Genomic DNA, 115,343 nt, shown 5'->3' on the forward strand with positions numbered 1-115,343 from the left:
GAAGCACGTGAGATAGCTAACAAACGCCTTCAATTACAACGTGAACAAGGCCTGCGTACGCAGAAACATATCACGCTGGATGAGATCGGTCGTCGTTTGGCTGTGGGTAACTTTAAAGAACTTAACGTTATTGTTAAGGGTGACGTGGATGGTTCAATCGAAGCGTTATCAGATTCATTGCTGAAACTATCTACAGAACAGATACAGGTTAATATCATCTCCAAAGCAGTTGGCCAGATCTCCGAGTCGGACGTGTTGCTGGCATCAGCATCAGATGCGATCATCATCGGTTTCCAGGTTCGCCCATCACAAAATGCGCGTAAACTGGCCGAGCAGGAACAGATCGACATCAGGTTGTACTCTATCATCTACGACGCGATCAACGAGATCAAAGCGGCGATGGAAGGTATGCTTGCACCAACGTTTGAAGAGAAGATCGTTGCTAACGTTGAGATCCGTGAGACATTCAAGATCAGCAAGGTAGGTACCATTGCAGGTTGTATGGTGTTAGATGGACAGATCAACCGTAATAGCAAGATCCGTATTATCCGCGATGGTGTGGTAGTACATACCGGTGAGCTGGCTTCATTGAAACGTTTCAAAGACGATGTTAAAGAAGTTAAGCAAGGTTACGAGTGTGGTTTGAACATTGCCAACTACAACAACATTGAAGTAGGTGACATAGTTGAGGCGTACGAAAACGTAGAAGTAAAACGTAAACTGGCATAAGCTGGGTTAACAGATAAATGGAAAGGACGGCTAAACAGCCGTCCTTTTTTGTTTAAATTTTTTTTGCCTTTCAAATTCCCTCGCTACATCCGCCAATTGGCGGATGATAATCGCGCAGGCTCGTGTCAACAAACTATGTCATTGCGAGCGATAGCGTGGCAACCTCCTCGCAATGACATTTTGATACATCTAAAGCGTAAACACTACCTTAAAACTCACATTCCTTCCCATATTGTAGATTCCCGACCGGCCATTGGGTGAAGCAGTGTAATATTCAAAATATTTTAAACGGTTAAGGTTAGATTGATAAGCCACATCAAACAGATTATCTGCCTGGATAAATAACTCGAATATCGGTTTACCTGATTTTCGTTTGATAGTTGAACCCACACCTGCATGTGCTAAGGTATATCCAGGGGTGGGCGTTTCGGTATCGTTTAAGGCGTAGAAACGGTTTTGCGCCGCGAAAAAATCTAATCCTGTTCTTAACCAGAATTTGGAGAACCATCCCAAACTGGCATTCCATTTAAATTTAAGATCAGACTGCCAGTGGAACGGAGGAATGAAGGGGACATACTTAGCTGCGCCGTTACTTTGTTCAATAAGCTTTTGGTTTTTATTCAACCCAATTACATAAGCCAGGCTATTGTCAAACTCAACCCATTTTGTAGATTGCGGATGCAGATTAAATGTAAATTCTGCACCATATAAACGCGCTTTTGATTGCTGGTACTGGTAAGTGGTATTGCCGGGGACGATGATTACCGGGTTTCCGTTCTCATCATTCAAGCGCGATTGGTAAATGTAATTCTCTATGTTGTTGTTAAACACTTCCAGCGCAAGGTCTGCGTCTTTTAAGTAGGCAATAAAGCCAAGGTCCTTCTGCAGGCTAAACTCCGGCTTAAAGTTTCGGTTACCCAGATAAACAATATGTGCACCGGGGTCGAGGCCATTACTGCCTATCTCGGTAATATTTGGTGCACGGTAGCCCCGTGCAATATTTGCCTTCAACAGCACGCGTTCACTAATGTTATAGGTACACCCTAAACTGCCGGAGATGCCGTAATAATTATGGCTAAATGCAGGAAACTGCAATTTCCCAGCCCGGTCACTGGCCGATACCTTTTGCTCAAAACCGTTAGTGGGGTTTAATCCCACATAAAAATCATCCCAGTTAATGTGGCGGGTATCGTAACGGATCCCCCCGGAGATATCTACTCTGCCAAATGTTTTCTTTGCGAAGGCGAAGGCTCCGATATCAAATAACCCATAATCGGGGATGGGAAAATCTGTTGCATCCTTGCTGGCATTGTTTTGATAGATGCCGTTAACGCCGAAAGATGTTTCCCAACCATGCCAGACCTGCGGACTGTAGCGAAAATCGTAATTAATGGTATTTAGCGTTACATATAATCCTGGCTGCTCTGGCTGCGTTGGATGGTTATATTCGCGACGAACGCTTTGCTGCCAGCCCAACGAAGTTGAAAAGATGCCGCTGCCGGCTTTTATCTCTGTTTTATTATATATACGATAATGTTGTATATGCTGGTGCAAAGGCGTAATACCGTATGAGGTAAGCCATTTAACAGGCGCAAAAGGGCGGTTCTTAATATCGTCATTTGCCCCCTCTGCTACCTGTACCGTAAACCTGCGGGTAAGCGAGTCGCGGCTACCATCAGGTATTTCCTGCTTGTTATTATAAGCTGCAGCACTGAACTGCGAATACCCCCAGGGTTTATCAATCCTTGCCATGCCCGAAAAGATATTTTCCTGGTAAGCGGTATTGTAAACGTAGCCGTCTACCTTATTATAATAGTTATGAGCTGTTTTGCCGGTTGCCCTAAATGCGTACTTCCAGTCATTTTTTTTGTAGGCTAAGCCAAGCGAGGATGCTATAAGGCCGTTGTTGGTATGGTATTCCGTCGTCCAGTCGCCGCTAAGTTTGCCGTTCTCTCCGGCAGGCACATATGGAATCAAGTTGATCACACCCGCCAGTGCATCCGACCCATAAGTTAAACTTGCAGGCCCTTTAATCACTTCGGCGCGGGCCATGGCATATTGGTCAACCTCAATACCGTGTTCATCGCCCCATTGCTGGCCTTCCTGGCGTATACCATCGTATAAGGTAAGCACCCTGTTGTATCCCAATCCCCTGATAAATGGCTTAGATATGTTGGGCCCGGTAGTTACGGCCGTTACGCCGGGCACGCCTTTGGTAATCGCATCTATGATGTTGGTGTTTATGATTTGCTGTATTTCTTTTCTGGTGATAACCGCAATGGGAACGGGATTGCTGCGGAGCTCGGTAGCGCGCGATACACCGGTAACAATCACCTCGCTGAGCTTTGAGCTTCCCTCTTGCAATTCGGCGTTTTGGATAACGGTATCGCCTGATATTTTTACCCGGATGTGCTTTGCAAAATAACCAATGCTTGAGCATACCATTACGTATTCGCCGGGCTTTATGCCAGCCAGCTTAAATATGCCATACTGATCTGTAGTGCAGCCATAGGACGTTCCTCGCAGGCTGACTGAAGCATAAGCAAGCGGATTGCCGGAAGCAGAAATTGTTCCCGTTAACACGCCGTTTTGTGCGTAAGTAGTGGCAGACATTAAGAATGAAGACAAAATTATTAAATAATGCATCGAATTATATTTTGAACAAACATATATATTAAATTTAATATGTTAAATAAATAAAATTAGGTAAGGCTAATTTTATTTATAACTGTAACTAATTGTTTATGTTTGTATAAGCAGATAAAAAAATGAACACCCTTTCAGAAGAGAACTATTTAAAATGCATTTATCGCCTTTGGCAGGACAAGGGACAGAAGATATCACCTACGGCAATTGCAGATGCACTGGGCAATAACCCGGCATCGGTTGTAGACATGATAAGAAAGCTTACCGATAAACAACTGATCAGCTACGACAAAAAGAAAGGCGTTGAATTAACCGCTCAGGGCCAGAAAGATGCAACCATGATCGTTCGCCGACACCGGTTATGGGAGGTGTTCCTGCTGGAGAAGCTGGGATATCATTGGGACGAGATACATGATATAGCCGAAGATCTTGAACATATAAAAGATGCAACACTTGCCGATAGACTGGATAAATTTTTGGGCTTCCCGGAATATGACCCTCATGGGGACCCTATTCCAAAGGCAAACGGAAAAATGGCCAAACGCTACTCTACCACCCTGGCTGATGTAAAAGTTGGCGGCAGTTGCCGTGTTGTAGCCGTTAGGGATACTACAAGTCAATTCTTACAATACCTACAGAAGCTTAGCATCAATATAGGCACCAAAATACAACTGCTGGAAAAAATCACCTTTGATAATTCGCTGGTGATCAGTATTAATGGAGAAGAGCCTAAGACAGTTTCCCAAAAATTTGGAGAGAGCCTGTTGATAGATATGTAAACGGAAAAAGCCATGGCGACTGACCATGGCTTTTTTGTATAGGAAACCTGTATACTTAATCTAAACTTATCTGGCGCTTAATGCTTTCTTCCAAAGAGATGAAAGTTTCGGTACGTTGTATACCGGATACGCTTTGGATCTGCTCATTCAACACCTCGCGCAGGTGGTTGGTATCATGACAAACAATTTTCGCAAATATGCTCCAGCTGCCGGTGGTGTAATGCAATTCAACAATTTCCGGTATCTTCTTCAGTTGTGCCACTGCATCGTTGTATTGAGAACCTTTTTCAAGAAATATGCCCAGGAAAGCGGTAACATCGTAACCAAGTTTTTGCGGATTAACCTCAAGACTTGCTCCCTTTATCACTCCCATCTCCTCTAATTTCTTCATGCGAACATGGATGGTACCACCAGAAACGATCAGTTCTTTAGCAATTTCTGTATAAGGAGTGGTAGCATTCTTCATTAAGATGGATAAAATCTGTATATCCAGATTATCAATTTCTAAATTTTGAGGTTTCCTGTGAGGCATAATTTTAAATATCTTTATTTATAGACAAGTTTAATTAAAATAAAACTAAAAATAAAAATATTTTGTTGAAATATTTGCAAGGAAAAGACATGTCCGTTACTTTTGTATTAAGCAATTGACAGTTGCCGACCGTACTTTAAAATAAAAAACATTGTTGGGTGGTGAAATTTTTGGCAGACACACCTCCTTGTCCCGGTGGCGGAGAGCATAGGAAACCCGAAGCGGGCTAACTACTCCTTGAAGGTTCGAACCCTTCCCCAACAGCTATTAATAAGAAAGTACAAAGTTTTGAATTTTGACTTTAAACTTTTGAATTAATATTATCCTGTAGGATGGTGAAATTTTTGGCAGACACACCTCCTTGTCCCGGTGGCGGAGAATAATGGGAAACTCTTAGCAATAAGAATAACCACTCCTTGAAGGTTCGACCCCTTCTCCTACAGCTCTTCTCATAATTTAGGTTTATAATTGGTTAGTAAAAGCTCCTGCCCATCAGGAGCTTTACTTTTATAAGAAGATTTCTAAAAGCATTCAATTAAGTTATTAATGACATAATTGAAGTAACAAAACAATAAAGCCGCGACAGATTATGCCGCGGCTTTGCTCAATATACAATAGGACACAGATCATTTAAAAAAACTTAAAGCCTACACTCAAAGCCCACAGGTTTTGGCGCTGGCCAAAGTTTTGGTTTATCTTGGTAAGGCCACCTTCATATCTAAAATCAGCTGTGATATGCCCAATATCGATACCCGCACCAGCCTGGAAACCCAATGTGCTTTTCTTATAATCACCAAAATCGTTATACGCACCACTCACGTTATCGCTAAAACTCTGGTTTTTATCAAGCAGGTAGCTGTAAACGGGGCCTGCCATCACCCTAAAATTAAGGTTGTCACCGCCCCAGCCTTTACCTACCAATAGCGGTAAGTTAAGGGATGTGAAGGTTACTTTACCGTTTGCGGTAGTTGTGCCGTTGTTATTGTTAAAATCAAATTTACCACCGCTGCTGCCCAGGTAAAGCTCGGGCTGTAAATACAACTTGCTGCCAAAACGCGCAAAGGCCCCTACCTGGTAGCCCGTTACTGATGATTCACTTACATTATCGGCGTTGATCTTTGAAAAATTGATGCCTGCTTTTGCGCCCAGCGAGAATTGGGCTTTGGCGCTAAACGCCGCTGCTAAAATAATAGCAAAACTTAAAAGGTACTTTTTCATAGTTGTTAGTTTTAATTACCGCTTATGCCATTGCTTAGGTAATCTAACCTGTACGTAGAGCATAATTGGTTATTGGTAAAACGTTTTGATATGCATTTATGTTAAAAGTTTAACGCGATGCAACATCTTAAACGTTAAGCGGTGCGTTTTTTATATTTTTGCTTCAACAAATTCTTTTTATGGCAGAGATCACTATAAGCGATAAGGACTGGAAGCGCGTTAAAATAAAGCTTCAGCGAAAATACAATCACCTTACCGACGAAGAACTACAATATACCGCAGGTCAGGAAGACAGCCTGATAAACCGCATAGCAGAACTGGTGAACCGCGACAGGGAGTACGTGGTCTTCACTTTGAAAAAAGCGCTTGTAAATATTGATACTAACAGGCTGTAAAAACAGTTTATAGTAAAAATTCGGGCGGCTTTTTATATATTAGGGTTCAAGCGCTTACCTATGAAGGAAGAACGTACATTAAATCGATTAAAAAAACCTGCGCTTTGTGTGGGTGCCTTAGGCTTAGCTATAGGGCTATGGAGCTTTCAGGACGATCTCTTTCAGATATCAAAGAACCTTGATGTATTTGCATCGGTATATAAAGAGGTAAACCTTAATTACGTAGATGACATCAACTCGGCCAAGCTGGTAAAAACAGGTGTTGACGCCATGCTTGATGGCCTTGACCCATACACCGAGTTTGTACCCGAATCTGAAGTAGAGGATTACAAATTACACTACGTTAGCACGCAGTACGGCGGCATAGGTGCAGGGATTTTTCTGAGGGATAACAAAGTATTTATCTCAGATATTTTTGAGGGATTTGCTGCGCAGAAAGCAGATATACGCCAGGGTGATCAGTTGCTTAAGATCAATGACATTGACCTTGCCGGCAAAACCAACGATCAGATAAGCACCTTGCTAAAAGGCTCAAAAGGAGCTGCTGTAAAGCTTTTACTAAAACGCGGTGAAGAAGCGCCCGTTGTTAAAAACATTGTAAGAGATGAGATAAAACAGCCAAACGTAGTTTATTACGGCATGGTTTACGGCAATATGGGCTACATTAAACTGAATAAGTTTTTAGAGAACTCTGCCGATGAAGTAACCACAGCATTAGTAGCGCTTAAAAAGAACAATCCCAACGGCATTATTCTCGATCTTCGTTCAAACGGTGGCGGTATCTTACAGGAAGCTGTAAAAATTGTCAATCTTTTCGTAGCAAAAGATGTACTGGTAGTGTCGCAAAAAGGAAAGATCAGAGAGAAAAATTTCAGCTACAATACCGTGGCTACGCCAATGGAACCTAATTTACCTCTCGTGGTATTGGTCAACGGTCGCTCGGCTTCAGCATCAGAGATCACGGCAGGAGCATTACAAGACCTGGATAGGGCTATTGTGATCGGTCAGCGCAGTTATGGCAAAGGCCTGGTGCAGCAAACGTTTAACCTTCCTTACAATAGCTTGGTTAAGATCACAGTTGCAAAGTACTACATTCCATCCGGCAGATGTGTGCAGGAACTTGATTATGCCCACCGTAAAGACGATGGTAGTGTGATCAAGGTAGCAGACTCATCCATCCACGAGTTTAAGACCCGTAATGGCCGTTCTGTTTATGATGGAAGCGGTATCTATCCGGATATCCCGGTAAAGCAGGAGCGCTTTGCTAACATCACCTCAACACTGATAAGCAAGTTATATATTTTTGATTATGCAACCTTATATCGCACCGCTCACCCGCAGCCAATTGATCCAAAAACTTTCAGGCTGACGGATGCTGATTATGCAGATTTCACCAAATACCTGCAAGGCAAAAATTACACTTACACCCCGGTATCTGAAAAGATATTAAACAATCTTAAAACTGAAGCTACAAAAGAAAAACAGTTTACCCAGATACAGGCAGAGTATGATGCTTTGAAAGCCAAGATGGCAAGCAACAAACAAAGCGACCTGCAGATGCATAAGGATGAGATAAAGCAGGTGCTGGAAAACGAGATATCATCCCGCTATGCTTATGAAAAAGGCCGTTACGAAGCCAACTTTAAATACGATAAAGAGTTGTCAGAAGCTGTAAAAACCATGCAAAGCAAAACCCAATTGGCATCTATCCTAAAAGGTGAAGGGAGCTTTAAAGTGATAGGTAAACCAGTGTTGGCAATGACCGGTAAAAAGGAGAAGGAAGACAACGACTAAAAGAATAAAGTGCTTTATAAAGGGGTGGCGTATAACACGTTACCCCTTTTTGTTGTTAAATGGTGTTGTAACATCGATGCTACAAACTAAACCGTTTATTTAGCGTTAAGTCATATCTACAAAACCTTTACAGATATGAAAAAGATGATTTTAGCAGCAGCGATATTTTTGAGCTGCGCAGCATACAAACAAGACGCAAAAGCACAGATAAGTTTAAACATTAACATAGGCAGCCAGCCCGATTGGGGCCCTGTTGGATACGACCATGTAGATTACTACTACCTGCCTGACGTTGGTGCTTATTATGATGTTCCCGCCCACCAGTACGTTTATTATGAAAACAACTCGTGGGTTCGAAGGACCTCTTTACCGGTAAGATATAGAAACTATAATCTGTACAATGGCTATAAGGTGGTAATAAACGAACGCCAGCCCTGGTTACGCGACAATGTGTACCGTACCAAGTATGCGGGTTACCGTGGCCGTGGCGGACAGTCGATCATTCGTGATAGCAGGGATGTAAAATATCGCGATCATTGGATGGCCAATAAAGAAAAGCAGGCCTATCACAAAGAGATACAACGCGATAGAAAAGACGCCCGTAAGGATTACAAAGAATATCGTAAAGATGTAAAACGATATGAAAAAGACCGCAAGCACGGACATTAATTTATTGAAAGTTATATAAAAGAATTAAGGGTTGCCTGTTATGGCAACCCTTAACTTTTACACTGCAGGTACTAACTTTTGTTTAAAAAGGTTTGTCAAATTATACAACCTTTGGCACGGATTTTCGTTGAAAGACAAAAACATTTAACCTATGGATAATTTGAAAGGAACGCTGCATGCACGTGTGCATAAGTGGATGGATGCTATCGGCTTCAGGCTCAATGCATCACAAACGAGCGGAAAGAGTAAAGTGACAACCAATCATTATTTCTTTGAAACCTTTAATTTTTTTGAAAGGGAAAAAGATAACGACCATTCAAAGGCCAGGTTTCTGTGCTTTGATATGTATGGAGAGAAAATGAATGTTAAAACCCTGCTCGATCTTCAGACTGCTTTTTTCGACAATATAAGTCAGTTAAAATAGATGTGTAAAAAGAAAGCCGCCAGTATAAACATGGCGGCTTTCTTTAATTTAAGCATCTGCATTTACCACGTTTGTGGCCAGCAGTTGTTATCCTGCTTAGGTGCGGCATCGTCTGTTAAACGGCCCGGCATACTGGCAGACATATTTACCACGGGGCGCGTTGGGTTAAGTGCCTCTTTAATACGCAAACGCAGATCTGCATAATGTGCTGCAGTAAGCGCATCTCCACCAGCAGGCAGGCTCTTGCTTATCTTTGCCAACTCTACACGAACCATAGGCCTGATATCTGATAAGGCAATATTTATAGGCGTCATCCCCATATTAGCAAGTTGTGCCGGCGTTACACCCGGGAAGCTACGACTTGCATCATCATTAAGCAGATTTTTAAGGTTATCTACATAGCTGCGTTGCAGGTTACGTTTAAACTCATCCGGTTTTACTTTACCGAATATACCTGTACGCAGGTCATCAAACAGGTTATTTACGGTGTAAGCATTTAAGCCATTCTTTGATTGGTTATCATACATACGCGCCAAACGTGAAGGGTTAAGCACATTAGCAACAGCGTTTACCTGCACCGCCTTAATGCGATTTAAGGTTACACCGTTATCAAATTTACCAAGCTCCTCGCGGTTTACCAGCCAGGTTGGTGTGGTAAATACCTGCTGGTCTAAGAACATGACCGCATCGTGCTGCAGGTTTTTATTGACGAACCCATAAACCGGACCTTTCTGATCGTAGGTTTTAAAGTTTTCGTTCATGCCGCCTATGTTTGTAGTTACGTGACCAATGTAACGATTGTACTGGCCAATAACTTCGTTGTATAATGTCTCAACATCATCATACTCTTCGCCTTTTTGGTAGGTCCATTTCTCAATGTTTGGCAATATGCGTTTTAGGTTAGCAATACCGTAGTTGCTTGCTTTCATAGCGTTATCACCCAGATCCTCGTTTTGCAGGCGCGGATCGATAGATGTACCCTGGCGGCCATAGTAATAAAGTGGGTTACCTGCTTTAGCCTTAGTCCAGGTATCAAGCGTTTCCTTTTCCTGCTGTGCTGTTTTATTGCCCGGGAAGTAGCTGTAACCCCATTTGATGGACCATAAGTCGTACTCGCCAATTTGCGGGTACAGGTGTGTTACGCCATCGCCTGGTTGGGCAATGTAATTAAAGCGCGCATAGTCCATAATAGATGGCGCTGTACCGTGTTTAGCAGTAAAGGTTTTAGAGCGCAAAGAATCAACCGGGTAAGCATAGCTCGATCCAAAGTTATGTGGCAAGCCAAGCGTATGGCCTATTTCGTGTGATGACACAAAGCGGATCAGTTCGCCCATTTGTGCATCAGTAAATTTAGCCATGCGTACGTTAGGGTTAACCGCTGCGGTTTGGATGAAGAACCAGTTACGTAGCAGGCTCATTACGTTATGGTACCAGCCTACGTGGCTTTCCAGTATCTCGCCGGTGCGCGGGTCTGAAATGTGCGGCCCGTAAGCATTCTGCACATCAGATGCAAAATAGCGGACCACGCTGTAGCGCGCGTCTTCTGTGCTAAACTCGGGATCTTCTTTTGCTGTTGGAGCTTCTTTACCAACTATGGCATTTTTAAAACCTGCGGCTTCAAAAGCTTTGTTCCAATCATTTATGCCTGCAATTAGATATGGCACCCATTTCTTCGGCGTAGCCGGATCAATGTAGTAAACTATCTGTTTCTTAGGTTCAACCAATTCGCCACGGGCGTATGCGGCCTCATCTTTTGGCTCAAGTTTCCATCGGTGGATATATGCGGTAACCTCAGCTTTTTGAGCATCGGTGCCGTAGTCAACCTGCCGCTGCCCAAAGTAGCCGATGCGTGAATCATTTAACCGCGCTTTCATCGGCGTTTTAGGCAACAGCAGCATAGAAGTATTGAACTCAAAAGTTAACGCTGCATTGCTATTATCTGTCGGCGATTCGCCTGCACGGAAGGTTTTAAGTGTACGAACCTCAAGATTTATAGGGAAGCTCTTTACTGTATCGATGTAAGAACGGCTGTTATCTATACCGGCTAATTTGTACTGTTTTTTTATTGCATCCGGAGCGCTGATGGCAGCGATATCTCCGTTGTAGAAATCGGTAACGTCAATCAAAACACCAGTAGTGTCTTTGTTGTACGCTTTGATGTCAAAGGCAGCCAGAACAGCATCAAGATTTGAGTTTTTTACAGATTGGTACATGTCTGATGTGCTATCAGCCCGTACAGAGTAGCTTGGCACACGCACAAATACCTGTTTATCATGGCGCTGCCATTTCCAAACCTGATCGTTAACTTCTTCGCCACCATACTGCTGGCCAAATGATTTTAAACCAACCGGCGTTTTTACAAAGCGGGTTACCACCAGCATTTCGCGGTTTAAAAGGCTATCAGGTATCTCAAAGTAATACTTACCATCTACTTTGTAAGTGGTGAAAAGGCCTGTATCGCCTTTAGTTTTACCAACAAGATCGCTGAATTTTTTGATGCCTTCTTTTTTACCGGCACCAACGGTTGCAGTTGCTGTAGCGCTACCGCCTGGGGTTGTAGTAGTTTTTAAGGTAACAGTGCTACCGGCCTGCTTTTTTGTGGCACATGATGATGCCAATGCCGCCGCCGCGATAGCTGCTACCCGTACATACGTTTTTAAACGCAGAGAGGTGGTCATGTTTTAATTAATTAGGGTTTTAGTAAAGAGTAAAAATATCTATTTATTCAGATATTAAGCGCAACATATTTATTACTAAAGCCAAATATTAAAACTGGCGGCGAAGATTGATAACCACCCTATCACGGCGCCCGTCGTGAAAAACTTCGAGCAGCAAACTTTTACCCGGAGTTTTAAAAAAATTATCTATTTCTTCGGTCGTCATCCTGGCTACCGGTTTAAAATTTATCGAGAGGATCTCGTCACCTGCCAGCATGCCAATATCATCAGCTGCCGACTTTGGAGCTACCCGAGAAACTACTACACGTGAAAGATCTTTTCCGGCTAAGTAATATTCTATCCCGCTCATATCATGTTCAAACGGGGCGCCGAATGTTTTACTGGGTTTTATATACATGTAACCATTAGTATAGTCTAACCCGATATTGAACTTTTTTAAGATGTCCATGCCAATATTGCCATCCCGGGCCACAACAGACCTTGATTGATAATCGGCTGAGGGGAAAGCTGTGATGACATTCTTAAGTTTATATTTACCTAATTCGACGCCTTTTATGCGGCTTAAGTAGCCGGATATCGGCCCGTTTAACGCTATCCCTAAATTTGCAGGGAAGGCATTTTTGGGCAGACCATATTTTTTGATCATATTCTCTATCGAGATAGGATGCCCCGCCCCAAGGTCGATTACAAATTTGTTAAAAACCGCCGTTCCATCAGGCATGGTAACATAGGTTTGCAGGTATGGTTTATGTTCCTCTATGGTAATGGGTATCTTTTGGCTTCGCTTTAGCGGTTTCAGCTCGTTGGGCCTGTAAACGGTTAAAAGGCTGTCGTTAAAATTGATGTTAACGCCCAGTGAATTAAAAAATTCGTAACCAAGCAAGCCGTGAATTGGCATACCAATATGCCCCGATAGATCAAACAAGTCGGTCTTCAAGATCGCGGCAGCAACACCGTTACTTACCAGGCCGTCTATCCCGATATTTAAGGCTTGGGTAATTATAGCCTCAGACGCATCTGCATCCCCCAATCCATTTAAACGGATGAAACGGGATGGTATAATATTAAGCGTATCAATTAAGGTATGGTCTGTAATGATCATCAGACCCACACCTGTATCCAGTATAAAGTTAAATGGCCCTTTGTTGTTAATGCGCATCTTAACGATTATGGCATTGCGTATCATCTTAAAGGGCACGCTTACTTTTTTCCTCCCGGGTTCAAGTGTGAAGTATTGGGCACTTGCAAACGTAAAAGCACACGAGAGCAAGGCAGTAATAAAAAGGGCCTTTATGCAAACACTTATGGCTCTCCCGGCTAACACTGGTAATAATTGGTAATGCTAAATCTACATTTAAAATTTGTAAATTAAACATTGCCTCTTAGCGTTATGTCGGCTTCAACATTTAGGAGAAAAATCTATTTTTTGTCTTCCTCTTCAGTATCGCATTTAAGTTTTCCCTGTAGCTCGGGATTTTGAACAGGTATTGTATTTAATCTCCGCTCAACCTCGGTTTGTTGAATAACAACCGCATATTCTGCAGGTTCAATTCGGCTACCTTTTGCTTCGGCATACACTTGAGTAAATTCTGCACCAATGTATAAGATGGCAGCTGTATAGTATATCCAAACCAGGATAACGATAATAGAGCCTGCAGTGCCGTAAATAGAACCTTGTGCAGTAAATTGAATATAAAGGCTAATAATATATTGGCCAATGATGAATAATATGGCTGTAAAAATAGCGCCCGAACGCACATCTTTCCACTTGATCTTAACATCAGGCAAAACTTTAAATATGATGGCAAAAAGCACGGAAATAACCAGGAGAGTGATCCCGAAATTGACAGCGAAAATAAACGTTTCGCCAACAACGTTGGCAATATCTTTACCTAATAACCTGGGTAAATAGGCCACCAGTTTGTCGCTTATAGCACTGATAACAATGTTCACCAACAAAGACGCAAGCAACAAAAAGCCTAAACTCACTATTAGAGAAAATGATAAAAACCTGTTTTTAAGCAGTTTTACCCAGCCCCTTTTTGGTTTGGCTTTTACACGCCATATGGTATTCAGCGAATCTTGTATCTCTACAAAGATACTACTGGCACCCAGCAGCAACGTTGCTATACTGATCACAAGGCCAATACCGCTTTTCCCGGTAATATCCTGAGATTGAATAGTTTTTTGGATCTGCTGTATACCGTCCTTTCCTATGTATTGTTGAATTTGATCATAAAAATCCTGGCGATAGCTGGGGTCTTTTAAAAATATACCGGCTAAAGACAATATCAATAAAATAAGCGGAGCAAGCGAAAAAATCGTATAGTACGCTAAAGATGCGCTTAGTTTTAACCCATTATCATCAGAGAAACCACTAAAGGTAGCTAAGATTACTTTCCAAAGTTGTTTGAAATATTCTTTACTAAAAACTTTCATGTCAAAATTCAGATATATTTGTTATACACTGCATGTACCTATTTAACATACAAGTATGAAAAACGCGATAAGGCCTGTACACTTTTTTGGAGTGCTTTTACTTTGCCTTGTAATAAGCAATTTTAGTGCCTCGGCTCAAAAAACAACCATTTATTTGGTGCGGCATGCAGAAACCCCGGATACTTTGCCCAAAGCAGATGACCCTGCTTTAAGCCAAACCGGGCAGCAGCGGGCAGGCGAATTAGCCAAAAAACTAAAAGGGAAACACATAAAAGCTATTTACGTTACAAAGCTTAAAAGCAGCGGTTTAACCGCCCGGCCGTTAGCTGTTAAAGCACGGATATTACCAAGGGTTTATGAAGCAGACAGCGCAGGCATAAAATACCTTGCAAAGGCTTTGCTCAAAAATTTTCAGGGAAGTAATGTTTTGATAATTGCTGATGCCAACTCTTTGATGCCGTTGTTGAGCGCATTAGGTGCCGACACGCCTTTTGCTGCCGTTAGTGAACAAGATTACGATATGTTGTACACTGTGACCATTAAAGAAAACGGCGATACGGAGCTTGACCTGGATTACTATGGCCAAAAACACCATGAGAATGAGATCCCGGAAAAATACCTGCCGGAAATAAGTCACCCGGAGAATATACGCCCTTTTACAAATTATTAGGACGCATTAAATGATACAGTGAAGATTTGCTTTACATCCTCATCCTTAATGATACCGACCTGCCAAGTGCCTGCACAAATTCAGGGTCTAAAGCAGATTCGGGTTCGCGAAGTTTCCAAACATTGTTCTCTTTAATGAGGTGCAACTTTTCACCATTGAGCATCAGCTCAAGCTCTGTTGTATTCTTATTAATCAAGTTGCTGTTGATGATCTGGTAAACGTAGTCCCGATCATTAAATGTTATTCGTAGCGGTAATCCCATACACAATTCTTCTCTGTTGTAAAGTTAAATTTTATAACGAACCACGAAAATCTATTTAAAAACTAAGTCCTTGAGGCTCAATGCTGGTTCTGTAAGGCAACAAAAAAGCCCCCTAAAAGGAGGCTTTTAATATGCTTAAAGCTTGGTTAGCTTATGCTTGTTCTTCTTCTAAAGCCATTACTTCGTCTACAAGGATGCGGCCGCAATGCTCGCAAACAATGATCTTCTTGCGCTGACGGATATCAGACTGGCGCTGAGGCGGAATCTGGTTGAAACAGCCAGAACAAGAATCGCGCTGAATGGTAACTACCGCCAACCCGTTTTTGGCGTTTTTACGCAGGCGGCTGTAGGCAGTTAACAAACGCTCTTCAATGTTCTGTTGCGCTTTTTCAGCGGCAGCAGTTAATTCGCTTTCTTCTTTCTCAGTTTCGGCAGTAATAGTACCTAACTCTTCTTTCTTTGCATCAAGGTCGGCGCGGCGAGCGTCAAGATCAGCCTGTGCTTTTTCAAAAATTGTAGTTTTTGAAGCGATCTCATAACCATACTCGCGAATTTTCTTTTCGCTTACTTGTATGTCAAGACCTTGAATTTCAATTTCTTTAGAGATAGCATCGTACTCGCGGTTATTTTTAACCTCGTTAAGTTGTGCTTCGTATTTTTTAATGTTAGCCTGCGAATCTTTGATCAGGTTTTTGCGGGTAACAATTTCGTCCTCAAGATCGTCAAGTTCGTTTTTTATTTTCTGGATGCGGGTTTCCAAACCGGCAACATCATCCTCAAGATCAGCAACCTCCATAGGCAGTTCACCTCTTACCTGGCGTATCCTGTCAATTTTGGTGTGGACGGTTTGCAGTTCGTATAAAGCTTTAAGCTTTTGTTCTATAGTTTGTTCCATTAAATAAAATATTTGACGGGGTTTGTATTCACTTTTGTTAAACGGATGGCAAAGTTACTAAATTTTTTCTGAATAATTTCGCACAATAGTTGCTGCGTAAATTGCTCACTTTCAAAATGTCCGATGTCTGCGATCACAATTTTTCCCTCGGCATCAAAAAACTCGTGATATTTGTAATCCGCTGTAATAAAAACGTCGGCACCGGCAGATATTGCATTTTTAAGTAAAAACCCGCCTGAGCCTCCGCAAACAGCAACTTTTTTTACCTGCCGATTGCGTAAGGCGGTGTGTTTTATCACCTTACAATCCATTGCTGCTTTAACTTCGCCTAAAAAGTCCAGCTCATCAACGGCTATTTCTAATTCGCCTATCATGCCACTACCAATTTGCTGGTGCTGGTTAGTTAAGTTGTACAAGTCGTACGCAACCTCCTCATACGGATGTGCCAATACCAGCGCCATAATGATTTTGCTTTCCAGGTTGGCCGGGTAAATAGACTCTATTCTCACTTCTTCTTCATGGTGGCGGGCACCTATCTCTCCAACGTAAGGCACACTACCCTCCCCCGCTTTAAAAGTGCCTACACCCTCTGCATTGAAACTTACTTCGCTGTAATTACCAATGTTGCCCGCTCCTGCATGGAAAAGTGCTTTACGCACCTGCTCTGCCTGGGCAACAGGCACATAAGTAACCAGCTTTTTTAACAGATTATGTTTTGGTGCAAGTATGCGCGTATTCACCAAGCCTAAAGTTTCGCAGATCCTGGCGTTAACGCCTGTCATAACGTTATCCAGGTTGGTATGAATGGCATACAAGGCAATATCATGGCGGATGGCTTTTTCTACAACACGTTCTGCATAGGTTTTACCGTTAAATTTTTTAAGCCCTTTAAAAACTATCGGATGGTGCGATATGATGAGCTGGGAGCCCGTTGCTATTGCCTCGTCAACTACAGCCTCTGTACAATCAAGAGACACTAATGCCTGGCTGATCTCCTGATCGGGATAGCCTACAATAAGGCCGCTGTTATCATATTCTTCCTGGTAAGACAGGGGAGCAAGCGTTTCGAGGTAAGCAGTAAGCTGTGAAAGTTTCATAGTTTACTAAGGTAGCAAATTTCAGGTTTAGCCCTTCTTAATCTCCCCCTAAAGGCGAGAATTTAAAAAGTCCCTCTCCTTTGGAGAGGGGTTGGGGAGAGGCCAAAAAAAGACCAAAACAGTAGTAATATTTTCTTCGGGTGGTCCGTAGTCGACGTCAATTTACGGCGGGCTCCCAATTCTTACAGCTGTTTCGGCCTTTTAAAATTGGATAGGTTGTGGTAGATATAGGGTGGCTTATGCGTTTTGCTTTTTAACTTTCTTAAGGTCGCCAAGCAAAATGTTCATTAGCTCTTTGTCAAATTTTGTTACCAGTTTGTGTGTTTGTTTATTGTTAGTTTTCATTGTTTTAGGATTTACGTTGATTTATATTTAAACTCTATGTATTAATAACCGATGCCCATTTTAACGATCTGGTAGCTTTCATAAGCCATTTTTTGGTTGTATTCATTGGCTAATGAACGGTGGTTTATCAGGTCAACAATGGTTCCTATTAAACAAAAGCCACCGGTGAAAAAGTAAAGCAAGCCCATAACGGTTTGGCCCAGCATAAAGCGCTGTACACCGGCAATGCCTAAGAAACCTACCAGGGTGAATATTAAGACATCCTGAGGGCTTTTGCGCCTGCCTGAGTAGATCATGTAAAAACTTTCTTTTTGCTGATCGTTAAGATCTTTTGTTGCCTGGTGCAAAACTGTCATCTCTTCATTTGTGATGCCCGGTAATGACATATATGGGTTGTAAGTGTTCATGACTTTTACTTTTAGTTTGTGATTGATGATGTAAAGGTAATATCGCTACAAAAATGAGCCTATACAAAATAGGCGGCAACACTTAAACCCTCGGTAAGCGGAGCAAAATGTTCGGCGAAAAAGAGTGGATGTTTTTTACCGACCTTAATTAAACCTGTAATGGCGTGTGTTCAGTAATACAACTATCCTGTAGAACAGCGCTAAAACCACAGGGATACCCAGCCAATGGGCATGAAACGACGATCTGATATCGCCATGAAATAAATAGGATATAGCATGTCCAAGTCCACAACCCGGGCACCATGTTAAACCTATGGCTTTAAAGGGGCATAAACTAAAATGGCCCTGACTTGCCGGGTTAGTAAACGCCAGGCAAACCAAAGCCACAGTCCATATTGTTAATTCTGCGTATCTGTTAAACAGCCGTTTAATCAACCCTGTTAGATTTTGTTGTAAGTAACAAAGATACCGCAAAAGCCTCTATTACACCAACAAGCAGGGCACCAAAAATACGGCCGCTAAAGCTTTGAAAACTGGTATCGTTGCCGCTATTATTTATATTGATAAACAAAATGCCACCGAAAACGGCTATAGCTCCGCCTACCAATAATATCTTAAAGCTTTGGATAAGCGCTTCTAAAAAGCCCATGTTTCCTTTAAGCTCACCGTCCCTAAATCTCTTTACCCCAAAAAATAAGCCGATAAGCGGTATCAGCCCGGATACATATTCAATAGGTGCGGCCTTGCTTTCAGTGAGGTTATACCCTGCACTGCGCATTATAAACAGCCATGCAATGCTCAAAATCCCGATAAGTATCCCAAATATAACTGAGTTCTTCATCTCTGTAAAGGTTGTAAATGTGTGTATTGTGTATTTATCATTAAAAAGTAAACATAAGGTCAAATTGTTTGCTTTAAAATATGATAATTGGCTACAGGTGGCCAAGAAGATGTAATTACTTTATATTTGCACCGATTTGAACATCCGTGATATTTTAGAGCGATATAAGGCTGATGAACGGATAACCGGGCTGGCAAAAGCGTTAAATGCCGGCAAGAGTCCAAGGGTACAGCTGCGAGGTTTAGTCGGATCGGGAGATGCGGCCATGGCCACTGCATTGTATTTTTTGCAGCATAAGCACATGATATTTGTGCTGCCGGAGCGCGAGGAGGCTGCCTATTTCTTATCGGACCTTGAAAATTTAACCGGGAAAGATGTTCTTTTTTTCCCATCATCATACCGTAAGCCGTTTGAGTTTACTCAGCCAGACAGTTCCAATGTTTTGGCCCGCGCCGAGGTATTGAACGAACTAAACCACTCTACCGAGTATGGTCAGTTGATCGTAACCTACCCCGAGGCATTGGCTGAGAAAGTGATCGATCGTTCATCATTAGAGAAAAACACCCTTAAAATCAGTGTTAACAATAAACTCAGCATCGATTTCATTAATGAGTTTTTGGTTGAATATGATTTTGACCGCGTTGATTTTGTTTATGAGCCGGGTCAGTTTTCAATTCGCGGAGGCATTGTAGACATTTTCTCATTCTCGCATGACCTGCCTTACCGCGTAGAGTTTTTTGGCGACATGATAGAATCTATCCGCACTTTTGAGATAGAAAGCCAACTTTCTGTTGAGCAGGTAAAGCAGATCACTATTGTTCCTAACGTGCAATCAAAGTTCTTAACTGAACACAATATTTCGCTGTTGGAGTATGTTGAAGCAGGCACGCAGGTATGGATAAAAGATGTACAGTTTACGCTGGATATTATCCAAAGCGGCCATAAAAAAGCAACCGCTTTATGGAAAGCGTTGTCTGTTGAGGAAAAAAATCAAAACCCCGATTGGATAGACCCTAAGTTTGCTTTTACAGATGAGAAACTGATAGCTGACCAATTGCATGATTTTCCGTTGGTAGAGTTTGGCAAGCAGTTTTTTTATAATGATGCGCAGGTGATCAATTTTGATATGCGCCCGCAGCCATCGTTCAATAAGGACTTTAACCTGCTTATACATAACTTTAAGAACAACGAGGCAGAGAAGATAGAGAACTTTATCCTTACCGATTCTGCCAAACAAGTTGAGCGTTTATATGCCATACTGGATGACCTGGATAAGACGGTAAAGTTTACGCCGGTAAATATCTCTATCCGCGAAGGATTTATTGACAGGGAACAAAAGCTGGCTTGTTATACAGATCACCAGATATTTGACCGCTATTATAAATATAAACTTAAAAAGGGGTATCAGCGATCGCAAGCAATAACGCTGAAAGAGTTACGAGATCTTAAGCCCGGCGATTTCATTACCCATATTGACCATGGTATTGGCAAGTATGCCGGATTGGAAAAAGTGGAGGTTAATGGTAAAACGCAGGAAATGATAAGGCTTGTTTATGCCGATAACGACCTGCTGTATGTAAACATTAACTCGCTTAACCGCATCAGCAAATACAGTGGCAAGGAGGGTACCCAACCGCGCATGAATAAGCTGGGCACCGATACCTGGGAACGTCTTAAGAAAACAACAAAAAAAAAAGTTAAGGACATTGCCCGCGACCTGATAAAGCTTTACGCCGTGCGTAAAGCCCAAAGCGGTAATGCGTTTTCGCCCGATAGTTACCTGCAAACTGAGCTGGAAGCTAACTTTTTGTACGAGGACACCCCCGACCAGGAAAAAGCAACGGCTGACTTTAAAAAAGATATGGAATCGCCGCACCCAATGGATCGCCTCATTTGTGGCGACGTGGGTTTCGGAAAAACAGAAGTTGCCGTAAGAGCGGCGTTTAAGGCCGTTGCCGATAGTAAGCAGGTGGCTATATTGGTGCCAACTACCATCTTGGCGGCGCAACACTACAAGACCTTTAGCGACAGGCTTAAGGGGTTCCCGGCTAATATAGATTACATTAACCGCTTTAAAACCAGTAAGCAGATCAAAGAAACGCTTGAGAAGCTTAAGGATGGCAAAGTTGATATTATTATTGGCACACACCGTTTGGTGAGCAAGGACGTGAAGTTTAAAGACCTCGGTCTGATGATCATTGACGAGGAGCAAAAGTTTGGTGTAACTGTAAAGGAAAAGCTTAAACAGATGCGTGCTAATGTTGATACACTTACGCTGACAGCTACGCCTATCCCGCGTACGCTGCACTTTTCGCTGATGGGCGCACGCGACCTTTCTATTATATCAACGCCGCCGCCAAACCGCCAGCCGGTAGTAACAGAGCTGCATGTGTTTAACGATACATTGATAAAAGATGCCGTACAGTACGAGATAGAACGCGACGGCCAGGTGTTCTTTATTCACAACCGCGTGGCAGATCTGCCGCAATTAGGCGCCCTCATTCATAAACTGGTACCAAAGGCCCGAATAGGCATTGCCCACGGTCAGTTAGATGGCGATGCGCTGGAAGATGTGATGCTGAAATTTGTAAACCACGAGTATGATGTATTAGTGGCTACAACCATTATTGAGGCAGGTTTGGATATTCCGAACGCCAATACCATCATCATTAACCATGCCCACATGTTTGGATTAAGCGACTTGCATCAGATGCGTGGCCGCGTGGGCAGGAGCAATAAAAAGGCGTTCTGTTATTTGCTTAGTCCGCCGTTGAGTACTTTGACAAATGAGGCCCGCAAGCGTTTGAGTGCCATTGAAGAGTTCAGCGACCTTGGGAGCGGCTTTAACGTAGCCATGCGCGACCTGGATATCCGCGGCAGCGGTAACTTACTTGGCGCTGAGCAAAGTGGGTTTATTGCCGAAATAGGTTTTGAGATGTACCACAAGATCTTAGACGAAGCCATTCACGAATTAAAAGACGAAGAATTTAAAGGCGTGTTCCCCGAGGAAAAACCACGTCCTTACATCAGCTTTACCCAAATAGATACCGACCAGGAGATTCTGATCCCTGATGAATATGTAACTAACATCGGCGAACGCTATAATTTGTACACGGAGTTAAGCAAACTGGAAAACGAAACCGAACTACAAGCGTTTCAACAGCAACTGCATGACAGGTTTGGCCCGATACCTCACCAGGTTAACGAGTTATTTAATTCCATCCGCTTACAGTGGTTGGGTAAAGCGATAGGATTCGAAAAACTGTCGCTTAAAAATAATGTGTTACGCGGCTATTTTGTAAGCAACCAGCAATCGTCATATTTTGAAACAGATGAGTTCCGGGAGGTGCTCAATTTTGTGCAACGCAACCCAAGGCGCACCAATCTTAAAGAGGTTAAGAACACACTACGTTTAAGCGTTGACCGGGTTAGTACTATTGAAGAAGCGCTGGAGTTGTTAGGTGAGATGAGGGTTATTTGGGCGTAGGTCTGTCAAATTCCTCAGTACTGGTTGAAGTTTCCAACTTCAACCAACAATGCGGCAAGGATTCTCCTTGCGACACAAGTTGGAAGCTTTGATCGTTTTAGGTCTAAGTTACGCTGTGGCTAAACTTAGACCAGTAGAGGGCTATAAGATTTTGTATGCCTTTAAAAATTCGTCCCTTATTTTGATAAATTGCTTGCGCTGGGTGTATTCTGGCAGTTTCTCGGCAAACCAATCTGGTTCGTAAGCTTCTATAGCAATAAATTTATCTCCTGCAATCAATTCAAACCTATAATTGGTACCATCACTTAGACTTGATGCGACGCTGTAACCATCGGCATTGTGGTGTATCTGGTTATTTAATGAATCCGTTTTGATCTTCCAGAGGTTTGCCTCGTTAAGCTTGTCAATAATTACTTTTGCTTTTTTAGTATTGGCAGGCTTCATTTTTAGCACTGGAGCGAGCCATGATTTATCTACTTTTCGCTTGCATATCATAGTACCTTTATAATAAACACCTTGTTTCTCGGCTATCAATGCGTAATATATTACGTTAGATTGCCAGTAACCTTCTGTTGTGTAGGCAACAATGCGGTCGTACTTTTCGTGCAACTGCGCAAAAGCCATCGAATGTTGAGAACTATCAATGACGCCGTAATTACATGGCAGAGGCTGAGCCGTATCAGCAAAAGGTATCATCAATAGCAATGCAATCAGAATTCTCATCACCCCACCTTCTGATATATCCCTCTCAAATTCCTGCCCAACTCACGGTAATCTAAGCCATAGCCTACCACAAATTTATTAGGGATCTGGAAGGCCACGTAACGCAGTTCTTCAATGCTGTGCTCTATCGAGTCTGGTTTTAATAAAAGGCTGCAAACGGTGATTGACTTGGGTTCGCGTACCTGCAGTTTTTCTATCAGGAATTTGATAGTGTTACCTGTGTCGATGATATCCTCTATCAGGATGATGTCGCGGTCCTTGATGTCTATTGTTAAGTCAAAGTCGTCGCGGATCTGGCGGGTGCTTGACGTTCCGCCGAAGTATGAAGCCAGTTTTACAAATGTTACTTCGCAAGGCACAACTATCTCACGCACCAGGTCGGCAATAAACAGGAAGCTGCCGTTAAGCACGCCCACAAATACAGGCTGGCGGCCTTCAAAGTCATTATTAATATCCTGCGCAAGTTCTGCAACGCGCTGCTGTATCGCCTCGTGCGAAAACATGGGTTCAAACTCAAGGTCGGCTATTTGTAATTTCATGCTGTAAACATACTAATTGCGAAACAATTTGTGGCTTTATACGCTATCTTTGAACGTTTTATGACAGACCATCAGATACATACCTTATCAAACGGCATCCGCATCCTTTTTAAACATTCACCATCGCCAATAACGCACTGTTGTTTTGTTTTCAACGCAGGTTCGCGCGATGAATTGCCCGGCAAAGAGGGTTTGGCTCATTTTATTGAGCACATGCTGTTTAAGGAAACCAAACGGCGCAGCACTACACAGATACTTAATTACCTGGAAATGGTGGGGGCGGATCTTAATGCCTATACCACAAAAGAATACACCTGCATCCATGCTTCGTTGTTAAACCAGCACCTGCAGCGCGCAGTTGATCTGTTTGAGGATATCATTTTCCACTCAACTTTCCCTGAGGAGGAAATGGAAAAAGAGCGCGGTGTGATACTTGACGAAATAGCCTCATACCAGGACCAGCCTGAAGAAGCGATACAGGATGACTTTGAAGAATATTTGTTTAAAGATCATCCTATAGGCAACAATATTTTAGGAACTGATGAAAGTGTGGCTGCCATTTCACAGCAGGATATTCATCAATTTACGAAAGCAACCCACAACACCCATCAAATGGTTTTTGCCGTTTACGGCGATTACAAGTTTGAGAAGCTGATAAAAATGTGTGAAAAGTATTTCGGTACTATATCAGAAAACACATCGCATAAAAATCGAATTTCACCAAACCCGGTAAAAACGGGTATTTATGCAGTGCAAAAGCCTATTGCCCAAACGCATTGTATCATTGGTGGCAGGGCTTATCCCTCGGCGCATCAACATAAATACGGGTTGCTGCTGCTGAACAACATACTTGGTGGCATGGGTATGAGTAACCGACTGAATTTGGAGATCCGCGAAAAGCACGGTATTGCTTATACCATTGAATCAAACTATACCTCGCTTACTGATACCGGTATCTTTTCAATTTATCTTGGCACCGATGCTGAAAAAACAGACAAAGCCATAAAGCTCGTCCATAAGGAACTTAAAAAGTTACGTGATAATCGCTTAGGCGAAGTGCAGCTTAAACAAGCAAAAGACAAATTTATAGGCCAGATTGCCCTTGCCGAGGAAAGCCGGATGAGCCTTATTATATCCATGGCCAAAAGCTTAATGGACTTTGATCGCATTGATACGCTCGAAGATGTGTTTGGGAAAGTAAATGCTGTTACTGCCGATCAACTGCTACAAATAAGCAATGAAATATTTGATAATGACGGTTTAATAACCCTGCTATTTGAGCCTAAATAAATAAACTTTTACCTTTGCACCCATGAAATATCCTATTGTTGCCTACGGCGACCCTGTTTTACGAAGAAAAGCAACTGCCATTGAGGCCGACGAATACCCGCACATAAAAGAACTGGTTGAGAACATGTACGAAACCATGTACGGTGCGCGTGGCGTGGGTTTGGCGGCTCCGCAGGTAGGGATGTCTATGCGCCTGTTCGTAGTTGATGCCACTCCATTTGATGATGAGGAACCTGAGCTTAAAAATTTTAAGAAGGCATTCATCAACGCTATTATACTTGACGAAAGCGGCGAAGAGTGGTCTTTTAACGAAGGATGTTTGAGCATCCCGGATATCAGGGAAGATGTTGCCAGGAAATCAACCGTGCGTTTATCATACTACGATGAGGATTGGAAACACCATGAGGAAACGTTCAGCGGTATGGCCGCCCGCATCATTCAGCACGAATATGATCATATCGAAGGCAAGCTATTCACAGATAAACTTAGCCCGTTGCGCAAGCGTTTGATAGAAAAGAAATTGAATGATATTTCCAAAGGTGCCGTAGACGTTGATTACCGCATGAAATTCCCGGCTGCAAAGAAAGGACGTTAGAGGTTAGAGATTGGCTGATCAGAGACCATTTATCAGTCCGGCTATATAAACAAGAAAAGCCACTTCATTAGAGGTGGCCTTTCTTGTTTAATAATAAATTTTCTTTTCCTAATCTCTGATCAACTAATCTTTAATAATTAACCCCTACTTCCCTCCTCCATCTGTGATGGATTTGATCAGGCTGCCCCAGGCAAGTGGGTTAAGCAGTGGATTAGTGATAGAATGCGAGTTAACAATATTGGTGTGCTGCTGCTGAGAGTTAGCAGTTGATATCTCCTGGCCATCACGCGGCAGGGTGTTGGTCATCGCTACAATCGAGGCGCGGCTGATGTTTTTACGTGCGATCTCCAGGTCGTCGTCGGCAATTTTAGCGTTCACAAAGTCTTTCCTGAATTCATCGGTAGTTGCCCATGGGAACACGCGAACCATTGGCAGGTTGGTGATCTGCGGTTTTAGCATCACCTTGGCCGTGTAACTTTTGCTGCTAACATTTTGCGGCAAAACCAGCGTAACAGCAGCATAACCAATTGCTGTAAATTGGACGGAGTCCTGCTCATGTGCAACAAAAGAGAAATAACCGTTGTAGTTACTTATCACAACAGACTTTTTCTGACTCAGATTAGTTACCGTTACGTAAGGCACTATCATCTTAACACTATCGGCATTGTAAACCACACCGCTGAACTGCACCAGCGGTTTCTCCTTATCCTGCCCAAGGGCAGATAAAGAAACCAGTAAAAACAATATGCCAATTAATCTTTTCATTTTAAAAACACACACCAATTACGTGCCGCTTTTAATAATATTATGTTAGGGGCGTACAAAAATAGCTAAAGCCTGTAAGCCTCAACCGTTTTTAACAAATCTTAACACTATCTCAAATTCTCCGGAAGCACCGCATTGGGGTCATCAATGTCGGTTAGGTTTATTGCTTCAATAGCAGTTATCTCGGGTACGGCTTTTTTAATAGCCTGTTCAATACCCGCCTTAAGCGTCATGATACTCATGGGGCATGAGCCACATGATCCCAATAACTTAAGCTTTACCACATTTTCAGGGGTTATCTCTTCAATAGATACGTTGCCACCATCAGCCTCCAAATAAGGCCTAATAGTGTCTAACGCTGCTTCCACCTGATCGTTTAAACTCATCTTTTATAAATTATTAAGTAAAGATATTAATTATTTACCGCATTCAAAATATGCGCCTTTTCAGCGTTTCTGATCGAAACCTGCTGGGCAACACGCTGTGCCATTTCAATAAATGCAGCAGTCATCGGGCTGTTGTCGTCCAATACAATTGGCTTGCCTGCATCGCCAGAATCGCTAATGCCTTTTATCAACGGGATCTCGCCTAAAAATGGAACATCAAGTCGCGTAGCCAATTTCTGCCCGCCGCCCTGGCCAAATATGTAATACTTGTTATCAGGTAATTCCTCGGGTGTAAAGTAAGCCATGTTCTCCACTATACCCATAATAGGCACGTTAATAGCCTCCATCATAAACATGCCTATACCTTTCTTAGCGTCAGCAAGGGCTACGTTTTGCGGAGTGGTTACCACAACAGCACCGGTAATAGGGAAACTTTGCGTAACAGTGATGTGGATATCACCTGTTCCCGGCGGTAAATCTATAACCAGGTAATCCAATTCGCCCCAATCGGCATCGTTAAACAATTGTTTGACCGCGGTTGAAACCATTGGTCCGCGCCATGGCACAGGTTGATTAGGATCAGTAAAGAAACCTATCGATAAAAGCTTTATGCCGTATTTTTCAATCGGCTCTATCCTGGTTTTGCCATTCTCCTGCGTTGCCATAGGTCGTGCACCCTCCAGCCCAAACATGATAGGGATCGATGGGCCATAAATATCAGCATCTATCAAACCAACCTTAGCCCCTGTTTTTGCCAGCGCTAAAGCCAGGTTAACAGATACGGTTGATTTACCTACACCGCCTTTGCCGCTTGCAACAGCAATGATGTTTTTAACCCCGGGCACGCCGGTGTTGCGCTGCGTTGTTACCTGCGATGTCATGTTCACGGTAACTTCCACATCCTTACTGATGAAATGTGCAATAGCATTGCGGCAGGCATTTTCTATCAGTCCTTTTAAAGGGCATGCTGGGGTTGTAAGCACAACAGCAAAGGCAAGTTTATTGCCATCAATATGGATATCCTGTATCATGTTCAGGGTTACCAGGTCTTTCTTCAGATCGGGCTCCTCAACATTGCTAAGGGCTTGTAGTACTTGTTCTTTAGTGATATTCATATTTATTTAACCGCAAAAATACGAAAACAGGTAGCAGCATGCGTTTGTTAAGAAAACAAATTGCTGGCCGCATCCGTTTGCAGCACATTATATTTAGTTTAGTTTTGATGCAAAAATCATCTATGCGCCGTATAAAAGTTAACCCCAAATATCTTCGTATTGCACTTATAGCTCTTGCTGCCTTAGTAGTGATAGTGTTGATAGGCGGATACGTTGCCTATACAAAGCGCGAGGTTTTGCTTCAAAAAGCTATTAGCAAAGCTACGGCAAAAGCCAAGCGAGATTATAATTTAGATGTAAAAATAGGCTCCGCAAGATTTACCGGCCTTGCAACAGTTGCCTTTAGCGATATTAGTGTAGTACCTCAACAACGCGATAGCCTTTTTTCTGTAAAGCGCTTTGATGTAAGTGTAAAAGTAATGCCTTTGCTTTTCGGTAACATTAAGCTTGGCGACGTAGTGTTGCAAAATGCCCACCTTAACCTCACCAATATTAAAGGAGTTAAAAACTTCGACTTTCTTTTCAAGAAGAAAAAAGATACAACAGATACAAAGAGCAAGGTGGACCTTTCTGATGTATCAAACCGATTGATAAACGAGGTGCTTTATAAAATACCTGATAATCTATCTCTCCAAAACTTTCTGATGAGTTTTAAGGACGATAGCACAACTGTTACCTTGTTGACCAGCACAGCTTCAATCAAAGATGGTAAGCTTAAATCAACCATCAACGTAAATAACGGCGAATCTACCTGGCATATCGATGGCAAAATGGTGCCATCAGACAAGAACATCGATGTCCATCTTTACGCTGATGGTAAAAAGGTAGAATTGCCGCTCATAGAAAAAAAGTTTAAACTCAAACTAAATTTCGATACCATCAGCACAAAGCTGAGCGACGTGAGCCATAGCAGCGGCGAAACCAAGATAAACGGTTCATGGTCTATCCGTAACCTGTTACTTAATCATAAAGGGCTTTCTACGCAGGATATCGTTGTGCCTAACGGCTCTATAGACGCAAATGTGGTTGTAGGTTCTAATTTTATCTCTTTAGATAGCTCATCTGTTATCCATTTAAGGAAATTAACGGCCAACCCATACATCAAATACACGCTTAATCCGGTTAAGATCTACGAAGCTAAAATTAAAACCGGCTGGCAAAATGCACAGGATGTTTTCGATTCATTCCCTACCGGCATGTTCGAATCTTTGGATGGTATACAGGTTACAGGGAAACTCAACTATAACTTTAACCTTTATCTTGACAACTCGCACTTGGATGATATGGTATTTAACTCCAGCCTGCAAAAAAGCAACGATTTCAGGATCGTTAGGTACGGCAAGGCTGACCTGGGGAAACTGAACAATACCTTTGTTTACGTGCCCTATGAGAAAGGCAAACCAATGCCGCCACACACTATTGGGCCAAGCAACCCGGAATTTACACCCCTTAACCAGATCTCGCCTAACCTGCGTAATGCAGTGATGACCGCCGAGGATCCATCGTTTTACAGTAATCGCGGTTTTGTTGATGAGTCTATCCGTAAATCATTCATCACAAACATCAAAGAGAAGAAATTTAAACGCGGCGGCAGTACAATTTCCATGCAGCTGATCAAAAACGCGTTTTTAACACGTAACAAGACATTATCACGCAAGATCGAGGAGATATTGATCGTATGGTTGATTGAGAACAACCGCATTATGAGCAAAAACCGCATGTTAGAGGTGTACTTTAACATTATTGAGTGGGGCCGTGGCATTTATGGCATAAGCGAGGCATCCCACTATTATTTTGGTAAAGCGCCATCAGATCTTACTTTGGGCGAGAGTATCTTTTTGGCAAGCATAGTACCAAACCCTAAAGCCGGTCTTTATGCTTTTGAAGCAGATGGCACGTTGAGACAACGCCTGCATGGTTATTTTAATTTGATTGGCAGGTTAATGGCTAAACGAGGGCTTACGGAACCGGATTCAAACGCATATGGCTTTTACAGTGTGCGCTTACGCGAGGGCTTACGCAGGCAAATTGCACCGATCGATACGGCAACTGCAGATAGTCTGACCAGGCAAACAGCAAACGACGACGATGCGCCTAATGATGCTGCAGCAGCGCCGGTTTATGAGGAACCTAAAAAACCAAGCTTCTTCCAGCGCTTATTTGGTAAAAAAGATACCGCGCAGGCTAACGCAGAGAAAAAGATAGAGGAAACCAATGATGCTATCAAAGCCCGCTTAAAGGCCGAAATTGAACGTGTAAAAGCGGATTATAAAAACCGGATAGATAACATCGATACAGCAGGTAAAACCAAAAAAGAGATTAAAGCAGAAAAGAACCGGTTGAAAGACGAGAGCAAAGAAAAAGTGCGCGAACTTAAAGACCGTATGCCTTAATGAACCAGTCATTCAATATCGACCTGCCTGAAGGTTTTGTAAAGCCGGAAAGCCTGGATGACATGGGCAAGTTTATAGAAAGGCTATTTTGTGATAATAGTAAGGCCTACGCTTTTCTGCAATCGGCATTGCAATATGAGAATAAGTCAAAATTCGGCCCTTCATCTATTAGTAACACAACTTTCAGCATCGAACATTTTGATGAACACACATTAAAAGGCCGGATGCGTGTTAATTATGATATGCAACTTACGTTTGGCTGTGAGGATTTTACCAAGGATCATCGCAATCAGCACTCGTATTATGAATTCGGCATTGATCTGCAGAAAAATACCATCCATTTCGATGGAGATGTTATTGAAGAAAGGTCAACGGCTGATGAGTTTTAAACCATTAGCGTATTTAATAAAGCTTACATTGCCCTGACTGGCATGTATGTTGCAACACATATGTTTGTTTAACTAAAACTCCAAGACCATGACATTAGTAGATAAATTAAACTGGCGATATGCCACTAAAAAATTTGACACAGACAAAAAGATACCTGTTGATACACTAAATTACATCTTGGAAGCTACAAAGCTTTCTCCATCTTCGTTCGGCTTGCAACACTACCGTGTGATAGTGGTAGAGAATCCGGAAGTACGCGCTAAACTTCGCGAAGCTGCTTACGGACAGCCCCAGGTAACCGATGCATCGCACCTGGTTGTTTTTGCTGCTGAAACCGGAATTGATGAAGATTTTGTGAAAGATTACATCGACCATGTAGCCGAAGTACGCAACGTTCCTCGTGCAGACTTAAAAGGCTTTGAGGATACGATAGTGGGCACAATTAATAGCCGCACACCAGAACAGCTTACTACCTGGGCTCAAAAACAGGCTTATATTGCATTGGGTATTCTAATTGCAGCCGCATCAGAACAGGGCGTTGATAGTGGGCCGATGGAAGGCTTCGACGCTGCTAAATTTGATGAGATCCTTGGCCTTAAAGATAAAGAGCTAACGGCATCGGTTATCGTTGCCATCGGCTACCGTGCAGATGATGACCCGTACGGCAAATTGGCCAAGGTCCGTCGCCCGGAGCATGAATTGTTTATACACATTTAACGGTTAGCATTCGATTGATAAAATTGAAGGGAAGGCTAAGCCTTCCCTTTTTACTTTTTGCAAACCGGTGGTTTGAAAATTCGGCACAGGCTTTGCAATACTCGCTGTAAGAGAGGAAGATACAGCGATGGCAAAAAAAATTTTAATAGTAGATGACAACGAGCTCATTGTTGAAGTGATGAGCTATATATTGATTAATTGCGGATACGATGTTTTTTCACTGTATAATGGCGAACATGTGATAGAGGAAGTGAAACACAACCACCCGGACCTCCTGATAATGGATGCAAAAATGCCCGGTATGGATGGGCGCGATATATGTCAGATCTTGAAAATGGATAAGGCTACTAAGGGAGTGCCGGTGATTATTTGTTCATCGGAAGATAATCTGGCCGACTCTTTAAAGCAGCGCGGGGCGCCGGATGATATTCTGCAAAAGCCCTTTGATATGACAGCATTGATCAATAAAGTAAAAATGCAGCTGGCCGCTTAACCAGCTGCATTTTTTTATGGCCTTCAGTCAAAAACGCTTTGAGCTTTTTTGATCGTTTTTTCAAGATCTATTCCTTTATCAAGCACACTTTTAAACAAGTCGCCCTCACTTTTAAGGCGCGCCACAGAATTATTTATTGTGAAATCTTTCATGGTTAGCCCGGGCTTTACTTCGTCCCAATGTAATGGCATAGATACGGTAGCACCCGGCTTAGGCCGCAGCGAATAAGGACCTGCAATTGTAGCACCCGGGCGATTCTGTAAAAAATCAAGGTACATCTTACCATCTCTTTTTTTGATCATTCGCTCAAGCGAGGTGTATTCGGGTATTTGTTGATGGACTATACCTACAACCAGTCTGGCAAACATTTGTGATTGGTCATAATCATATTTAGCACCTAAGGGAATGTAAATATGCATACCTGTTGAGCCGGACGTTTTGCAGCAGCACGGTACGTCGATGACATCAAGCACTTTCTTTACTTCCTGTGCAGCATTGATCACCTGGTCGAAAGTGTTTTTATCCGGATCGAGGTCTATCACGCAATAATCCGGGTTATCCGGCGATTGGATGCGGCTGAACCAGGGGTTCATTTCAATACAGCCCAAGGATGCCATCCATAGTAAAGTGGCTTCGTCATGCCCAACCAAATACTCTTTGTGTTCGCCATCGCTGGTGGTATAAGGGAAAGTGCGCACCCAATCCGGCGATTTACCTTTAACATCCTTTTGGTAAAAACTTGGGCCATGAATACCGTTGGGGAAACGGTTAAGCGATTGCGGGCGATCTTTCAAATAAGGTAAAATATATTCTGCTACCTGGTAATAATAATTGAACATATCTCGCTTAGTAACACCGTCCTCGGGCCAGTAGACTTTACTGAGATGGGTAAATTTAAGATCGTGCCCGCATATTTTCTTTACCTGTGTTTCTTCATTGGGGTTGAGCAATGACCTTTTAACAGCACCTTTCGGCGCGGTAACCAATTTATGCCCAGTTGATCTTTCTTCTTTTAAATCCTTCTTCTCGGGCGCATCAATAACATCATCAGTTTCCACTTCCGTTTCGCGAATAACATCCTTTGCTTTTTTATCTGCCCGCATACCCTCAAAAGATGGGTGCCTGAAAACGCCATCGCTGGTTACCTCTGCAAAGCTTACCTCGCAAACAAGCTCAGGTTTTAGCCAGGTTGCTTTAGCCTTGGGAGGATTAGGCCTGAACCTTGATGGTTTATTTACATCAGGCTCAGCGTTAAACGGGGTTTTATCAACAACAAGCGGTTTAAACATCGCCATCATTTCTTTCTGCAGCTTATCAGAAAAGCCGGTGCCTACCTTGCCTACGTACTGGAATTCTCCGCCCTCGTAAACGCCTAACAGCAGCGAGCTGAATTGTTTAGCGGTACCTTCGTTTTTAGTGAAGCCGCCGATAACTACTTCCTGCCGTTTGTTTACCTTTATTTTAAGCCAATCCTTAGAGCGGTTATCTGCAATATAAGTACTGCTCATCCTTTTGGCCATAATCCCTTCGAGGCCTATCTTTTGGGCGGCCTCAAAAAACTCTATACCATTAGCCTTAAAGGTTTGGCTTACTCTTATGCGGTCGTCATCCGTAGGAATAACATCTTTTAATACAGCTTGTCTTTCACTCAGGGGCAGATCCATCAGATTTTTACCGTCGTACCAAAGCAGATCAAAAACGTAATAAACCAGTTCGCCGTCCGCTTCGCTTCGCCAGTTTTGTAAAGCACCAAAGTTTGATACGCCTTTATCATTCAATACGAGTATCTCACCGTCAACAACAGCATTTATTTTCCATTCCTGCAAAAGTTTTGTAAGTGGGTAATATTTATCATTGAAGCTTTTATTATTGCGCGACGATAGTTCCACCTCTCCTTTATTAATAAACGCCAGCGCACGGTAACCATCCCATTTTACTTCATATTCCCAATCGGGGTCATCAAAAGGTTCGCTTACAAGCGTTGCCAGCATGGGCTTTATACCAGTTGGTATTTTAGCCTTTGCCGCTTTTTTCAAAACTGCTTTTACGTCAACACTTTCTTCCGGTTGGTCTTTAGCCAATTCCTCTATGGCATCATCTGCTTTTTCAGTCGTGGCCTTTTTTTTTGAATGAGATGTTTTGCTTTCTGTTTTCAGGTCGTGCTCTCCGCCATCTGTCCAAACTTTATCTCCGGTCTTTTCCATTTGGGCAATGGTTTTATCTGATAGTACGGACTTATCTTGCTTGGTGATATCTTTCTTTGATGCGAAATCATCTTTATGTTTAATAAGCAACCAGCCATTCTCGCCCATGCCATGGGTTTTCACCAGGGCATACTCGCCCTCAAGCTTTTCGCCATGGAGCTTTATTTTTAATGAACCCTCTTTTAGTTGCTTAAGCAGATGCTTTTCTTGAGCCTTTTTGCCTTTTATCTCTTCAATAGGCTCGTAGGTGCCTTCATCCCATACGATAACGGTACCGCCACCATACTCGCCCTGCGGAATAATACCTTCAAAGTTGCGGTAATCAAAAGGATGGTCTTCAACCATCATGGCCAGGCGCTTATTCTGCGGATCTGTTGATGGGCCTTTTGGCACTGCCCAGCTTTTTAAAACCCCATCCATCTCCAGCCTGAAATCATAATGCAAACGCGAGGCATCGTGCTTTTGCACCACAAACATCAGCTTGTCCTTATCCTTGCTTCGGCCTGCTTTGGGCTCTTTGGTTTTATTGAAATCGCGCTTCTGTTTATACTTTTCCAGGCTCATGATGATGCAGTGTTTACTGTTAGATACAGCAAATAAAAACGGCTCAAATAAGGCCGTTAAATGATATTTGTTGTATATCCGTTTATAACTTACTCACTAATAACGGCTTCATAGCAACAACACTGCTACACAAGCAATGGTTTTATAAATTAACTAATAGGATAAAAGCGATTTACTGATTCTCAATAACAGAGAGAAAATTGCCGGACGGATCTTTAAACCAGGCTATTAAAGGTCCACCGCTTCTGTTAATGCTGTCGGCATCGGTTTTAAGATACTCGGTATCATAGTTCTCAAATTCAACGCCCCGTTCTTTCAGGCCCCGCACCACCGAAACGATATCCTGCACAGGGAAGTTGAGAATAGTGTAAGTTGCCGGTTCATGATTTGGCTTTGGATAGATCAATATGCCGTTATCATTCCCGTTGATATGGATGGTAAGCATGCCTCCCATGTCGTCATGCTGCTCTACATCTAAACCTAAGGTTTCTTTATAAAACTTGTGTGCGGCGTCAATGTCTTTTACAGAGAAGCCGCTAAATGCTTTTGAATCTTTTAACAGGGCAGTTTATTTAGTTAATAATTGATTTAACCCCTTAGAGTCCACAAAATTGCTGCCAGTAAAAGTGGTGTTTCAAGTACAAAAAAGGCGAATTAACATTCGCCCTGAGATTAATACTTAATGTTTTCCAGGTACTTATACCCGCTTCCGGTGTTAACCATTACAACTGTTTCGCCAGGTTTTATCCAGTGAGCCACTTTTAGTTTTTTATACGCCAGCCATAAGGCAGCACCTTCCGGCGACATCAATATACCTTGTGTTTGAGCAAGCTGTTTAACGCCGGCTTCCATTTCAGCATCGCTTATCGTAAGTGCGGTTCCGCAGCTTTCCTTCAAAGCTTTCAGTATCTCTTTATCTGCGTATGATTTAGGTACACGCAGGCCGTTGGCTATAGTAAAGCCTCCATCTACAAAAGTTGCAGAAGCACTACCTTCGTTAAAAGCATTTACAATGCCGTCGCAGCTTTCGGATTGTACGGCCACCATCCGCGGGCGCTTGTCGCCAATCCAACCTAAGGCAGCCATTTCTTTAAAGGCTTTCCAAATACCTATCAGGCCTGTACCACCACCTGTTGGATAAAATATAACGTCGGGCACTTCCCAATTCAATTGCTCGGCAATTTCGTAACCCATGGTTTTCTTGCCTTCAACACGATATGGCTCGCGCAGGGTTGATATCGGGAACCAACCCTTTTCGGCAGCCTGTTCGTGTATCAATTTTCCGCAGTCGCTAATGTTGCCATCTATTTCTGTAAGATCAGCGCCATATAAGCGGCATTCGTCTTTAAAAAGCTGCGGGGTAAGCTTGGGCATATAAACTACGGCCTTCATCCCGGCGCGTGCTGCATAAGCCGAAAGCGCTCCGCCAGCATTGCCGGCTGTTGGTATGGCAATGGTTTTTACGCCCAATTCCTTTGCTTTGGAAACTGCCATGCTAATGCCCCTGGCCTTGAAAGACCCTGTAGGATTACCCGCTTCATTTTTAAAGAAAACTTGGTTACCTGCGATGTCTTCGTCGAGGTTTATAACGGGTAACAGCGGTGTAAACCCTTCGCCCATTGAAACAATGTGGTTTGCATCCAAAACAGGGAGCATCTCCCAGTAACGCCACATATTGGCCGGGCGGCCTTTAAGCAGCCCTTTATCGAATGTTTTAGCAGTATCGTATCGGGGAAATAAAGTGCTTTGGCACTCGGCCACTTTACATACTGTATTAAGCTCCGTTGCTTCGTATGTTGCCCCGCATGCCGGGCATTCGAGGTTGATCAAAAAAGTATCGTGTTTTAAGCTTTCCATAGTATGTAAACGCGGCCGCAAGGTATTAACAATGCTTTTTAGCCACAAATAAACGTATCATACTTCTTATTAAAAGAAAAAGACCCACTCAACGGTGGGTCTCTTTGTTTTAGTTAGCTTCGTAAACACTTGATTTAAATGTATAGCTATCCGTTTTGGATGCTGATTTTAACGTGATCTCCGGAATATCAACCTTGATCCTTCCGTTACTGGTAAAACTTACTTGCACGGTAGTACCTGCTGCTCCGCTGTAAACAAAGTCGGACCCTAATTTGTCATCGGTTGCAGAAACAGCAATGTTATCGGTTCCTAAACCAACACCTAAGCCCGGCACCAGGGTGTATACGCCCGCCGTTTTAGGCATAGCTTTAAAATATACCGTCATTGTTGCACCTCTGTCTTTATTGGTATCGGTAAAAACGATTTTTGCAGCAGTGCTGCCAGAGGCCTCTGTACGGGCTGAGCTAACAGCAACATGCGATACCCCATTAAGGAACCAATTACTCTCGTTGATAATAGGCAGATCAGAATCTTTTGAACAAGCCGTAAATAATAATGCAACAGACGCAAAAATTAAGGTTAGTGTTTTTTTCATAGATGTGTGTTTAAATTGGCCGCAGCCATTGTAAACCATTTATAACGGTTTGGAATGTAAATTTGTTGTAACACGGCTTGCCGGGCTTTGTTTTAGGAAAACCTTTTTATACCAAAACGGTTAAGAGTGAGTTATTTATTATTTAACTAATTCTTATATATCATGAAATTAAGAATAATATTTCCTACACTATTGGTTGCGATAATTGCGGCCTCCGGTTGTGTTAGCACCGGAAAGTATAAAGAGCTACAGGCAAGATACGATAAGTTGGATAGCAATACCCGCGAAGTACGTGGCAGATATTTATTAACGGAGCGCAACCTGGCCGTTGCAAACGACCGGGTAAAAGGTCTTGACGACCAGTTGGCATCTGAAAGAGCGAACAACAAGCAACTGCAAAGCGCGCTTGATAAGTGTTTAACATCAAGCGGGCAAGGCAATATCAATATCTCTAAACTTGTTGACGAGATAAACCGGTCTAACCGTTACATACAGGAACTGGTGAATGCCAAAAATAAAAGCGACTCGCTTAATATGGTGCTTACCAATAACCTAACGCGGTCGCTAAGCCAACAAGAGGCGCAGGATGTGGATGTGAAGGTATTAAAAGGCGTAGTATATATTTCTTTGGCTGATAATATGCTTTATAAATCTGGCAGTTATGAAATATCTGATAAAGCCGGTGCAACTTTATCGAAGATTGCCAAGATCATTAAGGATTACAACAATTACGATGTGTTGATAGAAGGTAATACCGACAATGTGCCTATCACGCAGAAAAATATCCGCAACAATTGGGACCTGAGTGCTTTAAGGGCATCATCGGTTGTGATGGCTTTGCAGAATAACTACCAGGTTGACCCAAAACGACTGACCGCAGGTGGCCGTGGCGAATACAATCCAATTGCGGACAACAGCACGCCAAGTGGTAAAGCACAGAACAGGCGTACTCAGATCATCATCACCCCTAAACTGGATCAGTTTATGGACCTGATAGGCAAGGCGCCGGAAAACCAACCGGCTAAACAGTAAGCGATTCCTTTAAAATAAAAAGAAGCCTTGAGAAATTTCTCAAGGCTTCTTTTTATTAGTCGGGATGGCAGGATTTGAACCTACGACCTCCAGCACCCCATGCTGGCGCGATACCGGGCTACGCTACATCCCGAAAACCGGCAAGGCTACAAATATAAAAAGCTTGTATTATTAGTCAACCCCAAATATAATCAGTGAGAAACAAACTCTACCATATTTACCCCTGGCAGTTTCTGTAATTCCTGCAATACAGCCAGCGATTCCGGGCTTTTTGAGGAAGATTTGCGCACAGCTATCTTAATTTGATCAGTAAGCTCATCGGGCGACGTCAGTCTTACTTCTTTAATACCTATTAGGTGATTTTCTAACACCTGCTGAATGCTGTGAATATCTAACCGATCTTTGCCAACTTGCACACTAATGGCTGTGTATTTATTTTTATCAAAAAGCCTGCGTTCCACGGGTTTTATAGCAGCCAGAATGATCAATACTATGGCGGTTGTAGCTGCTGCCGGAATGTAAAGCCCGCCACCAACAGCCAGGCCAACAACGGCAACAGTCCACAGCCCGGCTGCAGTAGTTAGCCCTTTTACAATTTCGCTTTTCAGGAAAAATATTGTTCCGGCACCTAAAAAGCCTATCCCGCTTACTACCTGTGCAGCCACGCGTGATGGATCGAGCCCTACACCAGGTTTATTTACCACATCATTAAAGCCATCCATAGAAACGATCATGGCTAAGGCAGCACCCACACAAACCAGCATGTGAGTTCTAAGGCCCGCAACCCAATCATGCCGTTGGCGCTCTAAACCAATTAAACTGCCCAGCAACGCTGCCACAGCCAACCTTATTAAAATGTCAGTTAACGCAATCATTGCAACTAAGTTAATTAACTGTTTGTAAATGGCGCTCCTCTACGGCCATCACATTATTTTTTTGTCTCAATTTTTCCTTCCGTAAAAAGCTATAGTGTAACAAGCCAATACCTAATGCCGCAATACCTTCAAACAATATGGTATCCGGTGCACCTATCCATTTAGAAACCAACCCTACGAGCAGGCCTCCTACCGGTTGTAAACCAAAATAAGCCATGGCATAAAAGCTGATCACGCGCCCGCGCATACCGGGCTCAACACTGGTCTGAATAAGGGTATTGCTAACCGTTATTTGCGACATCATACCGAAGCCTGCTATAGTTGCAAACACTAATGCAAGCCAGTAAGTATTTTCGTGCGAGAACAATAATAGGCCAATACCGAATATTAGCGTATTAATACTCAATATCTTTTTAAGGTTGCTGCCCGGTTTCAAGGAAGCTAAAAATATTGCCCCGCTAAACGCACCCAGACCTATCACACTGTCAATTACACCGAAGGTTGTGGCATTACCCTTGAAAACCTCGCGGGCATAATAAGGGATCAGCGTACTGAATGGTAAAACTAACAAGCTTATCAACCCAAGCATCATGATCACAAATGATATCGAAGGTGTCTTCTTAAGATAAGAGAAACCTTCTTTCAGTTCACCCATTACATTCTTGCTGTGTTCCTGTTTTACATATTTGGGCAAGCGCATCAGCAGCAGCGACCCAATTACCGCTATAAAGCTCACCGCATTTAACAGGAAACATATGCCATCGCCCATCGTCTCAAGCACAAAACCGGCAATGGCGGGGCCAATTAAACGGGACAGGTTAACCATAGATGAATTTAATGCAAGCGCATTTGGCAAATCGTTCTTGTCCTCTATCATCTCAAACACTAATGACTGCCTTGCCGGTACATCAAAAGCATTTATGGCACCAAGGATAACGCTGAGGGTTAATATTTCCCATACGGCATAATGTTTTAGAAGGATAATAACCGCCAGTATGGTTGCTTGTATCATAGAAGCAACCTGCGTGGTAAGCAACACCCGGAACCGGTTATAGCGATCTGATACCACACCACCGAATAGCGACAGTAAGAACGACGGGAACTGGCTGGCAAACAACGTAAGCCCCAGCATAAATGTAGAATGTGTTAACGTGTATATCACCCAGCTTACAGCGGTTTTCTGCATCCAGGTACCAATTAGTGAAATGGACTGACCGGCAAAATATAAACGGTAATTACGGCTACGAAAGGCTTTAAAAGTACTGATGTTCATTATAATCTGAACGACAAAGCGTTGACGCCAATTGTTTTTAGTACAGTGCGTAATTATTTATTTACAATCAATCAATATTTCTTGCTTATCCGGCATCGCAATATTAATTAATACTTATTTTCGTTTCAGTAACTGTATTATTCATTAACCGGTACATGTCCCAACCTGAAAATTATGATCTGCTCCTGGAGAAGATCAACGTTTTTATACGCAAATATCATTACAACAACCTGCTGCGCGGTTTGCTGTTTCTTGCGTCGGGCTTTTTAATAGGTTATGTCGTTATTACGCTTTCAGAGTATTTTGGCAACTTTAACACCGTTCCGCGTACTATACTTTTTTACTTTTTCATCCTGTTAAACCTTTCGCTCTTTTTCTGGCTGGTTATACCGCCTTTGCTGGCCATGCTTAAATTAGGTAAAACACTTGATCATAACCAGGCCGCGGAGATAATAGGTAAGCATTTTACCAATGTGAATGATAAGTTACTTAACACACTCCAATTAAAGCGCCAGGCACTGGAAAACCCGGAACACCGCGAATTATTGGAGGCCAGTATCAATCAGCGTATTGAAACTTTGCAACCGGTAAGCTTCCCTTCAGCAGTTAACCTGCGAGAAAATAATAAGTACCTTAAGTGGGTAATACCGCCCGCTGCTATAATTTGCATATTGGCATTTGCTGCACCATCCATACTTACTGATAGCACTAATAGGCTTATCCATCACGATAAGTATTTTGCACCTAAAGCCCCGTTTCAATTCCGGGTATTGAACGAAGATCTTTCGGCTGTACAGGGCCAGGATCTTAAGCTCGACATCAAACTATCGGGCGATAAACTTCCGGCAGATGTATATATTGAGACTGGCAACACAACCTTTAAGCTCGACAAGGATAATATTAGCAGGTTTCATTACACGTTTAACAATCTGCAAAAAAGTATCACCTTTCGGCTGTCGGGCAACGGGTTTAGCTCAGCACCATATACTGTAAAGGTGGGCCTTAAACCTTTGTTGCTGCATTTTGATGCTGAGCTTACTTACCCCGCATACCTGCATAAGCAAAGGGAAACCATAACAAATGCCGGAGACTTAACTATCCCTGCCGGAACAGTAATCAGCTGGAAGTTTTTTACCCAGAACGCTTCGGAGCTGGCGTTTAATGTAAAAGGCCGAAAATTTGTATTAAACAGGCAATTTGATAACGTCTTCTCGCATGCTGAACACATTGTTTCAGCTACAAGTTATTCGCTTACGCCTCTTAATAGCGCCATAAACACATCTGATTCTGTCAGTTACAAAATAAATGTTATTGCTGATCAATTACCTTCTATACAGGTTGAAGTGAAACCCGACTCAGTGAGCATGAATGCTTTTTACTTTAACGGGCAGGTGGCCGACGATCATGGTTTTTCTTCGCTAAACTTTTGTTACCGTGTTGGTAACAATAAAAACGATTTGCGGCGTATCCCTGTTAAAGCAGCGCTGAATGGCACGGAGGCAGCTTTTTTTTATTTCTGGGATACCAGATCGCTTAAAACACCACCCGGTGAAACCGTCACTTATTTTTTTGAAGTAAGTGATAACGATGGTGTTAATGGTCCTAAAACTACGCGTAGTGTTGAGCGCACACTTAATATGCCTGATGCCGCAGTGTTAGCTCAGCAGCTAAATAATGGCACTCAGGCAGTAAAGCAAAAAATTCAGTCGGCGGTAAAGATGGCCGGGCAGATAGAGAAATCTGCGCAAAAACTTAACGAATCGCTTCTGGAAAAAAACAACTTGTCGTTTGATGAGAAGAAACAGGTTGAAGAACTACTGCAGAAAAAGAATGACCTGGATGCATTGGTAAAAGAAATACAGGCCGAAAATAAAAAGAACCTTTACAATCGTCAGCAAAATCAGCAGCAAACAGATGAACTGATGGAAATGCAAAAGCAGATAGAAAACCTGCTGAATAATGTAATGGATGATAAGACCCGAGAAATGCTGGAAAAACTGCAGCAAATGTTACAAGAGAGCCAAAAAGACGGCACCCGTGACGAGCTCTCGAAAATGCAGAATGACAATAAATCCATGAAGAAAGAGTTGGATAGGATACTTGAGCTGTATAAGAAACTTGATTTTGAGCAAAAGGTCAATCAAACCGTAAATCAACTTAATCAATTGGCCGGCGAACAGCAAAAACTTGCAGAGCAAACTAAAAAGGCGGGGAATACTTCGCAAGACTTGCAGCAGCAGCAAAAGTTAAATCAGCAATTTGATGAGATAAAAAAACAGTTGAGCGACCTGGAAAAAACGAATCAGCAGAATGGCAATAAGCAGGATTTTAAGAACCCGCAGGCCGAGCAGCAGGAAATTGCTACCAACATGCAGCAAAGTACAGATGCTTTAAAAAATAATGATCGCCAAAAGGCATCAGATGGGCAGCAACAAGCCGCTAACAAAATGCAGCAACTTGCCAAAAAAATGCAGGATGACGATGCAGAAGGCCAGGAAAGCAATAACGCTGTAAATGCCCGTCAGTTGCGAGAACTGCTCAAGTCTTTAGTGAACAGTTCCTTTACACAGGAAAAGATCATGCAATCGCTCAGGGGGATGAGTTCTCAAGATCCTAACTATACAACTTTGGCTCAAAAACAAAAAGATGTTAAGGATAACCTAAAAACTGCGGAAGATAGCCTGTACGCACTTAGCCGCAGAATACCTCAAATACAATCAGTAGTCAATAAAGAAATTTCGGCAATAAATGAGCATATTGACCAGGCTTTGGATAACATGGGCGAACGGCAAACAGCAGTAGCTAACCGTAATCAGCAATTCGCGATGACATCTATGAATAACCTTGCTTTAATGCTTACCGAAGCGCTTGACCAATTGCAAAAACAAAAGAGCAAAAGTGGCAAAGGCAAGGGAAATCAACAGTCGTTATCGCAGTTGAGCAAAATGCAGCAACAGCTTAACCAGAACATGCAGCAGGCACGCGAGCAGATGCAAAAGCAGGGTAATCAGCCGCAGGGTAAAAGCGGCCAAAATGGTATGAGTGAGCAGTTTGCAAAGATGGCTCGGCAGCAGCAGCTCATCAGGCAATCGTTACAGCAATACAACCGCGAAAACAACAAAGACGGTAGAAACGGCCTCGGCGACCTTGATAAAATTTCAAAAGAAATGGAACAAACCGAGAACGATCTCGTAAACAAGAGAATAACTGATGATGCCTTAAAACGCCAGCAGCAGATACAAACCCGTTTGCTTGAGGCAGATAAGGCTGAGCAGGAACGAGAGCAAGACCAAAAACGCGAAAGCAAGGCCGGCAAGGAATTGCCGCCGGGTTACATTAAGGCTCTACAGAATTATGAAACGCTAAAGGCGAAACAAACGGAAAGATTAAGGACCGCCCCTCCGGCTCTTAATTTATATTATAAACAGAAAATAAAACACTACTTTGATCAACTTAATGCAAAATAATATGGAACCGGCAAATGTTCATGCAGCAGGGGAACTCTATACTTTACAGCTGCCATCAAAGGTTGAAAGCATTACACAGCTTGAAGCTTTGATAGAAGAGGTTGCTGATAAATATCAGGTAAGCGAGGATACATTTGCCAATATGATGACCTGCCTTAATGAGGCCGTAATGAATGCCATTTTACATGGCAATAAGCAGGACGAAACGAAAACCGTTTTTATAAACGTAGAGGTTGATGGCCGCCGTATGGTTTGGACAATTGCCGATGAGGGCCCCGGTTTCGATTATAACAATTTGCCAGACCCTACCGCTGCAGACAGACTCGAAGAACTTACCGGCCGTGGCGTGTTTATATTGAAACACCTTGCAGATCAATGTATATTTAACGCTTCAGGTAACGAGGTTGAACTACACTTTAAGATATAATGCCGGCTATCAGTTTTTTTGAAGAAGATATTATCTATAAGCTAAAAAATAAAACTGCCGTTCGCAAATGGTTAAAAGATAATATAGAGGCCGAAGGCTTTAAATTAAAAGAACTCAATTACATTTTTTGCTCAGATGATTACCTGCTGCAGATAAACCAACAGTATCTTGATCACGATACCTACACGGATGTTGTAACCTTTGATAATTCGGAGGAAGAAGGCGTTATTGTAAGTGATATTTTTATTTCGATTGACCGTATACGAGAGAATGCCTCGAAATTTAAAGTAACAGAAGAGCATGAGCTTCACCGCGTAATTATACATGGAGCGCTGCATCTTTTAGGTTATAAAGACAAATCTGTAACCGATAAACAAAAAATGACATCCAAAGAAGATTTCTATTTGGATAAAAGAGGTTTTTAATAGCTAAATTTATCCCAACTAAATTATTAATCTTCAATTAGTCACATACTTAACATGAAAGCATTTGCATTAATACTGGCCATGATGTTTGTTACATCGGCACCAAGTTCTGTTTACACCTTTAAACTAAAAAATATTGATGGTAAGGATTTTTCCCTGGCCAAATACAAAGGCAAAAAATTACTGATCGTTAACACAGCATCGAAATGCGGCTTTACGCCACAGTATGCCGAATTGCAGAAGCTTGCAGATCAATACAAAGACAAAGTAGTTGTTATAGGCTTCCCTGCAAATAACTTTGGCAGCCAGGAACCAGGCAGCAACAGCGATGTAAAAGAGTTTTGCCAAAAAAACTTTGGCGTTACCTTCCCGCTTAGTGAAAAGGTAAGCGTTAAGGGTGACGATATCGCCCCGATCTTTAAATATTTAACATCAGAACCAAACCCTGATTTTACCGGCGAGATCAAGTGGAACTTTGAGAAGTTCCTGATAGATGAGAACGGTAAACTTATCCATCGCTACCGTTCGGCTGTGAAGCCATTGTCAGAAGAGATAACAAAGAACTTGTAATAGAAAGGGAGCCAAAAGCTCCCTTATTTATTGTAATAGATATTTATTGCTTAAGCTTTTCAAACCTCCACCACCTCAACTTCTGCTACCGGGCTAAAAAGATAAATGCGGCGTGTGCTTAGCTCAACGCATTTATAACGCTTGCGAAGCTTTTCCTCTTTTCGGAAAACGCGTCCGTCCTTTAGTCTAAAAACGGTATGCATAGGTAGCTTTTCTACTGTGTGTATAGCTTCTTTGGGGGCATCATACTGGCGAAGCGAACGGTACAGGTTCAAGTCGGAACAGCTTGATGCTGCCGGATTATTCAAATAACTGGTTATAGCGCGTTTTACATCTGCAGGGAAAACATCCTTCTCAAAAAAAGGCTGCATCATCTTTTTGAAATTGCCTTTCCATTCGGTGCCATGAGGCTTTACGCGGTGTTTATGCTCGTTCCAGGTATGCAGGTGCGCAAATTCGTGCACGGTGGTTACAAGGAAGGCGTAAGGGTTAAGATCGTAGTTTACAGAGATGCGGTGCCCTTTGCCATCGAAAGGGGCACGGTAATCACCAAATTTGCTGTTTCGGTTGCGCGAGACCTTAAACTCACATTTAAAATAATCTATCCAGCGCGCTATCAGTGGGGCGGCCTCTGCCGGGAGATACTTTTCTAATACTTTTATTTTATCCAATTCCCAAAAATAAAGGTTTATGGCGAAGGGTAAAAGGCAAAAGGTAATTAAGAATACTATTTGAGGTTGACGAGTTATATCGTTTATAAACAAATAAACAACACTTGAAATTTTTTACCTCAAACCTTTCTTCTTTTATCTTAAAAGATGGTATACCAAAAATGCCATTCCATACGCAAGTACCGTCATGTAGGCGAATTGGGCTGCCGGCCAGCGCCAGTCTTTGGTTTCGCGGTAAACAACCGCTACTGTGCTCGCGCATTGCATAGCAAAGGCGTAAAACATCATTAACGAAAATGCTACTGCGAGGGTGAACACGGGCTGGCCTGTTTCAGAATTTTTAGCTTTCCGCATTTTGTCCTGCACGGAATATATGCGGTCGGCATCGCCCTCTACGCTGTATATGGTTGCCATGGTGCCTACAAATACTTCGCGGGCAGCAAAGGATGTGATGAGCGCAATACCTATCTTCCAGTCGAAGCCTATAGGTTTAATTACCGGTTCAATCACATGCCCTAAAACACCGGCATAGGAATTTTCCAATTTGGCGGATGACACCACTCGTTCAAGGCTATCAGGAGCCATGGTCTTGGTATACTTCGGCTGGCTGTAAGTTTGTTCTATTTTTTCGAAACGATTGCCCGGCCCATAACTGGATAATACCCAGAGGATAATGGAAACAGCGATAATAACCTTCCCTGCCTGCAACACAAACGTTTTAGAACGTTCATACATGGATAGTAAAACGTTTCTCCAACGTGGCATACGGTATACGGGCAATTCCATAATGAAGTAACCCCGTTCGCGGGCCTTCAATATAAACTTCATTATAAAGGCAACTAACACAGCAGATACCAGGCTAAGTACATACATACCTGTAAGCGCAAGGCCCTGCAGGTTAAATATCCACCAAACATTTTTGTTGGGCACAACTAACGCTATCAATAAAGTATATACCGGTAATCGTGCCGAACAAGCCACCAGTGGCGTTACCATAATGGTGATCATGCGGTCTTTCCAGTTCTCAATGGTGCGGGTACTCATGATAGAGGGCACTGCGCAGGCAAAGCCGCCTATTAATGGCACTACTGATTTACCATTTAAACCAACCTTACGCATGATCTTGTCCATCATAAACGTAACGCGCGACATGTATCCTGTATCTTCCAGTATCGAGATAAATGCAAAAAGTATAGCAATCTGCGGAATAAACACCAGTACGCCACTTAAGCCGGCAACAACGCCATCTATCAGCAGATCGGCAAGCGGACCGGCGGGTAAAACATTTCGTAGTAGACCTTCGGCCCAAACAAAACTATCCTCTATTAATGACATAGGGTATGCCGACCAGGCAAAGATAGACTGGAATATAAACAGCAGCACCGCCATAAATATGATGAAGCCGAAAACCCTATGGGTTAATATATGATCTATTTTGTTACTGATGCTTTCTTCATGTGCGGTATCGGGCGTTTGCACCGTATCGTACAATACATCGTTGATATAATTATAGCGCGAAATGGTTTCGGCAGCCTGAGCCTTTTGCGAATGGAAAGCATGTTTTTCCTCTAAGGCTTCGATCTGATTACTTTGCTCGGTTGTTAAAAACTTAAGATGCTCATGCTGGTGGGCCAGTTGAAGCGCAAAGTACGGGTTATCTGTTTGGGTAGCGCTTTCAATATCGGCAATCAGAGCAGGGGCAATGCTGCGTACATCAATGGTGTCAACCTGTAAGGCAACCTTATTAGCATAAGCAATGGCTTGTTTCAAATCTTCGATACCTTTCTCCTGCCTTGCTGCAATAGGCACAACGGGCACGCCCAAGCGTTTTGAAAGCAGATCGATATCAATAGTAATATTGGCCTTCTTGGCCATATCCATCATATTGAGCGCAATAACTATGGGTATCTTAAGATCTGCAACCTGGGTGTATAAAAGCAGGTTGCGTTTAAGGTTTGTAGCATCAAGAATAACCACTATAAGATCAGGTGTGAGATTTGAACCTTTCTCTGCCAGAACAGAAAATACTATGGATTCGTCCTTACTTTTAGGATAAAGGCTATAAGTACCCGGAAGGTCTATGATCTCTGCACGGCGGCCATCGGTAAGCTGGCAAATGCCTGTTTTTTTATCTACAGTAACACCAGGGAAGTTTCCAATTTTTTGGTTGAGACCGGTAAGTGCATTAAATAGTGTTGATTTACCGGTGTTTGGATTTCCTACAAGTGCTACTCTGATATCAGCTTTCAAGAGAATGTACTATTGCAAAATAATGGTTGATGCTTCAAACCTGCGCAAACTAAGCTGGTAGCCCGATACTTGTATGGCAATAGGATCGCCAAGGGGGGCAATGCGGGCAATTTTCACAGTTTCACCAGGAAGGCAACCCATTTCCATGAGTTTTACAGACATTTCAAGATCTGTAAATTCCTTCACTACTCCTGTTTCGCCAACGGCAAGTTCCTCAAGCGTCATCTGCGTAAATTTTATTAGACCACAAATGTAAGCTTATTTAAAACAAATCCAAATAAGCAGAAGGTAATGTTAAGGTAAAATCAAGCGTGTTTAATTTGCTCCGCGGCCTTTATAGCGCCGAAATGCGGACAACCGCAATCTTTTTTAAATATTCTGCATGATGACAGGGAGATCATCATCATTAAAACACAATATATAATCAAGCACTTTTTCATCGCACACTATTTATTGCAGAACCGGTTACCTGTACTGCGAAGATGCCCATACAGGTACCTATCACATCGGCCAGCAGATCATTAAAATCGCCGCTGCGCCAGGTAAAAACCCTGGCTTGCAAAAACTCAATTAAAGCCCCATAGCTTAGCAGTACTATGGTATTTTTCATGGCTATTTCTATCCTGATGTTCCGGGTGTTCCATTTTCTGATACTGCCTGCGCAGTAAAGTACTGATAGTACAAAGAACAGCCCGCAATGCACCAATTTATCAAACCCTCTAAAAAATATGCCCTCGCCTTCCTTTACGTGGATAGGCACAGCACAAATAATTAAAACAAAGAGGGCCCACAAAATAGCGGGCCCATAATATTTTAGCGAAAGCTTCATTTAAGTTAGTGACCTATAACACCTTTGTACGCATCTGCATCCAAAAGGGTTTCTGCATCAGCAGCATTTTTAAGGCTTATCTTTACCATCCAGCCTTCGCCGTAAGGGTCAGAGTTCACCAGTTCGGGCTGGCTATCCAGCTTGCTGTTAACTTCCAATACGGTACCATCAACCGGCATAAACAGGTCAGATACGGTTTTAACAGCCTCAACAGTACCAAAAACAGATTCTTTGGTAACGTCCTGGCCAACGGTATTGATATCTATATAAACGATGTCGCCCAATTCACCTTGTGCAAATTCGGTTATACCGATGTAAGCCTCATTACCTTCAACTCTTACCCACTCGTGGTCGCTTGTGTATTTTAGTTCTGCCGGAAAATTCATATCATTTTATTTGTGTGCTCAAAAATAACAAAAGTTTAAGCTATATCACAAGCAAATAAGCATTGCCCCAATCAAACACTATGGTGCAAAGTTTGTTAAGTATCAATACAAAAACTAAAAAAACACCTATCAAAATGAAAAAGTTAAGTTTAGCTGCAATGATCGCTGTTGCGGCATTATTATTCCAGGCATGTAACAACGCCCCAAAAGACAGCAAAGAAGCCGCAGATAGCGTAAACGCTGTTAAAGACACTACTACAAATGGTTCTACCGGTATTGCTGTAGATGAAAAAGATGCAAAATTTGCTACTGATGCTGCCAACGCAGGTATGACTGAAGTTGCTGCAGGTAAAGTTGCTGCAGAAAAAGCAACTAACGCACAAGTTAAAGAGTTTGCTGCTATGATGGTTACTGACCATACTAAAGTGAACGAAGAACTGATGGAAATTGCTAAAAAGAAAAACATCACTTTACCAACTGCACCTGATGCGGATCATCAAAAAATGTTGACCGACCTTTCAGCTAAAACCGGTAAAGACTTTGATAAAGCTTACGTTGATGCAATGGTTGACGGTCACAAAAAAGTAGAATCTATGTTAGAAGATGCTTCTAAAAACTGTAAAGATGCTGACTTAATGGCTTTTGCTACAAAAACATTGCCTGCTGTTAAAATGCACCTTGCAAAAATTGAAGCTATTCAAAAAAGCATGAAATAAGGATCATTTAATTGATTCTTTAGAAAGGGAAGGGTAATGTTACTCTTCCCTTTTTTGTTTTAAAATCGATTGAAGATCTGACTCACCCCGACATCGCTTTCGCTTGTCGACCCTCTCTTCGCTGCGCGAAAAGAGGGTTTTTCTTATCTGCTTTGCTGCTTGCAGCAGAGAGGGTGGTCAAGTGTAACGAAGACTGGATGATTTAACTCCGCAGCCGGCTACCTTTTGTACATCCATTTTATTGCAGATAATTTGGCCAAATGCGGCATTAACTCATAAATTTACCACCATGGCAGCACCAATAGTAACCGGCCTGATGGCTTATGGGATGTCGGGCAGGATCTTTCACGCACCGTTCATTCATACTAATCCCCACTTTACTTTAAAAGGAATTGTAGAAAGGCACGAGAAAAAAGCATCAAAACTTTACCCCGGCATCACTGAGTATAATTCGATAGATGAGCTGCTTAACGACAGTGAAGTGGAACTGGTAATTGTTAATACCCCAAGCAACCTGCATTTTGAACATGCTATGATGGCTATGAAGGCAGGCAAGCATGTGTTGTTGGAAAAGCCTGCCGCTGCTACTTCTGAAGAAGTGAAAACACTTTTTGCCACGGCAAAAGAACTTAACCGCCACCTGATGGTTTACCAGAACCGCCGGTACGATAGCGGCTTCCTTTCTACCAAAGAGGTTATAGAAAGCGGCCGCTTAGGCCAGCTTATAGAAGTGACTTTTAGAATGGACAGGTATAAAGCCGCTGTTGGCGTAAAAGCCTTTAAGGAAACCAAAGGCGTACCCGCAGGCGGGTTGGTTTACGATCTGGGTGCGCACCTGCTCGATAATACAATTGCTTTATTCGGGAAACCTCTATCATTCCATAAAACCACAGGCATTTACCGTGAGGGGTCTGAAGTTCCTGATTATTTCCATTATCACTTGATGTACCCTAACCAGCTGAATGTTTACCTTACATCGGGCTTGCAGATAGCAGGTGATACGCCCGGTTTTTGGGTAAACGGTACGTTGGGAAGTTTCATCAAAAACCGCACCGACGTTCAGGAAGCACAGTTAGATGGCGGTATGATGCCCAATGATCCTGCTTATGGCATTGAGCCTGAAGGGAATGAGGGTAAACTTATCATTGTTGAGATAGATAATAAGAAATGTGCAGAGGACGTACCATCAGTGAAAGGTGATTATAACCAAATATTTGAGGCCGTTTATCATACTGTGCGCGAAAATGCGTTATACCCGGTAACAGAAGAACATATAGCCTGGCAGATAGAGATGCTGGAGGCTTAACTTATACCCCATGACTTTAAATAAAATGAAAAAACTTGTATTTTTAGTATTTGCGATAATTGCGGCTTTAGGATGCAGCCAAGCGCAAACCACCCCTAACACCATTGCGCCATACAAGATCACGACAACAAAGGATCAGATCATTACCGCTGCCGATCTGCCTAAGAACAAACCGGTGATACTGATCTACTTTGCACCGGATTGCCCGCATTGCCAAAAGCTTATCCGCGATATGAAGCCTGATATGGATAAGTTCAAAAAATTCGAAGTAGTAATGATAACCTTTACGGATATCCGAATGGTAAAAACCTTTGAGAACGACTATGGCCTTAACAAATACCCTAATTTTATATTGGGTACCGAGGGTTATACTTACACCGTGCAGCGCTACTACCAGTTAAAGCACACTCCTTATGTTGCTATCTATGGCAAAAATGGCAAGCTGCTTAAAGCATTTGAAAACCAGCCAGAAGTGAAAGACATTTTAGCGGTCACCAGCAAGGCTTAAAATATTGGTACAATAGAAAAGCCCGGTTGCAAATGCAACCGGGCTTTTCTATGTCTAAGCAATCGGTATTTATCCGTTGCCGCTATGATCATGCGTATGCTCTTCGCGGAACAACTTTGCGCTGAAGAAGTCGTTATTCATACGGCTGATGTTCATCAAAGTTATCTCTTTAGGGCATTCTGCTTCACATGCACCGGTGTTGGTACAGTTACCAAAACCCTCTTCATCCATCTGCCTAACCATTGCCTGTACACGGCTCCAACGCTCTGGTTGGCCTTGTGGCAATAATCCTAACTGAGTGATCTTGGCCGATGTGAACAGCATTGCTGAAGCATTTTTACATGCAGCAACGCAGGCACCACAACCAATACAGGTAGCAGAGTTAAACGCCTCATCAGCAACTACTTTTGGGATAGGTGTTGAGTTGGCATCAGGCACACCACCGGTATTTACCGAGATAAAGCCACCTGCTTGTTGTATACGGTCAAATGCCGAACGGTCTGTAGCCAAATCCTTGATAACCGGGAAGGCCGTAGAGCGCCAAGGCTCAATGGTAACGGTCTCGCCGTCGTTAAAGCTGCGCATGTGCAACTGGCAGGTAGTAATAGCTCGTTTTGGACCATGCGGCCGGCCATTGATGTATAATGAACAGCTACCGCAGATACCCTCGCGGCAATCGTGGTCAAAGTGGATTGGGTCTTCCTGTTTTTTGATCAGGCTTTCATTCACCACGTCAAGCATCTCCAGGAACGACATATCCGGCGATATCCCTTCGGCTTTATAGGTCACAAACTTACCCGAGGTTTGTGTATTTTTTTGGCGCCATACTTTAAGCGTCAGGTTCATATTTTCGTGACTCATATTATAGAGATTTGAGTATTTCGTATCAACTATCACGACCATTTTGATCTTGATACCTGATACTTGCTACTAAGTACTACTTGTAACTACGTTGTGTTAACTTAACATTTTCAAATACCAGCTCTTCCTTGTGCAGCTCTTCCTCCGCGTTTTCGCCTTTAAATTCCCAGGCTGCAACAAATGCGTAGTTATCGTCATCGCGAAGCGCTTCACCTTCTTCTGTTTGCGATTCGATCCTAAAGTGGCCACCGCATGATTCGTTTCTCATCAACGCGTCGGTCACCATTAACTCGCCCAGCTCAATAAAATCCGCAACACGGCCTGCACGCTCAAGTGAAAGGTTCAACTCCTCGTTGTCACCCACAACTATCGCGTTTTTCCAGAAGTCTGCTTTCAGTTCTTTAATCATCGCTTTAGCTTTGGTAAGGCCTTCTTTTGAACGGGCCATACCACAGTACTCCCACATAATGTGGCCAAGCTCGCGGTGGTACTCAACAACTGTTTTATTGCCTTTAAGCGATAACAGCTTATTCACGTTATCTAAAACGTCCTGTTTGGTTTGCGCAAAAGCCGGGTGATTTTTATCAACCGCTTTAGGGCCGATGGTAGCAAGGTAATCTCCTAAAGTGTAAGGGATAACAAAGTACCCATCAGATAATCCCTGCATCAGTGCAGAAGCGCCCAAACGGTTTGCACCGTGGTCACTAAAGTTACACTCGCCCAAGGCATACAAACCAGGTACGTTGGTGCTCAGGTTGTAATCAACCCAAAGGCCGCCCATAGTATAGTGTACAGCAGGGTAAATACGCATTGGCTGTTTGTACGGGTTCTCGTCAGTTATTTGATAGTACATATCAAACAGGTTACCGTATTTAGCACGCACGGTATCTTCTCCCAAACGGCTGATCGCGTCCGCAAAGTCAAGGTAAACGGCAAAACCGGATGTACCTACACCACGGCCCTCATCGGCCATTTCTTTGGCATTACGTGATGCCACGTCGCGCGGAACAAGGTTACCAAATGATGGATATTTGCGCTCTAAGAAATAATCGCGGTCTTCTTCCTTAACCTGTGATGCTGTGATCTCCTTGTTGCGCAATTTCTTAGCGATTCCTACGGTTTTAGGAGCCCATACACGACCGTCGTTACGTAACGACTCAGACATCAGCGTAAGCTTGCTCTGGTGATCACCGGTAACCGGGATACAGGTTGGGTGAATTTGTGTATAACAAGGGTTAGCAAAGTAAGCACCTCGTTTGTGTGCCCTCCATGCTGCTGTTACGTTTGAGCCGATAGCGTTAGTTGACAGATAGAATACGTTACCATAACCACCTGTACATAATAATACGGCGTGGCCTGCGTGGGTATCAATTGCTCCGGTAATTAAGTTACGGGTAACAATACCTTTTGCATGGCCGTCAATCATTACCACATCAAGCATTTCATGACGGGTATACATTTTTACCTTGCCCAGGTTTATCTGGCGGTTAAGCGCTGAGTAAGCACCTAAAAGTAATTGTTGTCCGGTTTGGCCGCGGGCGTAAAAAGTACGTGATACCTGTGCACCACCAAATGAGCGGTTATCCAATAAACCACCGTATTCGCGTGCAAAGGGTACACCTTGTGCTACACACTGGTCAATAATATTTACCGAGTTCTCTGCCAGGCGGTGAACGTTAGATTCTCGTGCGCGGTAATCGCCACCTTTAATGGTATCGTAAAATAAACGGTAAACGCTGTCACCATCGTTCTGATAGTTTTTAGCGGCGTTGATACCACCCTGTGCGGCAATTGAGTGCGCACGGCGTGGGCTATCCTGGAAACAGAAAGCGGTTACATTGTAACCCAATTCGGCCAATGAAGCAGCAGCTGATGCGCCGGCCAAACCGGTACCTACTACAATAACGTTGTATTTACGCTTGTTGGCAGGGTTAACCAGCTTTAAGTTAAACTTATGCTTGCTCCATTTTTCGGCCAATGGGCCTTGCGGAATATTAGCATTTAAACTCATTTCTTTTTATTTATTGAGTGATGAGTGGTTGATTGTGTGAGGTGGTTAAGCGTTTAACTATTCTCCAGTCACGTAATCAGCCAATCACTATTTATTTAAACTTTGGAAATAATAAATAATCGGCATCAGCGCAAACAGTAACGGAATGATCACCGCAAAAAGCCATGTGCCGATAAACGATACAATGCCATCGTATTTCTTGTGTACCCAGCCAAGCGTTTTAAACGCGCTTTGGAAACCGTGTAATAAGTGGAACGATACAGCAACCATAGCAATTACATAAAACACAACATACCAAAGATGGCTAAAGCTCCATTGGATGCGTGAGTGAAGGTCTTTTACCCTAACAATCTCAACGTTGTTCTCGGTTGAGATCGACCGCTCAAACGTTGGTACTTCCGGCTTGTATTCAGAAGCTGTTGTTTGGTTAGTTGCAAGGTTAGTGCGATACTCTTTAAACGGAAGGATATCCTTGTATTTGTAGGTAAACCAAAAATCGCCCATGTGGATAACGATGAACAGCAAAAGAATAGAACCTAAAAGGCCCATATTTTTTGATGACCAGGATGTTGGCGATTTCGTAGTTACTGCATAACCTACCGGCCTTGCCCTGCGGTTTTTGATGGTTAGCACCAAAGCATATACCGAGTGCAGGATGATAAAGAAGTAGAGAAGGTATGCAATAACCTCTATCGGCGGGAAATGCGTTAAGAAGTTAGCATAGCTGTTAAATGCAAAACCATCATCGTGTTTAAACAACAGCAGGTTACCACCCACGTGTACGATTAGGAAGGTACATAAAAACAAGCCTGTTAAAGCCATTATCAGCTTTTTTCCCAGTGAGGAGTTAAAGGTTTGTTTAAATTCGCTCATTATAGATCAGATTTATTTTTCCGCAAAAGTATCTATTAAAAGCCAAAAGATATAAATGGTTTCGGCTTAAAGCAGGGATAATAGCTATTTAGAAACAATCTAAATTTGGTCATAAAAAAGTAAGCTTTAATCGCTTATCAACAAAATGGCGCAAATTGTTAATTTCGGGCCAACCTTACACCACATCAATGAAACGTTACGCTTTTATCATCTTGATTGCCGTACTAACCGCTTGTAAAAGTACGCCGAAGCTTCAGTTAACAATTACAGACAAAAGCATCGCTAACGGCAAAATTACTTTAAGCCAATTCAACGAAACTATTCTTACTCAGAACATAAAAGACGGGGAGGATAAAGTAGCTCAGCCTCTTGCGGCGCCCGGGTACTACGATATTGCAGTTACCGACGACTCAAAGCCTTTAAGCGCCAAACGCAAGTTCACTTTATATCTTGAAAACGTTGACTACAATGTTGAGCCGCAGGCTGCAGGTTATCCTACAGTAACTACCAACTCTAAAACACAACAACAGCTTAGCGCATATTATCAATTAGAAAATGAAATGGCCGGCAAGCTTGACCATACCATCGACTCCATGGTAAAATACCTGGATACCCGCGAAGTGAAAGACATGCAGCCAAAGGAACGCGCCGCGCTATATGCCAAAACCCGTGATCTGCAGCAACAGCGCCGCGAGATGGAGCCGAAAATATTGACGGCTTATCTTAAAGCTAACCCAAACAGCCAGGCCGCAGCGCATATCCTTGCAGAGCAATATCTTGATGAATACGCGCAGCAATATGCAGATGTGTATTCCATGCTTACGGATTCTGCTAAGAACACTGACGACGGTATTAAGGTAGGTAATAAAGTAGCCGTGCTGGTTAAACTGATCCCCGGCTCGGTTGCCGCAGATATTGTTGGCCAAACACCTGATGGAAAGCCATTTGATAAAAAGGCCATAAAGGGGAAAGTGATACTGGTTGAGTTTTGGAAGAGCGGCAGCCCGGTAATAGAACAGAACCACGCAAAAATGGCTAATGGGTTGATCCTGACTGAAAGCGACCGGCAGAAATTTGCTACTATTAGCGTTTCCATCGATACCGATAAGGCAATATGGCTAAAGAACGCACCTAAAATCACCGACAAATGGATACAGGTATCTGATCTGAAAGGCAACGAATCGCCTAATGTAGCCAACTGGAAAATAAAGGCTGTGCCCACCTACTTTTTATTGGATGATAATTGGCGCTTGCTGCAGGCAAACATAGCCCTGCAGGACGTAGACCAGGCCGTGCATGATTACTTTAATAAAAAGTGAAATAAGAGAAGAAGGCGACAACTCGCATCTGCAAGCTTACAACTTTTCCCCTCTTTGGGGAGGGGTGCGGCGGGAAAAGCGTAAAGGCAGGGAGGGGTTACTTAGTTGCCAATGCACTTATGGCAAGGACAAGCGCACATGGATTGGATTTCTTATATTAGCGATACAAACCCGCCCAGGCATGAAGAAACTGCTACTTATCTCACTTGCTGCCCTGTCACTTCCCGCATTTGCGCACGTAAATCTTAAAACTGAAGCATCGAAAAAAGCAGATGCGATCACACAAAAAGTGATCAGCTGGCGGCGTGATTTTCATGAGCATCCGGAGCTGGGCAACCGGGAGGTTCGCACATCGGGCATTATTGCCGAACATTTGCAGTCTTTAGGTATTGAGGTACAAACCGGTGTAGCAACAACCGGCGTGGTAGGTTTGCTAAAAGGTGGGCATCCCGGGCCGGTGATAGCCTTACGGGCTGATATGGACGGCCTGCCGGTTACCGAGCGGGTTAACCTGCCTTTTGCCTCAAAAGTTAAAACGCAATATAACGGACAGGAAGTAGGCGCCATGCATGCCTGCGGCCATGATTCGCACATGGCGATCTTAATGGGTGTGGCGGAGGTGCTTTCCGGCATGAAGAAAGATCTGCATGGTACGGTGAAGTTTATCTTCCAACCGGCTGAAGAAGGTGTGCCTGTTGGGGAAAAAGGCGGTGCAGAGCAAATGGTTAAAGAAGGCGTTTTACAAAACCCAAAGGTTGATGCCATTTTTGGCCTGCATATATCCTCGGCAGTTGAAGTAGGAAAACTCACTTATCGCCCCGGCGGTACGATGGCCGGCGTTAATGATCTGAAGATAGTGGTTAAAGGGAAATCATCACACGGAGCATACCCATGGCAGAGCGTGGACCCTGTGTTAGTATCGGCACAGATCATCAATTCTTTGCAGAGCATTGTAAGCCGGAATGTAAACATTACCGAGAACCCTGCAGTGGTTACTATAGGCGCTATCAAGGGAGGTACCCGTTTCAATATCATCCCTGAGAATGTAGAGATGCTGGGCACGTTACGTTTCTTTACCCCGGCCGATGAAAAGCTGATAAACGAAAACGTAAAACGCATAGCTACCAAAACAGCTGAGGCTTATGGAGCAACCGCCGAAGTTTGGGCGCCATACAGTAACCATTACCCGGTTACGTTTAACAATGTCGCCCTCACACAAAAGATGCTGCCAAGCCTGCAGGAAACCGCAGGGAAAGCAAATGTGCTGCTGGTGCCACCGGTAACCGGTGCAGAAGATTTTAGCTTTTACCAGGAAAAGGTGCCTGGCCTATTCTTCTTTTTAGGAGGCATGCCTAAGGGAGGCAACAGCTTAACAGCACCATCACACCATACGCCCGATTTTTACATCGATGAAAGCGGCTTCACGCTCGGCGTTAAAACTTTGTGTAATTTAACGTTCGATTATATGGCCGGGAAGGGCAAGTAATTTGAATGGTCACATTTCGAGGGATAGCTCCTATGGAGCAAAACATTTTATTTGTTCCGGGCTACAAAGCGGTAACCTCTAACGAGGTATAAAAAGCGCCGGTATCTAAGCCTATGTTTATTTGAAGATATGCTGTCCTGTAGGGACGACCGCTTTGTAGAAAAGTAATTGATTGCTTTTTGCTCCGTAGGAGCAACCCAATTTAACAGATTTCAGATTACACAGAAACCCTCTTATAATCCGCTATACTCAACGTATTATCGCAGAAACTATACTCATGCTCCTGGTTTGAGCAGATAATCGTTAACCTCCCGGCGCTGTATTGTTCTATCAGGCTCAGGTACCAGTCAATACCTTGGTTATCGAGGTTTGATGTAGGTTCATCCAGCATCAGCATCGGCGTATCGGAGCAAAAGGCTAATGCCAGCTTCAAGCGCTGTTTCATGCCCGAGGAGAAATAGCGGATCAATTTATTGTTGCTGCCCTGCAGGTTCAGGATATCGGCAACGACTTGTTTGTCTATGCCTGGCCGGTACTTCTTAAACTTAAAATGAAAATCGATCATCTCCGTCAAAGAAAAATCCTCGATCACTTCCAGATAGGGAGCCGCAAGGCTTAAATAGTTGAATACGTTTTCCGGTTTAATATCCGCACCGGCATTACTATATTTTATTTCACCGGCTGATGGATGAAGACTGCCATTAAGCACCTGCAGCAAGGTTGATTTACCCGACCCATTTGATCCCAAAATAGCATAGCTTTTCGGCCCTTCAAAAGTATAATCAATACCTCTGAAGATCCATTCGCGGTTAAACCGCCGGCCTATATTTTGGAGGGAGATTTTCAATAATTCATGGTTAATGGTTGATGGTCCACAGTACAAAGAGCATTTACAGTTCGCTATGAACCATGAACTATCAACTCAACAATTACACCGACCCAAAACCCTTCATGATACCGCGTTGCGAGTTCTGAACAAAGTTAACGATCTCGTCACGCTCAACGGTTGGGTTAAATTCGGCTTCGATAATGTCAAGGGCCTTGGTGATGTTGTATTTTTTAAGGAAGATGATGCGATAGATTTCCTGTATCTCGCTGATGGTTTCGGCAGAGAACCCTCTACGGCGTAAACCCACCGAATTGATGCCGATGTAAGACAATGGCTCGCGGCCTGCCTTGGTAAATGGCGGTACATCCTTACGCACCAGCGATCCGCCGGATATCATACTATGTGCACCAATTTCAACAAACTGGTGAACGGCAGATGTTCCGCCGATGAAAGCATAGTCATACACGTTGATGTGTCCGGCCAGTTGTACTGCGTTAGCAATGATCACGTTATCGCCAATAACACAATCGTGTGCAACGTGAGTATAGGCCATTAACAGACAATTTTTACCTATGGTGGTAGTGTTTTTATCAAGTGCGGTACCACGGTTAAGGGTTACGCATTCGCGGATAACCGTATTATCACCAATGGTAACGGTACTTGCCTCACCCTTATATTTAAGATCCTGCGGTGGCGCAGACACAACCGCACCCGGAAAAATGCGGCAGTTTTTACCTATGCGCGCACCATCCATAATAACAGAGTTTGACCCTATCCAGCTACCTTCGCCTATCTCCACATCTTTGTGGATAGTAACAAAGGGCTCGATAACTACGTTATCGGCAATTTTGGCCTGAGGGTGTATATATGCTAACGGCTGTATCATATTTACTTGTATTTAACTATTTGCGCCATCAGCTCGGCTTCAACCACAACTTTCTCGCCCACCATGCCAATACCTTTCATTTGGGCAATGCCCCTTCTGATAGGTGCTACCAGGTCACAACGGAATATTAACGTATCACCCGGCAAAACCTTGTCTTTAAATCTTGCATTTTCAATTTTAAGGAAAAGCGTTAACCAGTTTTCCGGATCGGGAACCGTATTTAGTACCAGGATACCGCCTGTTTGCGCCATTGCTTCAATCTGCAAAACACCCGGCATTACCGGTGCACCCGGGAAGTGGCCCACAAAGAAAGGCTCATTCATGGTAACTGCCTTTAAACCTACCACGTGGGTTTTGGTCAATTCCAGGATCTTATCGATAAGCAGCAACGGCGGGCGGTGCGGTAATATCTCCATGATCTGTACCGTATCATACACCGGCTTCATGTTAGGGTCATAAACCTTTACATGCTTGCGGCTGCGTTCTTTTTTGATAAGTGCCTTTATCTTTTTAGCAAAGGCAACGTTTGCAGCGTGGCCGGGGCGGGCCGCCATAATATGGCCTTTTAGCGGAACACCAACCAGCGCAAGGTCGCCTATCATATCCAACAGCTTGTGGCGTGCCGGTTCGTTTTGGTGGCGAAGCTCGATATTGTTTAAGATGCCTTGTGGTGCAACACTGATATCTGCGCGGTTAAATAATTTTGCCAGGTGGCTTAATTCTTCTGTATCAACATCCTTATCAACCACTACAATGGCGTTGTTAAGGTCGCCTCCTTTTATCAGGTCGTGCTTAACCAGCATTTCAAGCTCATGCAGGAAACAGAAAGTTCTGCTTGATGCGATCTCGCGCTTAAATTCCTTAAGGCTGGAGATGGTTGCATGCTGGCTACCCAAAACCTGCGAGTTATAATCAACCATACAGGTAAAGCGGTAATCATCATCTAAAGGCATGGCTACCATATCAACTTTACGGTCAGGCTCAGAATAGTGGATATTATAAGGGATGTGATAATATTCGCGGTCGGCATCCTGTTCAACAGTGCCGGTTTCTTCAATAGCATTAATGAACTGAATAGAACTACCGTCCATGATAGGGGTTTCCTGTGCATCCATGTCGATCAGCACGTTGTCTATCTCCAAACCAACCAAGGCGGCAAGCACGTGCTCAACAGTACTAACACTCGCGCCGTTTTGGGTTAGCGTGGTACCACGTGAGGTATCCGTAACGTTATCGCAATCGGCGTCAATAATGGGCTGGCCGGGCAAATCAACACGACGGAATTTATACCCATGCTTTTCAGGTGCAGGGTTAAAGGTCATGGTAACGTTTTGGCCTGTGTGCAAACCAACGCCGGATATTGATACCGGTGCCTTAATAGTTCTTTGTTTTACGTTCATTTTTATATTGCTCATTCGTTCATTGGTTCAATAGTTCATTGGTTAGTATACCGATGAGCCAGAATTACTGAACATCTTTTTTTAAGTCTTTTATCATTTTCTCCAGCTCGCGCACACGCAGCTCCAGATCAGGTAAGCGCCTGATATTTACGTGGGCACGAAGATAATCTTTGTATGGCAGATGCGGAGAGCCGCCCCATTGCTTATTTTCTTCTTTTATAGTGTGATTAATACCTGTTTGTGCGCCAAACTGGCTGCCATCTGCAATGTTTAAATGGCCGGCAAAACCTACCTGGCCACCAATAACTACTCTCGACCCTATCTTAGTACTTCCTGATATGCCCGATTGAGCCGCCATTACCGTATGGCTACCAATTTCAACATTATGGGCAATCATGATCAGGTTGTCGATCTTGGCACCTCTGCGGATGATAGTCGAACCCATGGTAGCACGGTCTATTGTGGTATTCGAACCTATCTCAACATTGTCTTCAATGATAACGTTACCTATTTGTGCAATTTTGGTGTAGCTGCCATCCCCGTTTGGAGCAAAGCCAAAGCCGTCGCTACCGATAACGGCACCCGAGTGGATGATCACGTTGCTGCCAATTACACAATCAAAGTAAACCACCACACCGGGAAAAAGCGTTACATTATCACCAAGGATAACGTTGTCTGCAATGTAGCAGTTAGGATATATTTTACAGTTCTTACCGGTTTTAACACCCTGCCCAATATAAGCGAATGCTCCTATGTAAGCGTTTTCTCCAATGGTGGCGCTTTCGTGGATAAAGCTTGGCTGCTCAATACCTTCTTTATATAGTTTAAAAGTGTTGTATTTTTCCAAAAGCAGCGTAAACGCACTATACGCGTTCTCTACCCTTATGAGGGTGGCGTTTACAGGGCCGGTAAGCTGTTGAGTATTATTTACAATTACTATAGACGCGTTAGTGCTGTAAAGAAACTGCTCATACTTTGGGTTAGCCAAAAATGAAAGGGAGCCTTTCTGGGCTTCCTCGATCTTGGCGAGTTGGTCAACCGCAACAAGTTCGTCACCTTCAACGGTTCCGTTAAGCAGCGCTGCTATATCTTTGGCAGTAAATTGCATCGTACAAAGTTAAATGTTAATACTAAAGCAACAAATTATTAAGTTTTAGCATAATACGTTTCAAAGCAGGTCTTTGGTGTAACACAGTATGTGTTTTTTTACCGTTGTGGAGAGGGCCTCAAGATTTGAGTTATCGCTTGCCAGCGTAATATCTATAATACTGCCGTCCTTTTTCAGGATATGGATACTGCCATCCCCTTTATTGTAAGCGTTGTTCCTGATGCTGTCTGTAAACACAAAGTACGATGCTTCGTGCTCCGTAATGCCATATTTTTGCATTGCCTTGCCGGTAAGCTCTTTCACAAATTGCTCATCAGGATGTCCGGATGTAATGTCGGTGTGGTAAAGGCTGCGATTTATAAACCTTTTGCACAAGTTGGAAAGCACCCAATCACTTTTGTTTTCCCAAATTTTTACAGCGGTCATTACATCGGTATCATCAAGCTTGGCAAATACCTCAAGGTGTGCAGGGTTAGTCATAAACTCGGCCTTGTCAATTTCTGTATCGAGGAAATAACTTAACGCAGGTGTAAGCGGGAATCGTTCCCCGGCCAGGGCCAGCTCACGGGCCCGGCAAAATATTTTGCAAAGCAACTGCTCGGCAGCAATTACGGTTTTGTGCAGGTAAACTTGCCAGTACATCAACCGGCGGGCTATCAGAAATTTCTCTATCGAGTAGATCCCTTTCTCTTCCACAACAACCATATCATTTTTAACTGTCAGCATTTTAATGATACGGTCTGAACTGATTACGCCCTCTGATACGCCTGTGAAAAAGCTATCCCGGTTAAGGTAATCCATCCTGTCCATATCCAGTTGACTGCTTACCAATTGGTGCAGAAACTTTTTGTGATACTTGCCCCTGAAGATGCTGATGGCAAGATTGAGCTGTCCGTTAAACTCTTCGTTAAGCTTATCCATTAGCATCAGAGAAATATCCTCATGGCTTATTTCCTCAACTATGGTATGCTCCAGCGCGTGCGAAAACGGGCCATGGCCAATATCATGCAGCAGTATGGCAATTATCAAACCTTCCTTTTCTTCCGGGCTTATTTCCTGGCCTTTACTGCACAAAGTTTCTATAGCCAAACCCATCAGGTGCATTGCACCCAAAGCGTGATGGAAACGGGTATGCAAAGCGCCGGGGTAAACCAGGTGGGTCATCCCGACCTGTTTGATGTACCTGAGACGCTGAAAGTATGGGTGATCTATCAGATCGTAAACCAGTTCGGTAGGTATGCTTATAAACCCGTAAACCGGATCGTTAATGATTTTTTTCTTATTCAAATGCGTGGTATTCTGGCTGCAAAGGTGGCTAAATATGACAAAACAAGCATCTTGTATTTGTTAATAAATGTTAATCCTTTGCGTATTTTTACAACAAAACTTACAACCTTACGGTTATAGGGTTGTAAAAATAAAGATATTATGCAGGAAACCACAATCCTATGGGCCGACGACGAGATAGATCTGCTTAAACCACATATACTGTTCCTGAGCGAGAAAGGTTATAAAGTTACTACCGTAACCAATGGTAACGATGCTGTTGAAGAGTTTAAGAAAAAATATTTCGACCTGGTTTTCCTGGATGAGAATATGCCCGGCCTTACGGGGCTTGAAACTTTGCAACAGATAAAGGGCCTTAACAACGATATACCCATTGTACTCATCACCAAAAATGAGGAGGAGTACCTGATGGAAGATGCTATTGGCTCAAAGATAGACGACTACCTGATAAAGCCCGTGCACCCTAAGCAGATATTGCTTACCATAAAAAAGCTTACCGAAAATAAACGCCTGGTTACTGAAAAAACAACCATGGCCTACCAGCAGGATTTCCGCACCCTGGGTATGACGCTTAATGACAATTTGAGCTACGGTGAATGGGTTGAGGTTTACAAAAAACTGATCTACTGGGAACTTGAACTGGAAGCCTTGCAGGATAGCGGAATGCACGAGATATTGACCCTGCAAAAGGCCGAAGCAAACGTGCAGTTTTGCAAGTTTGTTGAGAAGAACTATTTGGGCTGGCTAAAAAACCCCGATACAGCTCCTGTAAATTCACCGCAGCTTTTCAAAAAGAAGGTATTCCCTAAATTGGAAAGCAAAGTGCCGGTTTTCTTTATCCTGATCGATAATTTACGTTATGATCAGTTCAGGATCATCAATCCGCTTATTTCTGAATACTTCCGCTTAGAAGAGGAAGAAACCTATTACAGTATTTTGCCAACTGCAACACAGTACGCGCGTAATGCTATCTTCTCGGGCCTGATGCCGCTGGAGATGGAAACCCGTTATCCGCAAATGTGGCAGAATGATGAGGATGAAGGTGGTAAAAACCTCTACGAAGCCGATTTCCTGGCCGATCATTTAAAACGTGTAATGCGCCGTGATGTTAAACACTCGTATCACAAAATACTGAACATTGATGAAGGCCGGGCGCTTAACGAATCGGTAAATAACCTGATGAACAACGAGCTGAACGTAGTGGTATACAACTTTGTTGACATGCTGAGCCACGCCCGTACAGACATGCAGATGATCCGCGAACTGGCCAGCGATGACCCTGCATACCGCTCGCTAACATTATCATGGTTTGAGCACTCCCCGCTTTTTGATCTGCTTAAGTATCTTTCTCAAAAACAGGTGAAGGTTATCATTACTACAGACCATGGTACCATACGCGTTAAAAACCCAAGCAAGATCATTGGCGACCGTAACACTAACACCAACCTGCGGTATAAACAAGGTAAAAATTTGAATTTTAATCCTAAGGAGGTGTTCCATATCCGTAACCCGCATGATGCCCAACTGCCCAAGCTGCATGTAAGCTCAAGCTTTGTGTTCGCTAAAAGCGATAGCTACTTTGTGTATCCTAACAATTACAATCATTTTGTAAACTTTTATAACGAGACGTTCCAGCATGGCGGTATCTCGTTAGAAGAAATGATCATCCCGATAGTAACATACGGCAATAAATAAGATATTTGGCGCTGATGGAAATACACACTAAAACCATTAATGATCTGGCAGATGCTGCTGAAAAGGTTTTAAAAGAAGCGGGACAAAACCGCATCTTTTTATTTTACGGGGAGATGGGCGCGGGTAAAACCACGCTTATCAAATCTATATGTGCTGCGCTTGGGGTAACAGATGATGTTACCAGCCCAACCTTTTCAATCGTTAATGAATACGAAGGCAAGGATGGGCCTGTTTACCATTTCGACTTCTATCGCTTAAAGCAATATAGTGAAGCTTTGGATATGGGATATGAGGAATATTTCTATTCAGGAAACTATTGTTTTATAGAGTGGCCCGAAAAAATTGCCGACCTGGTGCCAGATACGTATACCGGTGTGAGGATACATATCCAGGACCAGCACGAGCGCCTCATCACGGTTGAAAACTTTTAGCTAAAGTATAATTTTCGTATCTTCATCAGCCGGAAAAACTAACACACTATGAGTGCAGGGAAATACAGTGGGTTCACAAGCGTTGCAAGGCAGGCAATGATGCAGCCGCAGGAATCAATGCTTGAAGTGAAAAGCAACAAAAAGCAGCTATACATTGGTATACCTAAAGAAACGTCTTTTCAGGAAAACCGTATTGCATTAACGCCACTGTCTGTTGCCCTGCTTGTCAATAATGGCCATAGCGTTTACCTGGAAAGTAACGCAGGCCAGGCCGCAAATTTTACTGATAACAATTACAGCGAACAAGGCGCAGAAATTGTTTACGATACCAAAAAGGTTTACGAGGCCGATATCATCATTAAAATAGCTCCTCCCACCGCAGAGGAGATAGAAATGATGAAGCCGGGGCAATTGTTGATATCTACCCTGCAGTTGGCTACACTTAAAGCCGAAAGCCTGCATGCGCTAATCAAAAAAAAGGTTACTGCCATTTGTTTTGAACACCTTGAAGACGAGGGAGGTTCATTAACCGTGGTACGCGCCATGAGCGAGATAGTTGGCGCAACATCTGTCTTGATAGCGGCAGAATACCTGAGTAATATTTTTGAAGGGAAGGGCCTGATGCTGGGTGGCATTACCGGCGTACCGCCTACCGAAATAGTTATACTTGGCGCAGGTACCGTTGGTGAGTACGCCGCGCGCACTGCCATCTCATTAGGCGCAGAAGTAAAAGTATTTGATCCGTCTATCTATAAACTTCGCCGTTTGCAGAATAATATAGGCGCACGTGTGTTTACATCTGTTGTGCAGCCAATTGTATTGGAAAAAGCCATCACCACCTGTGATGTAGCTATAGGTGCTATGCGTGCAGATGATGGCCGCAGTCCCTGTATCGTGTCAGAGGCTACGGTAAGCCGTATGAAACCAAATTCGGTTATTATTGACGTAAGCATAGACCAGGGCGGATGCTTTGAAACATCTGAAGTCACCAATCACACACACCCCGTTTTCCGTAAGTACGATGTGATACATTATTGCGTACCTAATATTGCATCTCGTGTAGCGCGTACTGCCACTTATGCGCTAACAAATATTTTTGCCCCCATATTGCTTGATATTGGCGAGCAGGGCAGCCTTAAGAATTTGATCTGGCAAAAAACCGGTATACGTAACGCTGTGTACATATATCAGGGCCATCTAACCAACAAATACATTGGCGAGCGCTTCAACATCCCAAGCAAAGATCTGGATCTGCTGGTGGTATCAAATCATTGATATTACTTGATGTCAAAACATGCTTGTCTGTTTCCCTCCCTTTGGGGTAAATAAACTCAGATCATAAGCAGGCATCTCCCGGCCGGCTAAAAACCGAACGCAAGCCATACGGTAAAGCTGGTGAATGGAGTTTGCTATATGGCCATCACCGCTCATACGCCGGCCAAAATCAGTGTCGTTCAAATTGCCGCCATGGCAGGCTTTGATCATATTTAAGATCTTCTCTGCCCTGTCTGGAAAAGCTTTGTGTACCCAATCTGTAAATATCTCTGCAATGGCACCGTTTAGGCGCACAATGGTGAACCCCGCTGAAACAGCACCTCTATCAGCTGCGGCTTTAATAATATCCGGAATTTCATTGCTGTTTAAACCCGGTATAATTGGCGCCACCATTACTCTGCAGGGAATGCCACTTTCTGATAGTCTTTGAATAACCGCTAAACGGCCCATGCCGGTAACCGTCCTTGGTTCAAGTTTCTGGCGTAATGATTCGTTTAAGGATGTGATAGAAACGTTAACGTGAGCCAGTTTCATCCGGGCCATATCGCTTAGTATATCAATGTCGCGCAACACTACGTTGTTCTTTGTGATAATACTAACCGGGTTACGATACCTATGGAATACCTCCAGTAACGAGCGTGTGATCTTCAGTTTACGCTCAATAGGCTGGTAGCAATCCGTATTGCCGGATAATACGATGGGTACAGGGATATACCCCTTTTTATTAAAATGCTTTTCCAGGAGTTCTGCAGCATTACGTTTAACAATTATCTTTCGCTCAAAGTCGAGCCCTGCACTAAATCCATAATATTCGTGACTGTTGCGGGCGTAACAGTAGATACAGCCGTGCTCGCAGCCTTGGTATGGGTTTATAGACACAAAATGACTAAGGTCAGGACTATTTGATTCGCTTACTATTTTTTTAGGATTTTCCTCAAATAACTGGGTGTGGATGTTCTCCAGCATCTGCTCATCTAATCCCTCAATGTGCTCCTGCACATATTTACTTTTCAAAAACCGGTTATGCGTATTTACCTGAGCGCCGCGGCCCTTAAAAAATTCAGGATTTTCCTCGTGTGACATAGAAAATAAATTTGCTAATATTATTAGCAAATAGCAATTGTATCTAATTGTTTTATTGCCGAAAGTATCAACACAAAACACCGTGGTACATGTTAAAATTACATGCGCCGGTTTTTGCAACGCCTACTTTATAAGCTTGTCTCAAACCTGGCGAACTCGTTTTCATCCAGGCCCAATAAAAAACGTGTTAACAACGCCCTTACCGATCTTTGTCGTGATGTTCATGATAATCCGGGTAAAAAAGGGCCGCTTATCCCTTTTGATGCGGGCGCAGATAAATTCATCATTTTTTCAGACCAGCATAAAGGTGCACGCGATGGGGCTGATATTTTTGCAAAATGCGAGCAAAACTATCTTGCAGCACTTCATCACTATTATGAAAAAGGGTTTACCTACATAAATCTTGGTGACAGTGAGGAGTTATGGGAGAATTTGTTTGTCACCGTAAAGCGGCACAACAAAAAAACGTTTGAAGCGGAAAAGCTTTTTCTTAATGATAATCGTTTCATCAAACTCTTTGGCAACCATGATCTTTATTGGGACAACGATCCTTTAGCTGCCTTAAGCCTAACAAAGATTTATGGCAGGGCCATAAAGGTTTATGAAGAACTAATACTTAAAACAGAACTTAAGAATAAACCCTTAGAGATACTGCTGACACATGGCCATCAAGGCGATCTGCAAAGCGATGGCAACTGGTTTAGCAAATGGTTCGTATCTGATGTTTGGGGGCCACTGCAAGGCTATCTATCCATAAACCCCAACACTCCTGCTTACAATGACCAATTCAAAACAGATCATAACCGAATGATGTACGAGTGGAGCAGCAATCATAGTAACACGCTACTGATCACGGGACATACTCACCAGCCGGTATTTTGCTCCATGACCCATCTGGAAATCTTATATCATAATCTTGATGAAGCACGCAAGGAAAATAACGTTGCTAAAATGAGCGAGATTGAAAGGCAGATAGCGGGCTTGCACTTAAAAGGCGTAACGGAGCCAAACTTCAACGGCTATTTAGATTCATACTTTAACTCCGGCTGCTGCTGCTTTAATGATGGCGATATTACCGGGATAGAGATATCAGACTATTGCATCAGGCTAATTAAGTGGAACTACAAACACAAAATAAGCGAGCGCGTAGTGCTGGAAGAATGCAGATTGGATAAATTAAAGATCAAACGCTGAAGTATACTGCCGGTTATCCATCCAGCAGAAATACAAAAAGCTCTTTTGGCCCGTGGGCACCCAATACAAGCATTTTTTCAATATCCGCTGTACGGCTTGGTCCGGTAATATGCGTTATCATAGATGGTATGTGGCTGCCATATTTTTCTTTAATGAGTTTAAAGCCATCCTTAAGGTCCATTCTTATCTGCGAGGTGTAGGCAAGCACAATATGCACGGGCGGGTAAATGCTTAGCCTGCGGCCTGCGGCATTAGCATTAGAGAGCAGTATGCTGCCGCTGCGGGCAATCAACGCCTCGCATAGCGTAAAGCCAACTTCGGCCTGGTCAAAGTCTTTATCTGTTTCGTAATAGGGATATTCATATTGGGATAAAAGCTGTTGAAGCGGTTGTTCCCAGCAATAGATCTTATGCCATTTACGCTCTTCGGCCAACTCAAGCAGGTTTTCTATAAATTGCACCTCATCTTCACAAAAAATGAACTGGCCGTTGACATTGGTGAAATTTTCCGCAAAAAGCACTTCCGGCATTTCCCCGGTCTCCACATACATCGGAAGTTCCTCAAGATTAGGATAAGGATTATCACGCTTCTCTAAAAGGGCCTTCCTTACTTTTTTTAAAAGTTTTTCTTTTGATGTGGTGATATCTCGCATAGTAAGTCAAAAATCGAAATTATAAAGTCAAAAATGCAATGCCTACTTGCACTAAACTAAAAAGTCAAAAGCTCGATAAGAACTTTTGACTTTTTAGTTTCAAGCATTTGCTTGTTTTATTCTTTAGTCGTGTCTGTTTCTTCAGGGTTACGGTTAAATGTACCAGAATGATCGCTTACACCTTCATGAACCAGGCCTTGGGCAGCCGGATCCTGGTTAGAGTCTGTTGGTCCGTTCACAAATTCATCATAAGTGGTACGGTTATCAAACGGACGTTTGCCCAATATTTCTTCCAGGTCTGATTGGAACAGGATCTCTTTTTCAATCAGTTTGTTGGCCAATTTTTCTAAACCTTCACGCTTGTCTATCAGTAACTGTTTAGTGCTTTGGTAAACGTCACCAATCAGTGTACGAACCTCGTTATCTATCAGTTCTGATGTTTTATCAGAGTAAGGCTTGTTAAACTGGTATTCGCCCTGGGTGTCGTTAAATGATACGTTACCAACCTTATCATTCATACCATAGATAGTTACCATGGCATAAGCTAATTTAGTGATACGCTCAAGGTCGTTTTGTGCACCTGTTGATATTTTACCGAAAACGATATCTTCTGCAACGCGGCCACCCATGGTCATGCGCATACCATCAAGCAATTGCTCTGTAGTATACAAGAACTGCTCTTTTGGCAAGTATTGTGCATAACCCAATGCAGCTACACCGCGGGGAACAATAGATACCTTAACCAATGGGTCAGCATGCTCCAGGAACCAGCCTGCAATGGCATGGCCAGCTTCGTGGTAGGCAACAATCCGTTTTTCTTCCGGAGAGATGATCTTGTTCTTTTTCTCCAAGCCGCCGATAACACGGTCAATAGCATCCTGGAAATCCTGCATTTCAACCGCCTCTTTGTTTTTACGGGCGGCTATCAAAGCAGCTTCGTTACAAACGTTAGCAATTTCTGCACCGGCGAAACCAGGTGTTTGTGCCGATAGCTTTTTAGCATCAACACCTTCGGCAACCTTGACAGGTTTAAGGTGAACTTTAAATATCTGTTCGCGGCCTATCAGGTCCGGTTTATCAATAGATACCTGTCTGTCAAAACGTCCCGGGCGCATTAAGGCGCTATCCAGTACATCAGGGCGGTTGGTTGCAGCAAGTATGATGATACCAGAGTCGGTTCCAAAACCATCCATCTCAACCAATAACTGGTTCAACGTGTTCTCACGCTCATCATTACCACCTACGATATTGTTTTTACCTCGTGCGCGGCCAATTGCATCAATCTCATCAATAAAGATGATACATGGTGCTTTGTCTTTAGCCTGGCGGAACAGGTCACGAACACGTGATGCACCCACACCAACAAACATCTCCACAAAATCAGAACCTGACAGCGAAAAGAAAGGTACCTGTGCTTCGCCGGCAACTGCTTTTGCAAGCAGGGTTTTACCGGTACCCGGCGAACCTACCAGTAGTGCACCCTTAGGTATCTTACCACCCAGATTAGTGTATTTTTTTGGATTTCTCAGGAAATCCACAATTTCCATCACTTCTTGTTTGGCTTCTTCAAGGCCTGCAACATCGTTAAAGGTCACATTAACCTGCGATTCTTTATCAAACAGTGTAGCCTTTGATTTACCGATATTGAAGATCTGGCCACCGGGGCCGCCACCTGCACCACCACTCATGCGGCGCATGATAAATAACCACACACCAACCAGTAGCACTGCCATAATAACGCATTGTACCAGCCAGTTACTTAGCAGGTTCTCTTTGCCTTGCTCATATTTAACAGGTGTTTTCTGCGCATCGGGCAGGTCTTTTTCTGCAGCGGTTAATGATTGCTTTAAGCTTTCGTAGCTGGCATCAGTAAAATAATACTGCGGGCTTTCGCTATTGCTCATGGCAAAACCACGCTGTGGTTTATTAACGTCAGAATATTTCGGTTTACTAAGGCTGTCTTTTTTGATGTAAACTTCGGCCATTACCAGATCGCCGCTTTTGTAGGCCACAATGTGGTCAACATCATGGGCTTTAAGCATGGTATTGCTAAACGTTTGAAAGTCTATCTGTTTGCCGGTGTTGCCGCCCCAAAGCTGCGGTACTATCAGTAAGCCAATTATTAATATGGCATATAGCCACATCAAATTAAATTTAGGGGGCTTCGGTGCGATTTTTTTATTCGGAACCTTGCGTAAAGGTTTCTGGTTATCAGAATTTTTGTCTTTAATTTCCATTTTCTACAAGCTCAATTGGCTATTGGTAAAATAATAACGATGCTATAGTTGAGCTTAAGCGCTTTTATAACTTTGTATCTCAGCATCTCCCCACAGGTCCTCAACGCCATAAAACTCGCGTTTATCCGTACGGAAAACATGTATCACTACATCTACATAATCAAGTAATATCCACTCGCCATACTCAAGCCCCTCTTTTCTCCAGGGCTCTATTTGTAAAGCTTTGTATATTTCATCTTCAACACTGTTGGCTATTGCTTTTACCTGCGTGGCTGAATCGGCGTGGCAAACTACAAAATAATCTGCTACCGAACTGTTTATATTTCTAAGATCGAGCCTGACCAGTTCATTCCCTTTTTTCTCCTGCATGCCATGTATGGCCAGTTCAGAAAGGTAGGCAGACTCATTTATCACTTTACTTTTTACCATCAAAAAGATTTAGTTTTGAACGATTTTGGTTTTTAAATTATTATACGTTGCAAAATAACATATTTTCGGCATTATTTGTTGGACAAAATTTGGTGGAGCTTAAACAAGTTGACTCAACAAATACATTCCTTAAAAATCTTTTGTCAAAATCCACGCCACTACCAGAGGGTACCGTCATTATGGCAGAAGACCAATTTGCCGGCCGAGGCCAGCGTGATAACACCTGGCATGCCCAACCGGGTAAAAATTTAACTTTCAGCATACTCTTAAATCCCGGCTTTTTATCGGTACAACAGCAGTTTGACCTTACCCGCGCCGTAAGCCTGGGTGTATATGACGCTTTATACCCCCTGCTGCGTGACAGCTTAAAGATAAAATGGCCTAACGATATTTATTATCAGAACAATAAATTTGGCGGCATGCTGATCGAGAATATTTTACAAGGTAGTCGCATTAAGCATTCCATTATTGGGATAGGCCTCAATGTAAATCAGGAAGATTTTCATCCATCGGCAACAAATGCAACATCAATTAAGAAGATATTACAGAGGGATTATGATTTAAAAACTATTTTAGCTCAAATTTGCAATAAGGTTGAGGGTTATTACCTTCAATTAAGAATGGGTAAGTTTGCTCAGATACGTGAATTGTACCAGAGCCGTTTGTACAGATTAAACGAAGAGCGTTTATTTAAGTCGAACGGTGAAACATTCAAAGGCGTAATAAAAAATGTTACAGATGAAGGTTTGCTTGTTGTGCATACTGATGCAGGTGAGCGGCTTTACAATTTAAAGGAGATAGAATTTTTAAACAATTAAGATGAAGAAATTACTTTTAGCGGTTGCCGCATTATTTGTATTCTCTGTAGGTGCCAAAGCACAAATAGAAGCACCTGTTACCTGGGCATTTGCCGCAAAAAGGACCAGCCCAACCGAGGCTACCTTGCTTATAAAGGCCACTATTGATAAAGGCTGGCATGTATACTCTCAAACAGTGAAAGAGGGTGGGCCGGTTAAAACCACTTTCACTTACACGCCATCTAAAGAATATACTTTGGTTGGCAAAACCATTGAGCCAACACCTATAACACGTTACGAAAAAGTGTTTAGCATGAATGTTGGTTTCTTTGAAAATTCAGTAATATTTCAGCAAAAAATAAAACTCAAAGCTAAAGCTACTACAGTTACCGGTAAGGTTGAATTTATGACTTGTAACGATACCAAGTGCCTTCCGCCGGATGAGGTGAAGTTCAGCATCCCTGTTAAATAATTTATAAAGAACTGCTTTAGATGACATCAGCTACAGGCCGAGGCCTTTTCAGATATACCGTTTTATTTTTAGCCCTGTTTTTTGCTATTGCACTAAAGCCGGCACATGCAATGCAAAAAGCAGCAGACACCGTATCAACCGGTGATGTACAGTTTACCGAAGCGCCATCTAAAAGCCAGGAAATGGCCGAGGGTATTAAAAAGGCCGACTCCATAGCAAAACTAAAAGCAGATTCTTTAAAAAAGGCAACTAAAGATGGTGTGACCAATAATGGTACCGATTCTCCCAAAAGCCTTTGGCAATTGTTTATCATAGGCTTCCTGGGTGGTTTTGCGGCATTCCTGCTGCCATGCGTTTATCCAATGTTGCCGCTAACGGTGAGTTTCTTTACCAAAAAGGGGGGCACGCGGGCTAAGGCCATTTGGCAGTCTTGCTTATATGGGCTTTGTATCATCTTCATATACGTGGTTTTCGGTTTGCTGATCACCATTATATTTGGGCCAACGGCTTTGAATGGCTTAGCTACAAATGGCATATTTAACTTCTTTTTCTTTTTGATGCTGATCGTATTCGGTGCATCGTTCCTTGGTGCATTCGAAATTACGCTGCCAAGCTCATTAGCGAATAAGCTTGATGCCAACTCAGATAAAGGTGGTTTTGCGGGGATATTTTTCATGGCTGCTACATTGGTGGTAGTGTCCTTCTCGTGTACCGGCCCTGCCATTGGCGGTGTGCTTTCGAGCGCATTCACTAAAGGCGACAGACTTGCACCCGCAGTGGTGATGTTTGGCTTCTCGCTGGCTATTGCTTTGCCTTTTACCATATTTGCTACCTTCCCTTCGGCATTAAAAAGTTTACCAAAATCCGGAGGCTGGTTAAATAGTGTTAAGGTTATTCTTGGTTTTATAGAGATAGCGTTTGCGCTGAAGTTCTTATCGAATGTAGACCTGGCTTACCATTGGAATCTGATAGACCGAGAGGTGGTGTTATCGATATGGATAGCTATTGGCATCTTGATGAGTTTGTACTTGATAGGAAAGATCAAATTTTCGCACGATAGCGATGTGCAGCATTTAACCGTTACACGTACTTTCTTTGCGATGGCAGCTTTCGCATTTACGGTATATATGATCCCGGGCTTGTGGGGAGCTCCACTTAAATCGATCAGTGCATTGCTACCTCCATTAAGTACACAGGATTTTGACCTGACGCTTGGGGCTGGTTCCTCAACAACTGCTGCACCGGCAACCGCCACAACAACAATCAAAGAGAAAAAATACGAAGAGATTTTTAAACGGCTGCCAAAGGTTAAAGGGATTGATGACTGGTATGATTACGACCAGGCGGTTGAAGTTTCAAAACAATTAAAAAAGCCGATTCTGATAGATTTTACCGGATGGAACTGTGTTAACTGCCGGTTAATGGAGCAAAACGTTTTCCCTAATCCGGAAGTGTTTAAACGTTTGCAAAATGAGTTTGTAATGCTGCAATTGGTTATCGACGATAAAACCGAACTGCCGGCAAGTGAGCAAACCGACCTGCTTTTATCTCGCGGTAAAAAAGCTACCACAATTGGTAACAAATGGCTTGATTTTGAAGTCGCTAAATACCATTCGAATGCGCAGCCTTACTACGTGATAATCAACGAAAAAGGAGAGACCTTGGTGCCGCCTCAAGGCGCAAATCAGAACATCCCGGAGTTTATAAAATATCTTGACAGTGGCATTGCGGCTTACAAAAAAGTGAGCCTTAACTAAAAAAATAATGTAACTTCGCGCTGACTTTACAAAAAACACCTTATCACATGTGTTTAGTAGAGTATCTCTTTTTGTACAGACTTTTAAAGCGCCTTCTTACAAATGACGCAAATAAAAAATATAGGACTTTTTACATCCGGTGGTGACGCGCCTGGCATGAATGCTGCTATCCGCGCGGTTGTTCGTTCAGCATATTATTACGGTATTGATGTTACAGGTATCCGCCGTGGATACGAGGGTATGATCAATGGTGAGCTGTTCTCTATGGACCGTAAATCTGTAGCCAACATAATTCAGCGTGGTGGTACAATATTAAAAACCGCACGTAGCGAACAGTTCAGAACCCCTGCGGGACGCAAACTTGCTTACGACCAGATAAAACGCCACGGAATTGATGCTTTAGTGGCTATAGGTGGCGATGGTACTTTTACCGGCGCACGCATTTTTGGTGCAGAGTATGATATCCCGGTAATTGGTTTGCCCGGCACAATTGATAACGATTTGGCAGGTACCGATTTTACTATTGGCTACGATACTGCCATAAATACCGTTATTGATGCAGTAGATAAGATCCGTGATACCGCAGAATCGCACGACCGTGTGTTCATTATCGAAGTGATGGGACGCGATTCTGGGTTAATTGCCCTGCGTACCGGTATTGCATCAGGAGCTGAAGCCATTGTGATCCCGGAAACGGAAACTAACATCGGCGCATTATGCGAACGTTTAGAGACCGGCCGAAAAGATAAATTATCAAAAATTGTAATAGTTGCCGAAGGCGATGATGCCGGTGGTGCCTTTGAGATAGGCCGACAGGTTAAAGAGCGTTTCCCGCATTATGATACACGCGTATCCATCCTTGGGCACATCCAGCGCGGCGGTCGCCCTTCATGTATGGACAGGGTGTTGGCAAGTCGTATGGGTGTTGCCGCCGTTGAAGCACTACGCGACGGTCACCGCAACGAAATGATCGGCATTATTCATAATGAGATCAGCTACACACCTTTTGAGCATGCCTGCAAGCATGTAGAAGAGATAAACCCAAACTTGTTGAAGATAGTAGAGATACTTTCGATATAAATAAAAGGAGAAGGCCACTCGATCGAGTGGGCTTCTCCTTTTATGCATCAAAATGTGTCATCGCGAGGGGCCTCGTGCGATTCCCTCCCTTGGGAGGGTGTAGAGAGGGGTTTCTGCGTGGTGCGAATAACGCCTCCCTGCCTTTTCGCTTATCACTGCGCACCCCTCCCTTGGGAGGGAATTAAACTACTCACGATTCACGGCATCACTCTTCATTTCTCCCTCTCTTTGCAATTTCTTCAGCATTTCGTTGCCAATAAGGGCATCTATCATGCCTCCGCTGCCGCCGTCTTTACCGCTTACCAATATCTCTGGTACCAGCTTAATGCCGTTAGTAGCTAAGGCCTCGGCCACACGCACTATGGCATATTGCTCGGTACCCATGGCTTCGGTTTTCTGTTTGGTAACTTCGGCCTCGGCCAAACCTATGGCTTTAATTTTACCGGCATCGGCGTTACCGTTAACCTCTGTGGCTGCAGCGTCTGCTTTGGCGTTAATGGTTTTGGCTTCGGCATCCGCTTTGGCAGTAATGGTTTTGTTCTCTGCATCCGCTTTAGCGTTGATAATGCGCGATTCCGCATCACCTCTTGCAGCGGCAACCTTTGAAGCAGCCAATTGGGTGTTGATCTCTACCTGGCGGGTTGATTTTACAACCTCGGGTTGCATATCGGCACCGGCTTTGGCACTCTCAAACTCTTTACGCTCAATTTGTGCGCTTTTTTGTATCTCGTAGGTAACACGTTCCTGTTCGGCTATCTTACGGTCGGTAAGGGTTTTCATCAGTGCTTCCGGAGGCACAATGTCACCTATCAGCGTATCTACGCCCTCCACGTTATAGGCGGCCAGCACCTTGCTTATTTGTTGGCGCGCATCTTCCTGCCTTTGCGAACGGTTGGTCAGGAACTCGATAACGCCGCTTTTTTGTGCCGAGTTACGGAAGTAGTTGGCAATGGTGGGCTCCAACACCTGCGATACCAGGTTTTTCATGTTACCAAAACGGGCAATAACCTTTGGTGCTTCGTTACGTGGTATGTGAATGATCTGCGAAACATCGAGGTTAAAAGTAAAACCATCTGACGAACGCACACTAATAGTACACAGGTTCTTATCCAACTCGTGCGATTCGGTGCGGCTGTTTGCCCAATTTAATACGATGTTGGTTGTAGGTACAATCTCTACTGCATGGGTGTAAATATTTATCGGGTGCTTGCCCGGGTCAAGCGGTTCGTCCCAAACACCTTTTTCGTTTTTAGCTACAATGTTACCGTGGGTAAAGCCTACCCCGCTGGTATCAAGCCCTTCCGGGCCAACAAACGAGTTAACTACACCTACATAACCGATGTGGATATGTATCATATCTACCTGCTCCACAATGGCAAACCAGGGGTTAAGGTAATAGGTACCTGCCAGGATCACATCTTCCTGCAAACCCTTTTTACCACCGGCTTTAATAAAAGCCATTGGGTCCTGGTAGTTACGGTGGCCATCTACCGAACCGCCTGCTATCTCACCTTTATCCAAAGGCTCACCATCAAGTGTGGTAACGATGCCCACCTTGTTTTCCTGGATACGGGTGATTGGTACCATCACAATCTCAAACAGGAATGTGTTTATACGGTAGTTACCCGGCGTAAGGAAAGCCGCCTGCGGGCCTTTTTGCCCTTTGTTCTCTAAAAAGGCGCGGCCATCCTGGAATTTGTCGCAATCTACCGGTTTACCCAGCACGCGGCCGGTATCCATAGGTGCACCGTCTTTTGCTTTTACCAGGCCCAGCTTATCCTGCGGGATAATGGTGAATTGTTCCATGGTAATGGTATACTGCCATGGCCACATGTGCCAGTAAAGGCCTGGTGCAAGCGGCGCTGCCTGCATACCTGCTTCGCCCTTTGTGGCTATAATGCGCCCATCTGGCAGGCGCGTATCGCCATAAAGTGTAAATTTTTTAACAACTAAACCAATACGGTCATCCGGAACGATGATCATACCAAAGAAAACCCGCAGTACGAATTTGTACAGCAGAACAGCAGCCACCAGCGGAAATACCCACCAGAACTGGATCAATAAATTTTCAGACATTTTGTTTAAGTGAATTTATTTAACGGAACCCTTAAGGTGCGGGCCCTCACAACAACTTGCAGCTTTATGAGACCTTGGCTGCATAGCGTTATTAAGATGCCGGTGTATCACGGTTGTTACACAAAAGCTTAAATTTTTTTTACGTGAGATCAGTCTTTCTAAATTTGCGTTTAGCGTTCACGTTCACGCCATGAACGCTTGTGAACACCGTGAACGCTGACAGGATTTTGTCAGTATTGTTTATGCTTGTAAAACGTCGTGCGAAAGCTTGTGTGGAACTATAAGCACTAACTAAACCTTATGGAAAAATGCGGCATAGTGTAACGTGCGGATAGCACAGGCACTGCAGGAGCACTGACTTTGTAGCGCGTTACCGTAGCCGCGACTTTTCTTTGGTTCCTTTCTTTTGAGAGAAAAGAAAGGAACATCCACTGCCAATCATCAGTATCACTACCATTCCTAACGAAGAATTACCTATGAGTTCGCATCAACCCCTATATACATCGTGTCTTCGCGATGATATAATATTTTACATTCACGTAAACCCCAATCGTTTGCTATAACGCGACACTAAAACCCAACCACAAACGATTTAATTACAAGCCTTTTATATATAAATATTAATTTATACCTTTGCGTCCCCGCAGAAAGAACTCCGGGGGTAATGTTGAATACATAAAAAACAAAGAATGGCAACTAAGATCAGATTGCAAAGACACGGTAAAAAAGGAAAACCTTTTTACTACATCGTAGTAGCAGATGCCCGTGCACCAAGGGATGGTAGGTTTATTGAGCGTATTGGCTCTTACAACCCAAACACTAACCCGGCTACAATTGACATCAATTTTGATAAAACTTTTGAGTGGGTTAACAACGGCGCACAGCCAACTGATACCTGCCGTGCAATACTTTCTTACAAAGGGGTATTATACAAAAAACACTTACAAGGTGGTGTTACCAAAGGTGCTTTAACCCAAGAGCAGGCAGATGAGAAATTTACTGCATGGTTAGATCAAAAAGATGGTAAAATAACCGGTAAAAAATCAAACTTAGCATCAGCTAAAGACGAAGCACGTAAAGCTGCCTTAATTGCTGAAGCTAAAAAGAAAGAAGATAAAGCCGCAGCTATTGCTGCTAAAAACACGCCACCTGCAGAGGAAGCAGCTGAAGAAGCTCCTGCTACTGAAGAAGGTGCTGCAACTGAAGAGTCTGCAGAAAGCGCTGAATAATTTTAGTAGAGTCAAGAGTAAAGAACCACGAAACAAGATTTTCTGTCTTTATTCTTATATCTTGAATCTTGATTCTGAAATGGCGAAGGGCTAACGTTCTTCGCCATTATTATTTTAATATATTTTTGAGCATGAAAACCGAAGAACATTTCAGGATAGGAAGCGTACTAAAAACCAAGGGCCTAAAGGGAGAGATGGTGATGTATGTTGATTTTGACGATATTGAAAAGATCAAATTCAATTCGGTATTTATTGAGATAGCAGGTAAACTGGTGCCTTATTTCATAAGCTCGGTAAAGTACCTGCAGAATAACCAGGCTTATCTTAATTTAGAGGATGTGGATACGGTTGAGAAAGCTGCCCTGCTTGCCAAAAAAGATATTTACCTCCCCAACAAGCTAAAGCCTAAAAAGAAAAAGGAAGAGTTTACGCTTAAAGACCTGAAGGGCTTTTTGGTGGTAGACGAAACACATGGCGAATTGGGAGAGATAGACGACATTGTTGAATATCCGCAGCAGTTAATAGCGTCAGTATATTTCAACAATAAGGAAGTGCTTTTCCCACTGAACGTTGAGATCATTAAAGGGATCGATGTTGAGGGCGAAGAAGTATATGTTGACCTGCCTGATGGTTTGCTGGATATATATTTGGAAGGATAAATAAATTTTTGCCAAGTATAATCTCCAGAATAGATTTTAACTTACCGCTTACTAATGGATTCTTTCGATATCCGATTATTCCAGGTTGTATGTAATCTGTAAGTTAAGTCGTTTTTACTAAAATAGCATTGGCTGTTATCGGTTCAAAATCAACTTTCTTAAACTCACTGCTTAAAGATCATTCATAGGTGTTATAGATAGGTTTAAGCATGGGATTAAACAGCAATAAGTTGTTATATCTTACCATATAATTTTTCCCTTGGTCCACCTTGCGCCAACCACTCGTTTAAGCTTAAGTTACAGGGCTGAAACTCTATCCCGGTAATTCCCTCCGCCTCCAAATGTTGCTTTAGCCTTTCAGATGCCAGGTACATAACCCCACCTTGAACTTTCTCTAATATCAAAAAGTCGCTGGTTGTTCCATCAAGGATATGCACATTTTCAATGTAAATGGAATAGGGGTAGCCCCTGTCATCTACTGCTTTTTTTTCCCTTTCGTAATCTTTAAAATTAACTATTGGCAACTGTTCAACTTTAGTAACGGTTCTTTCCATGACATAGACCCTGGCTTTTGAAAAATCTATGGTATCCATATCAAGCAAAAAAGGATTTAATACCCAATAGTCTTCTATTTCATTGCCTTGATAAATCACTGGAGAGCGATGGAACTGCATCCCTTCATTACCTGTGATCTCCAGAATAGATTTTAACTTACCGCTTACTAATGGCTTTAAGGAAAACCCGACCATTCGTGGATTTATATAATCCGTAAGCTTAGCTTTCTTTACTAAAATGGCCTTGGCAGTTATCGGTTCAAAGTCGACTTTTTTAAAGCTCACATTCGCGTGATCAATAAATTTTGGATCTTCCCAAATGTCACAGAAATATTCTGCAAACTCTGCTTGAATATGTTTGCCCGCCACTGTTCTGCTTAAACTTCCTCTTAAATTGAAATATATCATATTGCTAAAATATCAAGCTATTGATATGTGTTGTAGGGTTAGCTACAATAGCTGCTTTTATTTTCAAAATTAATGCCTCTATTGCATCTGCTGTTGCTTCGGGGGAAAGATTTTTATCTATTTCTACAAGCTTTTCTATGATTCTTTCATCATAAGCGGCATGACTACCATTATGCACCAAAGTATTCAAAGGTATACCATTTAGGGCGCTGTTCATATGAAATGCTTTTTTTGATTTAGCCGCTTTCTGTATCACTTGTTCGGTTTGTTTTGCCCAGGGAATAATATGATGTGCAACCCGAGGATCGCCTGCTGCCAAATTCAGTACTTTCCTCAACTGACTGCGATTGCCAAAGCTTATATAGTGGCCAACTTTAACGGCCCACTTAAGCGTGGTTTTTGACCCATTGGCAAGTACAATAGTTTTTTTAGCGAATTTTGCCCCCGCAGCAAACCAGCCCGCTACCGGTATTGCCGACGCATAACTAAGCGTGGCGTTAACGCCGTCGCCCTCAATAGTATAAAGCACTCCATTTGTAAGATCAGCTATTTCCCCTACTACAGGCACCAGGCCCACACCGTCTAACAACAGATGAACCATCTCTTTTGACGCCTCCCAATAAACCTTCCAGTTAGGATAGTCAGGATGCTCCGTTTTAATAATCGCACACTGTATAGACATGTAAGTTGCAAATACCTGGGCAGCCAGAAACTGACTGTTAGGCAATGCCGGGCTCACAACTGTGTAGGCATAATTATAATTGCTTGTAGATAGAACGCCTGCTGCTGCTGCGTTTATAGTCATTAATGCGGCTGCTTTTCCTTCGAGAGAAAATTCATCAGCTTGTAATTCTTCGTAAATGGCAATAGCGGTTTGCTGATTGCTAACTACCCAAGATAGGGCGGAGCCTTGTAAGTTGTAAAAATCAATAAGTGATTGTACCTTAAAAGGATAAGCAGGTGGTTTAGGTGTTGTTGGGTTACAATTGGAAGGTAACCCCATTACTTGTAAGCCGGAATTTGTGCCCGAGATTTGTGGGGGAGCGCCAGGGTCACAAGGGTCATAGCCCGTTGGCGGGTTAGGAGTTGTGCCACCTCCACCGCCCCCACTGCCTATTGGCCCCGGGTTGCCCGGCATAGCGCAGTTTACAACAGTTGTTCTGGATACCCGGTACCCCGGAGGGCTGTCATTCTCACCCATTAAAAAGGGCTTGGTTTCCCATTCGCAGAAGCCGGGCCAGTCTCCTGTAGAACACTGTACGGGTATCCACTCATAAACATCGTATGTTTCACATTCGCCCGGAGCCAGGCGGATTTTCACATTCCTTATAGTAATAACATTTTCTTTTTTGGCGGTTGATGTGATTGACTGGATTTTAACGTCTTCTACTTTGACAGGGTTATCACTTAATTCTATCCTGTTAACAAATACTTCGCCATCAAATGCAAGGTGTTTAACCGTTCGCCAGTCGTCTATCCATTTTTTAGTTGGCAGGTACGTGGTTAAAAACGCGGCTACTTTTCCATTAGAGGTTTGGATGGTTATATTTTCAAAATGAACAGCGCCGGGCGTTCTGGGTTTTAAGCTTAATACGTAACTAATGGTGTCGCCAATAACAAGTTTTTTTACATTGCTTACGTCGAGATCAAATGCAAAAGTTTCATTTTCTGTATTTACAGACTTTACGTTATTATTCGGTGTAATGGATAACGCTTTCCTTAATTCTCCCGTTTTGTTAATATCTACAGCTTGAAGGAAATCTTTGTAAGGAATTGTCTCTATAGGGCTTTTTATAGCCGGAGACAGGCCTTTAACGGATTTCGTAGAAGGAAACTGTTCAATTTTTTTGCAAGAACTTACTACTAATGCTAATCCAATTAACAGGAATAGAATTTTGTTAGTTGAGCGAGTGCGCTTTGCTTGTTTGGTTGAATTAAATACTGATTGTTCGTTACTGGGTAATGAACATAATCCTGGGAAGATCACTGAAAAAATTTTCATTTATGATAAGGTTTGGTTGAGCAGTTGTAAGTATACAATAAAATATCAAAAGCTGCTTAAACTTTGGAAAAACTAATCTCTATTCTCCAATCACTAATCACTAAATTTGCCCCATGCGTTTTGATATTATTTCGGTACTGCCGGGTTTGCTGGAGAGCCCTTTTGCTCATTCTATTTTACAACGGGCCCAAAAAAAGGGCATTAGTGAAATAGTGGTGCATAATCTGCGCGATTACGCTAACAACAAGCACAAAAACGTTGACGATTATCCTTATGGTGGCGGCAGCGGTATGGTGATGGCCATACAACCCTTTGCATCGTGCATTGAGAAGCTGAAAAGCGAACGCGATTATGATGAGGTAATATTCATGAGCCCCGATGGCGAAACGCTTAATCAGGGTATTGCCAACCAACTATCTATCAAAAAAAATATCATTGTGCTTTGTGGGCACTATAAAGGTATAGATCAGCGGATCCGCGACATGTATGTTACCCGCGAGATCTCTATCGGCGATTACGTCCTATCGGGCGGGGAACTACCCGCAGCCATTCTGGTAGATGCAGTGGTGCGATTGATACCGGGTGTATTGTCTGACGAGACATCGGCGCTATCAGATTCCTTCCAGGATGATATGCTTGACGCCCCCATTTATACACGACCTGCAGATTGGAACGGACATAAAGTACCCAACGTTCTGTTGAGCGGAAATGCTGCTGAGATTGAAAAATGGCGTTTTGAACAAGCTTTGGAGCGCACCAAACAACGTCGACCAGACCTGTTGGAGTAAACTCCTCAACCACCTGAAGGGGGTGTAGAAGGCATTCATAAGAGCGCTTTACTCATATGGGTAGCTGTCAAATTGTTAACAACAAATATTTTGTGGAAATTTTTTAAGAAGTGTTTTCTAATTGAAATAAATTCCGTATTATTGCACTCCGATTTTTACGGGCTAAAAGTCGGTTTTAAGAGCTAAAAATCATGGATTTAGTAAAATTTGTAGAAGAGCAATCAGTAGTTAAAAATACCTTCCCCGCTTTTAAAGCCGGTGACACTGTTAGCGTACATTATAAAATTAGAGAAGGTAACAAAGAGCGTATCCAGGTTTACCAAGGTGTTGTTTTACAACGTAACAGCGTTGGTAACAGCGAAACCTTTACCGTGCGCAAAGTATCAAATGGTATTGGTGTTGAGCGTATCTTCCCTTACAACTCACCAAACATTGATAAAATTGAAGTGAACAGTGTTGGTAAAGTACGTCGTGCTAAATTGTACTACTTACGTGCCCTTACCGGTAAAGCTGCTCGTATCAAGTCAAAAAGAGTGTAATTGCCGTCGCTTTTACAGCGACTGTACCAAAGCATATTTAAAACCTGCGTTTTTAACGCGGGTTTTTTTTATTGTGTGGTCGGCAATAGACCCCGCCGCGTCCCCTCGACACCCACCATTGTTCCTGCTTTCGTCCGAAGCTTTTTGCTGACAGGAGAGGAAGAAGAAATGAAATTTGTCATTCTGAGCGTAGCGAAGAATCTAACCGCGTTCATTTATACATTTAAAACCACCCATGTCATTTCGAACGAGCGATAGCGAGGAGAAGTCTTCTACGCCAGGTACTTTACGGTGCAGAAGATTTCTCGTCGCGCCACCGTGCAAGGCCAGTTCTTCTGCTCGCTCGAAATGACATTGTTTTAGATGTCCCAGCAAACAAAAAGCCCCGATAGTTTTGCTATCGGGGCTTAAATATCTTAAAAAGAATTTTAGTTTAAGCGGTAAGGCGCTATCAGGTAAAACTCCGGGATCTGTACGTTAAATGTAGAATTATCTAACAGTCGCTCCATCAGGTATTCGCCTTTCATGCTCCCCATGTCGGTTTTAAGGTTGCAGCCGCTCACATATTCGTGGCTGTTGCCGGGCTCAATAACGGGCTGCATACCAACAACTCCTTCACCCTCAACTTCTCGTTTTGCTCCGTTAGAATCAAATATATACCAATGACGGCTCATCAGGCGTACAGCATACTGGCCCATATTCTCAATACTTACCCTGTAAGCAAACATAAAATGATCGTTTGCCGGGTTTGAATACTCGGGTTGGTAAACTGTTTCAACCGAAACCCGCACACCATCAGTAATAGTTGTAGCCATGTTAAATACCTTTAAGTCAAATATATTTGTTTGGAACAAATATTAAGCCATCTCCAAACTGTATTTTTTGTCAACCTGTTCCAAAACGTCCATTATCTCTTCAACGGATGATGCAACAACAAGTTTCATTCTATACTCTTTAAAATCAGGCAATCCTTTAAAATAGTTGCTGTAATGGCGGCGCATCTCAAAAATACCTGTTTTAGGCCCTTTCCACTCCATTGATTTTATCAGGTGTGTTTTGCACACATCGATACGCTCGGCAACCGTCGGTTTGTCCAGGTGCTCACCGGTAGCAAAAAAATGTTTCACCTCGCGGAAGATCCAGGGATAACCAATAGCTGCGCGTCCTATCATCATGCCATCAACACCGTATTCTAATCGCCAATCGGCAGCTTTCTCAGGCGAGTCGATGTCGCCATTGCCAAATATGGGAATTTTGATCCTCGGATTTTTCTTAATATCCCGGATGAGCGACCAGTCTGCAACGCCTTTGTACATCTGCGCACGCGTGCGGCCGTGTATGGTAAGGGCTTTGATACCAACATCCTGCAAGCGTTCTGCTACTTCATAAACATTTTTGGTATTATCGTCCCAGCCTAAGCGTGTTTTTACAGTAACCGGCAAGTGAGTTGCTTCAACAACCGCTTTTGTCATGGCCACCATTTTATCAATATCCTGCAAAAGGCTGGCGCCGGCACCACGGCAGGCAACCTGTTTAACCGGGCAGCCGTAGTTGATGTCCATCAGATCGGGCCCGGCTTGTGAGGCTATTTCGGTAGCCTCGCGCATGTGCTCGATATCACTCCCGAAGATCTGGATGCCAATAGGGCGTTCGTATTCAAAAATATCCAGCTTTTGGCGGCTTTTGGCAGCATCGCGTATCAAACCCTCTGATGATATAAACTCCGTATACATCATATCGGCCCCGTTTTGCTTACACACGTAACGGAAAGGCGGATCGCTCACATCTTCCATCGGTGCCAGCAGCAACGGAAATTCACCTAAATCTATGTTCCCTATTTGTACAGACATGATTATATTTACCATGCAAATTTACGCAATTTGGGTTACATGGTGAAAACGTCTCTAAATCAAACATCTCCGGGAAGGCAATTCCTTTACTTTGTGGCGATATTTGCCGGTGTGTTTGTGGTGTTTAATGTGTTAGGCATACTTTCAATAGGTTTGTTTTACGGTTTTGGGTTGGTTATGGACATAGCCAGGCTCAATTTTAGCGATCCAAGCAGCATACCCGCGCTTTATCTTTTACAAATTGTCACTACAACCATTCCTATCTTCGTAGCTCCGGTATTGTTTGCAGCCTGGGTAATGCGGCAGCCACGGGAATATTTAAAAACAAGCTGGCGTATCCCGCCTGTACTTTTCGTAGTTGCGTTTTTTATTATGCTGATTTCTTCGCCGCTGATAGAATTTTTGAGCAATATTAACCAGCAACTTACTTTACCTCGAAGTTTAAAAGGAGTGGAAAACTGGATGAAGCAAAGCGAAGAAAGCGCTAAGCAAGTCACCGCAGCAATCCTGAATATGCACACCGTTTGGGATTGCGTTAAAAATGTTTTTTTGGTAGGTTTTCTTACCGCAGTTGCAGAAGAGTTCTTATTTCGTGGTGGTATGCAAACCATATTGGTGAAGTGGACAAAAAACAAGCATACCGCCATTTGGGTAACTGCTGCAATTTTCAGCGCTTTCCACATGGAGTTTTATGGTTTTTTACCTCGTATGTTGCTGGGTGCCTTATTTGGGTACTTTGTTGCATACAGTGGCAGCATATGGCCTGCGATTTGGGGGCACTTTTTAAACAATAGCACAGCGGTAGTTGCCACCTATTTATATCAAAATAAGCGTATCAAACTAAACCCCGATGACCAGCATGTATTTACTTGGTGGCAGTATGTATTTAGCCTGATAATTATTATAATTTTGCTGCTTGTTTATAAAAAGGTAGCCGGCGGCAGAGAAAACGCCAAATTAAATGGAGAAGAACTGGGTTAAAGTATTTACATCTTCAAATTTTTATCAGTCTGAAATTGTGAAGCAAATGCTTACAGGAAACCATATTGACGCTGTTTTGCTGAACAGGCAGTCGTCTTCGCATCAAAATTTTGGTTATGTAGAGGTTTATGTGCACCAGGATGATTTTAGCCAGGCTATCGAGATGATGATCTTGAACCAGATAACTTTATGAAGACACGCGCCATAACAGGCTTCTTTTTTTTAATTGTGATGATTGGCTCGCTGTTACTTGGGCCGCAGGTTTTCATGGGCTTTTACCTGTTACTTACACTGCTCTGTTTACATGAGTTTTATGGCCTTATTATCAAAAGCGGGATCGCCGTTAACCGCTCCGCAGGGTTTATCAATGCCGTAGCCATATTCGGGCTGTTCGGGTTGATCAATTATCATGACGCGCCTGTTTATCATCATCTGTTATTTATGCTCACGCTTACAATGGCCGGTATTTTTGGCCAGGAGCTATACAAAATATCGGTATCGCCATTCGCCAATATCGGGTTTACCATACTTGGTTTGGTGTTTACAGTTGTGCCGTTTACATTCTTTCATGCACTTGCTTACATACAAGGAACCTATAACTTCCATTTTCCGCTTGCATTTTTGCTTATGCTTTGGAGCAATGATACCGGTGCTTATTTAACCGGCCGTGCTTTTGGCCGTACCAAATTATTTGAACGCCATTCGCCGAAGAAAACCTGGGAAGGCTTTATTGGCGGTGTGCTTATAGCTGCGGGTGCAGCGTTTGTTATCAGCCTGTACTACCCGGAATTAGATTGGAAACAGTGGGTCAGCGTTGCTATCATCATAGGCGTTATCGGCACAACCGGCGACCTGATAGAATCAATGTTTAAACGCAGCATCAATGTAAAGGATTCCGGCGGTTTGCTGCCGGGCCACGGTGGTGTTTTGGATAGGTTTGATGGCTTATTATTCGCCGCGCCAATTGTTTACACCTATGTGCACTTTATTTTAAATGCTTAGCTTTGTATTAAATACCATTTAGATCATGAGATTTCATAAAGAAGGATATACGTCACTTGCCCTTTGCATACTGTTCATTTTTGTGTTGAATGCGCTTATTCAGTTCTATTTCCCTGAGGCACATGTGGTAAAGTGGATAGTTTATATCCTGTCGTTTGCGCTGTTTGTTACTATTGTACAGTTTTTCCGCAGCCCGGTTTTTGATATAGATATTGATGAGAACCATGTGCTTTGCCCTGCCGATGGTAAAGTTGTAGTGATAGAGGAAACTGACGAACCTGAATTTTTAAAAGACAGGCGTATACAGCTGTCGGTTTTTATGTCGCCGGTAAATGTGCACGTTAACCGTAACCCCATTAGCGGCTTTGTAAAATATTTTAAATATCACCCTGGTAAATACCTGGTTGCATGGCACCCAAAATCATCTACCGAGAACGAGCGTACTACGGTTGTTACCGAAAACAGCCAGGGTGTACAAGTACTGTTTAGGCAAATTGCCGGTGCTTTGGCCCGCCGTATTGTATGGTATGTAAAAGAAGGCGATACAGTTAAACAAGGCGACCAGTTCGGTTTTATCAAATTTGGTTCTCGTGTGGATGTGTTCCTTCCGTTAGGAACTAAAATAAATGTACAGCTTGACCAGGTTGTTAAAGGTGGCCGTACCGTATTGGCCGAATTAACCAGTGTAAGCAAGCCATTGCCGGATGCTACATCAGATGTCATAACTGATACAGCTATTCCTGACCATACTGAGCCATTAACCGAGCAGCATCCCGAGGCCGCGCTTGTTATTGAACATGATAAAGAGGTTAACCCAACTGCTGGCATAGAACCCGAAGTGATTGCTCCTGCTCCGCAAAAAGCTGCTGCTAAACCGCGTGCTCCGCGCAAGCCGACAGCAAAAAAAAGTCCCGAAAAGAAATAGTTTAAAATAGAAAGGGCCGCATCGCGCGGCCCTTTTCACTAAACTAATTAAACTCCAAAAGATCATCCGCCTGCCACTTACAGAGGCAAACTTCTCACGTATGAAAGTGATCGTGCTTTCGGTGTTTGAAGAGTATGACGGCATTATTGATCAAAGCGCTACAGTGAACACAAAAAAAATCGCCGAAGATTTTTCTCCGGCGATTTAACTCATAAATAAATTTTATTAGTTCCTTCTGTTAAATAGGAAAGAAGCATAATAAACCAACGTAGCTAACGCACTTACGGCTGCAACAACGTAGGTCATGGCCGCCCACCAGAGTGCGTCTTTAGCTTGTTCATGCTCCTCTCGGGTTTGCATCACCTTGTAATTATTGTTTAACCAGGCCAATGCGCGATTGCTTGCATCAAACTCAACCGGCAGGGTGATAAAACTAAACAAGGTTACCAACGCCAGCGCGCCAACACCAACTGCCAATACAAATGGGTTATGTGTGAAGAATAGTAGCATGATACCGATCATCAATGTCCATTGGGTTAAGGTAGAAGCAACATTTACGACAGGCACCATGGATGACCGGAACGATAACCAGCTGTAATTTTTTGCATGTTGCACGGCATGCCCGCACTCGTGCGCGGCAACTGCGGCAGCAGCGATGCTGCGGCTGTAATAAACATCGAGACTGAGATTTACCGTTTTATTCTCTGGGTTGTAATGGTCGGTAAGCTGGCCCTCAACAGATATCACCTGTACATCAAAAATGCCGTTATCTTTAAGCATTCGCTCGGCAACTTCCTGGCCGGTAAGGCCCGATAAAAGGGGCATTTCTGCGTATTCTTTAAACTTACTTTTAAAACGCCACTGCACAATAAAGCTCACCAGCGTAACTACTATCATAAGCAGCCATGCCGAATTATATGGGATAAATAACAAATTCATCATATTTTCAATAGTTTTAGATGTATGATCTATTTCAAAAAGCATTCCATTTGAAAATAATGCCATAAGTGCAAATTGAAATAGCCATGATGTAAATCAGAATTTATGCAAGCCAACAACTTTTCTTACTGGGAGCGAACCGCTTTTGTTAATGATGCCGATGTGATCATTGTCGGCAGTGGCATTGTTGGGCTTAACGCTGCGCTTCATTTGAAAAGAACGGAGCCGAAGCTAAAGGTAATTGTTTTGGAGCAGGGCTTTTTGCCAAGTGGTGCCAGCACCAAAAACGCAGGTTTTGCGTGCTTTGGCACCGTATCCGAGCAATTGTATACGCTGAAAACTTGCTCGCCGGGAGAGGTTGCAGCTTTGGTTAACTACAAATGGCGGGGACTGCAACGTATGCGGCAGAACCTGGGTGATGAGGCGATAGATTGCCATCAGCATGGTGGCTATGAGCTGTTTATGAACAACGAATTTTTGCAAGCAGAAGAGGCTTTTGATAATATTTCACGGTTAAACGAATTATTGCGAGGTGAGATCGAGGGGCATGACATTTATTCAGTTGCGAATGCTAAAATAGCAGGGTTCGGCTTTGCTGGGGTAAAGCACATGATCTATAACCCTTATGAAGGACAGATACATACGGGTAAAATGATGCGTGCCTTATTATCAAAACTTTACCAACGGGATGTACTGGTGCTCAACAACTGCGGTGTTACTGCGATACAACACAATCGCGAAACTGTAACCCTTGAAACCTCAGTTGGAAATTTTAAGGCAAGCAAGGTAATTGTTGCAACAAACGCATTTGCAAGAACGCTTTACCCCCACCTTGATGTAAAGCCCGGGCGCGGACAGGTATTGGTTACCAAACCTATTGCCGGATTAAAAATCAAAGGCACTTATCACTTTAACGAGGGATATTACTATTTCAGGAATATCGATAACAGGGTACTTTTTGGCGGTGGCCGTAACCTTGATTTTAAAGCGGAAGAGACCTCCAACTTTGGGCATACAGAAATAGTGCAGGATAAGCTTGTGGAGTATTTGAAGGATGTAATATTGCCCGGCACTCCTTTTGAAATTGATTATTGGTGGAGCGGCATCATGGGCTTTGGCGAACAGCTTAAGCCGATTGTAAAGGAGCTTGAGCCCAACATCTTCTGTGCGGTACGCTGCAACGGCATGGGCGTAGCCATGGGCACGTTAGTTGGGGAAGAGGTGGCTGAGTTGGTGCTGAATACTTAACTTGAACCAATCTCCTCGACATTACATGCGTGCGATGAGATTGCCACGTCGCTGCGCTCCTCGCAATGACATAATTTAAACGGGGTATTATAACAACTCCACTAACCGCTCCAGCGCCATACCTCTCGAACCTTTTATAAGCACGGTTGCGTTCTTTATCGGGTTTTCTTTGAGCCCGGTAATGGCATCTTCGGCAGTAAGGTAAAATGTGGTGTTGACCAGCTTTGCACTCTCAACCTCCGATTGCTGGCTTGTAAAATCTTTGCCGATGAAGATGCATTGATCCAGGTTGGCAGAGAGCGCTTTTTTGATAACTGCTGTATGTTCAGCCGCTGAATCTTCACCCATTTCGAACATATCACCTAAGATCACCACCTTGCGATCGGCTTTTACTTTGTCCATGTTATCAATGGCCACAAACATGCTGCTTGGATTGGCATTGTAAAAATCACAGATAAGGGTATTTCTTGCCGTTTGCACAATTTGCGATCGGTTGTTCTTTGGCTGGTAACCCTCAACGCCTGCGTTGATCTCATCAGAATTGAGCCCGAAAAAAGTACCTATACAAACAGCTGCTAAAATATTATCCAGATTATAAGAGCCGGTTAGCTGCGATTTTACGTTGTATGATGAGCTTTTTTTGTCGTTCCACTTAAAGCTAAGCAGCGGGGCATTCTCCAATAATTTGCCGTTTACCAGGTTATCATTGTTGATGCTTTTACCGTAGTAAACTACGTTTTGCATGTTGCGTGCTTTCCGCATTTCTTGCAGCACGTTATCATCACTATTGATAAATGCAATGCGGCTGCTATCCTCATTCAAGAAATCGTACAGCTCGCCTTTGCCTTTTTTTACGCCCTCCACACCACCAAAACCTTCTAAGTGTGCTCTGCCAACATTGGTGATCATGCCGTGGCTTGGTTGGGCAATACTACATAACAGCGCTATCTCGCGTTGGTGGTTAGCGCCCATCTCAATAACCGCCATTTGGTGCGAGCTATTTATAGTAAGTATGGTAAGCGGCACACCTATGTGGTTATTTAAGTTTCCCTTAGTGGCAAGGGTGTTAAATTTTTCAGAAAGCACAGCATTGATCAGCTCTTTAGTAGTGGTTTTGCCATTAGAGCCGGTAAGTCCTATAACCGGTATCGTTAGCTGCTTACGGTGATGCCTCGCTAAATCTTGCAGTGCGGTTAGCACATCATCAACCAATAAAAATTTATCCCCTTTTGCATATTCGGGGTTATCTATCACCGCATAAGCCGCACCTGCTTCAATAGCCTTTTCGGCGAAAGTGTTGGCGTCAAATTTTTCTCCCTTTAGGGCAAAGAACAGGCTGCCCGGTGCAATATTGCGCGTATCTGTACTGATAACCGGATGCTGCAGGTAGATCTGGTAAATTTCTTCGGTAGTGATCATGGTGTACGAATATATAAAACGGCTTTGAGCTTTTAGGTGTTTGCGTTCTGCATAAAATTCATCCAGGCTATAACAGCTTTTATCTCGCCGTAGCTGTAAGCATCACCTAAAACTTCCTTAAGCGGGGCAAGGCGTTCTGCACCATAACTTTCTATAGCGTTTTGTATAACAGGCATTTTATCGGCAGATACAAATGTGCTTACATCCAACTCCCCGGTTTGCACAAATGATGACAAGTGACCTTCGATAGTTGTGGTTGATAAGCCACGTTCATGTGCGATCTCTGTTACCGATAATCCTTGCTTGAAAAGCTCAAGGCTGGCTTTGTTGGTGTCAGATACTTTTGCCTTTTTGGGTTTTCGTTCACGCTTTGCTGATTTTAGTTTGATCAGCGAATCCAATCCCTTAGCCTTGCTGTAGTTAACGATAAGTTCTAAAAACTCGCGCCCATAACGTGCCAGTTTTACATCGCCAAAGCCGGAAATAAGTCTGAGCTCATCCATTTTTTGAGGCAGATAAGTAGCCATCTCCTGCAGTGTGGCATCTGATAATATTATGTAAGCCGGAAGGTTCTCACTTACGGCAAAATCATGTCGGCGCTGGCGCAAGGCGTTCAATAATTCTGCTTCGTAGGCAGGCGTTTCGTGTTCCGCCTCTTCAGTTATATGATGCGCTATCAATTCAACCTTTTGTTCACCTTTAAGCACTGCTTCGCTTTTGGGCGTAAGTTTCAGGGTGGGATAACCGTTTTCATCAGCCTGTTGGAGAAAGCCCTGGCCGGTCAGTTCGCGAAGGTAACGCTGCCAGTCGGCTTTGCTGATATCGGCACCGGCACCATAAGTTTTAAGTGCCTTATGGTCGGTCCAGATCTTCTCACTTTTTGATCCGCGCAGAAAATCAACAATGTAATTATTACCAAAGCGCTCTTTTAATCTCGCTACCGCAGATAGCGCTTTCTGTGCTATAAGTGTTCCATCGAACTTGGTGAACTCACTTAAACAAAAATCGCATGAGCCGCAATGGTCCGGAAAATCCTCGTCAAAGTAATTCATGAGGAACTGTCGGCGGCAGGCGTGCAACTGGCAATAATTCACCATATCATCCAGCTTTTTCAGCATGATGGCGCTTTGCTCGGCATTGTTATCTACCATGGCGAAGCCGCGCAATTTAATGGCGTCGCCCGGCGAATACAGCAGCATGGCATCAGATGGTAAGCCATCGCGACCGGCGCGACCGGTTTCCTGGTAATAACCCTCTATATTCTTGGGCAGATCCATATGCACCACATAGCGCACGTTTGATTTATTGATGCCCATCCCAAAGGCGATGGTAGCCACTATTATCTTCACATCATCGCGCAAAAAAGCTTCCTGGTTTTGTGCTTTTACCTCGTTATTTAAACCGGCATGGTAAGCCTCAACGGCATAACCTTCTTCTTTAAGGTCGGCAGCTAAAGCTTCGGTTGACTTGCGGGACAGGCAGTAGATTATACCCGACTCATCCTTACGCTGCTCCAGGAAATCCATCAATTGATCTAAGCCCTTGCGCCTCGGCACTACCCGGTAGGTGATGTTGGCCCTGTTAAACGATGAAACAAAAACTGAAGGCTTGTGCAGATTAAGTTTTTCTAAAATATCTTTCTGGGTAAGTTTATCTGCCGTTGCAGTTAAAGCAATTACCGGCACTCCCGAAAATTCTTTTTTTAATCCGGCAAGCATCAGGTATTCAGGCCTGAAATCATGCCCCCATTGCGAGATACAATGTGCTTCATCAATAGCAAATTGGACTACGTTCAGGGTCTTTAAAAAAGCCATCATCCGGTTATCGGGCGCAAATAAGCGTTCGGGTGCTATGTAGAGCAGGCGCAGCTGGTTGTTTTGTAGCTGGATAGCTATATCTTTTTGCTCTTCGGTAGATTGGCTGGAGTTGAGATAAGCCGCCGGGATACCGCTCAGGTTAAGGCTATCCACCTGGTCTTTCATCAGCGCAATCAATGGTGAAATAACCACGGTTAATCCATTCAGTAAAACCGCAGGCAACTGGTAGCATAATGATTTGCCACCACCGGTTGGCATCAGCACCATTACATCCTGGTTGTTTAAAACGGTATTGATAATAGCTTCCTGCGAATGGCGGAACTCGGAATAACCAAAATACTTTTGAAGGGCTTGCAAAGGAGTCATCACTATGGCAAAGGTGCGGATTTGAAATTGCAGCCCCATGTGTATCAGCAAAAAAAATCCTTAGATTAGCTTTACTGAACTGACTTTACTAAATGATAAAAAAACTACTTACCACATTTATAGCTTCTTTTTGCGTTGCGGCAGTATTTGCGCAACAACTGCAAACCCCAGAACAATTTCTTGGCTACAAACTGGGCGAGCATTTTACGCCACACCACCGCATTGTTGAGTACTTCAAATACGTTGCTGCTACATCTAAGAATATAAAGCTGCAACAGTTTGGTATTACAAACGAAGGTCGGCCACAGATTGCAGCATTTATTGCATCGTCAGATAATATCAACCGGCTTGATGAGATAAGGCACAATAACCTGCGACTGGCCGGAATGGAGAGTGGTGCTGCATCTGCAAACGCTCCGGTGATCACTTACCTGAGCTATAATGTTCACGGCAATGAACCGGCATCAAGCGAAGCGGCAATGTGGACACTGTATGATCTGGTGGACCCAAACAATGCCAAGGTACAGGCTGAATTGAAGAACATGGTGGTGATCATTGATCCATGTTTAAACCCGGATGGGCGTGAGCGATATGTGAATTTTTATAATTCTGTCGTAGGCGCCGCACCAAACGCAAGCCCCACCGCGAGGGAACACATGGAACCATGGCCGGGCGGCAGGGTGAATCATTATTACTTTGACCTTAACCGCGATTGGGCTTGGCAGGCACAAAAAGAAACACAGGCGAGAGTAGCCTTATTTAATCAATGGCTGCCGCAGATACATGTTGATTTTCATGAGCAGGGCTATAATAACCCTTATTATTTTGCACCGGCGGCCGAGCCTTATCATAAAGACATAACCCAATGGCAGCGGGATTTCCAGGTGACGATTGGCAAGAACAATGCTAAACACTTTGATGCCAACGGCTGGATGTATTTTACAAAACAGGAATTTGACCTGCTGTACCCATCATATGGCGATACCTATCCGCTTTACAATGGCTCTATCGGCATGACCTATGAGCAGGGCGGCATAGGCGCCGGCCTTGCCGTGGTTACCGCCACCGGAGATACACTTACACTTTCCCAACGCATAGCACACCACCATGAAACAAGCATGGCTACCGTTGAAGTGGTTGCAGCTAATAGCCAGCGTGTGGTTAGCGAGTTTAAAAAGTTTTATGATAATAGCCGCCAGAACCCGCCTGGGCAGTTTAAAACCTATGTTATTAAAAATGATAACAATGAAAAGGTTGAGCAATTAGCCAAACTGCTTACCCGCAACGGTATACAATTTGGCTACGGACTGGGCAACAAAGCGGTAACCGGGTATAATTATTTTAGCGGCGCTGATGAACGCTATACCGTTGGTAATAACGACCTGGTGGTAAACGCCTATCAGCCTAAATCGGTACTGCTGCATGTATTGCTGGAGCCAAAAACCTTTATCCCCGATTCATCAACTTATGATATAACAGCGTGGTCGTTACCTTATGCTTACGGGTTAAAGGCTTACGGATTAAAAGAATCGTACAAGCCGGCCAATGCCAACTGGAGCGTTGTTAAGCCGGCAGCGCTGAGCAACACAAAAGCATATGCTTATGTATCTGCCTGGCAATCCATTGCTGATGTGAGGTTTCTTTCTGCTTTGTTAAAGCAAGGTGTTAAGGTGAGGTACTCACAGGAACCGTTTGAAGCGGGAGGTAAAAAATTCACTGCTGGTTCGCTCCTGATAACCCGCGCAGGTAATGACCGCCCCGACTTTGACCGGATGATAACGCAAATAGCAGCCAACCTGGGCCATGAGATAACATCACTTTCAACAGGCTTTGTTGATAAGGGATCGGATATTGGTTCTTTTGATATAAGATACATCAAGAAACCACGCATAGCGCTGGTATCCGGGGATGGCATCAATGCTGAAGCGATGGGCGAGGTTTGGCACTTTATGGAGCAGCAGATAGGTTACCCGGTTACGCTTATCAGGTACCAGGACCTTAACCGCTTAAAGCTTGCGGAATATGATGTAATTGTTTTGCCCGACGGAAGGTACAGTGATCTATCGACAGATAACCTGCAAAAATGGGTAAGTGACGGCGGTAAACTTATAGCCATGGAAAATGCAGTGGCATCCTTGGTTGATAAAAAAGGATTTGACATCAAAGCTAAAGAAGATAAGAAGGCAGATAAGCCTGATGCTAAAGCCAAGCCGCAGAAACGTATTTATGCGGATCGTAACCGCGATGCCTTGCGGTCAAGCATACCGGGAGCTATATTTAAAGTGAACATTGATAATACCCACCCGCTGGGCTTTGGTTTCCCTAAGTATTATTACACTTTAAAACTTAGTGAGGATATTTACGAGCCTCTTGGCGATGACGATTGGAGTGTAGGCACTATAGATAGCAAAGCTTATGTAGCCGGTTTTGCCGGTTTCCTGACCAAACAAAAACTAACCAGCGGCATGCTTATGGGCGTACAAGGCATTGGCCGCGGCTCAGTAGTTTACCTGGCGGATGATCCGCTGTTCCGCAGTTTTTGGGAAAACGGCAAGCTGTTATTCAGCAATGCGCTGTTTATGGTAGGGCAATAGAACAAGTTTGCAGTTTTAGGTTGGCTGTAAGCAGTAGCCGGTTCAATTTATAAATGAAACGAGCGATGACTTTATTCAACGCTCGTTTTGCAAACTGCAAACTAAGAACTGCTGACTAAATTATCCTCCGCTTTTCACTCTGCCTTTTTCATCGTCGGCACCGCTTTGGTGTTGGCGGATTTTAATTTTGCTGTTACCGAAGTTGTAGGTAAGTGTTAAGCGCGCCAAACGGGTTTCGTTTTTCTGGCGAACATCCAGGTTTACGTTTTGATAATGGCTGCTTACATTATTGCGGCGGGTATCGAATATATCGCTCACGCTGAATTTGATGTTCAGTTTTTTCTGGGCAAATGAGCGGCTAACACCTGCATCAACAGCGTATTGGGGTTTAATATCAAACAAACCATACCTTAATGATGACTGGTAGTTGCCGGACACTTCTGCCTTAAAGCCTGCAAACAGGAAGTTTTGAGTTAAACGTACCTGGTAAGCAAATTTGCCGGCGTTCAATTGGCCTCCTAATAATGAGTCTGATTTAAACTTTTGGTAGAACGCCGTTGCATTGATATTACCTGTCCACCATTTAGTGATGGTGAATGGGCTGTTAACGTTAGCGTTGTAAGAATCCTGAGAGTTTAAATTCAGGTTGGTTTGATAGGTAGCTTTGGTTATGGTATCAGTAAGGATAACCTGTGTGCTAACATCGGTAGTATGGCTATAGCCTAATGTTAGGTTAATGGTTTTGTTATAGGTATAGCTTAGTTCAAATGAGTTGGTATACTGCGGTCTTAAGAATGGATTACCTTGTTCGTAAGTATATTGGTCGAGGTAGAACCTGAAAGGATTTAGGTTGTCATAGTTGGGCCTGTCGATACGGCGGCTGTAGCTAAAACCAAGTTCGTGTTTATCTGAAAGGGTGTGATTAACAAATAAACTCGGGAACAGGTTAAGATAATTACGTTTAACCACCTGGTTGTAAGTAACCAGATCACCTGTTGATGATGTGTTCTCGGCCCTCAAGCCTAACTGTACAGATGTTTTAGCGAAGGTTTTACCCAGGTTAATGTAGCCGGCCGCGATCTTTTCGTCATAAACAAAACGGTTTGTGCGGGTTGGATCGTTAACAAACTGGTGACTGTTTACGGTTCCGGTACTGTCAACCTGCGCCTGCAGATCGTTGTCGGTTTTTACTGAGCTGAATTTTGCACCGGCTTCAAACTTAAGCGTTTTAGTGATAGGCAGCGTGTAATCCACCTTTTGCGTCCAGATGGTAATGGTAGACGGCGTTTGGTTTGCTATAAACAAGGGGCGCCTTTGTGTGCTGCCATCCGGGCGGAAAAAATAAGTATCATATATTGCATCAGAGTTGTTGCGGTATTTAGAGTAATCTGCATCTACGCTTATTTCCTGGCCCAGCGTATCAATCTGGTATTTGTCGTTAATGTTTGCCGAGAAGCTTCGGTAAGTTTGCTTCATATCGGCAATGGTAGTTTGGTAAGAGTCAGCCGCGGCGGGTGTTAGGCCCAGGCGGGTAATACCTGTATTATCGTTATATTCGTTTGTGTAATCGCCGTTTACAACAAATCCAAGCGTATTTTTTTTCGATGTAGCATAATCAGCCCCAAAGCGGTAGTTATTGTAATGGATCTTATTAAACATGTTGGTTTGCTGTTTAAAGTAAGTGCTTTTAGAAGCACTGTCCACCCGGCGATCTATCGCAATAACATTCTCCCTGTTAATGTCGCCACGGGTAAGAGTTGCAAACACGTTAAGATTGCCGTTTTTATGGTTAAGCGTTAAGCTGGTGTTATCCCGAAAATTTTTTCCGTAGGCACCGTTTACGGTCAAGCTACCATTGGTGCCTATCATTTTGTTTTTCTTAAGCTTAATGTTAATGATACCCGAGTTACCTGATGCATCGTATTTTGATGAAGGATTGGTGATCAACTCTATCGATTGGATATTTGAGCCATCTGTTGAGCGCAGGTAAGTGGTTAATTGCTGCGCCGACATGTAGGTAAGCTTATCGTTTATCATTACGGTAACACCCTGTTTGCCTTTAAGGCTGATGTTGTCGTCTTTATCAACCGTAACACCCGGTGCGCGTTCCAATATCTCGAGCGCGTTATTACCTGCGGCTAAAACGCTGTTTTCAACGTTCATTACGGTACGGTCCAGTTTGCGCTCTATAAGCGGCTTGCTTGCAACTACATTTACGCCTTGTAAGCTGCGGCTGGCTGTTGCCATGTTAAGTACAGGAGCTGTAACATTGGTTTGGCCGTTGGCAACATCAAATGCCGCGGTAAATGCCGGCTGGTAGCCAACGCTTGTTCCTTTAATAATGTATTTCCCTTCGGTTATCTTATCAAATACGTACCTGCCGGCATCATTGGTTAAAGTGCCTTTTACAACGGTAGAGTCTTTTGCTCTTAGCAGGGTTACTGTTGCATAATCAACCGGTTTAGATTGGTCGTTTATAAAGGCACCTGTTACGGTAGCCCGGGGCGGTGAGGTGGTTTGTGCATTTAAGCGCCCGCCTGTAAAGGCCAGCGCAACGATGATAAATATTTTGGTTAATTGTTTCATAGGTTCAAAAAGTTTAGGCAATAGAAATTCACGAAGAGAGAGTCTTCTATTTTTTTTGCCGGTAAATAGTTTGTGTGTTTGCGGTTAGCCGCGGGTGTTAATTAAGATAGTAGATGTTTCTATGTGCGATATGTGATTCCTTTAGTGTTGCTGTGATCGTTTTTATTATAAGATGACGAAACAGGGCTAAAGGTTACATCGAAATTCATTTTTTTAATGCAGGGATGGCAAATTCCCAGATTTGCTGCAAACCGAAATAGTGCATTTGGGGCGTATCACACACCATTTTTATGTTATCAGCTGTAGCATTTGCCTGAGATACAGCAACCTTAGTTTTGTTGCTGTGTATGGTTAGGCAAAAAGGTATTATAAGCCCGCTGATGATCAGCAGGCTTATATACTTTATTAAGGTTCTCATTGTTTTAAAGTGTCTGTTTTGGCACTATCTATTTTCAATGTCTTGGCTGGAGTTACCACAGTGTCTATCTTGCATTGCAGGCCATTATCTGTCATCAAAAAATTAGCAAATGATGCGTTCTCTTGCTTGTTCCAGCTTTTGCAATCGTAAACACTGATGCCGTTAAGCATACCATCCAGCTCGTTATCAATAACCAGTTTGGTATTCATTGGTAGCTTAAGGGTGAGGTGTACTTCCTGATTTCTCCAGGCAATAGTTTCTGATTTTTTAAATCTGCGGTTAAACTTTAAAACGTTGCCTGTTTGCTCGAAGTGATAGGTGATGCCACGTGCGTTACCCAAGGCATCTTCATAATCGCCGCCCCTCGCACTGAACGACTCCACTAAAACCGGTTGTGAAACATCACTGCGTTCAATGTTTATCGATACCTCAGAATTTGGCATGTTAAAGTTTTCCTCGTTATCATCTAATATCACTCCTCCCTTAAAATCTTTGATATTGTAGCGTGCGCTGTCTTCTGCGGTCAGGAACTTCATATCATTCCGTTTCAAATGGTAAGTGCTGTCTGCAGAAGGCACTATGTTGATAGTGCGGCTGTAGCTGGCACCTGCCCTAAATTGTGATGTAATCCTTACTGCATAGAAGATGACAATACTTAATGATACTATCCAGCACATCAATAGCGTAGAAGCAAGTGTACGGCCAATGCCTTTTGCGTTAAATACATAGGTAAGTACGGCAAGCATAATAGCCAGCAGAGGAATTATCACCAATAGTAAAGTAGATATCACGAAGATAACATTTGACCTTTCGGTAGTCAACGAATTGAAGGGGTACACAAAAGGAAAACCACCATGGCCGCTGGCGAAGCCCACAATAACGGCCCCTACGGTGAGCACTATACCGGCAAAGCTGGCTATGATGATACAGATAGCTATCAATTTAAATATAACCTTACCTGCGCCGCCAAGGAAGTTACCGGTGTGTTGTACTACATCGCCGGCAAAATCTCTTGTTTTATAAACAAAAGGACGTGCCTCGTCACTAAAATTTGAGAGATTGCTTTTTAAGCCGCTCATTTCTTCCTCAAAATTAGTTTTAAAACCCTGCAGGTTTAAACGCTGGCCTTTCATGGCCATACGGTCTGCACGGGTTTTGGCTTTAGGCACAACGATCCACAGTATTATATATAGTATAAGGCCGGTACCGCCAAAGGCAACCAGAACGGCAAATGCCAGACGGAGCCAAACCGAATTAAAATCAAAGTAATTGGCAATGCCTGAGCAAACGCCTGCTACCAGGTGATCATCAGGATCGCGGAAAAGGCGGCGGGGTTGTGAAGCAGGGTGTATGCCTGAGTGAATTGTACCGGTGTTGCCGTCTTCCACGCTTTCAAAGTCGGCTACAGAACCCATTTGCTCAACTACTGATTTTACGTCCTGCTCTATGATAACCTGCTTTCCTTCTTTTAATAGTATCTCGTTGAACATCTCTGCAATGCGGTTCTCAATATCAGTAGTGATCTCAAGGCTATCGGCAGATCCCATGAAATGGCGCTGTACATCCGTCATATAGCTTTTAAGTATCTCATAAGCATTTTCCTCGATGTGGAAGACGATGCCGTTTATGTTTATAATAATTGTTTTATTCATGATCTGGGTGATGTTAAAGGTTAGTGTTTGTTATTTCTGTCGCCGATGGATGTTTGTACGGCAAAGGCCAGTTCCTGCCAGGTAGTGTCCAGTTGCTCAAGCACCTTGCGCCCTTCTTCGGATATCACATAGTACTTCCTGGGCGGGCCCGATGTGCTTTCTACCCAGTTATAGGCAAGCAATCCGTTGTTTTTAAGCCGGGTTAACAAAGGATATAATGTACCCTCAACCACCAGCAGCCGGGCCTTCTTCAGTTCGGCGATGATATCAGATGCATATATTTCACCCTTTGCTATTATGGAAAGTATGCAATACTCCAGTATGCCTTTCCTCATTTGGGTTTGTGTGTTCTCAACAATCATAATACAAAGATATATGTTTAAGAATGTATTATGCAATACATAGTACTATATTTTTGAGATTTATTTTTGGCCATATTAGATTTCGATTAGAATAGGCCTTAGAGGGCCCTCCAAATTTGAACGGTGGATACTGGTATGTTACTTTTATGTTATTAATTATTAACTATCTTATTAATCACAGCATGAAAAAACTTCTACTAGTAAGTTTGTGCTTTCTGTCGTTGTTCGTAACGCAGGTCTATGCACAAAATCGTACGATTACTGGTACAGTTACTTCAAAGGACGACGGTTTACCGCTGCCCGGAGTAAGTGTAACCGTAACCGGAGCTTCAATTGGTACTCAAACCAATGCCGCAGGTAAGTTCTCCTTAAGCATACCTGCTTCGGCAAAATCTTTAACTTTTTCTTTTATTGGATTTAAAAAACAGGAAAAACAGCTTGGCAGCGGCAGCGCACTAAACGTGGTTCTTGAATCTTCCGCTAATGAATTAGGTGAGGTTGTTGTAACAGGTGCTTTGGGTATACAAAAAGCCAAAAGAGAAACCGCGTATTCTTCTACAACTGTTACCAGTAAGGATATTAACCAAACCAACGTAACCAACTTTGCCAACGGTTTGACAGCGAAAGTTGCGGGTTTGGCAATCCAAACTGTTGATAACAGTATTGACCCTAATGTTACAATCAAGCTTCGTGGTAACCGTTCAATCGCGGGTAACAACAATGCCTTGATCGTAATTGACGGTGTGCCGGCTCCTTATGGTGCAATCAACTCTATTAACCCTGATGACATTGCTGAAACCCAGATCCTTAAAGGTGCAGGCGCGGCAGCACTGTATGGTTCTGAGGCGTCAAATGGTGCGGTATTGATAACCACTAAACGCGGTGCCAGCAACGGCAAGCCGGTTATCAGCTACAATAACTCATTTCAAATTCAGCAAGTAGGCTTTTTTCCTAAATTTCAAAACACATATGGTATGTATGGTGGCGAGGGAGCCCCTTATATAGATCCTCTTACCGGAGGCGCTACGTATGTTCCTTATGAGAATCAATTGTACGGACCTGCCTATGATCCAACTGGTAATACTAAAGTTCAAGTAGGTTATCCAGCAGGTAGCGCTACGGGCCCAACTTTGGTTGTTCCTTACAAAGCGCTTCCAAAAAATCCAATCGAATCGTTCTTTAATACAGGTATCGTTGAGCAAAACGAGGTTTCAGTACAACAAGGTGATGCTGCCAACTCGTTTTATCTCTCTGCACAAAACGTGTATTCTAAAGGTGTTGTTCCTAATGATAAAAATCTACGTACCAGCGTAAGTGCACGTGGAGCAAGAACTTTAGGAATTTTCAAAGCTGATTATTCTGTAAGCTATACAAAAACGGATGTGAGCACTTACGGAACTGGTTACAACGGTTCTTTGCTGTATACCAACTTAATGCAATGGCCTGCATTTTTGGATATCAAACAATTTAGAAACGCTAACACCGGCACTTTCTCAAACCCAAGTGATTTTTATGACGCTTATGCTATCAACCCTTATTGGATAGTTGATAACTCAAGGATCAATACATCAAGAGACGTATTTTTATCAAATCTTAAGTTAAGCTTAAACCCAACTAAATGGATGGATTTAGCTTATCACGTTTCTTATAACTTTGGTGTTAACCAACAACGTTTCACTCAAAGCGAAGTAAGATTTACCCCTTATGGAGTAAGCGACCCTTACGGCGCAAGTAGTGTACAATCAACTTTTAAAAACACTTTATTAGCTCCGGGTCGGGTAGCAGACGTTTACCAGTTTGGTGACGGAACGTTAAACGGTTACCCAAGTGGTTACGCAAGGTTACAAGGAGATGCGACAGTAAATTTGCATCACACTTTCTTTAATGACTTTAAAACCAGCTTATTATTAGGAAATACTGTTTGGCAACAACGCTATAAGGCAATGGCCACTTCAAGTAACAGTTTGTTGGTACCAAATGTATACAACGTTGCCTATATAGGTGGTATACCAGCTGCGAATGAATCAGAAGCTAAGATCCGTCAGATTGCATTCTTCGCAGATTTAAACATTGGTTACAAAAACTATGCGTTTTTTGAAGGAACATTAAGAAATGACCGTGACTCAAGGCTTTCAGCTAAAAACCGATCATTCTACTACCCTTCAGCTAAATTGTCATTTGTGCCAACAGATGCTTTGTCGTTTATGAAAGATAACAGAGTATTAAATTACCTGAAGATATACGGTTCTGTAAGCCGTGTAGGTAATATATCTATTGGCCCTTATCAGATCAATAACATCTACGGCGTTACCTCAGGTTTCCCTTACGGTGCTTTGGGTGGTTTAAGTGCAGGTACAACTTACTACAGCCAAGATCTAAAGCCTGAGCAAGTAAATGAAATTGAAACAGGTTTAGAAGCAGCTTTATTCAACAATCGTTTAAGCTTATCTGCCACTTACTACAAACAAAACAGTAAAAACCAAACGCTTACTGTTCAAACATCGTCAGCAACTGGTTATAACGCTTCATTGCTTAACGTTGGTGAAGTTCAGTCATCTGGTTACGAATTTGAGGCTACTGCCGACCTGATGACAAAAAGTGCCAACATTTTTGGTTGGAGAGTAAAAGGTAACTTCTCAATCAACGATTCTAAAGTTATATCTCTTATACCAGGTGTAAACACTTTTGATATTTTGACCTTTGGTACCGCAGCGGTTTCTGCAAAAGTTGGCCAACCTTTCCCTTTATTAAGAGGTACCGATCTTAACCGCGATCCACAAGGCCGTGTTATCGTAGACGCTAACACTGGTCTGCCTTCTACAAACAGTACCCCGAAAGACTTTGGCAGAACAACCCCTAAATATATCTTAGGCTTAACTTCTTCATGGACCTATAAGATCGCAACTTTAACCGCGGTTTCTGAATACAGAAGTGGTTACGTTATTTACAACCAGGTTGGTAGCACCATGAACTTCGGTGGTTCATCATATGTATCTGCTTCAGCAGGCCGTTCACGTTTCATTTTCCCTAACTCTGTTATTAACACAGGTACTGCTGCTAACCCGGTTTACACACCAAACACATCAGTATCGATACAAGATGGTAACTATGGTTTCTGGCAAAGTTCGCCATATAACACGGCTAACTCTCCGCTTGTTTCAAGCGCTGCCTTCTGGAAATTACGTGAGGTTTCTTTAGCTTTCGATCTTACCCAATATATCAGACATACTGGTTTCATCAAAGGGCTAAACTTTGCGTTAACAGGTCGTAACCTTGCGCTATGGAAACCTAAAAACAATCCTTGGACAGATCCTGAGTTCTCAGATACTATCGGTAATGGTGCTGGAACTACCAGCGCAGCTCAAACTCCGGCTACACGTATTTACGGCGCAGACCTAAGAGTAACATTTTAATTGATACACAAATATGAAAAAGAATATAATCACTATAGCACTTTTAACACTCGGGTTAACCGCGTGTAAAAAGGACTTTTTGAGTTTGGAAACAAACCCAAATGCACCTTCGTCGACTACGCCCCAATTTACGTTGGCTGGTGCCCTAAAAGTTTCGGCTGATATCTCAAATACGAGCTCCCAATATAATGCCTATGCTACATGGGCAGGCCAGTGGGCGCCAAGCGGTAACTATGTACCAAGTGTACAACTACAGCAGTACAATTTTGATAATACTTTTTATCAGACCTGGACGCCGTTATACCAAAATGCTACCAACTTCAATAACTTGGTTAAGTTTGGTTTAGCTGATGCTTCATTCGCTAAATTTCAGGCTATCGGGATGATCATGAAAGTTTATGATTTTCAACAGTTGGTAGATAGCTATAACAACGTGCCTTACACAGATGCGTTTCAGGCCCCAAGTGTGCTTTTCCCAAAGTATGACAACGGTTCGGATATCTACAACGACCTGGCATCTAAATTAGATGATGCAATTAAACTAATAAACTCAAGTAGTTCAGCGGTTGATCCAGGTAGTTCTGATATCATGTTTAAAGGCGATATGACTAAATGGAAGAAGTTTGCTAACACTTTAAAATTACGTTTAGCTATCCGCTTAAGTAATTTGGGTGGCGGTGCTGCAAAATCAACATTGGCTACTACCGCAAGCGAGGGATATATCGACGATACCTTCCAGGCAACTTTAAACCCGGGTTATACTAACAGCGATGCTTTTGGTGGCCAGGAGAGCCCTTTCTGGAGAGTTTACGGGTTTGACCAAAACGGTAATCCGATCGGTGGATCTAACGACTATTGGAGAGCTAATGCTTTTGAAGTTAATTTATTAAAATCACTGAACGATCCTCGTTTGACAAAGGTTTATGCACCTGTAACAGCCGATGCTTCTGGTAGCACCTACACAGGCATCGTATTCGGGTCTTCAACAGCGTCTCCTAACCCTAATACTAGCGGTATAGGCACAGGTTTGTTAAAATCGCCTACGATGGATGCAGTTGTATTTTCTTCAGCACAATCATTATTTTTACAAGCCGAAGCTGTTGCAAGAGGATATATTTCGGGAAACGCTGCATCACTTTACAACAGAGCAATTACTGCATCATTTAATAACTTAAATGTTGCTAATGCATCAACAGCTGCTGCTAATTATTATGCTCAACAAAGCGTTGCTTACCCTGCTGGAGGCAGTCTTGAAACCCAGGTTAACGCAATTATAACCCAAAAATACATCGCTGTAACAGGTTATGAAAGAAGCGAGGCTTTTTTTGAATTTAAGAGGACTGGTTACCCTACAGGCGTACCGCGTTCTGTTGATTTAAAAGCTGCCGGAACCACTATTCCAAACCGTGTTTACTATCCGGCATCTGAATATTCTAATAATGCTAATAACGTAGCAACCCAAGGAACGATCAATATCTTTTCTTCAAAAATATTCTGGGCCAAGTAATTCTATTTAAAACATATTGATATGAAAAGAAATTATAAAATAACGTCATATATCATGCTGGGAGTGACGGCTATGCTTAGCCTTAGCTCATGCTTAAAAGATAGCGGCTATATAGACTTCAGTAAAAACGAACCTCTCGTTGAGTTTCCTTTAGAAGCTAATAGCGGCCAATTTCAGTCTGCTGCGTTTGATATATCAAGCACACCATCTACACTGCAGGTTGCTGTTAACGTTGCTTCTCCTGCTCCGTTAACCAGCGCATTAGATGTTACCGTTAGTGTGGATCAAGCTACATTAGATGCATATAACTCGGCAAATAGTACCAACTACTTAGTATTGCCTTCAGCCGACTATGCGCTTCCGGCCAAAGTAACTGTGCCTGCTAACCAGCGTTTGGGCATTTTGAATATTACTATTTATACCGATAAAATTGATCCTTCCGGTAGTTTCGCATTACCACTGAAGATCACAGATGCAAGCGGTAAAAAAATCAGCAATTACAATACTTTAATTTACAGTGTTGGAGTAAAAAATAAATATGATGGCGTTTATACCGTAACAGGCACAATGAACGATGTGGTTAATCCAGCCCTAACATCAAATTATCCTCGTACGGTTGATCTTGTAACAACCGGAGCTAACACGAGTGCTTACTTCGATGAAGGTTTAGGTGGTTTTGCACATGCTATTTTAAATGGCGGAACATTAAGTTCTTATGGACAATTTGCGCCAGTATTTACATTTGATTCTAACAACAAGCTTACAGCTGTGGTTAATAAGTATGGACAACCATCTGGCAATAATCGTTCTGCCAGATTAGATATTACAGGTATTAATGCTGTTTCTGGTACACCTGGTACTTCCGGTAGTGTTATAAAAGTGAAGTATGTAATGGTTCAAGGAACTGATCGGACGTTCTTTGACGAAACTTTTACCTACAAAAGCGCCAGGTAACACTCCTGCTCCTTTTAATTAAAAAAAAAGCCCTCAGACAAGAGGGCTTTTTTTTACTTCAAAAATCGCTAATGATTTTGAAGACTATATAAGATCTATTTTTTTAATCTTCACGCTCATAAAACCGATTTTCTTAATCGCATCCATCTTAACAGGTTAACTGGCTCGCCAAAACCGTTATTTCTGTTATTGTAACTCATTCTGAAAGAAGTCTCATTCCGTTTGTCTTTGTTAGCGATTCTCAAAATCTCATATAACTTATACTGATCAAAACTGGCTATTCCTTTTGAACGAGGATCCGGCTCACAATCTTTTGATATAAGTCGGCGCGTATGTCTAAAATAAAGTCTGCGTTATTGTTGCGATTTAAATCGGCGATGACTCAGCAAAAAACCTTATAATTTTAATACGCTGATCGCCTCATTTTCTTTAATAAATTAAGCTGATCTCTATATGTTTTTTCAAAGCCGTTGAACGTATTTAACAAGATAATTATCTTTTACAAAGCCCTGATTCTCATATAGGATCAGGGCTGTTTTATTTAATATGGATTAAAAAAAATCAAATCTAATTCAATTCTAATGCGATAAAATTTTCTGTCTGATTTATATTAATTATAAAAATTGCTCTTTTTTTTGTTTTGTTGTTAATAAACTACTACTTTTAGCAGTAATTAACTATTAACTGATCTTATTATTAACAACATGAAAAAACTTCTACTAGTAAGTTTGTGTTTCCTGTCGTTGTTTGTAACGCAGGTTTATGCACAAAATCGTACGATTACCGGTACAGTTATTGCCCGTGAAGACGGGTTGCCCATCCCCGGCGTTTCGGTAAAGGTTACCGGAACAACCATTGGCACTCAAACAAGTGCGCAAGGTAAATACACCTTAAACGTTCCAGCTTCCGCAAAGTCTCTTGACGTTACCTTCTTAGGTTACACAAGCACTACGGTAAACATTGGATCGGGTAATGTGGTGGACGTTACCTTATCTGCTGATACACGTCAGCTAAACGAAGTTGTGGTAACTGCAGGTGGTGTTGCAATTAAAAACCGCCAGCAAGGTAACCAATCAACCAGTATCCGTTCAGAGCAGCTAACTCAGGGTAAAGCATTTAACGTTGCAAGTGCCTTAACAGGTAAGGTTGCAGGTTTACAGGTAAACGCCGTATCAAGCGGTGTTAACCCTAACATCCGTTTGGTTTTGCGTGGTAACCGTTCGTTATTAGGTAACAACCAGGCTTTGGTTGTTGTAGATAACGTTATAGTGCCAACAAGTATCTTGGGTAACTTAAACCCTGAGGATATTGAGAACATCACCGTTCTTAACGGCGCTGGCGCTGCTGCTCTATATGGTTCTGATGCATCAAACGGTGCATTAATTATTACCACTAAAAGAGGTAAACGCGGAGCCACATCAGTAACTTTCTCAAATACCACCAGCATTGAAGAGGTAAACTTTCTTCCAAAATTGCAACACAGATTTGGTTCTGGTACAGGCAACGATGATGTGCCATCATATACCCCGTATGAAAACCAGCAATATGGCCCTGCATTCGACGGACAGCCACGTATAATTGGCAAACCTTTAGCAGACGGATCAATCCAAACTGTGCCTTACAGTTACAATTATGACAAAGGGAAAGATAACTTTTGGAACAATGGTTTAACAAATCAATCAGATTTTAGTATTCAATCTGGTGATGACAAAAGCACGTTTTATCTTTCTGGACAGTACTTCAATCAAAGAGCTACCATTCCAGGCGATAAATACAATAGAGCAACCATCAGACTTAACGGTCAAAGAAACCTGTTAAAAAACCTAACTGCTGACTACAACGTTAGCTACGTTCAGAACCGTTACAATACAAGCTCGGCTATTTCAGCTGTTTTTGATAACGTTCTTAACACACCAGGTCAAATACCTTTGACTGATTATAAAGATTGGAGAAACAACAAATTTGCCAATCCTAATGGTTACTACAACGAGTATTATCAAAACCCCTACTTTGCATTAGATAACAATCGCGCTTTAACCCGTAATGATTATTTGACAGGTAATATTCAATTGAAGTACTTCCCACTTAAAGAGTTGTCAATTTTGGCACGTGTTGGTATTTCAACAGCTAATCAATCTCAAAAATCATACACCAATAAGTTTACTTACAGCGATTACAGGTTAGGTATCACACCAAACTTCGCTAACATATTAGGCGGTGTAGGTGATCTGGCAAATTATAATACTCAGATAAATCCAGAGGTTCAAATTCAATACATCAAACAAGTTAGCACGGACTTTAACTTAAACGTGATTGTTGGTTCAAGCTTAAGAGAAAACCAGTATAAAGGTTTATCAGCAAGCATCAGCGGTTTAGTGGTTCCGGACTTGTTTAACTTAAGCAACAACCTTAACGTGCCTTCTGCAAGCGAAGCAAATTTTCATGCCCGCCAAATTGGTGTGTACGCTGATGCTCGTTTAGGATTCAGAGATTACTTGTATTTACACGTATCAGGCCGTAATGACTGGAGGTCAGTTCTTGCTCCCGGTAACCGTTCATTCTTTTATCCAGCGGCTGACTTATCGTTCATTGCGTCTGATGCCTTCTCTTGGATAAAATCATCAAATGTAATTGAAAGCTTGAAGTTGCGTTTAGGCGTGTCAAAAGTAGGCCAAGTTAACTTAGGTAACTCTACTAACTTTGGTGCGTACTCTTTACTACCAACATTCTCTCAAGGTTACGGCTACCCATACAACGGTAACCCTGCTTTAACGCAAGGAGATAGAATTGTATCACAAAGTATCAATCCGGAGATCACTAAATCTATTGAGACCGGTTTTGACTTAGATATGTTCAAATCAAGGATTTCAGTAAGCGCTACTTACTACAAATCAGCAACTACAGATCAGACTGTACCTGTTGGTGTATCAACTACAACTGGTTTCAGCAGCTTCTTAACTAACACAGGTAAGGTTACTAACGAAGGTTTGGAATCATCATTACGTTTAACCCCGGTTAGAACAAAAGATCTTGAAGTGACCGTTGGTGGTAACTACACATTTAACACCAATAAAGTTGTATCGATCAGCAACGACCTTAAGCAACTTAACATTGGTAGCTATACTTACGCAGGTGTGTACGCAGTTGAAGGTAAATCATTCCCATTGCTTCGCGGTACCGACTATATTAGAGATCCACAAGGCAGAATAATTGTAGACCCAGTTACTGGCTACCCAACTGCTGGTACCACTTTAGTTGATATTGGTAACACTGAGCCAAAACATCGTTTGGGTTTAGATGCAGCAGTAACTTTTAAGGGTATACGTTTAGCAGCATTGTTTGAATACCGAGGTGGTTTCATGATGTATAACCAAGGTGGTGGTACTTATGATTTTTCTGGTGCTGGTATAAGAACAACATATTTTAACCGTGACCGTTTTGTAGTTCCTAACTCATCTTATCTTGATCCAGCTACAGGCCAATATGTAGCTAATACAAACATTACTACAGCAAGTGGTGGTACAGCTTTCTGGACAGAAGGCCCAACCAACACCAACGTTGGTAAAAACTACGCATACTCTGCAGCGTTTTGGAAACTTAGAGAGTTATCATTGGGTTATGATCTTCCAAGGTCAATTTTAGCCGGCGCTAAGTTCATCAAAGCTGCACGTGTTAGTGTGCAAGGAAGAAACTTATTCTTATGGACTCCTAAAACAAATATTTATACAGACCCTGAATATAGTGCAGCAGGTTCAGACAGTAATGCGATTGGTTTAACGTCATTAGGCCAAACTCCACCGTCAAGACTATATGGTGCAACTATTTCAATTACCTTATAATAAAACAGACATGAAAAAGATATTCTCATATTTCATTGTAGGAGCTCTTGCTGTAGGCGTTACGTCTTGTAAGAAGGCTCTGGATATCAATGATAACCCTAACAATCCTACAAGCAGTACACCTGCTGTAACGCTACCCGCAGGTATTGTTGGTACTGCATCAGTAAATAACAATTACAGCCAATCTTTTGGTTACCCGGGAGGCTTTTTTGCTAACGTTTACGGTTTTGGCGGTTACGGTGCTACTGTAACAACAAATTATGGCACCAGTGATTTCGCAGGCCCCTTTCAGCAGTCGTATGACAATGCTCAGGATTATCAATATATTATTGATAATACGTCAGGCGCTTCAAACGTGTATTTCAATTCAATAGCACGTATCATGAAAAGCTTTGTGTTTTCTAAATTGGTAGATAATTATAATGATGTACCCTATACAGATGCACTTAAAGGCGTTGGTAATTTAACTCCAAAATATGATAAGGCAGCTGATGTTTATACCGCTCTTGTTAAGGAACTTGATGCATCTATAGCTGCAATCACTGCTGGCCAGGCACAACCGTCTTCAAGTGCTCCAACAAAAGTTCTGGCTCCTGCTGACCCTATGTTTGGTGGCAGTGACCACATGGATGATTGGAAGCGTTTCGCCAATACTTTGAAACTGCGTTTATTAGTAAAAATGGCAGCGGTACCAGAAACAGCAAGTTTTGCTACAACTGAACTTGCATCTTGGAACTCAACAATCGGTATCATCACAGATGATGCTTTGGTTAATCCAGGTTATGCCAAACAAGGCGGCAGATTAGCGCCAATCTATAACTCATTGGCTGCTGATGAAAATGGTAACCGTCGTGTAACGTCAGTTCTGCCAACCAAATACGTGTTTGCCTTTTATAATGGTGGTAAATTAACAGATGAAGGTCGTGGAGGTGTAATCTACAGGTCATACCCTAATACCCAAACCAATCAGTTAGGCCAGGAAAACCTTGCAAGTACGGTTATCCCACCAGCCGGTTCAACGGCGTTTTACACCGGAGCCGACTTTAACACACCTGGTTTAGGCGCTGTTAAAGGCCCTTCACAAGGGCAGGTTATTATGCTTTTAGCGGAAGCTCGATTCATCAAGGCTGAAGCTGAAGCAAGAGGGTTAATTGGTGGTGGTATTTCTGCTGCAAAAACAGATTTTGAAGCAGGTATAACTGCATCTTTCCGTTATTTGTATAAGAATCAAACTAATGTGGTTGATGGAAGTAAAACTACTGCCCTAACAACGGCTCTTGCAGATTATAAAACAGCTAATCCTTCGTCTTACTTAGTAAATTTTGATTTAGCAACCACTGCGGCGCAGCGTCTTGAGGCAATTATTACACAAAAATACATTGCTTTGAATGAAATTTCTCATGATGAGGCTTTTGCTGAATTTAGAAGAACAACCTACCCGGTCAGTACAACCAGTACCAGCAACCCTATCACCTCGTTCGCATCAATACAATCTCGTGCTACAAGCCCAGATAAATTAATAACGAGAGTGCCTTATCCGCAATCAGAATACAACCTTAACCCATCTAATGTTCCTCAGAACATTAATATTTACACGGCTAAGGTATTTTGGGATTTAAATTAAAATAAGCAGAAAACATGAAAAAAAATATATTTAGAGCCCTAACGCTTTTTACAGCCTTGAGCTTTTTTACATCTTGTTTGAAGGATGATAGTTTAGTTCTTGATCCAAGTAAGTCAGATAACGTAATTGAGTTTGCTAACCCTGCACAAAATGACGACCCAACTGCTGTGTATCCGAAATACACATTTGGGTTCGATATTAAATCGGCAGTAGATCAAACGATTGAGGTATCCTATTCAGGGCCTAAAGTTGGCGCCCCTCAGGATATTACTGTTAACGTTGCGCCGCTAACTGATGGTGTTGCCGTTAAAGCCTACAACGACGAGAATGGAACGAGCTATACTCAGATGCCTGCTGCAAATTACAAGGTTAACGCTACCTCTGTAGTTATCAAAAAGGGACAATCGAGAGCTTCGTTTACAATTACATATGCTACTGATAAATTTGACCTTAACAAGCAGTATGTTTTACCATTAAAAATTACTTCGGTTTCTTCAGGTACTATAAGTGGTAATTACAACACTATTCTTTTGAGTGTTGCTGCCAGGAACAAGTACGATGGCGTTTATCGCTCTACAGGCGTGTTCAATCACCCAACTTTAGGTCCGAGAAACATCGACAGAGACAAAACGCTTAGAACTGTAAACGCAAATACTGTTTCAACTGAGATCGGTGATATTGGCGGCTCTATGAACCTTGTTGTTAACGAGGCTGACAATACCGTTACTATAGTTGGCCAGGTGAGTGCTTCTCAGCCACTTA

Annotated in this window: 100 protein-coding genes, 2 tRNA genes and 1 pseudogene (2 of these 103 only partly in view); 50 read left to right on the forward strand and 53 right to left on the reverse strand. The window is 42.9% G+C overall.

Annotated elements, in window-relative coordinates; translation table 11 throughout:
* A protein-coding gene (infB, locus tag INP83_RS03525; protein WP_219126327.1) for a translation initiation factor IF-2 crosses the window boundary here: on the forward strand, positions 1 to 729 show its 3' end. It extends 2,193 nt beyond the left edge of the window; 729 of the gene's 2,922 nt are visible here — the last part of the coding sequence; its start codon lies off the left edge, out of view; the stop codon is at positions 727 to 729.
* A gap of 189 nt (positions 730 to 918) precedes the next feature.
* Here the strand turns inward: infB and INP83_RS03530 are convergent, their stop codons facing one another.
* Positions 919 to 3,342, reverse strand: a complete 2,424-nt coding sequence (locus INP83_RS03530; protein WP_255563246.1) for a TonB-dependent receptor — start codon at positions 3,340 to 3,342, stop codon at positions 919 to 921.
* A 155-nt stretch (positions 3,343 to 3,497) separates the two neighbouring features.
* On the opposite strand from INP83_RS03530, the gene INP83_RS03535 reads away from it, so the two are divergent.
* Positions 3,498 to 4,154: a metal-dependent transcriptional regulator gene (locus INP83_RS03535; RefSeq protein ID WP_146269503.1), complete on the forward strand. Its 657-nt coding sequence runs from the start codon at positions 3,498 to 3,500 to the stop codon at positions 4,152 to 4,154.
* Positions 4,155 to 4,209: 55 nt separating this feature from the next.
* On the opposite strand, the gene INP83_RS03540 is transcribed toward INP83_RS03535, so the two are convergent.
* Positions 4,210 to 4,686 (reverse strand): Lrp/AsnC ligand binding domain-containing protein, encoded by a 477-nt coding sequence (locus tag INP83_RS03540; protein ID WP_146269502.1) that lies wholly within the window; start codon positions 4,684 to 4,686, stop codon positions 4,210 to 4,212.
* A 152-nt stretch (positions 4,687 to 4,838) separates the two neighbouring features.
* On the opposite strand from INP83_RS03540, the gene INP83_RS03545 reads away from it, so the two are divergent.
* Positions 4,839 to 4,950, forward strand: a tRNA-Asp gene (locus INP83_RS03545).
* 366 nt (positions 4,951 to 5,316) lie between these two features.
* Here the strand turns inward: INP83_RS03545 and INP83_RS03550 are convergent.
* Complete coding sequence (locus tag INP83_RS03550; protein WP_146269501.1) at positions 5,317 to 5,904, reverse strand: porin family protein; 588 nt, start codon at positions 5,902 to 5,904, stop codon at positions 5,317 to 5,319.
* Between the two features lie 179 nt (positions 5,905 to 6,083).
* Here INP83_RS03550 and INP83_RS03555 point away from each other — a divergent pair, with 179 nt between their 5' ends.
* The 4 genes from INP83_RS03555 (at position 6,084) to INP83_RS03570 (ending at position 9,186) form a co-directional block, all read left to right on the forward strand.
* Positions 6,084 to 6,299, forward strand: coding sequence for a hypothetical protein (locus tag INP83_RS03555; RefSeq protein WP_146269500.1), 216 nt, complete (start codon positions 6,084 to 6,086; stop codon positions 6,297 to 6,299).
* A 60-nt stretch (positions 6,300 to 6,359) separates the two neighbouring features.
* Positions 6,360 to 8,093, forward strand: a complete 1,734-nt coding sequence (locus INP83_RS03560) for a S41 family peptidase (protein ID WP_219126329.1) — start codon at positions 6,360 to 6,362, stop codon at positions 8,091 to 8,093.
* Positions 8,094 to 8,228: 135 nt separating this feature from the next.
* Entirely contained in the window at positions 8,229 to 8,762 is a 534-nt protein-coding gene (locus INP83_RS03565) for a hypothetical protein (protein WP_219126330.1), read from the forward strand.
* A gap of 151 nt (positions 8,763 to 8,913) precedes the next feature.
* The gene (locus INP83_RS03570; RefSeq protein ID WP_146269497.1) at positions 8,914 to 9,186 is read left to right on the forward strand and encodes a hypothetical protein; all 273 of its coding nucleotides are present in this window, start codon (positions 8,914 to 8,916) and stop codon (positions 9,184 to 9,186) included.
* A gap of 62 nt (positions 9,187 to 9,248) precedes the next feature.
* On the opposite strand, the gene INP83_RS03575 is transcribed toward INP83_RS03570, so the two are convergent.
* Both INP83_RS03575 and INP83_RS03580 read right to left on the reverse strand, forming a co-directional pair.
* Positions 9,249 to 11,864, reverse strand: coding sequence for a zinc-dependent metalloprotease (locus INP83_RS03575; RefSeq protein WP_219126331.1), 2,616 nt, complete (start codon positions 11,862 to 11,864; stop codon positions 9,249 to 9,251).
* 88 nt (positions 11,865 to 11,952) lie between these two features.
* Complete coding sequence (locus tag INP83_RS03580; RefSeq protein ID WP_219126332.1) at positions 11,953 to 13,023, reverse strand: aspartyl protease family protein; 1,071 nt, start codon at positions 13,021 to 13,023, stop codon at positions 11,953 to 11,955.
* 10 nt (positions 13,024 to 13,033) lie between these two features.
* Between INP83_RS03580 and INP83_RS03585 the strand changes: the two genes are divergently transcribed.
* Positions 13,034 to 13,204, forward strand: coding sequence for a hypothetical protein (locus tag INP83_RS03585; RefSeq protein ID WP_219126333.1), 171 nt, complete (start codon positions 13,034 to 13,036; stop codon positions 13,202 to 13,204).
* A 79-nt stretch (positions 13,205 to 13,283) separates the two neighbouring features.
* Here the strand turns inward: INP83_RS03585 and INP83_RS03590 are convergent, their stop codons facing one another.
* On the reverse strand, positions 13,284 to 14,303 hold the full coding sequence (locus INP83_RS03590; protein WP_219126334.1) for a YihY/virulence factor BrkB family protein: 1,020 nt from the start codon (positions 14,301 to 14,303) through the stop codon (positions 13,284 to 13,286).
* A 55-nt stretch (positions 14,304 to 14,358) separates the two neighbouring features.
* Here INP83_RS03590 and INP83_RS03595 point away from each other — a divergent pair, with 55 nt between their 5' ends.
* A complete protein-coding gene (locus tag INP83_RS03595; RefSeq protein WP_219126335.1) occupies positions 14,359 to 14,973 on the forward strand; it encodes a phosphoglycerate mutase family protein in 615 nt (204 codons plus the stop codon).
* A gap of 31 nt (positions 14,974 to 15,004) precedes the next feature.
* Here INP83_RS03595 and INP83_RS03600 read toward each other — a convergent pair whose 3' ends face one another.
* The 6 genes from INP83_RS03600 to INP83_RS03625 form a co-directional block, all read right to left on the reverse strand.
* Entirely contained in the window at positions 15,005 to 15,235 is a 231-nt protein-coding gene (locus INP83_RS03600) for a hypothetical protein (RefSeq protein ID WP_219126336.1), read from the reverse strand.
* Positions 15,236 to 15,386: 151 nt separating this feature from the next.
* Positions 15,387 to 16,130 carry a zinc ribbon domain-containing protein gene (locus INP83_RS03605; RefSeq protein ID WP_146269491.1) on the reverse strand — a complete coding sequence of 248 codons (744 nt, stop codon included), beginning with the start codon at positions 16,128 to 16,130 and terminating at the stop codon, positions 15,387 to 15,389.
* Complete coding sequence (locus INP83_RS03610) at positions 16,130 to 17,227, reverse strand: Nif3-like dinuclear metal center hexameric protein (RefSeq protein WP_219126337.1); 1,098 nt, start codon at positions 17,225 to 17,227, stop codon at positions 16,130 to 16,132. The genes INP83_RS03605 and INP83_RS03610 overlap by 1 nt, the downstream gene beginning before the upstream one ends.
* 386 nt (positions 17,228 to 17,613) lie before the next feature.
* Positions 17,614 to 17,979 carry a TM2 domain-containing protein gene (locus INP83_RS03615; protein ID WP_146269489.1) on the reverse strand — a complete coding sequence of 122 codons (366 nt, stop codon included), beginning with the start codon at positions 17,977 to 17,979 and terminating at the stop codon, positions 17,614 to 17,616.
* 144 nt (positions 17,980 to 18,123) lie between these two features.
* Positions 18,124 to 18,366 carry a DUF2752 domain-containing protein gene (locus INP83_RS03620; protein ID WP_255563247.1) on the reverse strand — a complete coding sequence of 81 codons (243 nt, stop codon included), beginning with the start codon at positions 18,364 to 18,366 and terminating at the stop codon, positions 18,124 to 18,126.
* Positions 18,367 to 18,406: 40 nt separating this feature from the next.
* Positions 18,407 to 18,820 (reverse strand): DUF4199 domain-containing protein, encoded by a 414-nt coding sequence (locus INP83_RS03625; RefSeq protein WP_146269488.1) that lies wholly within the window; start codon positions 18,818 to 18,820, stop codon positions 18,407 to 18,409.
* Positions 18,821 to 18,956: 136 nt separating this feature from the next.
* Between INP83_RS03625 and mfd the strand changes: the two genes are divergently transcribed.
* Complete coding sequence (mfd, locus tag INP83_RS03630; RefSeq protein WP_219126338.1) at positions 18,957 to 22,307, forward strand: transcription-repair coupling factor; 3,351 nt, start codon at positions 18,957 to 18,959, stop codon at positions 22,305 to 22,307.
* A 141-nt stretch (positions 22,308 to 22,448) separates the two neighbouring features.
* On the opposite strand, the gene INP83_RS03635 is transcribed toward mfd, so the two are convergent.
* Together INP83_RS03635 and hpt are read right to left on the reverse strand one after the other, a co-directional pair.
* A complete protein-coding gene (locus tag INP83_RS03635) occupies positions 22,449 to 23,030 on the reverse strand; it encodes a hypothetical protein (RefSeq protein ID WP_219126339.1) in 582 nt (193 codons plus the stop codon).
* The gene (hpt, locus tag INP83_RS03640; protein WP_219126340.1) at positions 23,030 to 23,569 is read right to left on the reverse strand and encodes a hypoxanthine phosphoribosyltransferase; all 540 of its coding nucleotides are present in this window, start codon (positions 23,567 to 23,569) and stop codon (positions 23,030 to 23,032) included. Before hpt ends, INP83_RS03635 begins: the two co-directional genes overlap by 1 nt.
* Before the next feature lie 60 nt (positions 23,570 to 23,629).
* Between hpt and INP83_RS03645 the strand changes: the two genes are divergently transcribed.
* Both INP83_RS03645 and def read left to right on the forward strand, forming a co-directional pair.
* A complete protein-coding gene (locus tag INP83_RS03645; protein ID WP_219126341.1) occupies positions 23,630 to 24,859 on the forward strand; it encodes a pitrilysin family protein in 1,230 nt (409 codons plus the stop codon).
* Positions 24,860 to 24,881: 22 nt separating this feature from the next.
* A complete protein-coding gene (gene def, locus INP83_RS03650) occupies positions 24,882 to 25,454 on the forward strand; it encodes a peptide deformylase (protein ID WP_219126342.1) in 573 nt (190 codons plus the stop codon).
* Between the two features lie 144 nt (positions 25,455 to 25,598).
* Here def and INP83_RS03655 read toward each other — a convergent pair whose 3' ends face one another.
* From INP83_RS03655 to INP83_RS03665, 3 genes are all read right to left on the reverse strand, one after another.
* Complete coding sequence (locus tag INP83_RS03655; RefSeq protein WP_219126343.1) at positions 25,599 to 26,219, reverse strand: hypothetical protein; 621 nt, start codon at positions 26,217 to 26,219, stop codon at positions 25,599 to 25,601.
* A gap of 107 nt (positions 26,220 to 26,326) precedes the next feature.
* A complete protein-coding gene (locus tag INP83_RS03660; RefSeq protein ID WP_146269481.1) occupies positions 26,327 to 26,605 on the reverse strand; it encodes a NifU family protein in 279 nt (92 codons plus the stop codon).
* A gap of 26 nt (positions 26,606 to 26,631) precedes the next feature.
* A complete protein-coding gene (locus INP83_RS03665) occupies positions 26,632 to 27,720 on the reverse strand; it encodes an Mrp/NBP35 family ATP-binding protein (protein ID WP_219126344.1) in 1,089 nt (362 codons plus the stop codon).
* A gap of 38 nt (positions 27,721 to 27,758) precedes the next feature.
* On the opposite strand from INP83_RS03665, the gene INP83_RS03670 reads away from it, so the two are divergent.
* From INP83_RS03670 to INP83_RS03685, 4 genes are all read left to right on the forward strand, one after another.
* Positions 27,759 to 30,113, forward strand: coding sequence for a transglycosylase domain-containing protein (locus tag INP83_RS03670; RefSeq protein WP_255563248.1), 2,355 nt, complete (start codon positions 27,759 to 27,761; stop codon positions 30,111 to 30,113).
* Positions 30,113 to 30,502, forward strand: a complete 390-nt coding sequence (locus INP83_RS03675; RefSeq protein ID WP_219126345.1) for a hypothetical protein — start codon at positions 30,113 to 30,115, stop codon at positions 30,500 to 30,502. The genes INP83_RS03670 and INP83_RS03675 overlap by 1 nt, the downstream gene beginning before the upstream one ends.
* 88 nt (positions 30,503 to 30,590) lie before the next feature.
* On the forward strand, positions 30,591 to 31,220 hold the full coding sequence (locus INP83_RS03680; RefSeq protein WP_219126346.1) for an NAD(P)H-dependent oxidoreductase: 630 nt from the start codon (positions 30,591 to 30,593) through the stop codon (positions 31,218 to 31,220).
* A gap of 127 nt (positions 31,221 to 31,347) precedes the next feature.
* Positions 31,348 to 31,713: a PleD family two-component system response regulator gene (locus tag INP83_RS03685; protein ID WP_146269477.1), complete on the forward strand. Its 366-nt coding sequence runs from the start codon at positions 31,348 to 31,350 to the stop codon at positions 31,711 to 31,713.
* A gap of 23 nt (positions 31,714 to 31,736) precedes the next feature.
* On the opposite strand, the gene ligD is transcribed toward INP83_RS03685, so the two are convergent.
* The 4 genes from ligD to INP83_RS03705 form a co-directional block, all read right to left on the reverse strand.
* Positions 31,737 to 34,481: a DNA ligase D gene (gene ligD, locus INP83_RS03690; protein ID WP_219126347.1), complete on the reverse strand. Its 2,745-nt coding sequence runs from the start codon at positions 34,479 to 34,481 to the stop codon at positions 31,737 to 31,739.
* Positions 34,482 to 34,653: 172 nt separating this feature from the next.
* Positions 34,654 to 35,043 (reverse strand): VOC family protein, encoded by a 390-nt coding sequence (locus INP83_RS03695; RefSeq protein ID WP_219127548.1) that lies wholly within the window; start codon positions 35,041 to 35,043, stop codon positions 34,654 to 34,656.
* A gap of 110 nt (positions 35,044 to 35,153) precedes the next feature.
* A complete protein-coding gene (locus tag INP83_RS03700) occupies positions 35,154 to 36,338 on the reverse strand; it encodes a threonine synthase (RefSeq protein ID WP_219126348.1) in 1,185 nt (394 codons plus the stop codon).
* Between the two features lie 109 nt (positions 36,339 to 36,447).
* Entirely contained in the window at positions 36,448 to 36,933 is a 486-nt protein-coding gene (locus INP83_RS03705) for a hypothetical protein (protein WP_146269473.1), read from the reverse strand.
* 162 nt (positions 36,934 to 37,095) lie between these two features.
* On the opposite strand from INP83_RS03705, the gene INP83_RS03710 reads away from it, so the two are divergent.
* Positions 37,096 to 37,965, forward strand: coding sequence for a flagellar motor protein MotB (locus INP83_RS03710; protein WP_219126349.1), 870 nt, complete (start codon positions 37,096 to 37,098; stop codon positions 37,963 to 37,965).
* 59 nt (positions 37,966 to 38,024) lie between these two features.
* Here INP83_RS03710 and INP83_RS03715 read toward each other — a convergent pair.
* The 3 genes from INP83_RS03715 to INP83_RS03725 all read right to left on the reverse strand — a co-directional run bounded on the left by INP83_RS03715 (position 38,025) and on the right by INP83_RS03725 (position 40,113).
* Positions 38,025 to 38,098 (reverse strand) — tRNA-Pro (locus tag INP83_RS03715).
* Between the two features lie 58 nt (positions 38,099 to 38,156).
* On the reverse strand, positions 38,157 to 38,840 hold the full coding sequence (locus INP83_RS03720) for an MgtC/SapB family protein (protein WP_219126350.1): 684 nt from the start codon (positions 38,838 to 38,840) through the stop codon (positions 38,157 to 38,159).
* 10 nt (positions 38,841 to 38,850) lie between these two features.
* Positions 38,851 to 40,113 (reverse strand): MFS transporter, encoded by a 1,263-nt coding sequence (locus INP83_RS03725; protein ID WP_219126351.1) that lies wholly within the window; start codon positions 40,111 to 40,113, stop codon positions 38,851 to 38,853.
* Positions 40,114 to 40,268: 155 nt separating this feature from the next.
* On the opposite strand from INP83_RS03725, the gene INP83_RS03730 reads away from it, so the two are divergent.
* From INP83_RS03730 to INP83_RS03745, 4 genes are read left to right on the forward strand one after another with little or no spacing between them, the layout of a single operon-like run.
* Positions 40,269 to 43,580: a DUF4175 family protein gene (locus INP83_RS03730; RefSeq protein WP_219126352.1), complete on the forward strand. Its 3,312-nt coding sequence runs from the start codon at positions 40,269 to 40,271 to the stop codon at positions 43,578 to 43,580.
* A 1-nt stretch (position 43,581) separates the two neighbouring features.
* Positions 43,582 to 44,007 carry an ATP-binding protein gene (locus INP83_RS03735; protein WP_219126353.1) on the forward strand — a complete coding sequence of 142 codons (426 nt, stop codon included), beginning with the start codon at positions 43,582 to 43,584 and terminating at the stop codon, positions 44,005 to 44,007.
* Positions 44,007 to 44,432 carry an rRNA maturation RNase YbeY gene (gene ybeY, locus INP83_RS03740; RefSeq protein ID WP_219126354.1) on the forward strand — a complete coding sequence of 142 codons (426 nt, stop codon included), beginning with the start codon at positions 44,007 to 44,009 and terminating at the stop codon, positions 44,430 to 44,432. The genes INP83_RS03735 and ybeY overlap by 1 nt, the downstream gene beginning before the upstream one ends.
* Positions 44,433 to 44,486: 54 nt before the next feature.
* Entirely contained in the window at positions 44,487 to 45,002 is a 516-nt protein-coding gene (locus tag INP83_RS03745; protein ID WP_219126355.1) for a glutathione peroxidase, read from the forward strand.
* Between the two features lie 59 nt (positions 45,003 to 45,061).
* Here the strand turns inward: INP83_RS03745 and INP83_RS03750 are convergent, their stop codons facing one another.
* The 5 genes from INP83_RS03750 to gcvH form a co-directional block, all read right to left on the reverse strand.
* On the reverse strand, positions 45,062 to 45,673 hold the full coding sequence (locus INP83_RS03750) for a SprT-like domain-containing protein (protein ID WP_219126356.1): 612 nt from the start codon (positions 45,671 to 45,673) through the stop codon (positions 45,062 to 45,064).
* Positions 45,674 to 45,808: 135 nt separating this feature from the next.
* On the reverse strand, positions 45,809 to 47,923 hold the full coding sequence (feoB, locus tag INP83_RS03755) for a ferrous iron transport protein B (protein WP_219126357.1): 2,115 nt from the start codon (positions 47,921 to 47,923) through the stop codon (positions 45,809 to 45,811).
* Between the two features lie 9 nt (positions 47,924 to 47,932).
* Positions 47,933 to 48,148 carry a ferrous iron transport protein A gene (locus tag INP83_RS03760; protein ID WP_146269463.1) on the reverse strand — a complete coding sequence of 72 codons (216 nt, stop codon included), beginning with the start codon at positions 48,146 to 48,148 and terminating at the stop codon, positions 47,933 to 47,935.
* Positions 48,149 to 48,359: 211 nt separating this feature from the next.
* Positions 48,360 to 48,683 (reverse strand): VanZ family protein, encoded by a 324-nt coding sequence (locus INP83_RS03765; protein WP_146269462.1) that lies wholly within the window; start codon positions 48,681 to 48,683, stop codon positions 48,360 to 48,362.
* Positions 48,684 to 48,757: 74 nt separating this feature from the next.
* On the reverse strand, positions 48,758 to 49,138 hold the full coding sequence (gene gcvH, locus INP83_RS03770; RefSeq protein WP_146269461.1) for a glycine cleavage system protein GcvH: 381 nt from the start codon (positions 49,136 to 49,138) through the stop codon (positions 48,758 to 48,760).
* Between the two features lie 134 nt (positions 49,139 to 49,272).
* Here gcvH and INP83_RS03775 point away from each other — a divergent pair, with 134 nt between their 5' ends.
* The 3 genes from INP83_RS03775 to INP83_RS03785 all read left to right on the forward strand — a co-directional run bounded on the left by INP83_RS03775 (position 49,273) and on the right by INP83_RS03785 (position 51,668).
* Complete coding sequence (locus INP83_RS03775; protein ID WP_219126358.1) at positions 49,273 to 49,854, forward strand: DUF4142 domain-containing protein; 582 nt, start codon at positions 49,273 to 49,275, stop codon at positions 49,852 to 49,854.
* Between the two features lie 289 nt (positions 49,855 to 50,143).
* Positions 50,144 to 51,160 (forward strand): Gfo/Idh/MocA family oxidoreductase, encoded by a 1,017-nt coding sequence (locus INP83_RS03780; protein ID WP_219126359.1) that lies wholly within the window; start codon positions 50,144 to 50,146, stop codon positions 51,158 to 51,160.
* A 25-nt stretch (positions 51,161 to 51,185) separates the two neighbouring features.
* Complete coding sequence (locus INP83_RS03785; protein WP_219126360.1) at positions 51,186 to 51,668, forward strand: peroxiredoxin; 483 nt, start codon at positions 51,186 to 51,188, stop codon at positions 51,666 to 51,668.
* 69 nt (positions 51,669 to 51,737) lie between these two features.
* Here the strand turns inward: INP83_RS03785 and INP83_RS03790 are convergent, their stop codons facing one another.
* The 3 genes from INP83_RS03790 to INP83_RS03800 form a co-directional block, all read right to left on the reverse strand.
* Positions 51,738 to 52,529, reverse strand: coding sequence for a succinate dehydrogenase/fumarate reductase iron-sulfur subunit (locus INP83_RS03790; RefSeq protein WP_146269456.1), 792 nt, complete (start codon positions 52,527 to 52,529; stop codon positions 51,738 to 51,740).
* A 76-nt stretch (positions 52,530 to 52,605) separates the two neighbouring features.
* On the reverse strand, positions 52,606 to 54,540 hold the full coding sequence (locus INP83_RS03795) for a fumarate reductase/succinate dehydrogenase flavoprotein subunit (protein WP_219126361.1): 1,935 nt from the start codon (positions 54,538 to 54,540) through the stop codon (positions 52,606 to 52,608).
* Between the two features lie 87 nt (positions 54,541 to 54,627).
* The gene (locus INP83_RS03800) at positions 54,628 to 55,413 is read right to left on the reverse strand and encodes a succinate dehydrogenase cytochrome b subunit (RefSeq protein ID WP_146269454.1); all 786 of its coding nucleotides are present in this window, start codon (positions 55,411 to 55,413) and stop codon (positions 54,628 to 54,630) included.
* Between the two features lie 188 nt (positions 55,414 to 55,601).
* On the opposite strand from INP83_RS03800, the gene INP83_RS03805 reads away from it, so the two are divergent.
* On the forward strand, positions 55,602 to 56,732 hold the full coding sequence (locus tag INP83_RS03805) for a thioredoxin-like domain-containing protein (RefSeq protein ID WP_219126362.1): 1,131 nt from the start codon (positions 55,602 to 55,604) through the stop codon (positions 56,730 to 56,732).
* Between the two features lie 181 nt (positions 56,733 to 56,913).
* The gene (locus INP83_RS03810) at positions 56,914 to 58,218 is read left to right on the forward strand and encodes an amidohydrolase (protein ID WP_219126363.1); all 1,305 of its coding nucleotides are present in this window, start codon (positions 56,914 to 56,916) and stop codon (positions 58,216 to 58,218) included.
* 217 nt (positions 58,219 to 58,435) lie between these two features.
* On the opposite strand, the gene INP83_RS03815 is transcribed toward INP83_RS03810, so the two are convergent.
* The 5 genes from INP83_RS03815 to INP83_RS03835 all read right to left on the reverse strand — a co-directional run bounded on the left by INP83_RS03815 (position 58,436) and on the right by INP83_RS03835 (position 63,728).
* Entirely contained in the window at positions 58,436 to 59,065 is a 630-nt protein-coding gene (locus INP83_RS03815; RefSeq protein ID WP_219126364.1) for an ATP-binding cassette domain-containing protein, read from the reverse strand.
* Positions 59,066 to 59,147: 82 nt separating this feature from the next.
* Positions 59,148 to 59,933 carry an acyl-ACP--UDP-N-acetylglucosamine O-acyltransferase gene (gene lpxA / locus INP83_RS03820; protein WP_146269451.1) on the reverse strand — a complete coding sequence of 262 codons (786 nt, stop codon included), beginning with the start codon at positions 59,931 to 59,933 and terminating at the stop codon, positions 59,148 to 59,150.
* A gap of 2 nt (positions 59,934 to 59,935) precedes the next feature.
* Positions 59,936 to 61,333, reverse strand: coding sequence for a bifunctional UDP-3-O-[3-hydroxymyristoyl] N-acetylglucosamine deacetylase/3-hydroxyacyl-ACP dehydratase (locus tag INP83_RS03825; RefSeq protein WP_146269450.1), 1,398 nt, complete (start codon positions 61,331 to 61,333; stop codon positions 59,936 to 59,938).
* Between the two features lie 64 nt (positions 61,334 to 61,397).
* On the reverse strand, positions 61,398 to 62,441 hold the full coding sequence (gene lpxD, locus INP83_RS03830) for a UDP-3-O-(3-hydroxymyristoyl)glucosamine N-acyltransferase (protein ID WP_219126365.1): 1,044 nt from the start codon (positions 62,439 to 62,441) through the stop codon (positions 61,398 to 61,400).
* A gap of 60 nt (positions 62,442 to 62,501) precedes the next feature.
* The gene (locus INP83_RS03835; protein WP_219126366.1) at positions 62,502 to 63,728 is read right to left on the reverse strand and encodes an HD domain-containing protein; all 1,227 of its coding nucleotides are present in this window, start codon (positions 63,726 to 63,728) and stop codon (positions 62,502 to 62,504) included.
* 141 nt (positions 63,729 to 63,869) lie between these two features.
* On the opposite strand from INP83_RS03835, the gene INP83_RS03840 reads away from it, so the two are divergent.
* From INP83_RS03840 to INP83_RS03850, 3 genes are read left to right on the forward strand one after another with little or no spacing between them, the layout of a single operon-like run.
* Positions 63,870 to 65,423: a PglZ domain-containing protein gene (locus tag INP83_RS03840; protein ID WP_219126367.1), complete on the forward strand. Its 1,554-nt coding sequence runs from the start codon at positions 63,870 to 63,872 to the stop codon at positions 65,421 to 65,423.
* Positions 65,424 to 65,437: 14 nt separating this feature from the next.
* On the forward strand, positions 65,438 to 65,854 hold the full coding sequence (gene tsaE, locus INP83_RS03845) for a tRNA (adenosine(37)-N6)-threonylcarbamoyltransferase complex ATPase subunit type 1 TsaE (RefSeq protein ID WP_219126368.1): 417 nt from the start codon (positions 65,438 to 65,440) through the stop codon (positions 65,852 to 65,854).
* Between the two features lie 48 nt (positions 65,855 to 65,902).
* Positions 65,903 to 67,129, forward strand: a complete 1,227-nt coding sequence (locus tag INP83_RS03850; protein WP_219126369.1) for an alanine dehydrogenase — start codon at positions 65,903 to 65,905, stop codon at positions 67,127 to 67,129.
* A 12-nt stretch (positions 67,130 to 67,141) separates the two neighbouring features.
* Here the strand turns inward: INP83_RS03850 and INP83_RS03855 are convergent, their stop codons facing one another.
* A complete protein-coding gene (locus INP83_RS03855; RefSeq protein ID WP_219126370.1) occupies positions 67,142 to 68,212 on the reverse strand; it encodes a PA0069 family radical SAM protein in 1,071 nt (356 codons plus the stop codon).
* 114 nt (positions 68,213 to 68,326) lie between these two features.
* On the opposite strand from INP83_RS03855, the gene INP83_RS03860 reads away from it, so the two are divergent.
* On the forward strand, positions 68,327 to 69,406 hold the full coding sequence (locus INP83_RS03860) for a metallophosphoesterase (protein WP_255563249.1): 1,080 nt from the start codon (positions 68,327 to 68,329) through the stop codon (positions 69,404 to 69,406).
* A gap of 13 nt (positions 69,407 to 69,419) precedes the next feature.
* Here the strand turns inward: INP83_RS03860 and INP83_RS03865 are convergent, their stop codons facing one another.
* The 3 genes from INP83_RS03865 to rsfS form a co-directional block, all read right to left on the reverse strand.
* Positions 69,420 to 70,058, reverse strand: a complete 639-nt coding sequence (locus INP83_RS03865) for a lactate utilization protein (RefSeq protein WP_219126372.1) — start codon at positions 70,056 to 70,058, stop codon at positions 69,420 to 69,422.
* 116 nt (positions 70,059 to 70,174) lie between these two features.
* The gene (gene ftsH, locus INP83_RS03870) at positions 70,175 to 72,295 is read right to left on the reverse strand and encodes an ATP-dependent zinc metalloprotease FtsH (RefSeq protein ID WP_146269441.1); all 2,121 of its coding nucleotides are present in this window, start codon (positions 72,293 to 72,295) and stop codon (positions 70,175 to 70,177) included.
* 54 nt (positions 72,296 to 72,349) lie between these two features.
* Positions 72,350 to 72,724 carry a ribosome silencing factor gene (gene rsfS, locus INP83_RS03875; RefSeq protein WP_146269440.1) on the reverse strand — a complete coding sequence of 125 codons (375 nt, stop codon included), beginning with the start codon at positions 72,722 to 72,724 and terminating at the stop codon, positions 72,350 to 72,352.
* A gap of 92 nt (positions 72,725 to 72,816) precedes the next feature.
* Here rsfS and INP83_RS03880 point away from each other — a divergent pair, with 92 nt between their 5' ends.
* From INP83_RS03880 to pfkA, 4 genes are all read left to right on the forward strand, one after another.
* Complete coding sequence (locus INP83_RS03880) at positions 72,817 to 73,542, forward strand: biotin--[acetyl-CoA-carboxylase] ligase (RefSeq protein ID WP_255563303.1); 726 nt, start codon at positions 72,817 to 72,819, stop codon at positions 73,540 to 73,542.
* A 1-nt stretch (position 73,543) separates the two neighbouring features.
* Positions 73,544 to 73,993, forward strand: a complete 450-nt coding sequence (locus INP83_RS03885) for a protein-disulfide reductase DsbD domain-containing protein (RefSeq protein ID WP_186458687.1) — start codon at positions 73,544 to 73,546, stop codon at positions 73,991 to 73,993.
* A gap of 20 nt (positions 73,994 to 74,013) precedes the next feature.
* Complete coding sequence (locus INP83_RS03890; RefSeq protein WP_255563250.1) at positions 74,014 to 75,750, forward strand: protein-disulfide reductase DsbD; 1,737 nt, start codon at positions 74,014 to 74,016, stop codon at positions 75,748 to 75,750.
* A gap of 102 nt (positions 75,751 to 75,852) precedes the next feature.
* Positions 75,853 to 76,830 carry a 6-phosphofructokinase gene (pfkA, locus tag INP83_RS03895; RefSeq protein WP_146269437.1) on the forward strand — a complete coding sequence of 326 codons (978 nt, stop codon included), beginning with the start codon at positions 75,853 to 75,855 and terminating at the stop codon, positions 76,828 to 76,830.
* A 186-nt stretch (positions 76,831 to 77,016) separates the two neighbouring features.
* Here pfkA and INP83_RS03900 read toward each other — a convergent pair whose 3' ends face one another.
* Positions 77,017 to 78,906, reverse strand: a complete 1,890-nt coding sequence (locus INP83_RS03900; protein ID WP_219126373.1) for an SPFH domain-containing protein — start codon at positions 78,904 to 78,906, stop codon at positions 77,017 to 77,019.
* Positions 78,907 to 79,595: 689 nt separating this feature from the next.
* Here INP83_RS03900 and INP83_RS03905 point away from each other — a divergent pair.
* Positions 79,596 to 80,135, forward strand: a complete 540-nt coding sequence (locus INP83_RS03905) for a 30S ribosomal protein S16 (protein WP_146269435.1) — start codon at positions 79,596 to 79,598, stop codon at positions 80,133 to 80,135.
* A gap of 131 nt (positions 80,136 to 80,266) precedes the next feature.
* Positions 80,267 to 80,794: a ribosome maturation factor RimM gene (rimM, locus tag INP83_RS03910; protein WP_219126374.1), complete on the forward strand. Its 528-nt coding sequence runs from the start codon at positions 80,267 to 80,269 to the stop codon at positions 80,792 to 80,794.
* 233 nt (positions 80,795 to 81,027) lie between these two features.
* Here rimM and INP83_RS03915 read toward each other — a convergent pair whose 3' ends face one another.
* On the reverse strand, positions 81,028 to 81,756 hold the full coding sequence (locus tag INP83_RS03915) for a hypothetical protein (RefSeq protein ID WP_219126375.1): 729 nt from the start codon (positions 81,754 to 81,756) through the stop codon (positions 81,028 to 81,030).
* Between the two features lie 4 nt (positions 81,757 to 81,760).
* On the reverse strand, positions 81,761 to 83,758 hold the full coding sequence (locus INP83_RS03920) for an AHH domain-containing protein (RefSeq protein WP_219126376.1): 1,998 nt from the start codon (positions 83,756 to 83,758) through the stop codon (positions 81,761 to 81,763).
* A 113-nt stretch (positions 83,759 to 83,871) separates the two neighbouring features.
* Here INP83_RS03920 and trmD point away from each other — a divergent pair, with 113 nt between their 5' ends.
* Entirely contained in the window at positions 83,872 to 84,546 is a 675-nt protein-coding gene (gene trmD, locus INP83_RS03925; RefSeq protein WP_219126377.1) for a tRNA (guanosine(37)-N1)-methyltransferase TrmD, read from the forward strand.
* Between the two features lie 191 nt (positions 84,547 to 84,737).
* Positions 84,738 to 85,085 carry a 50S ribosomal protein L19 gene (gene rplS, locus INP83_RS03930; protein ID WP_146269429.1) on the forward strand — a complete coding sequence of 116 codons (348 nt, stop codon included), beginning with the start codon at positions 84,738 to 84,740 and terminating at the stop codon, positions 85,083 to 85,085.
* A 428-nt stretch (positions 85,086 to 85,513) separates the two neighbouring features.
* On the opposite strand, the gene apaG is transcribed toward rplS, so the two are convergent.
* Entirely contained in the window at positions 85,514 to 85,900 is a 387-nt protein-coding gene (gene apaG / locus INP83_RS03935) for a Co2+/Mg2+ efflux protein ApaG (RefSeq protein ID WP_146269428.1), read from the reverse strand.
* A 42-nt stretch (positions 85,901 to 85,942) separates the two neighbouring features.
* Complete coding sequence (gene dusB / locus INP83_RS03940) at positions 85,943 to 86,935, reverse strand: tRNA dihydrouridine synthase DusB (RefSeq protein ID WP_219127552.1); 993 nt, start codon at positions 86,933 to 86,935, stop codon at positions 85,943 to 85,945.
* A 39-nt stretch (positions 86,936 to 86,974) separates the two neighbouring features.
* Between dusB and INP83_RS03945 the strand changes: the two genes are divergently transcribed.
* The 4 genes and pseudogenes from INP83_RS03945 to INP83_RS03960 form a co-directional block, all read left to right on the forward strand.
* Positions 86,975 to 87,916, forward strand: a complete 942-nt coding sequence (locus INP83_RS03945; protein ID WP_219126378.1) for a CPBP family intramembrane glutamic endopeptidase — start codon at positions 86,975 to 86,977, stop codon at positions 87,914 to 87,916.
* Positions 87,897 to 88,109, forward strand: coding sequence for a DUF2007 domain-containing protein (locus tag INP83_RS03950; RefSeq protein ID WP_146269425.1), 213 nt, complete (start codon positions 87,897 to 87,899; stop codon positions 88,107 to 88,109). The genes INP83_RS03945 and INP83_RS03950 overlap by 20 nt, the downstream gene beginning before the upstream one ends.
* A complete protein-coding gene (locus INP83_RS03955) occupies positions 88,106 to 88,918 on the forward strand; it encodes a phosphatidate cytidylyltransferase (protein ID WP_146269424.1) in 813 nt (270 codons plus the stop codon). Before INP83_RS03950 ends, INP83_RS03955 begins: the two co-directional genes overlap by 4 nt.
* A gap of 25 nt (positions 88,919 to 88,943) precedes the next feature.
* Positions 88,944 to 89,597 (forward strand): annotated as a pseudogene (locus INP83_RS03960) (phosphatidylserine decarboxylase family protein); the annotation flags it as partial.
* Positions 89,598 to 90,068: 471 nt separating this feature from the next.
* On the opposite strand, the gene INP83_RS03965 reads toward INP83_RS03960, so the two are convergent.
* Positions 90,069 to 90,740 carry a zinc metallopeptidase gene (locus INP83_RS03965; protein ID WP_370630609.1) on the reverse strand — a complete coding sequence of 224 codons (672 nt, stop codon included), beginning with the start codon at positions 90,738 to 90,740 and terminating at the stop codon, positions 90,069 to 90,071.
* A gap of 147 nt (positions 90,741 to 90,887) precedes the next feature.
* Between INP83_RS03965 and INP83_RS03970 the strand changes: the two genes are divergently transcribed.
* Positions 90,888 to 92,030, forward strand: a complete 1,143-nt coding sequence (locus tag INP83_RS03970) for an FAD-binding oxidoreductase (RefSeq protein ID WP_219126379.1) — start codon at positions 90,888 to 90,890, stop codon at positions 92,028 to 92,030.
* 87 nt (positions 92,031 to 92,117) lie between these two features.
* On the opposite strand, the gene murF is transcribed toward INP83_RS03970, so the two are convergent.
* The gene (gene murF / locus INP83_RS03975) at positions 92,118 to 93,449 is read right to left on the reverse strand and encodes a UDP-N-acetylmuramoyl-tripeptide--D-alanyl-D-alanine ligase (RefSeq protein WP_370630584.1); all 1,332 of its coding nucleotides are present in this window, start codon (positions 93,447 to 93,449) and stop codon (positions 92,118 to 92,120) included.
* Between the two features lie 32 nt (positions 93,450 to 93,481).
* The gene (recQ, locus tag INP83_RS03980; RefSeq protein ID WP_255563251.1) at positions 93,482 to 95,671 is read right to left on the reverse strand and encodes a DNA helicase RecQ; all 2,190 of its coding nucleotides are present in this window, start codon (positions 95,669 to 95,671) and stop codon (positions 93,482 to 93,484) included.
* 53 nt (positions 95,672 to 95,724) lie between these two features.
* Here recQ and INP83_RS03985 point away from each other — a divergent pair, with 53 nt between their 5' ends.
* Positions 95,725 to 98,226, forward strand: coding sequence for a M14 family zinc carboxypeptidase (locus INP83_RS03985; protein ID WP_219126380.1), 2,502 nt, complete (start codon positions 95,725 to 95,727; stop codon positions 98,224 to 98,226).
* A 120-nt stretch (positions 98,227 to 98,346) separates the two neighbouring features.
* On the opposite strand, the gene INP83_RS03990 is transcribed toward INP83_RS03985, so the two are convergent.
* The 4 genes from INP83_RS03990 to INP83_RS04005 all read right to left on the reverse strand — a co-directional run bounded on the left by INP83_RS03990 (position 98,347) and on the right by INP83_RS04005 (position 103,244).
* The gene (locus tag INP83_RS03990; RefSeq protein ID WP_219126381.1) at positions 98,347 to 100,812 is read right to left on the reverse strand and encodes an outer membrane beta-barrel family protein; all 2,466 of its coding nucleotides are present in this window, start codon (positions 100,810 to 100,812) and stop codon (positions 98,347 to 98,349) included.
* Positions 100,813 to 101,017: 205 nt separating this feature from the next.
* On the reverse strand, positions 101,018 to 101,230 hold the full coding sequence (locus INP83_RS03995; RefSeq protein ID WP_219126382.1) for a hypothetical protein: 213 nt from the start codon (positions 101,228 to 101,230) through the stop codon (positions 101,018 to 101,020).
* The gene (locus INP83_RS04000; protein WP_219126383.1) at positions 101,227 to 102,882 is read right to left on the reverse strand and encodes a PspC domain-containing protein; all 1,656 of its coding nucleotides are present in this window, start codon (positions 102,880 to 102,882) and stop codon (positions 101,227 to 101,229) included. The genes INP83_RS03995 and INP83_RS04000 overlap by 4 nt, the downstream gene beginning before the upstream one ends.
* Before the next feature lie 20 nt (positions 102,883 to 102,902).
* Complete coding sequence (locus tag INP83_RS04005) at positions 102,903 to 103,244, reverse strand: PadR family transcriptional regulator (protein WP_146269418.1); 342 nt, start codon at positions 103,242 to 103,244, stop codon at positions 102,903 to 102,905.
* 182 nt (positions 103,245 to 103,426) lie between these two features.
* Here INP83_RS04005 and INP83_RS04010 point away from each other — a divergent pair, with 182 nt between their 5' ends.
* From INP83_RS04010 to INP83_RS04035, 6 genes are all read left to right on the forward strand, one after another.
* Positions 103,427 to 106,657: a SusC/RagA family TonB-linked outer membrane protein gene (locus tag INP83_RS04010; protein WP_186458685.1), complete on the forward strand. Its 3,231-nt coding sequence runs from the start codon at positions 103,427 to 103,429 to the stop codon at positions 106,655 to 106,657.
* A 13-nt stretch (positions 106,658 to 106,670) separates the two neighbouring features.
* Positions 106,671 to 108,164 (forward strand): SusD/RagB family nutrient-binding outer membrane lipoprotein, encoded by a 1,494-nt coding sequence (locus INP83_RS04015; RefSeq protein WP_219126384.1) that lies wholly within the window; start codon positions 106,671 to 106,673, stop codon positions 108,162 to 108,164.
* Positions 108,165 to 108,185: 21 nt separating this feature from the next.
* Positions 108,186 to 109,118, forward strand: a complete 933-nt coding sequence (locus INP83_RS04020; protein ID WP_219126385.1) for a DUF1735 domain-containing protein — start codon at positions 108,186 to 108,188, stop codon at positions 109,116 to 109,118.
* Between the two features lie 704 nt (positions 109,119 to 109,822).
* Positions 109,823 to 112,957 (forward strand): SusC/RagA family TonB-linked outer membrane protein, encoded by a 3,135-nt coding sequence (locus tag INP83_RS04025; protein WP_146269414.1) that lies wholly within the window; start codon positions 109,823 to 109,825, stop codon positions 112,955 to 112,957.
* A 10-nt stretch (positions 112,958 to 112,967) separates the two neighbouring features.
* A complete protein-coding gene (locus tag INP83_RS04030; RefSeq protein ID WP_186458684.1) occupies positions 112,968 to 114,581 on the forward strand; it encodes a SusD/RagB family nutrient-binding outer membrane lipoprotein in 1,614 nt (537 codons plus the stop codon).
* A 14-nt stretch (positions 114,582 to 114,595) separates the two neighbouring features.
* Positions 114,596 to 115,343, forward strand: the 5' portion of a protein-coding gene (locus INP83_RS04035) for a BT_3987 domain-containing protein (RefSeq protein ID WP_219126386.1). Its footprint extends 92 nt past the window's final position; only the first 748 of its 840 coding nucleotides appear in the window; the start codon lies at positions 114,596 to 114,598; the stop codon falls past the right edge of the window.

This window comes from Mucilaginibacter sp. 21P, assembly GCF_019331605.1.
Taxonomy (GTDB): Bacteria; Bacteroidota; Bacteroidia; order Sphingobacteriales; family Sphingobacteriaceae; genus Mucilaginibacter; species Mucilaginibacter achroorhodeus.

Excerpts from the sequence above, each read along its gene's own strand:
- INP83_RS03530 (WP_255563246.1), bottom strand. The coding sequence starts at position 3,342 with ATGTCTGCCACTACTTACGCACAAAACGGCGTGTTAACGGGAACAATT.
- INP83_RS03535 (WP_146269503.1), top strand. The coding sequence starts at position 3,498 with ATGAACACCCTTTCAGAAGAGAACTATTTAAAATGCATTTATCGCCTT.
- INP83_RS03540 (WP_146269502.1), bottom strand. The coding sequence starts at position 4,686 with ATGCCTCACAGGAAACCTCAAAATTTAGAAATTGATAATCTGGATATA.
- INP83_RS03550 (WP_146269501.1), bottom strand. The coding sequence starts at position 5,904 with ATGAAAAAGTACCTTTTAAGTTTTGCTATTATTTTAGCAGCGGCGTTT.
- INP83_RS03555 (WP_146269500.1), top strand. The coding sequence starts at position 6,084 with ATGGCAGAGATCACTATAAGCGATAAGGACTGGAAGCGCGTTAAAATA.
- INP83_RS03560 (WP_219126329.1), top strand. The coding sequence starts at position 6,360 with ATGAAGGAAGAACGTACATTAAATCGATTAAAAAAACCTGCGCTTTGT.
- INP83_RS03565 (WP_219126330.1), top strand. The coding sequence starts at position 8,229 with ATGAAAAAGATGATTTTAGCAGCAGCGATATTTTTGAGCTGCGCAGCA.
- INP83_RS03570 (WP_146269497.1), top strand. The coding sequence starts at position 8,914 with ATGGATAATTTGAAAGGAACGCTGCATGCACGTGTGCATAAGTGGATG.
- INP83_RS03575 (WP_219126331.1), bottom strand. The coding sequence starts at position 11,864 with ATGACCACCTCTCTGCGTTTAAAAACGTATGTACGGGTAGCAGCTATC.
- INP83_RS03580 (WP_219126332.1), bottom strand. The coding sequence starts at position 13,023 with ATGCGCATTAACAACAAAGGGCCATTTAACTTTATACTGGATACAGGT.
- INP83_RS03585 (WP_219126333.1), top strand. The coding sequence starts at position 13,034 with ATGGCATTGCGTATCATCTTAAAGGGCACGCTTACTTTTTTCCTCCCG.
- INP83_RS03590 (WP_219126334.1), bottom strand. The coding sequence starts at position 14,303 with ATGAAAGTTTTTAGTAAAGAATATTTCAAACAACTTTGGAAAGTAATC.
- INP83_RS03595 (WP_219126335.1), top strand. The coding sequence starts at position 14,359 with ATGAAAAACGCGATAAGGCCTGTACACTTTTTTGGAGTGCTTTTACTT.
- INP83_RS03600 (WP_219126336.1), bottom strand. The coding sequence starts at position 15,235 with ATGGGATTACCGCTACGAATAACATTTAATGATCGGGACTACGTTTAC.
- INP83_RS03605 (WP_146269491.1), bottom strand. The coding sequence starts at position 16,130 with ATGGAACAAACTATAGAACAAAAGCTTAAAGCTTTATACGAACTGCAA.
- INP83_RS03610 (WP_219126337.1), bottom strand. The coding sequence starts at position 17,227 with ATGAAACTTTCACAGCTTACTGCTTACCTCGAAACGCTTGCTCCCCTG.
- INP83_RS03615 (WP_146269489.1), bottom strand. The coding sequence starts at position 17,979 with ATGAACACTTACAACCCATATATGTCATTACCGGGCATCACAAATGAA.
- INP83_RS03625 (WP_146269488.1), bottom strand. The coding sequence starts at position 18,820 with ATGAAGAACTCAGTTATATTTGGGATACTTATCGGGATTTTGAGCATT.
- INP83_RS03635 (WP_219126339.1), bottom strand. The coding sequence starts at position 23,030 with ATGAGAATTCTGATTGCATTGCTATTGATGATACCTTTTGCTGATACG.
- hpt (WP_219126340.1), bottom strand. The coding sequence starts at position 23,569 with ATGAAATTACAAATAGCCGACCTTGAGTTTGAACCCATGTTTTCGCAC.
- INP83_RS03645 (WP_219126341.1), top strand. The coding sequence starts at position 23,630 with ATGACAGACCATCAGATACATACCTTATCAAACGGCATCCGCATCCTT.
- def (WP_219126342.1), top strand. The coding sequence starts at position 24,882 with ATGAAATATCCTATTGTTGCCTACGGCGACCCTGTTTTACGAAGAAAA.
- INP83_RS03655 (WP_219126343.1), bottom strand. The coding sequence starts at position 26,219 with ATGAAAAGATTAATTGGCATATTGTTTTTACTGGTTTCTTTATCTGCC.
- INP83_RS03660 (WP_146269481.1), bottom strand. The coding sequence starts at position 26,605 with ATGAGTTTAAACGATCAGGTGGAAGCAGCGTTAGACACTATTAGGCCT.
- INP83_RS03665 (WP_219126344.1), bottom strand. The coding sequence starts at position 27,720 with ATGAATATCACTAAAGAACAAGTACTACAAGCCCTTAGCAATGTTGAG.
- INP83_RS03670 (WP_255563248.1), top strand. The coding sequence starts at position 27,759 with ATGCGTTTGTTAAGAAAACAAATTGCTGGCCGCATCCGTTTGCAGCAC.
- INP83_RS03675 (WP_219126345.1), top strand. The coding sequence starts at position 30,113 with ATGAACCAGTCATTCAATATCGACCTGCCTGAAGGTTTTGTAAAGCCG.
- INP83_RS03680 (WP_219126346.1), top strand. The coding sequence starts at position 30,591 with ATGACATTAGTAGATAAATTAAACTGGCGATATGCCACTAAAAAATTT.
- INP83_RS03685 (WP_146269477.1), top strand. The coding sequence starts at position 31,348 with ATGGCAAAAAAAATTTTAATAGTAGATGACAACGAGCTCATTGTTGAA.
- ligD (WP_219126347.1), bottom strand. The coding sequence starts at position 34,481 with ATGAGCCTGGAAAAGTATAAACAGAAGCGCGATTTCAATAAAACCAAA.
- INP83_RS03700 (WP_219126348.1), bottom strand. The coding sequence starts at position 36,338 with ATGGAAAGCTTAAAACACGATACTTTTTTGATCAACCTCGAATGCCCG.
- INP83_RS03705 (WP_146269473.1), bottom strand. The coding sequence starts at position 36,933 with ATGAAAAAAACACTAACCTTAATTTTTGCGTCTGTTGCATTATTATTT.
- INP83_RS03710 (WP_219126349.1), top strand. The coding sequence starts at position 37,096 with ATGAAATTAAGAATAATATTTCCTACACTATTGGTTGCGATAATTGCG.
- INP83_RS03720 (WP_219126350.1), bottom strand. The coding sequence starts at position 38,840 with ATGATTGCGTTAACTGACATTTTAATAAGGTTGGCTGTGGCAGCGTTG.
- INP83_RS03725 (WP_219126351.1), bottom strand. The coding sequence starts at position 40,113 with ATGAACATCAGTACTTTTAAAGCCTTTCGTAGCCGTAATTACCGTTTA.
- INP83_RS03730 (WP_219126352.1), top strand. The coding sequence starts at position 40,269 with ATGTCCCAACCTGAAAATTATGATCTGCTCCTGGAGAAGATCAACGTT.
- INP83_RS03735 (WP_219126353.1), top strand. The coding sequence starts at position 43,582 with ATGGAACCGGCAAATGTTCATGCAGCAGGGGAACTCTATACTTTACAG.
- ybeY (WP_219126354.1), top strand. The coding sequence starts at position 44,007 with ATGCCGGCTATCAGTTTTTTTGAAGAAGATATTATCTATAAGCTAAAA.
- INP83_RS03745 (WP_219126355.1), top strand. The coding sequence starts at position 44,487 with ATGAAAGCATTTGCATTAATACTGGCCATGATGTTTGTTACATCGGCA.
- INP83_RS03760 (WP_146269463.1), bottom strand. The coding sequence starts at position 48,148 with ATGACGCTTGAGGAACTTGCCGTTGGCGAAACAGGAGTAGTGAAGGAA.
- gcvH (WP_146269461.1), bottom strand. The coding sequence starts at position 49,138 with ATGAATTTTCCGGCAGAACTAAAATACACAAGCGACCACGAGTGGGTA.
- INP83_RS03775 (WP_219126358.1), top strand. The coding sequence starts at position 49,273 with ATGAAAAAGTTAAGTTTAGCTGCAATGATCGCTGTTGCGGCATTATTA.
- INP83_RS03780 (WP_219126359.1), top strand. The coding sequence starts at position 50,144 with ATGGCAGCACCAATAGTAACCGGCCTGATGGCTTATGGGATGTCGGGC.
- INP83_RS03785 (WP_219126360.1), top strand. The coding sequence starts at position 51,186 with ATGAAAAAACTTGTATTTTTAGTATTTGCGATAATTGCGGCTTTAGGA.
- INP83_RS03790 (WP_146269456.1), bottom strand. The coding sequence starts at position 52,529 with ATGAGTCACGAAAATATGAACCTGACGCTTAAAGTATGGCGCCAAAAA.
- INP83_RS03795 (WP_219126361.1), bottom strand. The coding sequence starts at position 54,540 with ATGAGTTTAAATGCTAATATTCCGCAAGGCCCATTGGCCGAAAAATGG.
- INP83_RS03800 (WP_146269454.1), bottom strand. The coding sequence starts at position 55,413 with ATGAGCGAATTTAAACAAACCTTTAACTCCTCACTGGGAAAAAAGCTG.
- INP83_RS03805 (WP_219126362.1), top strand. The coding sequence starts at position 55,602 with ATGAAACGTTACGCTTTTATCATCTTGATTGCCGTACTAACCGCTTGT.
- INP83_RS03810 (WP_219126363.1), top strand. The coding sequence starts at position 56,914 with ATGAAGAAACTGCTACTTATCTCACTTGCTGCCCTGTCACTTCCCGCA.
- lpxA (WP_146269451.1), bottom strand. The coding sequence starts at position 59,933 with ATGATACAGCCGTTAGCATATATACACCCTCAGGCCAAAATTGCCGAT.
- INP83_RS03825 (WP_146269450.1), bottom strand. The coding sequence starts at position 61,333 with ATGAACGTAAAACAAAGAACTATTAAGGCACCGGTATCAATATCCGGC.
- lpxD (WP_219126365.1), bottom strand. The coding sequence starts at position 62,441 with ATGCAATTTACTGCCAAAGATATAGCAGCGCTGCTTAACGGAACCGTT.
- INP83_RS03840 (WP_219126367.1), top strand. The coding sequence starts at position 63,870 with ATGCAGGAAACCACAATCCTATGGGCCGACGACGAGATAGATCTGCTT.
- tsaE (WP_219126368.1), top strand. The coding sequence starts at position 65,438 with ATGGAAATACACACTAAAACCATTAATGATCTGGCAGATGCTGCTGAA.
- INP83_RS03850 (WP_219126369.1), top strand. The coding sequence starts at position 65,903 with ATGAGTGCAGGGAAATACAGTGGGTTCACAAGCGTTGCAAGGCAGGCA.
- INP83_RS03855 (WP_219126370.1), bottom strand. The coding sequence starts at position 68,212 with ATGTCACACGAGGAAAATCCTGAATTTTTTAAGGGCCGCGGCGCTCAG.
- INP83_RS03865 (WP_219126372.1), bottom strand. The coding sequence starts at position 70,058 with ATGCGAGATATCACCACATCAAAAGAAAAACTTTTAAAAAAAGTAAGG.
- ftsH (WP_146269441.1), bottom strand. The coding sequence starts at position 72,295 with ATGGAAATTAAAGACAAAAATTCTGATAACCAGAAACCTTTACGCAAG.
- rsfS (WP_146269440.1), bottom strand. The coding sequence starts at position 72,724 with ATGGTAAAAAGTAAAGTGATAAATGAGTCTGCCTACCTTTCTGAACTG.
- INP83_RS03885 (WP_186458687.1), top strand. The coding sequence starts at position 73,544 with ATGAAGAAATTACTTTTAGCGGTTGCCGCATTATTTGTATTCTCTGTA.
- INP83_RS03890 (WP_255563250.1), top strand. The coding sequence starts at position 74,014 with ATGACATCAGCTACAGGCCGAGGCCTTTTCAGATATACCGTTTTATTT.
- pfkA (WP_146269437.1), top strand. The coding sequence starts at position 75,853 with ATGACGCAAATAAAAAATATAGGACTTTTTACATCCGGTGGTGACGCG.
- INP83_RS03900 (WP_219126373.1), bottom strand. The coding sequence starts at position 78,906 with ATGTCTGAAAATTTATTGATCCAGTTCTGGTGGGTATTTCCGCTGGTG.
- INP83_RS03905 (WP_146269435.1), top strand. The coding sequence starts at position 79,596 with ATGGCAACTAAGATCAGATTGCAAAGACACGGTAAAAAAGGAAAACCT.
- rimM (WP_219126374.1), top strand. The coding sequence starts at position 80,267 with ATGAAAACCGAAGAACATTTCAGGATAGGAAGCGTACTAAAAACCAAG.
- INP83_RS03915 (WP_219126375.1), bottom strand. The coding sequence starts at position 81,756 with ATGATATATTTCAATTTAAGAGGAAGTTTAAGCAGAACAGTGGCGGGC.
- INP83_RS03920 (WP_219126376.1), bottom strand. The coding sequence starts at position 83,758 with ATGAAAATTTTTTCAGTGATCTTCCCAGGATTATGTTCATTACCCAGT.
- trmD (WP_219126377.1), top strand. The coding sequence starts at position 83,872 with ATGCGTTTTGATATTATTTCGGTACTGCCGGGTTTGCTGGAGAGCCCT.
- rplS (WP_146269429.1), top strand. The coding sequence starts at position 84,738 with ATGGATTTAGTAAAATTTGTAGAAGAGCAATCAGTAGTTAAAAATACC.
- apaG (WP_146269428.1), bottom strand. The coding sequence starts at position 85,900 with ATGGCTACAACTATTACTGATGGTGTGCGGGTTTCGGTTGAAACAGTT.
- dusB (WP_219127552.1), bottom strand. The coding sequence starts at position 86,935 with ATGTCTGTACAAATAGGGAACATAGATTTAGGTGAATTTCCGTTGCTG.
- INP83_RS03945 (WP_219126378.1), top strand. The coding sequence starts at position 86,975 with ATGGTGAAAACGTCTCTAAATCAAACATCTCCGGGAAGGCAATTCCTT.
- INP83_RS03950 (WP_146269425.1), top strand. The coding sequence starts at position 87,897 with ATGGAGAAGAACTGGGTTAAAGTATTTACATCTTCAAATTTTTATCAG.
- INP83_RS03955 (WP_146269424.1), top strand. The coding sequence starts at position 88,106 with ATGAAGACACGCGCCATAACAGGCTTCTTTTTTTTAATTGTGATGATT.
- INP83_RS03965 (WP_370630609.1), bottom strand. The coding sequence starts at position 90,740 with ATGATAGTAGTTACGCTGGTGAGCTTTATTGTGCAGTGGCGTTTTAAA.
- INP83_RS03970 (WP_219126379.1), top strand. The coding sequence starts at position 90,888 with ATGCAAGCCAACAACTTTTCTTACTGGGAGCGAACCGCTTTTGTTAAT.
- murF (WP_370630584.1), bottom strand. The coding sequence starts at position 93,449 with ATGATCACTACCGAAGAAATTTACCAGATCTACCTGCAGCATCCGGTT.
- recQ (WP_255563251.1), bottom strand. The coding sequence starts at position 95,671 with ATGGGGCTGCAATTTCAAATCCGCACCTTTGCCATAGTGATGACTCCT.
- INP83_RS03985 (WP_219126380.1), top strand. The coding sequence starts at position 95,725 with ATGATAAAAAAACTACTTACCACATTTATAGCTTCTTTTTGCGTTGCG.
- INP83_RS03990 (WP_219126381.1), bottom strand. The coding sequence starts at position 100,812 with ATGAAACAATTAACCAAAATATTTATCATCGTTGCGCTGGCCTTTACA.
- INP83_RS03995 (WP_219126382.1), bottom strand. The coding sequence starts at position 101,230 with ATGAGAACCTTAATAAAGTATATAAGCCTGCTGATCATCAGCGGGCTT.
- INP83_RS04000 (WP_219126383.1), bottom strand. The coding sequence starts at position 102,882 with ATGAATAAAACAATTATTATAAACATAAACGGCATCGTCTTCCACATC.
- INP83_RS04005 (WP_146269418.1), bottom strand. The coding sequence starts at position 103,244 with ATGATTGTTGAGAACACACAAACCCAAATGAGGAAAGGCATACTGGAG.
- INP83_RS04010 (WP_186458685.1), top strand. The coding sequence starts at position 103,427 with ATGAAAAAACTTCTACTAGTAAGTTTGTGCTTTCTGTCGTTGTTCGTA.
- INP83_RS04015 (WP_219126384.1), top strand. The coding sequence starts at position 106,671 with ATGAAAAAGAATATAATCACTATAGCACTTTTAACACTCGGGTTAACC.
- INP83_RS04020 (WP_219126385.1), top strand. The coding sequence starts at position 108,186 with ATGAAAAGAAATTATAAAATAACGTCATATATCATGCTGGGAGTGACG.
- INP83_RS04025 (WP_146269414.1), top strand. The coding sequence starts at position 109,823 with ATGAAAAAACTTCTACTAGTAAGTTTGTGTTTCCTGTCGTTGTTTGTA.
- INP83_RS04030 (WP_186458684.1), top strand. The coding sequence starts at position 112,968 with ATGAAAAAGATATTCTCATATTTCATTGTAGGAGCTCTTGCTGTAGGC.